Source organism: Paraburkholderia sp. BCC1876, assembly GCF_902833695.1.
Classification (GTDB): domain Bacteria; phylum Pseudomonadota; class Gammaproteobacteria; order Burkholderiales; family Burkholderiaceae; genus Paraburkholderia.
This window is the reverse complement of record NZ_CADFGI010000003.1, coordinates 115,344-230,686: the sequence shown is the minus strand read 5'-3', so window position 1 is coordinate 230,686 and position 115,343 is coordinate 115,344. Positions and strand designations below refer to the sequence as shown.

102 protein-coding genes, 2 tRNA genes and 3 pseudogenes (2 of these 107 cut by a window edge) are annotated in these 115,343 nt (G+C 60.8%); 59 read left to right on the top strand and 48 right to left on the bottom strand.

Features of this window, described 5'->3' with window-relative positions; genetic code table 11:
* The 4 genes from HWY05_RS12765 to HWY05_RS12750 all read right to left on the bottom strand — a co-directional run.
* Positions 1-271 carry the 5' portion of a flavin reductase family protein gene (locus tag HWY05_RS12765; RefSeq protein ID WP_176058586.1) on the bottom strand. The gene continues 257 nt to the left of window position 1, outside the view, so 271 of the gene's 528 nt are visible here — the first part of the coding sequence; its start codon is at positions 269-271; its stop codon lies off the left edge, out of view.
* Between the two features lie 65 nt (positions 272-336).
* A complete protein-coding gene (locus HWY05_RS12760; protein ID WP_176058585.1) occupies positions 337-1,215 on the bottom strand; it encodes an alpha/beta hydrolase in 879 nt (292 codons plus the stop codon).
* A complete protein-coding gene (locus tag HWY05_RS12755; RefSeq protein WP_176058584.1) occupies positions 1,212-2,726 on the bottom strand; it encodes a 4-hydroxyphenylacetate 3-hydroxylase N-terminal domain-containing protein in 1,515 nt (504 codons plus the stop codon). The genes HWY05_RS12760 and HWY05_RS12755 overlap by 4 nt, the downstream gene beginning before the upstream one ends.
* 28 nt (positions 2,727-2,754) lie before the next feature.
* A complete protein-coding gene (locus HWY05_RS12750; protein ID WP_176058583.1) occupies positions 2,755-3,705 on the bottom strand; it encodes a 3-carboxyethylcatechol 2,3-dioxygenase in 951 nt (316 codons plus the stop codon).
* A gap of 364 nt (positions 3,706-4,069) precedes the next feature.
* On the opposite strand from HWY05_RS12750, the gene HWY05_RS12745 reads away from it, so the two are divergent.
* A complete protein-coding gene (locus HWY05_RS12745; protein ID WP_176058582.1) occupies positions 4,070-5,032 on the top strand; it encodes a LysR substrate-binding domain-containing protein in 963 nt (320 codons plus the stop codon).
* A 71-nt stretch (positions 5,033-5,103) separates the two neighbouring features.
* On the opposite strand, the gene HWY05_RS12740 is transcribed toward HWY05_RS12745, so the two are convergent.
* The 3 genes from HWY05_RS12740 to HWY05_RS12730 form a co-directional block, all read right to left on the bottom strand.
* The gene (locus HWY05_RS12740) at positions 5,104-6,171 is read right to left on the bottom strand and encodes a porin (RefSeq protein ID WP_176058581.1); all 1,068 of its coding nucleotides are present in this window, start codon (positions 6,169-6,171) and stop codon (positions 5,104-5,106) included.
* A 152-nt stretch (positions 6,172-6,323) separates the two neighbouring features.
* Positions 6,324-6,860, bottom strand: coding sequence for a cupin domain-containing protein (locus HWY05_RS12735; protein ID WP_176058580.1), 537 nt, complete (start codon positions 6,858-6,860; stop codon positions 6,324-6,326).
* A 12-nt stretch (positions 6,861-6,872) separates the two neighbouring features.
* Complete coding sequence (locus HWY05_RS12730; protein WP_176058579.1) at positions 6,873-7,988, bottom strand: alcohol dehydrogenase catalytic domain-containing protein; 1,116 nt, start codon at positions 7,986-7,988, stop codon at positions 6,873-6,875.
* Positions 7,989-8,383: 395 nt separating this feature from the next.
* Between HWY05_RS12730 and HWY05_RS38290 the strand changes: the two are divergent.
* The 11 genes and pseudogenes from HWY05_RS38290 to arsN2 all read left to right on the top strand — a co-directional run bounded on the left by HWY05_RS38290 (position 8,384) and on the right by arsN2 (position 18,172).
* A pseudogene (locus HWY05_RS38290) lies at positions 8,384-8,604 on the top strand (hypothetical protein).
* Between the two features lie 157 nt (positions 8,605-8,761).
* Positions 8,762-11,269, top strand: coding sequence for a DNA ligase D (gene ligD, locus HWY05_RS12725; protein WP_176058578.1), 2,508 nt, complete (start codon positions 8,762-8,764; stop codon positions 11,267-11,269).
* A 168-nt stretch (positions 11,270-11,437) separates the two neighbouring features.
* On the top strand, positions 11,438-12,388 hold the full coding sequence (locus HWY05_RS12720) for a Ku protein (protein ID WP_176058577.1): 951 nt from the start codon (positions 11,438-11,440) through the stop codon (positions 12,386-12,388).
* Positions 12,385-13,227, top strand: coding sequence for a tetratricopeptide repeat protein (locus HWY05_RS12715; protein WP_176058576.1), 843 nt, complete (start codon positions 12,385-12,387; stop codon positions 13,225-13,227). Before HWY05_RS12720 ends, HWY05_RS12715 begins: the two co-directional genes overlap by 4 nt.
* A 125-nt stretch (positions 13,228-13,352) precedes the next feature.
* Positions 13,353-13,685, top strand: coding sequence for a metalloregulator ArsR/SmtB family transcription factor (locus HWY05_RS12710; RefSeq protein ID WP_176058856.1), 333 nt, complete (start codon positions 13,353-13,355; stop codon positions 13,683-13,685).
* On the top strand, positions 13,682-14,191 hold the full coding sequence (locus HWY05_RS12705; RefSeq protein WP_244146602.1) for an ArsI/CadI family heavy metal resistance metalloenzyme: 510 nt from the start codon (positions 13,682-13,684) through the stop codon (positions 14,189-14,191). The genes HWY05_RS12710 and HWY05_RS12705 overlap by 4 nt, the downstream gene beginning before the upstream one ends.
* A complete protein-coding gene (gene arsB / locus HWY05_RS12700) occupies positions 14,178-15,248 on the top strand; it encodes an ACR3 family arsenite efflux transporter (protein WP_176058575.1) in 1,071 nt (356 codons plus the stop codon). Before HWY05_RS12705 ends, arsB begins: the two co-directional genes overlap by 14 nt.
* Positions 15,249-15,262: 14 nt before the next feature.
* A complete protein-coding gene (arsC, locus tag HWY05_RS12695) occupies positions 15,263-15,685 on the top strand; it encodes an arsenate reductase (glutaredoxin) (RefSeq protein ID WP_176058574.1) in 423 nt (140 codons plus the stop codon).
* The gene (arsH, locus tag HWY05_RS12690) at positions 15,685-16,440 is read left to right on the top strand and encodes an arsenical resistance protein ArsH (protein WP_176058573.1); all 756 of its coding nucleotides are present in this window, start codon (positions 15,685-15,687) and stop codon (positions 16,438-16,440) included. Before arsC ends, arsH begins: the two co-directional genes overlap by 1 nt.
* Positions 16,409-17,632, top strand: a pseudogene (locus HWY05_RS12685) (MFS transporter); the annotation flags it as partial. The gene arsH and the pseudogene HWY05_RS12685, both read left to right, overlap by 32 nt.
* 57 nt (positions 17,633-17,689) lie before the next feature.
* Positions 17,690-18,172 carry an arsenic resistance N-acetyltransferase ArsN2 gene (arsN2, locus tag HWY05_RS12680; protein ID WP_176058855.1) on the top strand — a complete coding sequence of 161 codons (483 nt, stop codon included), beginning with the start codon at positions 17,690-17,692 and terminating at the stop codon, positions 18,170-18,172.
* Here the strand turns inward: arsN2 and HWY05_RS38285 are convergent.
* Positions 18,169-18,387, bottom strand: coding sequence for a hypothetical protein (locus tag HWY05_RS38285; protein ID WP_244146601.1), 219 nt, complete (start codon positions 18,385-18,387; stop codon positions 18,169-18,171). The genes arsN2 and HWY05_RS38285 overlap by 4 nt on opposite strands.
* Before the next feature lie 73 nt (positions 18,388-18,460).
* The gene (locus HWY05_RS12675; RefSeq protein WP_176058572.1) at positions 18,461-18,670 is read right to left on the bottom strand and encodes a hypothetical protein; all 210 of its coding nucleotides are present in this window, start codon (positions 18,668-18,670) and stop codon (positions 18,461-18,463) included.
* Positions 18,671-18,816: 146 nt separating this feature from the next.
* Between HWY05_RS12675 and imuA the strand changes: the two genes are divergently transcribed.
* The 6 genes from imuA to HWY05_RS12645 all read left to right on the top strand — a co-directional run bounded on the left by imuA (position 18,817) and on the right by HWY05_RS12645 (position 30,130).
* Complete coding sequence (gene imuA, locus HWY05_RS12670; RefSeq protein ID WP_176058571.1) at positions 18,817-19,524, top strand: translesion DNA synthesis-associated protein ImuA; 708 nt, start codon at positions 18,817-18,819, stop codon at positions 19,522-19,524.
* Complete coding sequence (locus HWY05_RS12665; RefSeq protein WP_176058570.1) at positions 19,454-20,923, top strand: DNA polymerase Y family protein; 1,470 nt, start codon at positions 19,454-19,456, stop codon at positions 20,921-20,923. The genes imuA and HWY05_RS12665 overlap by 71 nt, the downstream gene beginning before the upstream one ends.
* Before the next feature lie 6 nt (positions 20,924-20,929).
* Positions 20,930-24,079 (top strand): error-prone DNA polymerase, encoded by a 3,150-nt coding sequence (locus HWY05_RS12660; RefSeq protein ID WP_176058569.1) that lies wholly within the window; start codon positions 20,930-20,932, stop codon positions 24,077-24,079.
* A gap of 48 nt (positions 24,080-24,127) precedes the next feature.
* Positions 24,128-25,090 carry an SOS response-associated peptidase family protein gene (locus HWY05_RS12655; protein WP_176058568.1) on the top strand — a complete coding sequence of 321 codons (963 nt, stop codon included), beginning with the start codon at positions 24,128-24,130 and terminating at the stop codon, positions 25,088-25,090.
* A gap of 320 nt (positions 25,091-25,410) precedes the next feature.
* Positions 25,411-28,992, top strand: coding sequence for a hypothetical protein (locus HWY05_RS12650; RefSeq protein WP_176058567.1), 3,582 nt, complete (start codon positions 25,411-25,413; stop codon positions 28,990-28,992).
* A gap of 226 nt (positions 28,993-29,218) precedes the next feature.
* Entirely contained in the window at positions 29,219-30,130 is a 912-nt protein-coding gene (locus HWY05_RS12645) for an H-NS family nucleoid-associated regulatory protein (protein WP_176058566.1), read from the top strand.
* 278 nt (positions 30,131-30,408) lie between these two features.
* Here the strand turns inward: HWY05_RS12645 and HWY05_RS12640 are convergent, their stop codons facing one another.
* The 4 genes from HWY05_RS12640 to HWY05_RS12625 form a co-directional block, all read right to left on the bottom strand.
* Complete coding sequence (locus tag HWY05_RS12640) at positions 30,409-30,942, bottom strand: hypothetical protein (RefSeq protein WP_176058565.1); 534 nt, start codon at positions 30,940-30,942, stop codon at positions 30,409-30,411.
* A 240-nt stretch (positions 30,943-31,182) separates the two neighbouring features.
* A complete protein-coding gene (locus HWY05_RS12635; protein ID WP_176058564.1) occupies positions 31,183-31,701 on the bottom strand; it encodes a gamma-glutamylcyclotransferase family protein in 519 nt (172 codons plus the stop codon).
* Positions 31,702-31,779: 78 nt separating this feature from the next.
* The gene (locus tag HWY05_RS12630) at positions 31,780-32,583 is read right to left on the bottom strand and encodes a serine protease (protein ID WP_176058563.1); all 804 of its coding nucleotides are present in this window, start codon (positions 32,581-32,583) and stop codon (positions 31,780-31,782) included.
* A 75-nt stretch (positions 32,584-32,658) separates the two neighbouring features.
* Complete coding sequence (locus HWY05_RS12625; RefSeq protein WP_176058562.1) at positions 32,659-35,271, bottom strand: AAA family ATPase; 2,613 nt, start codon at positions 35,269-35,271, stop codon at positions 32,659-32,661.
* A gap of 190 nt (positions 35,272-35,461) precedes the next feature.
* Here HWY05_RS12625 and HWY05_RS12620 point away from each other — a divergent pair, with 190 nt between their 5' ends.
* The 3 genes from HWY05_RS12620 (at position 35,462) to HWY05_RS38280 (ending at position 37,728) form a co-directional block, all read left to right on the top strand.
* A complete protein-coding gene (locus HWY05_RS12620; RefSeq protein ID WP_176058561.1) occupies positions 35,462-36,232 on the top strand; it encodes a hypothetical protein in 771 nt (256 codons plus the stop codon).
* A gap of 80 nt (positions 36,233-36,312) precedes the next feature.
* The gene (locus HWY05_RS12615) at positions 36,313-37,059 is read left to right on the top strand and encodes an HNH endonuclease signature motif containing protein (protein WP_176058560.1); all 747 of its coding nucleotides are present in this window, start codon (positions 36,313-36,315) and stop codon (positions 37,057-37,059) included.
* Positions 37,060-37,383: 324 nt separating this feature from the next.
* Positions 37,384-37,728 (top strand): hypothetical protein, encoded by a 345-nt coding sequence (locus tag HWY05_RS38280; protein WP_244146600.1) that lies wholly within the window; start codon positions 37,384-37,386, stop codon positions 37,726-37,728.
* A gap of 28 nt (positions 37,729-37,756) precedes the next feature.
* On the opposite strand, the gene HWY05_RS12605 is transcribed toward HWY05_RS38280, so the two are convergent.
* The 8 genes from HWY05_RS12605 to HWY05_RS12570 form a co-directional block, all read right to left on the bottom strand.
* On the bottom strand, positions 37,757-38,125 hold the full coding sequence (locus HWY05_RS12605; protein ID WP_176058559.1) for a helix-turn-helix domain-containing protein: 369 nt from the start codon (positions 38,123-38,125) through the stop codon (positions 37,757-37,759).
* Between the two features lie 137 nt (positions 38,126-38,262).
* Positions 38,263-39,108 (bottom strand): hypothetical protein, encoded by an 846-nt coding sequence (locus HWY05_RS12600; protein WP_176058558.1) that lies wholly within the window; start codon positions 39,106-39,108, stop codon positions 38,263-38,265.
* A gap of 279 nt (positions 39,109-39,387) precedes the next feature.
* Complete coding sequence (locus HWY05_RS12595) at positions 39,388-40,368, bottom strand: toll/interleukin-1 receptor domain-containing protein (RefSeq protein WP_176058557.1); 981 nt, start codon at positions 40,366-40,368, stop codon at positions 39,388-39,390.
* A 127-nt stretch (positions 40,369-40,495) separates the two neighbouring features.
* On the bottom strand, positions 40,496-41,182 hold the full coding sequence (locus tag HWY05_RS12590; RefSeq protein WP_176058556.1) for an ImmA/IrrE family metallo-endopeptidase: 687 nt from the start codon (positions 41,180-41,182) through the stop codon (positions 40,496-40,498).
* 326 nt (positions 41,183-41,508) lie between these two features.
* Complete coding sequence (locus HWY05_RS12585) at positions 41,509-42,342, bottom strand: thymidylate synthase (protein WP_176058555.1); 834 nt, start codon at positions 42,340-42,342, stop codon at positions 41,509-41,511.
* 478 nt (positions 42,343-42,820) lie between these two features.
* A complete protein-coding gene (locus HWY05_RS12580; RefSeq protein ID WP_176058554.1) occupies positions 42,821-44,692 on the bottom strand; it encodes a site-specific integrase in 1,872 nt (623 codons plus the stop codon).
* Positions 44,689-46,809 carry a hypothetical protein gene (locus tag HWY05_RS12575; RefSeq protein WP_176058553.1) on the bottom strand — a complete coding sequence of 707 codons (2,121 nt, stop codon included), beginning with the start codon at positions 46,807-46,809 and terminating at the stop codon, positions 44,689-44,691. Before HWY05_RS12575 ends, HWY05_RS12580 begins: the two co-directional genes overlap by 4 nt.
* Entirely contained in the window at positions 46,802-48,034 is a 1,233-nt protein-coding gene (locus tag HWY05_RS12570; protein WP_176058552.1) for a tyrosine-type recombinase/integrase, read from the bottom strand. Before HWY05_RS12570 ends, HWY05_RS12575 begins: the two co-directional genes overlap by 8 nt.
* Positions 48,035-48,343: 309 nt before the next feature.
* Here HWY05_RS12570 and HWY05_RS12565 point away from each other — a divergent pair.
* Both HWY05_RS12565 and HWY05_RS12560 read left to right on the top strand, forming a co-directional pair.
* A pseudogene (locus HWY05_RS12565) lies at positions 48,344-48,553 on the top strand (thymidylate synthase); the annotation flags it as partial.
* A gap of 304 nt (positions 48,554-48,857) precedes the next feature.
* On the top strand, positions 48,858-50,474 hold the full coding sequence (locus tag HWY05_RS12560) for a Fic family protein (RefSeq protein ID WP_176058551.1): 1,617 nt from the start codon (positions 48,858-48,860) through the stop codon (positions 50,472-50,474).
* A gap of 203 nt (positions 50,475-50,677) precedes the next feature.
* Here the strand turns inward: HWY05_RS12560 and HWY05_RS12555 are convergent, their stop codons facing one another.
* The gene (locus HWY05_RS12555) at positions 50,678-53,152 is read right to left on the bottom strand and encodes a DUF6600 domain-containing protein (RefSeq protein ID WP_176058550.1); all 2,475 of its coding nucleotides are present in this window, start codon (positions 53,150-53,152) and stop codon (positions 50,678-50,680) included.
* Positions 53,153-53,357: 205 nt separating this feature from the next.
* On the bottom strand, positions 53,358-54,071 hold the full coding sequence (locus HWY05_RS12550) for a helix-turn-helix transcriptional regulator (RefSeq protein WP_176058549.1): 714 nt from the start codon (positions 54,069-54,071) through the stop codon (positions 53,358-53,360).
* 227 nt (positions 54,072-54,298) lie between these two features.
* On the opposite strand from HWY05_RS12550, the gene HWY05_RS12545 reads away from it, so the two are divergent.
* Both HWY05_RS12545 and HWY05_RS12540 read left to right on the top strand, forming a co-directional pair.
* Positions 54,299-54,439 (top strand): hypothetical protein, encoded by a 141-nt coding sequence (locus HWY05_RS12545; protein WP_167444501.1) that lies wholly within the window; start codon positions 54,299-54,301, stop codon positions 54,437-54,439.
* A 210-nt stretch (positions 54,440-54,649) separates the two neighbouring features.
* Positions 54,650-55,156 (top strand): acyl-CoA thioesterase, encoded by a 507-nt coding sequence (locus HWY05_RS12540; protein WP_035547451.1) that lies wholly within the window; start codon positions 54,650-54,652, stop codon positions 55,154-55,156.
* 69 nt (positions 55,157-55,225) lie between these two features.
* On the opposite strand, the gene fumC is transcribed toward HWY05_RS12540, so the two are convergent.
* From fumC to HWY05_RS12515, 5 genes are all read right to left on the bottom strand, one after another.
* Positions 55,226-56,626 carry a class II fumarate hydratase gene (fumC, locus tag HWY05_RS12535; RefSeq protein ID WP_176058548.1) on the bottom strand — a complete coding sequence of 467 codons (1,401 nt, stop codon included), beginning with the start codon at positions 56,624-56,626 and terminating at the stop codon, positions 55,226-55,228.
* Between the two features lie 15 nt (positions 56,627-56,641).
* Positions 56,642-58,216, bottom strand: coding sequence for a phospholipase D family protein (locus HWY05_RS12530; RefSeq protein WP_035549338.1), 1,575 nt, complete (start codon positions 58,214-58,216; stop codon positions 56,642-56,644).
* A gap of 247 nt (positions 58,217-58,463) precedes the next feature.
* On the bottom strand, positions 58,464-59,423 hold the full coding sequence (locus HWY05_RS12525; RefSeq protein ID WP_176058547.1) for a bile acid:sodium symporter family protein: 960 nt from the start codon (positions 59,421-59,423) through the stop codon (positions 58,464-58,466).
* Positions 59,424-59,729: 306 nt separating this feature from the next.
* Complete coding sequence (locus HWY05_RS12520; protein WP_035547443.1) at positions 59,730-61,139, bottom strand: MATE family efflux transporter; 1,410 nt, start codon at positions 61,137-61,139, stop codon at positions 59,730-59,732.
* A gap of 244 nt (positions 61,140-61,383) precedes the next feature.
* A complete protein-coding gene (locus tag HWY05_RS12515; RefSeq protein ID WP_035547440.1) occupies positions 61,384-61,602 on the bottom strand; it encodes an RNA-binding S4 domain-containing protein in 219 nt (72 codons plus the stop codon).
* Between the two features lie 326 nt (positions 61,603-61,928).
* Here HWY05_RS12515 and HWY05_RS12510 point away from each other — a divergent pair, with 326 nt between their 5' ends.
* The 3 genes from HWY05_RS12510 (at position 61,929) to HWY05_RS12500 (ending at position 65,125) form a co-directional block, all read left to right on the top strand.
* Positions 61,929-62,366, top strand: coding sequence for a hypothetical protein (locus HWY05_RS12510; RefSeq protein WP_035547438.1), 438 nt, complete (start codon positions 61,929-61,931; stop codon positions 62,364-62,366).
* 203 nt (positions 62,367-62,569) lie between these two features.
* Positions 62,570-62,842: a hypothetical protein gene (locus HWY05_RS12505; RefSeq protein ID WP_176058546.1), complete on the top strand. Its 273-nt coding sequence runs from the start codon at positions 62,570-62,572 to the stop codon at positions 62,840-62,842.
* 63 nt (positions 62,843-62,905) lie between these two features.
* Positions 62,906-65,125: an ATP-dependent helicase gene (locus HWY05_RS12500; protein WP_176058545.1), complete on the top strand. Its 2,220-nt coding sequence runs from the start codon at positions 62,906-62,908 to the stop codon at positions 65,123-65,125.
* A gap of 209 nt (positions 65,126-65,334) precedes the next feature.
* Here HWY05_RS12500 and HWY05_RS12495 read toward each other — a convergent pair whose 3' ends face one another.
* From HWY05_RS12495 to fdxA, 8 genes are all read right to left on the bottom strand, one after another.
* Entirely contained in the window at positions 65,335-66,102 is a 768-nt protein-coding gene (locus HWY05_RS12495) for a DUF4088 family protein (protein ID WP_035547431.1), read from the bottom strand.
* Positions 66,103-66,504: 402 nt separating this feature from the next.
* Entirely contained in the window at positions 66,505-66,828 is a 324-nt protein-coding gene (locus HWY05_RS12490; RefSeq protein WP_035547428.1) for an AzlD domain-containing protein, read from the bottom strand.
* A complete protein-coding gene (locus HWY05_RS12485; protein ID WP_176058544.1) occupies positions 66,825-67,586 on the bottom strand; it encodes an AzlC family ABC transporter permease in 762 nt (253 codons plus the stop codon). Before HWY05_RS12485 ends, HWY05_RS12490 begins: the two co-directional genes overlap by 4 nt.
* A gap of 161 nt (positions 67,587-67,747) precedes the next feature.
* Entirely contained in the window at positions 67,748-68,578 is an 831-nt protein-coding gene (locus HWY05_RS12480; protein WP_176058543.1) for an AraC family transcriptional regulator, read from the bottom strand.
* Positions 68,579-68,678: 100 nt separating this feature from the next.
* Positions 68,679-69,155, bottom strand: coding sequence for a CreA family protein (locus HWY05_RS12475; protein ID WP_035547419.1), 477 nt, complete (start codon positions 69,153-69,155; stop codon positions 68,679-68,681).
* A 247-nt stretch (positions 69,156-69,402) separates the two neighbouring features.
* Positions 69,403-69,478, bottom strand: a tRNA-Asn gene (locus tag HWY05_RS12470).
* Between the two features lie 62 nt (positions 69,479-69,540).
* A tRNA-Asn gene (locus tag HWY05_RS12465) sits at positions 69,541-69,616 on the bottom strand.
* A gap of 126 nt (positions 69,617-69,742) precedes the next feature.
* A complete protein-coding gene (gene fdxA / locus HWY05_RS12460) occupies positions 69,743-70,066 on the bottom strand; it encodes a ferredoxin FdxA (RefSeq protein WP_035547417.1) in 324 nt (107 codons plus the stop codon).
* 267 nt (positions 70,067-70,333) lie between these two features.
* Here fdxA and pncB point away from each other — a divergent pair, with 267 nt between their 5' ends.
* The 5 genes from pncB (at position 70,334) to rmuC (ending at position 76,376) form a co-directional block, all read left to right on the top strand.
* Positions 70,334-71,530: a nicotinate phosphoribosyltransferase gene (pncB, locus tag HWY05_RS12455; protein WP_035547414.1), complete on the top strand. Its 1,197-nt coding sequence runs from the start codon at positions 70,334-70,336 to the stop codon at positions 71,528-71,530.
* Between the two features lie 161 nt (positions 71,531-71,691).
* A complete protein-coding gene (locus HWY05_RS12450; RefSeq protein ID WP_176058542.1) occupies positions 71,692-72,354 on the top strand; it encodes a lactate utilization protein C in 663 nt (220 codons plus the stop codon).
* A 62-nt stretch (positions 72,355-72,416) separates the two neighbouring features.
* On the top strand, positions 72,417-73,850 hold the full coding sequence (locus HWY05_RS12445) for a sodium:proton antiporter (protein ID WP_035547408.1): 1,434 nt from the start codon (positions 72,417-72,419) through the stop codon (positions 73,848-73,850).
* A gap of 82 nt (positions 73,851-73,932) precedes the next feature.
* Positions 73,933-74,922 carry a D-glycerate dehydrogenase gene (locus HWY05_RS12440; RefSeq protein ID WP_176058541.1) on the top strand — a complete coding sequence of 330 codons (990 nt, stop codon included), beginning with the start codon at positions 73,933-73,935 and terminating at the stop codon, positions 74,920-74,922.
* Complete coding sequence (gene rmuC / locus HWY05_RS12435) at positions 74,919-76,376, top strand: DNA recombination protein RmuC (RefSeq protein ID WP_035547404.1); 1,458 nt, start codon at positions 74,919-74,921, stop codon at positions 76,374-76,376. Before HWY05_RS12440 ends, rmuC begins: the two co-directional genes overlap by 4 nt.
* 24 nt (positions 76,377-76,400) lie before the next feature.
* Here the strand turns inward: rmuC and HWY05_RS12430 are convergent, their stop codons facing one another.
* The 6 genes from HWY05_RS12430 to HWY05_RS12405 all read right to left on the bottom strand — a co-directional run bounded on the left by HWY05_RS12430 (position 76,401) and on the right by HWY05_RS12405 (position 83,948).
* On the bottom strand, positions 76,401-76,889 hold the full coding sequence (locus HWY05_RS12430) for a GNAT family N-acetyltransferase (RefSeq protein WP_176058540.1): 489 nt from the start codon (positions 76,887-76,889) through the stop codon (positions 76,401-76,403).
* The gene (locus HWY05_RS12425; RefSeq protein WP_035547397.1) at positions 76,889-77,164 is read right to left on the bottom strand and encodes a hypothetical protein; all 276 of its coding nucleotides are present in this window, start codon (positions 77,162-77,164) and stop codon (positions 76,889-76,891) included. The genes HWY05_RS12430 and HWY05_RS12425 overlap by 1 nt, the downstream gene beginning before the upstream one ends.
* A 79-nt stretch (positions 77,165-77,243) precedes the next feature.
* Positions 77,244-78,545 carry a gephyrin-like molybdotransferase Glp gene (gene glp, locus HWY05_RS12420; RefSeq protein WP_176058539.1) on the bottom strand — a complete coding sequence of 434 codons (1,302 nt, stop codon included), beginning with the start codon at positions 78,543-78,545 and terminating at the stop codon, positions 77,244-77,246.
* Positions 78,546-78,628: 83 nt separating this feature from the next.
* Positions 78,629-79,243: a molybdenum cofactor guanylyltransferase MobA gene (mobA, locus tag HWY05_RS12415; RefSeq protein ID WP_035547391.1), complete on the bottom strand. Its 615-nt coding sequence runs from the start codon at positions 79,241-79,243 to the stop codon at positions 78,629-78,631.
* 19 nt (positions 79,244-79,262) lie between these two features.
* Positions 79,263-80,372 carry a GTP 3',8-cyclase MoaA gene (moaA, locus tag HWY05_RS12410; RefSeq protein ID WP_176058538.1) on the bottom strand — a complete coding sequence of 370 codons (1,110 nt, stop codon included), beginning with the start codon at positions 80,370-80,372 and terminating at the stop codon, positions 79,263-79,265.
* Positions 80,373-80,579: 207 nt separating this feature from the next.
* Complete coding sequence (locus tag HWY05_RS12405; protein ID WP_176058537.1) at positions 80,580-83,948, bottom strand: Rne/Rng family ribonuclease; 3,369 nt, start codon at positions 83,946-83,948, stop codon at positions 80,580-80,582.
* A gap of 729 nt (positions 83,949-84,677) precedes the next feature.
* On the opposite strand from HWY05_RS12405, the gene HWY05_RS12400 reads away from it, so the two are divergent.
* Genes HWY05_RS12400 through HWY05_RS12385 form a run of 4 tightly spaced genes read left to right on the top strand, consistent with a single transcriptional unit; the run spans position 84,678 to position 87,785 of the window.
* Positions 84,678-85,703 (top strand): RluA family pseudouridine synthase, encoded by a 1,026-nt coding sequence (locus HWY05_RS12400; RefSeq protein ID WP_176058536.1) that lies wholly within the window; start codon positions 84,678-84,680, stop codon positions 85,701-85,703.
* Positions 85,696-86,355 carry an HAD-IIIA family hydrolase gene (locus tag HWY05_RS12395; protein WP_035547382.1) on the top strand — a complete coding sequence of 220 codons (660 nt, stop codon included), beginning with the start codon at positions 85,696-85,698 and terminating at the stop codon, positions 86,353-86,355. The genes HWY05_RS12400 and HWY05_RS12395 overlap by 8 nt, the downstream gene beginning before the upstream one ends.
* Complete coding sequence (locus HWY05_RS12390) at positions 86,352-86,750, top strand: Rieske 2Fe-2S domain-containing protein (protein ID WP_176058535.1); 399 nt, start codon at positions 86,352-86,354, stop codon at positions 86,748-86,750. The genes HWY05_RS12395 and HWY05_RS12390 overlap by 4 nt, the downstream gene beginning before the upstream one ends.
* A 30-nt stretch (positions 86,751-86,780) precedes the next feature.
* Positions 86,781-87,785, top strand: coding sequence for a S49 family peptidase (locus HWY05_RS12385; protein ID WP_035547378.1), 1,005 nt, complete (start codon positions 86,781-86,783; stop codon positions 87,783-87,785).
* Positions 87,786-87,913: 128 nt separating this feature from the next.
* Here HWY05_RS12385 and HWY05_RS12380 read toward each other — a convergent pair whose 3' ends face one another.
* Together HWY05_RS12380 and HWY05_RS12375 are read right to left on the bottom strand one after the other, a co-directional pair.
* Complete coding sequence (locus HWY05_RS12380; protein ID WP_176058534.1) at positions 87,914-88,633, bottom strand: SAM-dependent methyltransferase; 720 nt, start codon at positions 88,631-88,633, stop codon at positions 87,914-87,916.
* Positions 88,634-89,248: a Maf-like protein gene (locus HWY05_RS12375; RefSeq protein WP_176058533.1), complete on the bottom strand. Its 615-nt coding sequence runs from the start codon at positions 89,246-89,248 to the stop codon at positions 88,634-88,636.
* A 235-nt stretch (positions 89,249-89,483) separates the two neighbouring features.
* On the opposite strand from HWY05_RS12375, the gene HWY05_RS12370 reads away from it, so the two are divergent.
* From HWY05_RS12370 to nagZ, 21 genes are all read left to right on the top strand, one after another.
* Positions 89,484-90,128, top strand: a complete 645-nt coding sequence (locus tag HWY05_RS12370; protein ID WP_035547369.1) for a YceD family protein — start codon at positions 89,484-89,486, stop codon at positions 90,126-90,128.
* Positions 90,129-90,229: 101 nt separating this feature from the next.
* Complete coding sequence (gene rpmF, locus HWY05_RS12365; RefSeq protein ID WP_006051932.1) at positions 90,230-90,409, top strand: 50S ribosomal protein L32; 180 nt, start codon at positions 90,230-90,232, stop codon at positions 90,407-90,409.
* A gap of 171 nt (positions 90,410-90,580) precedes the next feature.
* Positions 90,581-91,687 carry a phosphate acyltransferase PlsX gene (plsX, locus tag HWY05_RS12360; RefSeq protein ID WP_035547365.1) on the top strand — a complete coding sequence of 369 codons (1,107 nt, stop codon included), beginning with the start codon at positions 90,581-90,583 and terminating at the stop codon, positions 91,685-91,687.
* Entirely contained in the window at positions 91,687-92,676 is a 990-nt protein-coding gene (locus HWY05_RS12355; protein WP_035547362.1) for a beta-ketoacyl-ACP synthase III, read from the top strand. The genes plsX and HWY05_RS12355 overlap by 1 nt, the downstream gene beginning before the upstream one ends.
* A gap of 113 nt (positions 92,677-92,789) precedes the next feature.
* Complete coding sequence (gene fabD, locus HWY05_RS12350; protein ID WP_176058532.1) at positions 92,790-93,725, top strand: ACP S-malonyltransferase; 936 nt, start codon at positions 92,790-92,792, stop codon at positions 93,723-93,725.
* Between the two features lie 100 nt (positions 93,726-93,825).
* Entirely contained in the window at positions 93,826-94,575 is a 750-nt protein-coding gene (gene fabG, locus HWY05_RS12345) for a 3-oxoacyl-ACP reductase FabG (protein ID WP_035547357.1), read from the top strand.
* Positions 94,576-94,726: 151 nt separating this feature from the next.
* Positions 94,727-94,966 carry an acyl carrier protein gene (acpP, locus tag HWY05_RS12340; protein WP_004197638.1) on the top strand — a complete coding sequence of 80 codons (240 nt, stop codon included), beginning with the start codon at positions 94,727-94,729 and terminating at the stop codon, positions 94,964-94,966.
* Positions 94,967-95,266: 300 nt separating this feature from the next.
* Entirely contained in the window at positions 95,267-96,505 is a 1,239-nt protein-coding gene (gene fabF, locus HWY05_RS12335; RefSeq protein ID WP_035547354.1) for a beta-ketoacyl-ACP synthase II, read from the top strand.
* Between the two features lie 602 nt (positions 96,506-97,107).
* On the top strand, positions 97,108-97,707 hold the full coding sequence (rpoE, locus tag HWY05_RS12330) for an RNA polymerase sigma factor RpoE (protein WP_035547347.1): 600 nt from the start codon (positions 97,108-97,110) through the stop codon (positions 97,705-97,707).
* Between the two features lie 83 nt (positions 97,708-97,790).
* Entirely contained in the window at positions 97,791-98,423 is a 633-nt protein-coding gene (locus HWY05_RS12325) for a sigma-E factor negative regulatory protein (protein WP_035549336.1), read from the top strand.
* Positions 98,424-98,427: 4 nt separating this feature from the next.
* The gene (locus tag HWY05_RS12320) at positions 98,428-99,471 is read left to right on the top strand and encodes a MucB/RseB C-terminal domain-containing protein (protein WP_176058531.1); all 1,044 of its coding nucleotides are present in this window, start codon (positions 98,428-98,430) and stop codon (positions 99,469-99,471) included.
* A 35-nt stretch (positions 99,472-99,506) separates the two neighbouring features.
* Positions 99,507-101,033 (top strand): DegQ family serine endoprotease, encoded by a 1,527-nt coding sequence (locus tag HWY05_RS12315; protein ID WP_035547345.1) that lies wholly within the window; start codon positions 99,507-99,509, stop codon positions 101,031-101,033.
* Positions 101,030-101,302 carry a glutaredoxin family protein gene (locus HWY05_RS12310; protein ID WP_035547342.1) on the top strand — a complete coding sequence of 91 codons (273 nt, stop codon included), beginning with the start codon at positions 101,030-101,032 and terminating at the stop codon, positions 101,300-101,302. Before HWY05_RS12315 ends, HWY05_RS12310 begins: the two co-directional genes overlap by 4 nt.
* A gap of 203 nt (positions 101,303-101,505) precedes the next feature.
* On the top strand, positions 101,506-103,299 hold the full coding sequence (gene lepA, locus HWY05_RS12305) for a translation elongation factor 4 (RefSeq protein WP_035547340.1): 1,794 nt from the start codon (positions 101,506-101,508) through the stop codon (positions 103,297-103,299).
* Positions 103,300-103,317: 18 nt separating this feature from the next.
* Positions 103,318-104,211, top strand: coding sequence for a signal peptidase I (lepB, locus tag HWY05_RS12300; protein ID WP_035547337.1), 894 nt, complete (start codon positions 103,318-103,320; stop codon positions 104,209-104,211).
* Between the two features lie 174 nt (positions 104,212-104,385).
* Positions 104,386-105,510, top strand: coding sequence for a ribonuclease III (gene rnc, locus HWY05_RS12295; RefSeq protein WP_081935686.1), 1,125 nt, complete (start codon positions 104,386-104,388; stop codon positions 105,508-105,510).
* A 54-nt stretch (positions 105,511-105,564) separates the two neighbouring features.
* Positions 105,565-106,464 carry a GTPase Era gene (era, locus tag HWY05_RS12290; protein WP_051980376.1) on the top strand — a complete coding sequence of 300 codons (900 nt, stop codon included), beginning with the start codon at positions 105,565-105,567 and terminating at the stop codon, positions 106,462-106,464.
* Positions 106,451-107,380, top strand: coding sequence for a DNA repair protein RecO (gene recO, locus HWY05_RS12285; protein WP_035547331.1), 930 nt, complete (start codon positions 106,451-106,453; stop codon positions 107,378-107,380). Before era ends, recO begins: the two co-directional genes overlap by 14 nt.
* Positions 107,377-108,141 (top strand): pyridoxine 5'-phosphate synthase, encoded by a 765-nt coding sequence (gene pdxJ, locus HWY05_RS12280; protein ID WP_176058530.1) that lies wholly within the window; start codon positions 107,377-107,379, stop codon positions 108,139-108,141. Before recO ends, pdxJ begins: the two co-directional genes overlap by 4 nt.
* Before the next feature lie 27 nt (positions 108,142-108,168).
* Positions 108,169-108,699, top strand: coding sequence for a holo-ACP synthase (acpS, locus tag HWY05_RS12275; RefSeq protein WP_244146599.1), 531 nt, complete (start codon positions 108,169-108,171; stop codon positions 108,697-108,699).
* 69 nt (positions 108,700-108,768) lie between these two features.
* Positions 108,769-109,806, top strand: a complete 1,038-nt coding sequence (nagZ, locus tag HWY05_RS12270; RefSeq protein ID WP_035547326.1) for a beta-N-acetylhexosaminidase — start codon at positions 108,769-108,771, stop codon at positions 109,804-109,806.
* 128 nt (positions 109,807-109,934) lie between these two features.
* Here nagZ and HWY05_RS12265 read toward each other — a convergent pair whose 3' ends face one another.
* On the bottom strand, positions 109,935-111,317 hold the full coding sequence (locus HWY05_RS12265; RefSeq protein ID WP_176058529.1) for a sigma-54 dependent transcriptional regulator: 1,383 nt from the start codon (positions 111,315-111,317) through the stop codon (positions 109,935-109,937).
* 208 nt (positions 111,318-111,525) lie between these two features.
* Entirely contained in the window at positions 111,526-111,732 is a 207-nt protein-coding gene (locus tag HWY05_RS12260) for a CsbD family protein (protein WP_035547320.1), read from the bottom strand.
* Positions 111,733-112,090: 358 nt separating this feature from the next.
* Between HWY05_RS12260 and HWY05_RS12255 the strand changes: the two genes are divergently transcribed.
* The gene (locus HWY05_RS12255) at positions 112,091-113,449 is read left to right on the top strand and encodes an SGNH/GDSL hydrolase family protein (RefSeq protein WP_176058528.1); all 1,359 of its coding nucleotides are present in this window, start codon (positions 112,091-112,093) and stop codon (positions 113,447-113,449) included.
* Positions 113,450-113,571: 122 nt separating this feature from the next.
* Here the strand turns inward: HWY05_RS12255 and efp are convergent, their stop codons facing one another.
* A complete protein-coding gene (efp, locus tag HWY05_RS12250) occupies positions 113,572-114,129 on the bottom strand; it encodes an elongation factor P (protein ID WP_035547317.1) in 558 nt (185 codons plus the stop codon).
* Positions 114,130-114,433: 304 nt separating this feature from the next.
* Positions 114,434-115,343 carry the 3' portion of an elongation factor P maturation arginine rhamnosyltransferase EarP gene (gene earP / locus HWY05_RS12245; RefSeq protein ID WP_176058527.1) on the bottom strand. It continues 284 nt past the right edge of the window, so the window shows 910 of its 1,194 coding nt (coding positions 285-1,194); its start codon lies off the right edge, out of view; its stop codon occupies positions 114,434-114,436.

Here is a 115,343-nt window from a genome sequence, read left to right as displayed (position 1 = left end):
TGGACGCGAGAATGTTCACCGCGAAGTGCTTCGCTTGACTGAAGATGGGATACGAATACGACTTCGTCGTCAGACTCCACTGGATGAGTGGCGGGTCGAGCGACAGTGACGAGAACGAGCTGACCGTCGCCCCGTAAGGCTTGCCTTGAGCGTCGACCGCGGAAATCACCGTAATGCCAGTTGCGAAATGGCCAAGCGCGTGGCGAAAGGCGTCTGCTGGGACGCTTGCTTCTGCCGGTTGCGGGTCGGCGACCCAGTTGGTTTCTGACATGATTAAATCCTTAATCGCAGGCTTTGGTCGTTGGCTTGTAGTCCTGTCGATGGGACCACCCAGCTTCACTTGTCGAGCAGGAAATCAATATGGAGTCGATTGAACAGTTCGGCATCTTCGAACTGAGGCCAGTGACCGCACTCATTCATAACGACGTATTTACAGTTCGGAATCATTTCCGAGATTTCCTTACCTTCCGCCGGTGTTGCCGTCGGGTCATGCGAAGTCCACACCACCAGCGACGGAGCCTTGATTGACCGGTACTGCTCTTCGGTAATCATGTTCGGGCGGCGGATTTCCATCTCCTGCAGGCACATGATTCGCTTCATCGTGTCGGCGAACCCAGGCTGCGAGTAGATGCTGCGGCGCGTTTCGATGAGGTCATCGCTGACCGTGCTCTTGTCGCACATCAGGAACTCGAGGCGGGTCTTGATACGTTCCCAGCTAGGGTCTTCAGCAGCCTGGTTCGATAGGCTTTTCAGGCGAGCCATGACTTCCGGGTGCGCGGTCCAGCCGCCAGCGGTGTTCAGCACCAAGTGGTCGACGACCTCAGGGCGGTGCACCGCAAGATACGTCGCAACCCAACCACCGAGCGATTCACCGGTGATATGCGCACGCTCGCGGCCGAGCGCCTTCAACACCGCAAGTACGTGGTCGGCGTAATCTTTAACCTGGTAATTGATTTCCGGCTTGTCCGTCCAGCCGTGGCCGAGCATGTCGATGGCCACGACCCAGAAGTGCTCACCATGCGGTCCAAAATTCCGCGAATAAGCTTCGGCATGGCCACCAACCCCGTGCAGGCAGAGCAGCAGCGGCTTATCAGGCGAGCCAGACGAGATATACCGGGTCTTGATGCCGTCAGCGTCGAGGTAGCCCTGACTGAATGTGACGCCGCGCAGGTCGGCCCAGACGCTCGAAAAATTGGAGGGGCGAGTATCGCTCATGAATTCACTTCCGTTGCGAGTTCGTTGTTGGTTGGCTCGGCAACTGTCGCCGGAGCATTCGGGTCACCGGCGAGCGCAAGTGCCTTGTCGACCAGACGTTGCATGTCGGGATTGCGGTTGCTGAGATAGTTCAATGCGAGATTGCGAACCGGGTCGCCAGCGTAGTAGCGCTCGTATTGCACGAGGCGCTGGCCGAATGCCTCTCCGGCAAGGTCCCATGCCAGCTTGAAGAGCTTCACGCGCTCGACTGACGGCATACCGCCAGCGCCCTGGTAATACAGCGCGAGGTCGTCGGACAGCTCCGGCGCGCGGAAGTCGGCTCCGCTCGGCATCAGCATGAAGCCACCCGCACCGATGGTTTGCAGCACTTCAATGACGCGCGGATACGCGGTAGGAAGCATCGTGCGGATTGCCTGCAGCGGTGCAAGGCTCGGGCGTACCGTGCCGACTTCGGTTGGTTCCGATTCATACTCGGACCGCACGAGGGCGCTCTTGACCTGTTCGATGTAGCCGAGCAGTTCGCCCAACATCTGCTGCACGTGCAGGAACTGGTCAGCCTTGATGGACTTCGCTACTGCGATGGCCAGACCGACCGAGAACTGCATCTTGATGAGCGCGCGGGTGTTTGTCTGATGTGCGGTGTGATTCCGCACGCCGGTGTGCGTGTACAGCTGGTTCGAGAGCTCAACCTGGCGATAGCAGAAGACACGGTCCCAAGGGACGAAGACGTTATCGAAGATGAGAAGTGAGTCGTTTTCCTCGAAACGCGTCGACAGCGGATGGTCGTAGCTTTCGTGTGCGTCGACGTGATACGGGTCGCGCGAAATCTGACGCATGCCCTTTACATCCGTCGGCACGGCAAAGATGAGCGCGTGGTCTTCGTCGCCTGCCTTGAACTGCGGCAGGTTGTACATAATCATTTCGTCCGACACCGGGCCGAGCGTTGCAATCATGCGTGCGCCGCTGACGTAGATGCCATCTTCCGTTTCCTTCACTACGCGCAGATGCATGCTGGCCTGTTCCGACGACTGCTTCGAGCGGTCGTTCTGCGGCGTGATAAGCGCGTGGCTGAGGAACAGGTCGTTGTCGCGGATGTACTCGTAATATTTCACGATGTTGTCCGCAAACTTCTGGCCGCCCTTGGCGAAGTCGTGGCGAGCTTCCCAGAACGCCAGCAACGTGACATTCATGAAATCAGGCGAACGGCCCATCAGGCCGAAATTTGTCTCAGCCCAGATGCGGTAGGCTTCACGACGCTTGCGAAGGTCCGCAGCGGACTTCGCGGGCATGAATGCGAGACCGGCACGTTCACCTGTTTCCGGTACGACGTATGTGACCTTGTCCTGCAACTCCGGGTCATGCTGGGTGTCGTACAGTGCAGCGAGCTGCTCAACAGCACCTTTGAATGCCGGATGCGTTGTCACATCGTCGACCCGTTCGCCGCGTACCCATACGTCGCGAGGGCGATTTTTCAACCCTTCGATGAACTGCTTGCCGGTTCTGATACCCATGACTCAATCTCCTAAAATCGCATCGACGTTAAACACGCGAAGCTTTTGATTCGGCGAACATCATTGCCATGCCGGCAATCCATCCTTGAATCGCCTGGTAATAGATAAGGTCGGCTTTGTAGTCGCCATTCACAGACAGTGCTGCAAATGCAGCAACCCAAGCCAGAACTTCGGGACCACCGCGTCCGGCTTGTTCGCGCACTTCCCTGGTGGTTAAAGCGTCGAAATCTCTCAGGTTCCCGCGCTGTAGTTGTTCGATGAAGGCTCTGTCCCATGCGGGGTCTACTGGGAGAATTTCCGGGGTGCCATCGACCGCGCGTGCCCCTGCTGCAAGAACGCGCTCGACTCGCGCACGCTGCACGTCTTGCGACGGATGTCGGCCGCTGATGAGCCGCTCCTTCACTTCGTCAGGCGCGGTGACGATGCTCGGCGTCGGCGGGTCGTGCGACAAACCTCCCGAAGCCGAAATCAGCACTCGCTTACCGGTTGCGGCAGCCCAACGTCCGACTGCTTCGCCAAGCATCCGGGCGCGTTTGAACGTCGGTAGCGGCGGTGCTGCGCAGTTAATGAAGATGGGAATCGTCGGGAAGCGGCTGAACGAGCCGAACATGCGCTCCCAGATTTGGACGAAGCCGTGGTCCACTTCCATGCGGTAAGAAACCGCGATGTCCAGACCGTCCTCAATCAGAGCCTCGCTCAGCCGCACTGCGTCGTCTGAAGCAACTGGAAGTGTCCCCGTCGACGTGTCCCAGTCGCCGAGCGAAGTCGCATTTACGCCGAGGCAGAAGCTCGGCATGAGCTCGTAGAAGAAGCCATTGAAGTGGTCCGGCGCGAACTGAATGAGAAGGTCCGGTGCGAATTCTTCCGCTCTCTTCGCCAGAGACGCGAATCCTTGCTTAACAGCGGAGCGGACGTCCTCTGAAGCGACTCCGTCCTGCATCAACGGTGTATGAGATGCACCAAGCACAGCCAGTGTCACGGTCTGTCTCCTATGTTCAATCGTCCGTGCATTTCGCACGGCCAGCTCGACGGCCGGTCTGCTTCGCCGTTTCCGCAGTTGCGGTCGGTGCGAAACGTTGAACAAATGTTAGCGAGACGAGTGTTATCCGGATAATGCGTGTTTTCTATAGAGTCCATCCGATTTTAGTTTATCGGTTAAAACCCTATGTATCTGCTAGCTTCTCCTTTATATTCAGTTACCTATGAATATTTGTTGGCGGCAACGCAGATGAGGACGAATCTAGGGAAAGCCCCGATAAGGGCGTTGACGCGGGACTGACTTATAATCGTTTTATGGATAACCAAAGCCATAGTTACACGGAAATGGCCTAACGGAGACGGTTGTGGATTCGCGGCTGATTGAATACTTTCTGCGCGTTGCGGAGCTTGGAAGCATCAACAAGGCAGCGACCGACTTGCGGCTTTCTCAGCCAGCACTCTCGCGCCACATCGCGCTGCTGGAGCATCAAGTCCGGGCGAAGCTTTTCACCCGGACGCAAGGAGGGGTGATGCTCACAGATGCAGGGACGCTTTTGCTTGAGCGCGCGCGGCCAATCTTGCGTCAACTCACGAAACTGGTCGAACAGGTCGGTGACCGAGCAGCGGGTCAGCTGTCCATCGGCGTTGCGCCTTCCTGGCGCTACCTGTTCACATCCAAATACATCCCACGCCTGGTTGCCGCATATCCTGGCGTTACATTGCGCGTGCACGAAGGCGCCAGCCACGAACTGCGTGAGGTCATGCACTCCGGGATGTTGGACCTTGCCATCGTTCCATTCGAGGGTTCGCCGCCGCAGGGGTACGTGCACACACCGCTCATTCGGGAGCCGCTGATTCTCGTCGGGCAGAAGGAAGCGGGGCTGCAACCTGATAAGCCTGTAGCTCTCTCACGGCTTGAGGACCTGCAGTTCGCATTGCCCGGAAAGCCCAACGTCATTCGAACTACGGTCGAGAACGCTCTTTCACGCCGGGGTCACGACTTAAAGACGCTGTTCGAAATCGATGCGATGCACCTTTCCATGGAACTTGCGCGACAGGGAGTGGCTGACACTATCACGCCATGTTGCGCGGTCAGCGGCAACCCTTATTGGGAGGAGTCGTTGTCCTGGAGTCCGATTCGCGGTGCTTATATGACCTGGGCTCTGTGCGAAAACACCGCACGCTCTCACTCGCAAGCTGTACGGGAAGGTCAGCGGCTTATTTTCCAACTGGTAGATGAAATCGTGAGTAGCGGCCTTTGGCTCGGAGCGGAGCGACTCAAGAAAACATATGAGACCTCCGCCGACGAACTTCTCGAAGAGTCGTGAGGAAATACTAGCGGACCGGCGGATACGACTGGCGGCACTGCACGGCGCCGGTCAGTCGCATCCGATGATTCTTAGAACAGAGTGCGCATGCCGAGTCGCAAAACAGTCTGATTCTGACCCGACGAAGTTTCAAATGTACCGTTGACCGAGGCGACAGCGCCGGTGCCGCTAGCGCGCTGATAGATGGCATTTACGTACACATCAGTTCGTTTCGAAAGTAGGTAGTCTAGTGTCAAGCCGCCCTGATTCGAATGACTATTGTCGAGCTGGTCGTTACCCTTTGCGTAGATATAGTTGGCGTAGAGAAACAGGTCTGGCGCGAACGTCACCAAACCTCCAATTTCGTAACTATCGACATGGCCATTGGTGAAGGTATTGCGCGTGTTCGTATACAGGGCATCGAGAGCAAACTGGCCGAAATCATAGCGGCCGCCTGCGCCGAAGTTGCGAATGCCTGAGTGACCGTCGTCGATGCCGTCTTCCTTCGAGTAGGTGTAGGCGGCATTGATGCGTAGCGGACCATTGTCGTAGTTTGCGCCAAAGCTCGTGAGGTTGTTGCTGCCCGTTTCCCCCGCGATATTGCTGAAACCGTACATTGCCCCGAAATTGAGGCCTGCATAGGTCTTCGACGTAAACTTGACCGAGTTCGGCGTCGCTTCTCCCCCTGCGATACGCGTGTAGTCGAATGTGCCCAGCGGTGCGCCAAGCTTGGCGAACGGGCCTCCAGGCAACTGGTAGAGACTGACGTACGGTATCTGATGCCCCCAGCGGGCAATGGAGAGGTTGTCGAACATGTAGTCAAACTGGCGTCCCATCGACAATGTGCCGAAGGGAGAAGCAAGACCGACGTACGACTCGCGGCCCGTAAATGCGCCGCCGTTCTGCTTTCCTGTGTTCAGGTCGGGTTGTGAGTCCAACACGAAGAAGGCTGAATATCCGCCTCCCAGGTCCTCGATACCGCGCAGGCCGAGCAGATTCGGAGCTTGAATGCCGGATGCCATCTGAACGAGGGAATGGCCTCCTGCATTACTAACGTAGGTAACGCCTTCGTCGAGCAGGCCGAAAAGCGTTACGGAGCTTTGCGCATAAGATTGCAACGGGACTGCCGCCAGCGCGACTATAAGTAATCTCTTAACCATGAAACTATCCTTTTTATTCGGCACAGGCGTGCCTGCGCCGCCCGCGAGAAGTGGGCTAAATTCTGATGAAATTAGGTCAGCGCTCCAGAGCGCCGGCGTCCGCGCGGCCCCTCGGACACTTAATGCCGGGAGTCCGCGCGTATTCGCTAGCGTTAATGCGATGAGCCCATTAGAACGAACAGAACCGTCGCAGGGCTGCTGCCAGGGTTTCGCCATGCGTGGCGCGTTGCACGCTGCACGACGATGTCGTTTGCCTTGAGTTCACGCGTTTGTCCGTTATCAAGCTCGAGCACGATGGAACCAGACAGTACGACGCCGTAGTCGAGTGTTCTGGTCTTATGCATGCCGGGATTGTCGGCCTCGAATGCCTCTGCCAGGCCCGGGATATTTTCCATCTGTTCCCGGTGCGCTGCCACGCCGTCGAACGTATCCGCAGCGAAGACACTGTCTGGCGGAAAAGTTGCAATCAGCAACCGGTTTCCTCCCGGAGCAGGTACCCAAGACTCCGGCAATGTTCCCGAATCCGGAAACTCGTCCATCGCGCTGATTGCAGCACCGTCTGTCGCCCAGAGCATTGAAACCTGGAAACCGGGAATCGAGTCGAAAGAGGCGCACCAGGGAGACTCGCCATCGCTGACGATGACTGATGCTCCGTCGGTGTCGTGCCCGGTGACGATACGTCTTGTCATGGCGACTCCCGCTCAAATCAACGTTGGGTTGATGACGACGTTCGTGAAGCCGCCGTGCCGATGGTCAACCGCGTCGAGTGCCTCATTGATTTGCTCGAGCTTGAATACCTCATGCTCGAAAACGGAGAGGTCTAGCGTACCCGAGTCGGCCATCGCCGCCATGTTCTCGCCTTCTGCGGGCGTGAACCACAAGGAGCCGATGAGCGACTTCTGCTGGCACATCAGCGGGAAAGGCTCAAGCGGAATCGGGTCAGAGACGCCACCGATTGACACTGCCTTGCCGCCGCGGCGCATTGCGGAGAACGAGTCGAGCACGTTGGATACCGGTGCATTGGGGCCGAGGCATTGCAGCACGGCATCGACGCCGTATCCATCAGTCGCTTCCATCACAACATCATGAACAGTGCGGTCACCCAGCGGCACCGGATGAATGCGCTCAGGCGCGAGCGCTTTCAGCTGGGCTAGCAATTCGCGGTTACGTCCGGTCGCAAAGATTGTTCTGGCACCCATGCCGAGCGCGCAAAGCGTGCCGCCCAAGCCAAGCGTGCCAGTCGCGCCGTCAATTACAAGCGTCTGTCCTGCTTCAAGTGACGCACGGCGCAGGCCCGCGTAGGCCGTACCGATATATCCAAATCGTGCACCCTGCTCGAACGATATTGAGTCGGGAAGCTTCACCAGATTGTCGGCCGGCGCGGTCATATATTCGCTAAAGCCGCCGTACGGATAGTCTTCAAACAGCTTCTGCGAACCCTGACCGAAGCCAAAATAGCCTTGGAAGGTGTATGCGGGGCAGTTCGTGTTGTCGCGTCTGCGGCATGCGGGGCAACTGCCGCACGAGAGACCGGGATTGACGTAGACACGGTCGCCCACCTTGATGCCAGTGACGTGGCTGCCCACCTGTTCAACGATGCCGGCAGCGTCGAGTCCATAAACAGCGGGCAGTTTGGGCAACGGGAGAAACGGGAACCACTCGGGATAGTAGGCTACAACATTGTGCAGATTGGGAACGACACCGCATGCCTGTACCTTTACAAGGACATCGGTGGGGCGAGGTTCAGGGACCGGAATTTCATCAACCTGGAAAGGTTGTCCGACCGTATGCAAACGCGCGGCGCGCATTGTCTTCATGCTTGTCTCCTAAGCAGTCAACGAAGATGTTTTGAACATCAATCTTTTCGTTCTGTTTGCTCTACGCGGGTTCGTGGCAGCTCGCGATATACCGTTCGCGAGCGAGGCCCACAACCACCAGCGCGGGCCTAGCAGCGAGGGGCCTTTGCACCCGTGAGGCTATAAGGAAGCAAGTTACAGCAGGAGAAACCGCCTCGGTTATGCAATCAATCTATATCGGTTATGCAGGATTCCAAGAGTTAAGCAGCTCGCAATTCTCAGCTTCAACAACATGTCGGAGTTAAGCATCCTCGCCTCGTGGTCCGCGACTATGCGAGAGCGGCCCTTCGAGGCATCGCAGTCTCGGAACGTCGCTTGCTACGTGGTTGTTCTCCACCATTTAAAAGGGAAGGACAATGGCAGGCGACAGCTCATACAAGCCGGGCGAAATAGTTAAAGTTTCGGGTATCTATTCGGTGGTGCATGATGATGGGAAAGACACGTTCGAGGTCACTTGCGTCGAAGGCGAGCACTTTCCGCCGACACATAGCGGAAAGGTGTGCATTTCGAGCTGAAGTACGCAGCGATGCATTCACACAAGCATTGTGAACTAAAGGGAGCTGAGGGCCGCAGCTAGACCGTGTGCGGAAAGCGGCGCATCGCGAAGTGGTACCTTGACGGTGCGCCGATTTCCTCTGAGCCATCGGAGGTTTGGCATTGCCATCACAACTTGGGTGACCGGCTGATGGCCGGCGTGAACCTGCCTACTGTTGGGTTTTCTTCGGGCCAAACCTATGGTCACGAGCCGCAGAGTTGCATCTCCCTCTCTCAACCGCTACGAGAAGATGCGGGATTTCGGCGCAACGCCTGAGCCTGCTCCATCAGCCAACGCCACAAGCAGGTCAGCGGACCTTGGTTTCGTCGTTCAGAAGCACTGGGCCAGTCGCCTTCATTATGATTTCCGCCTTGAGCTAGATGGCGTGCTGGTTTCTTGGGCTTTGCCTAAAGGGCTCTGCTACGACCCAAAGGAAAAAAGAATCGCCATCCGTGTCGAGGACCATCCGCTAGAGTACGCGACGTTTGAAGGAACGATTCCACCCCGACAGTACGGCGCGGGCACCGTAATCGTCTGGGACCGCGGGACTTGGGAGCCAGTCGGTGACCCGAGAACGGCATTGGGTGCCGGCAAGCTGATGTTTCAACTCCATGGCGAGAAACTCGCGGGAATGTGGGAATTGGTCCGCATCTCCAAACCGGACGACAAGCATGACCAGTGGATGCTTTTCAAGAAGCGCGATGAGTGGGCGCAGCCGCTGGCGAAATACGATGTCATCAAGGCACTTCCCGACAGCGTCACCACCAAGCCGCTTGGGCTGCTCGAAGAGCGAGAACCGAAGGTCGTACGGTCGGCGCGAAGGAGCAACCAGGAACTAGACCTGTCTGCCGCCATGAGCGCGCCGCTCCCTGCCAAACTCGAACCGCAGCGCGCGACGCTGGCTTCGTCGCTACCGACCGGTGGCGACTGGATAGTCGAATCGAAACTCGATGGTTACAGAATGCTTGCCCGCGTCGACAAAGGGCGAGTGCGGCTGTTCACGAGTGGCGGACACGACTGGACGAAGAAGCTCCCAAGTCTGGCTGCTGAGGTCGCCAAGCTGCCGGTCCCGAGTGGCTGGCTGGATGGCGAAATTGTCGTGCTGAGCAACGGGCTGCCAGATTTCGGCGCTCTCCAGAACGCTATTGATGGCGCTACAAACCTGGAGATTATTTATTTTCTGTTCGACGTCCCCTACTTCGATGGGAAGGACCTCAGGAACGTCCCGCTGTGGGCGCGGCGCGCGCTGCTTTCAAAAATTCTCAAAGATGAAGGCGACCGCATCCGGTTCAGTCAGGACTTCGACGCTCCGGTGGCCCAGATATTTGAAGCGGCTGCCGGTCTGGGTCTCGAAGGCCTGATGTTGAAACGTCGCGACGCGAGCTATGAGTCAGGGAGAACCCAGACCTGGCTGAAGGCAAAGTGCCGACTTCGGCAGGAGCTTGTGGTCTGCGGTTTCACCGCTCGAGGCGGCAGGGATGGGGAAGTCGGCAGCCTCCTGCTTGGATACTATGTCGGCAACCAGCTCCATGACGCCGGCAGCCTCGGCACCGGTTGGAATGCCCGCACTGGCCGGGACCTCTGGCTGCGCCTGACGCCGCTCGAGCTGGATGCCGCTCCCTTTGACGTCGCCGTATCGAAGCCCAGCCGCTGGTCGAGGCGTGCGGCTGGCAGCGAGCGCTGGGTTCGGCCTGAGCTCGTTGCCGAGGTTGAATTTGCCGAGTGGACCGCGGAAGGTGTCGTGCGCCAGGCGTCGTTCAAGGGTCTGCGTGTCGATAAGCCCGCGCGCCTTGTCGTCCGGGAAGCCGATGAAACTCTGACGCCAGCGCCCACTTCTCAGGTGAAGGTCACCCACCCTGAGCGTATCGTCGACCCGACAAGCGGCGTTACCAAGCTGGACCTGGTTCGCTATTACGAAAGCGTCGCCCCCTGGATGCTTCCGCACCTCAACGAACGCCCGTTGGCCATGGTCCGCGCGCCCACCGGCATCTCTGGTGAGCTGTTTTTCCAGAAGCACGCCGAAAAGACTTCCATGCCGGGGCTGAAAGCCCATGACCGCGATTTGTGGCTGAATCACCCGCCGGTGCTGACCATCGATACAGTTGACGCATTGATGTCGGCGGCCCAGATGAATGTCGTCGAGTTTCACACCTGGAATTCCACGGTCCTGCAAATCGACAAACCCGACCGAGTCATCTTTGACCTGGACCCAGGCGAAGGGGTCAAGTGGAAGACGATACAGGAAGCGGCTGTGCTTGTGCGTGCGCTGTTGACGGAGCTCGACCTGAAGGCCTGGCTTAAGACAAGTGGGGGCAAGGGGCTACATGTTGTCGTGCCGCTGACTCCCCGACTGGACTACAAATCGGTGAAAGCGTTTTCGCAGGCGTTCGTCCGGCACCTAGCGAAGACTATCCCAGACCGCTTTTCAGCAACGTCGGGCGCTTCGAACAGAGTTGGCAAAATCTATGTTGATTACCTGCGCAACGGAAAAGCGCAGACGACCGCCACCGCATTTTCTGCGCGGGCGCGGCCGGGAATGGGTGTGTCGATGCCAGTGTCATGGGAGCAGCTGCCCGACCTGAAAAGTGGCGCGCACTGGACGGTGCAAACAGCGAGAGAGTATCTTAGCTTTCAGACGCGTGACCCGTGGGAGGCATATTGGTCAACACGCCAATCACTGGCATCAGCCTTGAAGCGTCTGCGGTAGGACGTCTATTGAGCTGGGGTCTGGGGCTCGAAGCTACGTGCACGGTAGTAACTCGCAGCATAGATAGGCACGCCCCATGCTGTGCACTGCGGACGGGTTGTGTCCTCGAAACGGACAGTGTGTATGCAGCGCCTGCGGATTGTCGCCGGCCGGTCTCAGGAGAATCTCATGGCAGCGCGTTCCATCGCATCGCTGACGCTTTCCTTCGGTCTGGTGTCCATACCGGTGAAGCTATATTCGGCTACGGACAGCGCTGCTGGCGTTGGCTTCAATCTCCTGACGCCGGATGGCGGTCGGGTCAAGCAGCAGTACATATCCGAGGCCACAGGCGATGTCGTCGCCCGCGCTGACATGAAGAAGGGTTACGAATTCGAAAAGGGGCAGTTTGTCGTGTTTGCGCCTGACGAATTAAAAGCGCTCGAGGAAGGTGCCAGCCACGTGGTCGAGATTGTTTCTTTTGTGCCAGAAAAGTCGGTGGACCCGCTGTACTACGACAAGGCGTACTTCATCGCTCCGGACAAGCGCGGCGGCAAACCGTATAGCCTGCTACAACAGGCCATGCGAGAAAGCGAACGTTGCGCGCTGGCAAAATGGTCGTACAAGGGAAAGACCCGAATCGTTCAGGTAAGGCCGGCTGAAGACGGGATGGTCTTCCAGCAACTGCTGTTTGCCGATGAAGTGCGAGCGCTGAGCGATTTGCACATTGAGCGGGTCACTGTCAGCGATACGGAGCTGAAGCTGGCGCTTCAAATCATCGACCAGGTTTCGGAAGACGCATACGACCCGACCGCGTACGAAGACGAAGAAAAGAAACGAATTCTGGAAGCCATCGACCGGAAGATTGCTGGCAAACAGATTGTTTCTCCGGAGGCGCCAGCAGAGGAGTCCGGTGGCCAAGTGATAGACCTGATGGAGGCGCTGCGAGCAAGTCTAAGTGCCAACAAGACGAAACGAGCCGCCCCTCCCGCCAAAACGGCTGCGAACACGGCTACTCCGAAGAAGGCTGCGTCCGATGAAACTGAAGCGCTATCGGCCAAACCCCGGCGCCCCGTCAAACGAGCCGCGCCGAGAGCTGACGTGAAAGAGGCGCCGCCGGCAAAGGTTCGAGCTCGCAAGTGAACAGAAAAAATCTGCCACACGACTATTCGCTGCGAAGCCTCCAGTCGCTGCTGGGAGTCTCGCGCAGAATTCTATCCGGGCTGATTAATGCAGGCTTTGTTCATCCTGCGCGCGGCCGGCGAAACGAGCTGCGGTTCTCATTTCAGGATGTCGTGGTGCTTCGCACCGCATTTCAGCTCCAGTCGGCGAGAGTCTCGTCACGGAAGATTCTGAAGGCGCTTGCGAAGCTGAAAGCCGAACTCCCTGATGAGCTTCCGCTGTCTGGAATCCGAATCACATCTGTCGGTGAAACCGTAGCTGTCAGGTCAGGTCAGTCTCAATGGGATGCTACCTCGGGCCAGCTTCTGCTCGATTTCGAGGTTGCACCTATTCGAAGTGATGTTGCGTTTCTGGACGCAGCGCCCAGGAATTTGGCGAGTCGGGAAGAGCAAGCAGAAGAATGGTTCGCACTTGCCGAACAGCTCGCTGAAACAGATGCGGTCGGTGCGGAGCAGGCCTATCGGAAAGTGCTTGAACTTGCACCATCACCGCATTACGACGCATATACCAATCTGGGCGTATTGCTATGCGAGGTTGAAACTCGTTGCGATGAGGCGTTGACCATTTTCGATGGCGCACTCCAGCATTTTCCCGACGACGCATTGCTTCACTTTAACCGCGCGGTCGTCCTGGAGGAACTGAAACGCTATGACGCGGCGGCGGCGGCTTACCAAAGGTGCCTGGAAATTGACCCTACGAATGCCGACGCTCACTTCAACCTCGCTCGGTTGAGCGAGATTCGCGGTGACAAACAGGGACTTCTAAGGCACCTCAGCGCCTATCGTCGACTGGTCGGTTGACCGAGGCAACGAACAAGCCTCTCCGCTGAAGCAGGCCCCTCTACGGTGTCCGGATAAGCATCCGGTGTATGGCGAACATTTCAATATTACTTGAATTATGGAAATAATGAAGCTATTCTTTGACCGTGAACTCAAACATCGTAGTGCGCGCCCTGAGCGCCCTTGCTCACGAATCGCGGCTCGCGATTTTCCGGTCGCTGGTCGTTGCCGGACCGGACGGCATTGCTGCTGGCGAGATTGCACAACAACTCGGCCTGTCGCCATCCAGCTTGTCTTTTCACCTGAAAGACCTCGCACACGCGGAGCTAGTGAAATCACGGCAGGAAGGTCGCTTCATTTTTTATTCGGCCAACTTCGACGCGATGAACGGCCTCATTGGCTTCCTTACTGAGAACTGCTGTGCTGGCGCCGACTGCTCACTGCCGGCACCACCTCAATGCTGTGGAGACAAATCATGAAGCGCATGCACATCCATGTTGCCGTCGAGAGCCTTGAAGAAAGCATTCCGTTCTACACCGCAATGTTCGGTGGAACTGGACCGGCCGTTCGGAAAGACGACTACTGTAAGTGGGAGCTGACCGACCCGAAGGTAAATTTCGCTATCTCGCAACGAGGGGCGAATCCCGGCGTGGACCACCTCGGCATTCAGGTCGAGACGGACGAAGAACTCGCTGAAATGCGCAGCCGCTTCGCGAACGCGGAATTGCCGACGCTCGACCAGGCGGCGACGACGTGCTGCTACGCGAAGTCCAACAAGTCATGGACCGTCGACCCGCAAGGGGTCGCCTGGGAAACATTTCGGACGCTGGAAGCTGCACCCACCTACGGTCAGTCGCGGAATGACCCTGAACCTGCCGCGCAGGCTGCCTGTTGTGGCCCAGCAGGCTCAGCTGTGGTGGATTCCGAAGCATGCGTGAGCGCGGTTGACGACGGGCTGCCAAGGGAAGCAAATGAGCAGCGCTGAAAACGTAACGACGGCCAGTCGACCTGCCGCCATCGGCTTCTTCGAACGCTACCTTACTGTGTGGGTAGCGTTGTGTATCGTCGGCGGCATATTGCTCGGTCAGTGGTTGCCGTCCGTGTTCGAATCCATCGGCCGCATGGAAGTTGCGCACGTCAACATTCCAGTGGGTGTGCTCATCTGGGTAATGATTATTCCGATGCTGGTCAAGATTGACTTCGGAGCGATGGCGCAGGTTAAAGGACACTGGCGCGGAATCGGCGTAACGCTGTTCGTGAACTGGCTTGTAAAGCCGTTTTCCATGGCACTGCTCGGTTGGATATTTGTGCGGCACGTGTTTGCGCCGTACCTACCGGCAGCGCAACTCGACAGCTACGTTGCCGGCCTGATTTTGCTGGCAGCCGCGCCGTGCACCGCAATGGTTTTCGTTTGGTCGCAGCTTTGCAAGGGTGACCCGTACTTCACGCTATCTCAGGTCGCGCTTAACGACGCCATCATGATTGTCGCGTTCGCGCCAATCGTTGCGCTCTTGCTCGGTTTATCCGCTATCACCGTGCCTTGGGACACGCTGATTACGTCAGTCGGCCTGTACATCATCATCCCTGTCATCATCGCGCAGTTGATGCGCCGAATATTGCTTACTCGGGGTGAGGCTCAATTTCAGCGTGTCGTATCTGCGCTCGGTCCGTATTCAATCTGCGCTTTGCTTGGCACCCTGGTGTTGCTCTTCGCCTTTCAGGGACAGTCCATTGCCAAAGAACCGCTTGTTATCGCGATGCTCGCGGTGCCCATCCTAATCCAGGTACTTCTGAATTCTGGTCTGGCGTACGTCCTGAATCGCCGGCTCGGCGTCGCTCACTGCGTGGCCGGCCCATCGAGCCTGATTGGTGCAAGCAATTTCTTCGAACTGGCCGTCGCGACTGCAATTAGCCTGTTCGGATTCCAGTCCGGTGCCGCGCTGGCAACAGTCGTTGGCGTGCTGATTGAAGTACCCGTGATGCTACTCGTAGTGAGCGTCGTCAACCGGTCTCAGCACTGGTATGAAGCACGCACAAACTGAGGAGGCAAAAAAAAATGAGTGTCACTATTTATCACAACCCCGCATGCGGCACGTCGCGCAATACGCTGGCGATGATTCGAAATGCGGGCATCGAACCGGAAGTCATCGAGTATCTCGAGCATCCTCCGACCCGCGAACAACTGAAGAGCATGATTTCTTCCGCCGGATTGACAGTCCGCGAAACGATTCGTGAAAAAGGTACGCCCTACGCTGAACTGGGTCTGGCAGACGAGTCGCTGACCGATGAACATCTGCTGGATACGATGCTCGAACACCCGATTCTCATCAACCGGCCGTTCGTGGTCACGCCGCTCGGCGTTCGGTTGTGCAGGCCGTCGGAAGTGGTTCTCGACATCCTTCCGAGTCCGCAACAGGGCGAATTTACGAAGGAAGACGGCGAAAGTGTGGTCAACGCCGACGGCCGGAGGATTCGCTGATGTCATCGGACCTTCGTAACGTCACGATGCCGTTTCTGGACACGCCGGACACAGAGAAGCTAGAGCCACGTGCCGCCGCAACCCACGCACCCAGAATCCTGCTGCTGTATGGCTCACTGCGACCGACGTCTTTCAGCCGTCTGCTGACGCTGGAGGCTGAGCGAATTCTGCAGCACTTTGGTGCTGAGACGAAAGTCTTCGACCCACGCGACCTCCCTATCGCGGATAGTGTCCCAGCTGACCATCCGAAGGTTGTCGAGCTTCGGAAGCTGTCGGAGTGGTCCGAAGGTCAGGTGTGGTGCAGCCCCGAGCGCCACGGGACGTTGACGGCTGTATTCAAGAACCAGATTGACTGGCTGCCATTGGAAATCGGCGGCATCCGTCCGACCCAAGGCCGCACGCTCGCGGTGATGCAGGTTTGCGGCGGCTCGCAATCTTTCAACGCTGTCAACGCGCTGCGCCTCCTTGGCCGGTGGATGCGTATGGTGACCATCCCGAATCAGTCGTCGGTAGCGAAGGCATATCAGGAATTTGAAGCCGATGGGCGCATGAAGCCATCGTCCTACTACGACCGCGTGGTCGACGTTATGGAGGAGCTGTACAAGTTCACATTACTCATACGTGACCGCTCTGACTATTTGACGGACCGATACAGCGAGCGAAAAGAACGGGCGCCCGCTTTAGCCGCCGCTCTGGCCAGCGCGGCAATGACCCATGAGCACGATGCAGACGCCGCAGACAGCGAAGTCGAATAAGCCGGCAGACATGTCGGCGACGCTCACGACTTGGGCATTGGCGCTCGCGCAGCTCGTGTCGTGGGGCTCTGTCTACTACTCATTTTCGCTGCTCGTCGTGCCCATGGAGCAGACAATGGGATGGAGCAGGACTGCCACCAATGCCGCGCTCTCAGTCGGGTTACTGGTTTCAGGGTTCGCGGCTTACCCCATCGGGCGCTGGATTGACCATGGACTGGGGCGACGCATCATGGCCATCGGTTCGGTCATCGCCGCAGTCATGCTGCTGCTCTGGGCGGGCGCCCATTCGCTGACGGTCCTCTTCGTTGTATGGATAGGCCTCGGGATTTCGATGGCTGCCACCTTCTACGACCCTGTCTTCGCCGTTATAACGCACCGGTATCCGCGAAGCTTCCGAAACAAAATCACACTTATTACTCTGGTAGCCGGATTCGCGAGCACAGTCTTTATCCCGTTAACCCAATTACTGGTTGGCTCAGTGGGTTGGCGCACGTCGCTTATTGTTCTGGCTGCATTGAACCTCGTCGTCTGTCTACCTATCCATGTGCTGGCAATCCGTTCGTCGAAGTCTGACGTTAAGTCGCGGCCTAACAATGCCGAGGTTAAGGTGGCGAATGACGCGGCTACCCGTCGCGCGCTTCGTTCGCCGATTTTCTGGGCGCTCGCCGTCTGCTTCACCGCCTACTACGCCACGTTTGCGGCGCTCACATTTCATCTGGTACCGCTGATGGTCGAGCGCGGTGTGTCGAACGCCGTGCTGGTAACGACCATGGCGCTCATCGGTCCGGCTCAGGTTGCTGCACGGGCTATTTGGTTCACCTTCGGTCGAACCGTGCATGTTAGTACTGTGGGCATCATCATCGTGACACTGTTCCCGCTCTCAACCGTTATCCTGATAAGTGCTGGTCACTCGCCAGCATTGCTATGGCTATTCGCGCTCTGCTATGGCGCTGCGAATGGCATGATGACAATTCTCCGCGGCACCATCGTTCAGGACCTGATGTGGACCGAAGGCTACGGCGCAGTTAGCGGCATGCTTTCGTTCCCGTCGAACGTCGCCAAGGGAATTGCGCCGATTGCCGCGGCCAGTATCTGGAGCTTCGCTCGCGGCTACGTAGCTGTTGAGTGGACCGTGTTTCTTGTCTCGATACTGTCAGCAATCGCGTTCTTTGTGGCAGTTCGGGTCAGCCGTCACGCGTTAACGAGAACCGCCCGATGTCGCGTCCAAGTCATAACAGATAATTCGACCATGAAGATACGTGCCGCGCGAAGCGAAGACCTTGATGCCATTGCGGCATTGCTTGCAGAGAACGAGTTGCCGGCTTCCGATGTAACACCCGACCTGTTGCGCGATTTTGCCGTCGCAGAAGATGCCCACGGGTCAGTAGTTGGCACCGTTGGCCTCGAGCGGTTTGGAACTGAGGCGCTGCTGCGGTCACTGGCGGTTGCAAAGCCTAAGCGCAGCGCCGGCTTGGGAAGCAAGCTGCTCACACATGCGGAATACGTGGCGCTCACCTCGGGCTTGTCGGAGTTATGGCTGCTCACGACGACGGCGACTGAATTCTTTCGGCGGGCTGGCTATGCACTCGACGCCCGCCCGAGTGCGCCAACGGGAATTCGGACCAGCACTCAGTTCGCGCAGCTTTGTCCAAGTACTGCAGTCTGCATGAGAAAGAGGCTGTATCCACTCGCACCTAGTACCCTCGCCGTGGGCGAGACGGCGAAGCGCTAGCCGTGGCTGTCGACCCACGCACGACACCATGAAAGGCCGGCCGATTCTGCCTCTTCATCAGAATCGAATGCGCCAAGTACTCCAGACGCGTCTGCGACTTTACTGTCTCGCATGACTGTGCCGCTTCCTGCGAACCGTTCCCGTTGCAGAATGTCTTCCTGCTGCAGGATGGCATGGCCCCACAGCGTATACCCGCGATATTTCTCAGTTTGCATCTGTTGACCTCTGAAGGTCTTCCGTACCGATTCTTATCAATGATGGCCTCAGTTCGAGCGGCACGACAAGCGTCTACTGTTTGACTCGCGCGGTGTCGATACCGGCCATCCTCAAGGTAGCGTCAATCATCCGCAACTCCTGAACGAAATCAAGCGCCCACTCTTCGCCGTCGCATCGGACGGTCATGCCGTTGTGCATTGAAATAAGGTGACGCGCCTTGTACAGGGCGTCGACAAGTTTCGATTCGCGCTCGGCCTCCCGAACCCATTCGTCTGCTCTCATGATGGACCTCCCTCTGAACATGGCAGCAGGTCATGACGCCGAGCGATAGACGTCGCACGACCCCGTTCCCTCGAAAAAAGTGACAGTTCACACCTACGAATTTGCGTGTAGGATACTGTATAAATATACAGGTTTTTCGATGCCACATGTCTAGCGCCACTGTCACTGCCGAAGAGATACATCCGTCCTTGTGGCGTGCGTCGCAGCTCGCGCGTGGCCGTGGCCGGGTGGTTGAGACTGGGTATCCCGCATTGTCGGCCGAGCTTCCCGGCGGGGGCTGGCCGGTCGGAGCCCTTGTCGACCTGATGGTCCAGCAAGCCGGGGTCGGTGAACTGCGACTCTTGCGCCCGGCGCTCAGTGGTTCGGGCAGTCGGCCGGTTGCGTTCGTGCAGCCGCCGCATACCCCGGATGGGCTCGGACTCAGCTACATCGGACTTCCCATTGACCAGGTGTTGCGGATAAGAGCGCAAAAGACCGCAGATGCGCTTTGGTCGGCTGAGCAGATTCTGCGGGCAGGCAGTTGCGGTGCGCTCATCTTCTGGGCGCAATACGCGCAGGCCTCATCGCTGCGGCGCCTGCATCTGGCTGCGCAGTCATCCGAAACGCTCTTCGTGATGGTCAGGCCTCTGGCAGCGGCACAGGATTCATCGCCCGCGCTGTTGCGGCTTGCTTTGAGACCATCAGCCGACGGTTTGACCGTCGACATTGTGAAACGACGAGGGCCAGCGCGCGCAGAGCCTCTGTCGATTCCCCTTCAACCTACTCCTGTATTGCTTTCCCGACATGCGCGTCTTTCTCGCCGTCCACTTGCCGAAGTTGCCGCTCGAGGTGTTCCGACCGAAGTGGTCATCTGAGGCGGCGCACGGAAGTGCTGTACTGGAGAAAGACAAAGTGGTCATTACAGACAGCACAGCTCGTGCAGCTGGCGTGCGCCTTGGGATGAAGCGCGGCGGAGTGCTGACACTGTCGCCGGAAACGGAAATGCATGAACGCGACGCCGGCAAGGAAGCGGCGGCACAGCGCGAGGTGGGTGTTGCCCTGATGCGCCTCTCGCCTGAAGTCGCCTTGCTTGACGAAGCGACCGTCGTGGTGGACGTGGGTGCGAGTCTGCGTCTCTTTGGCGGGTTGCTCGCATTGTGTCGGGAAGCGAAGGCTGTTCTCGGGACGCTTGGGCTTACTGCACGCATCAGTGCCGCACCCACCGGTCAAGGAGGATGGCTACTCGCGAAGTTCGGAAACCGCCGTGTGCTCAAGCTCGCGTCGCTTGAGCAACGACTGGCCGCATTACCGATGCTGGCCGTTCCGGAAGTTCGTCCGTTCGGAGACTGGTTCTCCGGACTTGGCTGCGAGACCATTGCTGACATCAGACGCTTGCCACGCGCCGGCCTGCAGCGACGATGTGGTGAACATCTGCTTGACTCGCTCGACCGTGCATTTGGCACCGCGCCCGAACTCTTTGATTGGCTAGAACTGCCGCCGACTTTCTCCGCACGTATTGAAATGCCGGACCGGCTTGAAGATGCCGACGGCGCAGTCTTCGGCGCCCATCGACTCATCGTGCAATTGTGTGGCTGGCTTTGCGCCAAGCAATTAGCGGTTACGGCCATCCAGCTGCTACTCGAACATGAACGCGGACGCGACGCTATCGAGCCGACAACTATCGACATTGCGCTGGGTGAGCCAACCTGGAAAGAGGAACATCTTGTCAGGCTGCTCAAGGAGCGGCTGCACCGTATTGAGCTGTCTGCTCCAGTTATCGCGCTGCGGCTCGATGCGTCAAAAGTGGAGTCTGCGGCACCGGCTTCCGACACGCTGTTCCCCGAACCGGGAGGTTCAAAGGAAGACCACGCACGCCTTCTTGAGTTACTTGTTGCGCGACTCGGAGAGGATAACGTTCTTCGCCCCGCGCCGACTGCCGACCATCGCCCCGAAGTCGCCAACCGTTGGGTGCCAGTGACGCTCAAGTCGAAGCAGGAGGCACTTCCACTGGGCCTTCCACGACCCACCTGGCAGCTGGACAGCCCGGTGCGACTATTGATGCGTCAGCATCGTCCCTTCTATGGGTCTCCACTGCGGATGGTGTCACCCGGTGAACGTATCGAAGCTGGCTGGTTCGATGGTGAGCTGGTAACGCGCGACTATTTCGTGGCGCAGGGGGAAGACCAGAGTTGCTACTGGATATATCGTGAGCGTGTCAGCAGCCGTGACGCCGAGGAAGAGCAGCGGTGGTTCCTCCACGGACTGTTCGGCTGATGCACCATGGACACCACCTTCAATTTGCTGCCGGCGTATGCCGAGCTTTTCTGCCTCTCGAATTTCAGCTTCCTGCATGGCGCTTCGCATGCCGAGGAACTGTCTGAGCGCGCGGCACAACTTGGCTATTCGGCGCTCGCGGTCACGGACGAATGTTCGCTAGCTGGTGTGGTGCGTGCGCACGTCGCAGCGAAGGAAGCAAAGCTGCCGTTTATCGTCGGCTCGTTTTTCCGATTGGTCAATGCCGACGGCTCGCCTGCATTCGGGATTATCCTGCTCGCCAAAAACCGCGAGGGGTATGGCAACCTGTCCGAGCTGATTACGCTTGCGCGCACCCGGGCAACCAAGGGCGAATATCGCCTGACACCACAGGACCTCTCGCGTCCAGAGAAGGAATATCGACACCTTCGCGGGATGCCGGACTGCCTCGCCATCCTTGTGCCGGATTTCCCGGCCAACGAGGATGTCCTTGCTGCACAGGTCGAGTGGCTGGACGATACCTTTCCTGGCCGCGCTTGGGTAGGGTTGGTGCTTCACCAGCGCGCCATGGATGACATTCACCGTGGCTCGGTCGAGTTCCTCGCGCGCAGTCAGGATGTTCCCGTTGTCGCGCTGGGTCATGTCGTCATGCATGTGCGCTCGCGCAAGCCACTGCAGGACACAATGACCGCCATCCGGGTCGGCAGGCCTGTACACGAGTGTGGCTACGACCTCGCGCCGAATGCCGAACAGCATCTGCGTTCGCGACTCCGCCTGGCGAATCTTTACCCCGTCGAAGCACTGGCAGCGACCGTCGACATCGCGAGCCGCTGTACGTTTTCGCTCGACGAGCTGCGCTATGAGTATCCGGACGAACTGGTACCTGTGGGCATCACCCCAAAAGCCTATCTTCGGCAGGAAACCTACATCGGCGCGCAGCGACGCTTTCCATCTGGCATCCCTCACAACGTACAGGCGCAGATTGAGCACGAGCTTGAGCTCATAGCCGACCTTGAATACGAACCGTACTTTCTGACCGTGTACGACATCGTTCGCTTTGCGCGCAGCCAGCACATACTCTGCCAAGGTCGAGGCTCAGCCGCCAATAGCGCGGTATGCTATTGCCTTGGCATCACAGAGGTCGACCCCGCGCGCGGCAACATGCTGTTCGAACGGTTCATCAGCAAGGAGCGCGGTGAACCTCCAGACATCGACGTCGACTTCGAACACCAGCGGCGCGAAGAGGTCATCCAGTACATCTATCGCAAGTATGGCCGTGACCGGGCTGCTATCGCCGCGGCGGTTTCAACGTACCGGCCACGGGGCGCACTGCGTGAAACGGGCAAAGCACTTGGCGTTGACCCACAGATTGTCGACCTGGTCGCGAAGAGTCATCACTGGTTCGACACGAGCCAGGACCTTTTGAAGCGCTTCGCCGAATCCGGGCTTGACCCGGAAAAGCCGCTCATCCAGGCGTGGGCGCGGCTCGCTTCCCAGCTTCTTGGCTTTCCGCGCCACCTGTCCCAGCACTCTGGCGGGTTCGTAATCAGTCGCGGCAAGCTCACGCGTCTTGTCCCTGTCGAGAATGCGGCGATGGCGGACCGGTCCGTCATCGAGTGGGACAAGGACGACCTTGAGGCGCTTGGCCTGCTGAAAATTGATGTGCTTGCACTCGGCATGCTGTCGGCCATCCGCCGTGCGCTGGACATCGTGTCGGAGCAACGCGGTGAGCGATTCGAAATGCAGGACATTCCGCCGGAGGATTCAAAGACGTACGAGATGATTTCCGCCGCGGACACTGTCGGTGTGTTTCAGATTGAATCGCGAGCGCAGATGAGCATGTTGCCGCGGATGAAGCCCCGCACGTTTTATGACCTCGTCATTGAGGTAGCCATCGTGAGGCCAGGGCCGATTCAGGGCGGCGCTGTCCATCCTTACCTGCAACGTCGTCAGGGCTTCGAACCCGTAACGTATCCGAGTGAAGCACTGAAGACGGCGCTTGGGCGGACGCTTGGGGTGCCGATTTTTCAGGAGCAGGTCATGCAGGTTGCCATCCTGGCTGCCGGCTTTACAGCTGGAGAGGCTGACCAGTTAAGACGAGCAATGGCCGCCTGGAAACGGAAAGGTGGCCTCGAAAAATACTATGACCGCATCGTCAACGGGATGCAGGAGCGCGGCTACGACCAAGCCTTCGCAGAAGGCATCTTCGAGCAAATCAAGGGCTTCGGTGAGTACGGTTTCCCTGAAAGCCATGCTGCCAGTTTCGCGCTGCTGGTTTATGCGAGTAGCTGGCTCAAGTGCCATGAGCCCGAGGCATTCCTTGCTGCCATGCTCAACAGTCAGCCGATGGGATTCTATTCGCCATCACAGCTTGTGCAGGACGCACAGCGCCACGGCGTGAAGGTGCTGCCAGTTGACGTTGCTGTCAGTGGCTGGGATTCTGTCCTGGTGCTATCGCCCGACAATCACCGTCCAGCTGTGCGCCTCGGCATGTCGCTCCTGCGCGGCATGAAGGATGGTGCTGCGGAGCGGATTGAAAATGCAAGAGCCGTGCGACCGTTCGATACCGTCGCGGACTTGGCCCGTAGAGCGCAACTGGACCGAAAGGACCTCCATGCTCTTGCGGACGCCAACGCTCTCGCGTCATTGGCCGGAAATCGCCGCGAGGCTCTATGGCAATCGGTCGCCGCCGTGCCTGACAAGGACATGCTTGCCGTAGCGGCGGTCCAGGACGAGACACCGCAGTTGGGCGCGCCAACGGAAGCGAACGACATCGTTGCAGACTACAGGTCTGTCGGGTTAACGTTAGGACGGCATCCACTGGAACTGCTCCGGCCGCAACTGCTCGCAAACCGGTTGATGCCGGCGTCGACACTGCACAGCTATGGCGACGGCCGATTGGCACGAGGCTGCGGACTTGTAACGGTCCGTCAACGGCCCGGGACTGCCAAAGGCGTCATGTTCGTCACACTCGAGGATGAGACGGGTAACGTCAACGTCATTGTCTGGCCAAGCCTGCTGGAGAAGCAAAGGAAGGAAGCGCTTGGCGCCTCCTTACTTGCGGTGTATGGGACATGGCAATGCCAGGGAGAGGTTCGACATCTGGTTGCGCAGCGCTTGGTTGACATGTCTCATCTGCTGGGCGGCTTAAGCACGGCGAGTCGGGACTTTTGCTAACCGAGGCGAAAAAGTTGCGTATTATCGAAGCATTGAACGGAGGCATCCATGTGCTACTCGGCTCAGATTCAGGCTGACTACCGCAAGTTCGTGCGCATGTTCGGCGCCATCATGGACATAGGCGAATTCTCGCGCCTGTTTTTCGAGCGTGCCGAAGGTGTCAGCAAAGCGAAGGTACCCAAAGCGATGGAGGATGCATTCGCCGAACCGAAAGCCGACGCTGAACACGAAATCAAAGCCTCCATCGACCAGTTCAATGCAGCTCAGAGTGCGAAGCTTGAGCAGGACCTGTTCAAACAGCGGAAGCGGCTGGCAGATGCCGAACGCACGCTTCAAACAAAAATCAACAAGGCTGCGACAGAGAGCCGACGAATTGCTACGGACAAAATTGCCTGGACTCTTGGCAAGCTTGACGACATTCAACGCACAACAGTCAAACCACGCGATTCGCGCATATTCCCGGGACATTACGCACCCGTCCTAGTCATGGAAAATGGTCAGCTCGTCGTCAAGCCCATGCGTTACCAGTGTCGTATTGCTGGCAAGCCCGCGAACTATGACGTGAAATACCCTGGAACCTACAACGCTCGTCGCGACAATCTCGAGGGTTTCTGGAAGCCATGCTTTGGGTACACCCATGGTGTGATGCTTGTCGACGTTTTCTATGAGAATGTCAGCAAGGCAAAGATGGAGGGGACCCTGTCAGAAACACATGAACGAGCCGAAAATGTCGTCCTCGAATTTCGTCCAAGCAATGGTCAACTGATGTTGGTCGCCTGCCTGTGGTCGCGTTGGTCAGCACCGGGCGAACCGGACTTGCTGTCATTTGCGGCAATAACGGACGAGCCGCCAGAGGAGGTCGCAGCGGCAGGTCATGACCGGTGCATTATTCCTATCAAACCGGAGAACATTGACGCGTGGCTGAATCCGGATGCGTCGGATTTGGCGGCGCAGTATGCGATTCTTGATGACAGGGACCGTCCATACTACGAGCATCGACTCGCTGCGTGACCACTTGCCCGTAACTCAAGCTACTGATTGCGTTAAAGCGTGACGAATCCGCTCAACCTCGACCTCCGGGCACGAGCTGAAATGCTTGCCTGTCTTGTTTCGTCGCACCTGCTCGCCAAACAACTGACGGGGTGACTGGCTTTCGCCCGACCACGTCGTGAAGTCCCTAACGTTGTGGTTAGAATCTGAAGAGTCACCTACGCGCTGCTACTCCAAGACAAATGACTCGATTTGACAGCCTAAACCACGCGCCGGCTCAAACACGCATAACACTAAGGCAGCGCTTTTCTCGCAACCTGCAGGTCCGTCCCGACAGCCGAATGATGACGGCGGCCGAACGGATGATGGACGACGAAACTGTACTTGCACTTCTTACGCATCTGCAGATTGAGAACAATTCGCACCCTAAAAGGGCACGTCAGATATACGAAGCCGCACAAGCGAAGCACGCTGGGCAACTTTCATTCGATGAGTTGATTTCGCGAGGCTGGATATTGCCCGCTTGGGGGATTGTCTATTCGCCGCGCGACTTCCACCGCCTGCACGAACAACAAACCGAGAACCCTATGCCAGCTTTGACGGAGTGGTTGAAGGCTCGCTACGATTTGACATACAACTGGCAGGGCGAACACACAAGCGAACTTGCCCAAGCCATCGTCAGTCAGACAGTGCGACCGGAAACCATCGTCTGTCGCAGCCCTGAATGGGTGGCCGCCCGACTATGGGAGCGGATGTCGTTTGACGCAAACAATCCATCGGTCCGCTTGGAGCGATGGATGGCAGCATGGCGACTTCTTCGCCACCCCGAAATCATCCTGTCTAAAGTATGGTCAGAAACCGAGAGGGCAGTGTTCGTCGAAACGGGCCTGCACATTCTCGAAGCGGAGGCAGGATTCCCATCATGGGAGGTCTTCAGGACACGTTGCATTCAAATGGTCGCAAACTCGGCGCTTCGGGAGCCTCTCGATTACCAGCATTACCTTCCGCAAGTGCCTGAAACATTGGTCGACCGTGCACTCTGGCTGCGAAGCCGTGTTGCTGAGCGCCCCGCATATTGGGCGCTCGAGGCGTGGGGCAACGCGTTTGGACTTACGCGGATATTGCTTGACGAAGTAAACGCGACGACAAACTCTCCTGCTGTGCACCCCGTCGCTGCCAAAGTGTTTCGGCTCGCCGAGGCTTGCCCCGATGTTCTCAACTTCTTGCTCCACTATATACCGAGCCGTCCTTACCTACTCTCTGACATGGTGATGTTGCCAGAGTGGTCTGCGATTGCTTGCCTTTTAATTTCCGAATGGAACCTGAACACGGGCACCTGGGACCGCGACTTGGAAATGCGCGATAACGAGATGGCCCGAGACACCGCATTTGCAGACGCCGTCTCCGTTCTCGCACGACATCTCCAGAGCGGGCAGCTTGTTCCGGCGGAAGTTGCTGCGCTATTGCGCGAGCTTCACGCTCGCGCCAAGCCGGGAAATATTATGGACCTTCAGGGAAACGAGACGATGCTCGCCGCGCTGCGGTCGGTTCTTGTGACGCAGCCCCGGGAGATTCTCGTTCAAGCGTTTGATGCGCTGGCGACCGCTGAAGGAGGGTTGAAGTTGGGTCATGCCGCTTTCTCTGCCGCCCTTGACTTGCTCGACTGTGGGCAGTTGGCAGAAGACGTGCCAGCGGAATTACTGGTCTCAGCTTATGTGGAATCTGTGCTTTCTGATGACTATGTGCTTTCGGCGGCTCGCGTATCGACCGACGGCGCCGCGGCACTTTACCTGCTCGCGCACAAGCTCGATACCGCTAGCGCGCAACGTTTCTTGTTCCCTTTCAACGTAAGGGAAAGACTTGTTGCAAGCGAGAATATCTACAGCACAAGAGATACCTTGGCTCGTGCGATTCAAGTTCATATGCAAGTCCTGTCGCGGGCTGCGGTTGGCGTTTCGAGCCCAGTGCCAGATACCCTTTTTAAAGCACTTTTGAACACCGTTCGTACGGGAGCGAGCGCCAACGACAACAAGGGTCGCGTAGCCGCTTTGGCTGTTGGATACGAGACAAACCCATCGCGTGGCAGATGGGACCGAGCACTGACGACTGACCTCTCGGCAGCCCTGAATGTCCTCGACGACGTTCGCGCGACCCAGCTTTTGGATGAGATTCTCGGTACCGACGAGCCGGCATTTCTTGCGCAGTTCTTAACCACCGTTCCTTCCCAGTTCAAGCCGCGAATTGAAAAGTGCCTTGAGAAGCTAGCCCCCGAGGATGCGGGAGAGAATTGGCGGACTGACCGATTTGTGAGGATTGAAGCGCTCCTCAACGCTGGCGCCCTGGATGCGGCTGCTGCTTATATTGAGGCAGAGACTCGACTACCGCAGGAGATTCAGAAGAGGACCGCTCTTGCGAGGTTTCGCAGCGAGTTGCGACTCGCTTTTTTGAGGGGGGATTGGGATAGCGTCATGAGCGCCGTTGTGCCCCAAGACATGTCGCTTGGGGACCAAGAGGAGGCCAGAAACGCTATGCTCTTCTTTCAGGGTGCATCGCATATAGTAAGGGAAGAAGGGAACCCGACTTACGCCGAGCAAGTCTTCAGTACCCTCTACAGGCGCAAGCCAACAGAACCTGCATACGCGCACAACCTGTTCGCGGCGAGGGTTCGGAGCGCAGTCGGAAAAGACATGTTCGGTCGTCTGCACGGGGACGCTCTCAAGCGCGCCAATCAAGTCCTGACCGAAGCTACGGCGATGGAAACTTCTTTTCAACTGGCCGCACCCGATTCGGATGGCTACGTCATCAACAAAGCGGCCCTGCTGCTGGCTGCCAACCGGAGCATCGAAGCAGAGCAGCTTCTTCGTCCAATCTTCGTCGCCCGCATAAATGAACGCGTGGCAGCTCTCAGCGCGGTAGCGTTGGTCAGAATGGGGCGCAGCCGAGAGGGACTGGAAACTCTTGAATGGGCGGAAACCAAGCTCGGTGCCTCGGAACTTCTGACGCAAACGCGCACCTATCTTTACGATGGGGGATTCGTAGCGATGAGGGTGGAGGTCAGCGGGGACGACAATCCGCTACCGCGAATAAAAGAAGCCATCGGCGACATGCTTCGCTTGAACCCATTCGAGCAAGCTCAAGTTTGGCGCGGGAGTCCTTCGGCCTTCAACACGTTTGTGATTGAACAGGTTCGGTCGGCGGCGGCAAGCGTCGTCTCTCTGGTAGCTACGATGCGGCAAGTGGAAATCGACTCTTGCGAGGACGATATTAACGCCCTGGTGAGAGAGTTTCTGTCGTCTCGACTGGCGTTCGTTGGATGGGCCGTTCCTGACCAGTCCAAAGGTGGCTTCACGGACAAGGGCAATCCGGCCGAACGAGACCTTCTTATCAAGAAGGATTCGAGCGAATTGGTCTCGATAGAAGCTGTAGTATGTGACCGTAGTCCCGGTACAGTGTGGACGAAAGATGAGCTGAAGAGCCATTTTCAAAAACTACTGGCATCCTCATCGTGTAAGTTATTTTTCCATTTGACATATGCATACAAAGGGCCGATAAGCGCGATTCTGAGCGAGCTATCGAAACTTGCTCAGCACGATGCGCCTGAGGGATTCTCGTACATGGACAGCAAACCGGTTGAAGCCGCAGACTCCGGTCCAACCGGCTTGATGGTTCGCTACAGGACGGACACTGGCGACGCCCACGTCGTTTTTCTTGTGTTGGACTTGTTGCAGGATGTACCCCGAAAGGCAGCAAGGTTGGCCGCGAAAAGCTCAGCACGGAGGCAGCGAGACAGGCCGATAGAAAACTCAAGCGAGGCAGCGCCCGGCGAGTCCGGCGGTTCATCGAAACGGAGACGTTCCCCCAAGTCCCCGCCCCAACTACAGCCGGCGGCTCCGTCGGAAAGGAAGCATAGGGAGAAACGATGAGCCTATCTAAACCAACGCGGCTCCTCGTATTTGCTTCTAGGCAGGCTAACCAACGTCGCGCTATTTGTGGCAAAGGCTGGCCTGCACGGGCGTTTTCGGTGCGACTATCTAGGCAACACTCAATACCGGCGAACGATGCATTAGGTCGTGCTTTCGATTTGGAGAACCTAGCTATCTTCGACGGTGTCATGGCATATTGCGGCCAACTTCACGAGGAAATCACTTTATGGCAACAACTTTGGAAGCAGTCCAGGCGAAGATGAAAAAGTTGCAAGCGCAGGCGGATGCGCTAATTGCAAAGCAATCCTCAGGTATCGTCGAAAAGATTCGCGAGTTGATGGCGAAGCACGGCCTGACCACTGCCGACATCGACGCGCACTCTGAAGGTAAGCGGCGCGTTGCGAAGCCAGTTGTTAAGGCTATGAGCAAAGGTAGCGCTGCTGCGGTCAAGTATCGCGACCCGAAGAGCGGTGCAAGCTGGACCGGACACGGCCGGGCACCAGGTTGGATTGCCGCCGCGAAGAACCGAGACAAATTCTTGGTTGACGGAAGTACGGCGACGGCGAATCCGGTTCCTGTCACTAAAGTGAAGACTGCGGGCAATTACGTTCGCGGTCCGCAGCCGGCGATGTATCAGGACCCCAAATCTGGCGCCACATGGTCTGGACGCGGCCGCGCACCGGCATGGGTTGCTAACGTCAAGGACCGAAGCAAATTCCTGATTGCAGGCGGCGCTGAAGCGACTGCTACTGCGAATGCAGGTCTTGTGAGCAATGCTAAGGCTGCGGTGAAGAAGGCCTCGAAGGCAGTTGGTGAGACCTCTACCAAGGGCCAGCCGAAAGGTCCGCAACCGGCTAAGTATCGCGACTCAAAGTCCGGTGCGACATGGAGCGGACGCGGTCCGGCTCCAGCGTGGCTAGCGGGTGCGAAAGACCGGACGAAGTTTTTGACTGATGGCGCCAGTGCAGCGGCCGATGCGAAACCGGCGGCTACGAAGGCTGTTGCGAAGAAGGCCTCGACGGCGAAGAAAACTGCTGCCAAGAAGGCCATGACCTCGAAGATGCCGGCTAAGAAGGCACCGACGAAAAAAGCGCCGCACGAGAGCGAGGCCATGTCCACGCCGGTGGTCACAGTCTAGTTTGGCGCCGAGTTGACGGCCTAAACCAGTTGCCCGATGCGCGGTGGACCAGCGATTTTCTGGTTCCACGGGGTACACCAAGCCGGCCACGTGACCACCGACCGCATCGACCACAGCGTGGTGCCCCGCGACCCCGCCTACCACGGCGCCCTTGAGTCATCCCGCGCCGTTTGCGCTGCCTGCCGTTGCGAAGGCCAGCGTCATTGCAATCAAGGCGATTCTTCTCGAGCACCTTTCTACGCGCTGAAGGGTGTGAACCGTAGCTTCGATGCTTCTCCTTATCCAACCCTGTTGCCAACCGCGACTGGCAGTTCGAGCACATACTCCCATTTCGGGATATGCCCTGGAATCTGCAGAGTTTCACCACGCCAGTACAGATGCAGTCGGTGGTCAATGCCCGCGGCAGATGGCGCGAAGGTATATATAGCCATGTCACCGCGATGAACCGTCCCTTGCGGCGCCACCTCATAGACGGGGTCCGTGGGTTTCCCGTGGACGCTCTTGAAACCAAGCGCCTCTTCAAGGGTCACACTAGCAAACATGGACTGATACCTGGACGGTTTGTCCGGATAGTGCGCCTTGCGAGTCGCCTCCAACAGCAGCTCAAGTACTACGCCGTTGTAGTCTTGTGGGGACTGAGGTTGCGGAGGCGGGTCACGGAAAAACTGCATCCCATGTCGTGAGAATCCCGCGGGATACATATTGTTGATGTGCATCACGATTTCATTGCCGTTCGCAGCCAAGTTAGGCGTCAGCTCAATCTTGCCGCCATCAGCGTACACCCCACGCCTGTCCACCGAGTAGTACTTCAACGCTATCTCCCATTGCAATATCAAACTTCGACTATTGTGCTGTTTTCACTGTGACGCGGCAACGAGGTGGCAAAGCGACGTTCTTCGAGCCATACTTGGTGGATGACCGCGCGGGTACCGGCAGGCGCGTCGGTTCGACACGCATGTCGACCGGCCCATAAGCGGTAGCACGACGTTGACTTCCTCGATGACAAGGACAGGCCTTACTACGAGCACAAGCTCGCGGCGTGACGCTAGCGATTACGCCCGGACGTCACGATAAATTGCCAGATTTTTCTCGGTTCGCGCTGCGTCGAGGTCCTGTATTTCCTCAATCTGCTCGATTGCTGCTATGTAGTCGGGTGGGAGTTTCGCCTCACGGGCGCCGTACACAACGTGATATTTGTACCAATGGTACGGCCTGAGTCCAGGCTCCAACTTGGTCGCGAGGTACGTGACCGCGGCAACCACTCCTTGGTCAGTCGGGACCTGAATATTCTGTCGCTCATATGTACTACCTGCGTCCTCGTATTTGTCTAGGGCCTCCAGACTGTTAGCATTGATAGCAAAGAGCACACCCCATACACGGTGACCCAATTCCCCAGTACGCTTGCAATCGCATTTGCCAGAGCCATCTTTGGAAACCTTGTCGAACGTGAGTTGGTATCCATCAAGGTAGCCGTTCGCGGCGTGCCGAATTGGTTTGATGCGTTCGGACAGCCGCGGCGCACTCATGTTGGACCCGTATGCAAAGTAAGCGAATTCATTCGGTTTAAGCATTTCTTCCTCGTAGTGTCCAGCGGCTGCGACTTCAAGGCTTAGATGTATTCAACGCCCCTGCATGAGCACTTTGCGTGGCTAAGCGGCAGGGCTGGCCTCCGCACCAGCAAACCGTAGGGGCAAGAGGCTGATGGCTACTGTACACCCCGAAGGAACGCGAGTATTTCCCTCTTTGCCAACATCGACAGTCGTTACGGCTCGTTGGGACAGAACGCCAATGGCCTCACCCTTCTCATTTATGAGGGGACCGCCGCTGGCGCCTGTATGCATCGCATTGTCGATATACATGACGTCACACTCCAGCGTTCCGCGACCCTCAGTCGTCGCCACAATGCGCCTGATGTTTCCAATGTATCCCTGCTTGATGAGCGGACCAGTCATATCAGCCTGATACCCTTTATCCATTGCGGCCCTGAATGCATCGGCTCCTTCTGTCACAGAAGACAGCAGTCGGTCCACATCAAAAGGGAGCCGCAGCTCCTCTGAATAGCCGGCCATAAAAACGCGCTGACCGAGACGAGGCGTCTCTAGCGGGACTGGTATCCGGTGAACAGTGTGGGAAAAAGGAACCTTCGGATGCAGTACCGCCATGTCCAACTGGACATTGCTCGTAAAGCCCGAGACCTGTATCTCTGGGCAGCACATAACTACCGCGTATTCAGCTACCGGAACGCAAGGGAATTTGCAGAATATCTTCAGCTCTGGGGTCCTGTAGTCGCTTCTCCGAATAGGGAATCGTCCGGTCACAACATGTGCTGCCGTCAGAACCTGCCCCTCGGGGGTGTACGCGTATCCCGTGCCTTCACTGATTTTCTCGTCGTTGAGGAAGACAGTTACGTAGCAGCAGGCGGGTGAAATTCGATTGTAGAGTTCTTCAAGCATGTCATGTTAGCCGTTGGATGTCAGAAACGCAGCACCAGCATTGCGTCTTCAGCAGCGCTCTGGTATCAGTGAGATTCAACCTCTCGCCGCGCGGATGGCGTTGCGTCTACCGACAACCAATGCCCTCCACGTTTCCAGTTTTTCAATGTCCTCGCCAAGCTCGTCAGGCTGCGGAACAGGTAGCCTGCCAACCCGGACGGCGGCATCGTGCTCGAACTTCGAGCATTTCGTCATCCCTTGTTCAATCGCGCGATAGTCGTCGTCTGAGACGGTGACTTCTCTCAATTTGAGTGTGGATACGCCCTCACCGAAGCGTTGAATCGCACCATTGAAAAGGACCTCTTCCACATATCGCTCCCACGCAAGCCGCAAATCACCGTACGCACGCGACGTGAGGGCACGATGCCCGTCTTCGTCTCCGTCGGCATGTGCCTTGCGAACATCTACAAGCATTTGTCGCAGCTTGCCGACGCGGCCCTTCGTTCCGAGCACGTCGAAAGGAAGACCATCGGAATGCGCGCCGAATCCTTCGCCCGTGCGACGAATGTAGTTTGCTTGAAGGGGAGCTTTGAGCTCATCGGCCTTCTGCTCAAGGATGCACAGGAAATAGATGTCGTGCGTGAACACGATGACCTGCCGCTTGAGCGACTCTTCAACCAGGCGCTCCGCGACTTCCCAACGGCGACGATGGTCGAGTGACGACACCGGGTCATCGAAGATGATGCCGCCGCGCCCGCCACCGAGCTTGGTCTCGGCAAGGAACGACGCGATAGCGATGGCGCGCTGCTCGCCTTCACTGAGAATTGCAGCCGGCGTTGCGCTGCCCGGCAGCTGAAGCGTCAGCTTGAATTGCGTGCGGCCGCCGGGCGATTCGGGTTTCATGAAGACTTGCAGTTCATGACACTTAAGTTTTTTCAGCTCCTCGTTCAGTGCATCGGCGAGTTCCTTACTTGCAAGGGTTCGGGACAGTTCGGTGGACTTTCGGGAAATCCCACGCGTATCCGTGCCATCGATGCACTTCTGCAACTTCGCGCAATACTCGTATTTCGAGATTGCCTCGAGCACGGCATCCTTCACCTCGCTGAGCTTGTGCCTTGCGTCGAGCTCCGCTCGTTCGACTATAAGCTTTGCGCGAGCAGCTTCGTCGGCTGATGCTTCGAGAGTTTTGGCCTGGGTTTCCAACCCGTCAGCAACCTCACCGAGTCGGACCGCAGCGTCGTTCGGCGCTGCGGACACGCTTCCCCATGGCAGGTTATCTCCGGACGCAACCAACGCTTCCGCCTGCCGGGTTTTCAAACTGGCTTCCGATTGCTCGCAGAGCGGCAACAGTTGTGCGTCCAGCGTGTTCAGCTCTTCCTTGAGCGCTGCATCAATAGTGAAATCCAACGTCGCATTCTTTATCGCGTTGTACGCGTCCTTCGCGAGGTTTCGCGCATCCTTCGCAGCTTGCTCGACTTTGTCCTTGATAAACGCGTCGAACCGGCCCAGCCTGCTTACACCTCCAGCGCCCAGTTCGTTTTGGCAGAGAGGACACTTCGCATCTTCCGGAAGAGCAGCAATCTCGTGGCCAGCGTGGGAGATGGCGGCGAAGTCGCGAGCTGCCTCGAACAGCGTCTTCCACTCCTCGCCGCCAGTGCCAGGCAGCTGACCCGGCACACTTCGGAACGCTTCAGCAGCGGTGTCAGCGACATTCTTGGCGACATGCGATTTGCCGATAAGCTCCTGGAGATTCTGGAGCTTTTCGACGGAGACAAGCCCGAGCTTCGTCTCAATCTGGGTCTTTAGCCCCTTTACGCGGAGCGCCTTGTTTCGAATCTCTCGAGCTTTCGTCTTCGGGTCCGCTTCGGAAAGCGTCTTTGTCAAAACCTCTCGGCGTGCGACTTCGTCGCCCGACAGCGCGGCCAACGTCGTAATCTCTTCTCTGGTGGTCTTCTTGGCGATGCCGCTGAGTGCGCGACCGACGGCGGTGGTCTGGTTGATTAGCGTAGCGTACGCTGCATCGCTCGGCGACGAGTCGGTTTTCTCTTTCGTCGCGCGAACCTTTAACTTCCCACATAGCGTTACCAGCCCTTCGAGAATATCGAGCCCGTATGGCACGTAGGCAAAATCACCCTGGTTGTCGATATACGCACGCGCGCAGTGGGTGTCGAAGATTGAGATGTCAGCCAACGGCACGGGCGGTTCCGCCCGATGCTTCCAAAGGAAGTCGACCGTCGTACCATCGACGATTGTCTCAAACACCGCCTGTGCAGTGCCGACCTCCTTGGGGTCGAGACGCGCGTTGGGGAGGATGGGCTCCCTCCGGTCCCGTGCGCGGCACGCGTGTTTGAAAATTCTGGAATAGCCGGATTTCCCGGTGCCATTTTCGCCGTAGATGACGGTCAGGCCGGTCGGCGACATCGGGAGTCGGCCGCCTTGAACCAAAGCGTTGACGTGCTGCACTTCCTTCACGGCGACAATTTGAACCAACCGGGTAAGATTGGTCAGGGGAGCGACCTCTGCGCTTGCCAACTTCTTGGCCACTCGGCCGTCCTCGTCGGGGATTCCGGCTTCAGCCTTGGCGAGAGCATAGAGGTCCTCGATGTCGTTGGGCAACAGCTCGCGATTTACATACAGTCGGGCAATAGCGTCTTGCTGCCAGGCAGAAAGCGTCTTCGACCACTGGTAGATTTCTTGAATGATTGTCACTGGTCAAGTCCCCCGGAATTTATTGCGGCCGAAGCAGTTGCCTTGGCCTGTGCTTTTTTTGAACTGAGCGCTTAAATTTCGATGTTATACGTACGCTTACAAAAGCGTATACCAGAAAATCAGCATTTTTTTGACCAAAGTTCTTGCAAACGTTTTCGACAAAACCAAATAGCTTTGGAGGCTATGCGCAGTGAATTTCGAGCTTTTTGAGAAGTACGAATCTGCAATCCGGGACTACCGGGGCCCGCAAGGCGACCCGCAATCTCCATCTCTCCGCATGCACCGCAACGGCGACCTAGTGGTGTATTACGCACCGTTCGGGTGGGCGAATCCCTCGGCGAAGCTGGTGCTCGTGGACGCTTCCCCCTGGAAGGCGCAGGCCGACATTGCTTTGACCGAGGCGAACCGCGCACTGCTTGAGGGTGCTCCCGTACCCGAGGTACTTCGGCGCGCCAGTCTCGCGGCTGCGTTTGCAGGCGTGACCCGAGAACGCGTCGTCTCGCTCCTTGACCAAATTGGTGTGCATTTGTGGTTGGGCTTGGGCTCGAGCGCAGACCTGTTCGGCGAAGCGGGCGACTTGTTGCAGGTGTCTTCCGTGCTTCAGTTTCCCGTGTTCAAAAACGGCGAGAACTTCAGGGCAGGGTGGCATCCCGAAAGAGACCCGATGCTGCGCCGACAAATGCGAGACCACTTCGGGAATATGGCCCAAACCATGCCAGATGCGGTCTTCATCCCGGTGGGAGCGGCCGCGTGGAGAGGCGTCGACTGGCTGACCAAGGAAGGATTCTTGAACAAGGAACGTGTGCTTCATGGCCTCCCACATCCACGCAAAGAGGAACCGGACCGCACGGCCTATTTCCTGGGCGAGAAGGACCGCGCCGACCTAGACGAGAAAACACATCCCGACAAGATTGATGCGGCGCGTGATTACCTGCAGAGTGCGGTGGCGGCGCTGAAGTGAGATTACGACAGCCAGGCGGACGCGGTGCGGCTGGCGCGGTGGAATGAACTTAACCCTCGCTGTCTTTCGAGAACCCGGACATGCCTCGATACCTGGTACCATCAACAGCATTTCAACTTGCGCTCGACTTGGCACGGGCGGTTGTCGCCGGCAGCCTTCAACTACCGCAGGCTGAACGAGCGCTGCGCAATTCCTATCCTGAAATGTCGCCTCGTGCCGCGAAGGGCTACGTCGGAAGTTACGTTGCAATGCGCCGCGGCGCGAGAAGCTTCGCGACGACAATCGCGGCCAACGCTTGGAAGCTCTACCTCGAGGATATTGCACAGGATGGCGCCGGTCCGCTCTCGGTCGCGCTGGACACGTTCTTGTCCCATATCGTCTATCTCCAGAGCAAAACGAAGGGTCCGGAAGCCGCACTGCATCAGGTGCACGATGAGTTCGTCGAGGCGCTGAAGCGGATGGCCGTCCACGAGACGGTCGTCGAGAATCTCGATGCCGCCGTTCAAAAGTCCCTCAAGTCTTCTGCGGATGAACGTCGAGAGCGTCTCGTCAATGCAAACAGGCGACCGGAGCAGGTCGTCGTGCTGACCCGCGCATTCAAGCGAAACCCGGACGTTATTGCGGAAGTCCTGTTGCGAGCGAACGGGACGTGCGAAGGATGCTGGCAATCGGCACCGTTTCAGCGCTCAGACGGGAGACCGTACCTTGAGGTTCATCATCGCAGACCTTTGGCAGACGGTGGGGAAGATACCGTCGAGAATGCGATGGCTTTGTGTCCGAACTGTCATCGAGAGCGGCACTACGGAATCAACTACGTGGATATTTGATTCCCGAGTGTCGGCCGCGAGTCTCACGCGAGGACGGCGCGGGTTGTTGCGAGCATAAATGTGCGGTGCTTCGTCATTGGCCAATTTCCAAGCTATACGCTGGGGTGACCAAACCGAATACTCGCAACGAACATGATTGAACTCAACGAAGAACTTATAGCTGCCCGCGAGCTCCGCACCGCCGCATACCATGAAGCAACTCATAAGACGGCCTACGAGCGCTTTGGCGGCGCCGGTGACGCGGTAGTCTAAAAGAACAATGGCGGGAACCTGGAGGAGCGCGCATGGTTGGGGCAATTTCGTCCTCGGACCTGTCCAGAGGCCATGCGCCGGGCCGCGGTGACGGCCGGAATAACCTTTCCGGACTTGCCGGCAAACTGGAGCTTCCTCTATGGCATCGCTGGCCTGGTAGCCGAGGAGATTCTGAATAGCGAGACGGGCGACCCCGGCGTGATTGCCGACGTGGTGCGATACAGAATCTCCAGCGACGAGGCATCCGCAACCGACTTGGCTGCGATGGGTATTACTGCCATCGACGACTACCAACTAAGTGACGAAGACGTCGAAGAGTCAGTGTGGATATTGCAGGAGGGTTGGCCGGTCGTGAAGCAGGAGGCCGAGCATCTCATTGAGCTCGCCGTTAACGGGCTGATAAACGATGAACGGTGAATAAACCCAACCCGCGTTGCATGCGCCCTCAGTGCCAGAGAGCAAGCACTAACTGGGAACTGCCCGACTTGAGCAGGGGGTTCACCTTCGCGCCCATGATGATGTCGGTTGCAACGCCGGCAAGCGTGTACAGCCCAACGTTGTGGAGGCGGCCGCATTCTGACGGCTGGCATACCCACGAGGTGACGATGCGATAACCCTCTTTGCGCAGTTCAACCACTCGCGCCCGGGGGTCAATGACGTCGAGGTATCGCGTGGCCTCCAGTGTCGTAATCCCGGCGCACAACCTCATCGCCTCGAGCAGGCGCGCCCGCTGATGCTCGGCGGTGTTGGCCGGCCAGTTGGCGATGATGCGGTCGAAGGACTGGAAATTCTGCGGTTTGATGTGTTTTTGCATTCGATGCAGTGGGAGTTGTGACAGGACGTATTGTTCACCTGTCGGCTCGAAACACTGCTACCGAAATACCAAGCCCATTCAGCCGCAAAAAATCCGGAGGAAATAGACCGGAAAACGGGCCCAATTTCCGCAGGTTTTCACTGCTCGGCCGAATCCGGCTCTAACCCAAGTTCGGCGCTGGCTGCGCTAAGCGCGTCGTAAAGCACGATTGCCGCAGTCTTATCCGCGCACCCGCCCACGATTTCGAGAGCCTGAGCTAGCCGCTGAGCGTCGGTTCGCGTGTCCGGCGTCGGCGCCGCACGGTTACGGGGAACACTTGCGCGGCTCAGTGCCAGATGCGCTGTGTTCTCAACGTCGGCTTGGTTCCTGCGCTTCGCTTCGACGAGCGCTCGAATACTTACGCGTTCGACAGCGGTCAGCACATCGTAGACTTGGCGTTCCAAGGTTTCTTCCCAAGCGCGTGCGACGACCGCCGTAATGACCCGGATGGGAATTTCGTCACAAGCCTCGCAGATGGCGTGGGCGAGCCGGATAATCAGCGTTCGACGCTGCGTCATCGGCAAGCGGCCCGCAGTTCGGGGCGGCACAATCGATGGCATCGTCTGGAGCGTCCGCAGCGGCTCCTGGAAACCGCGTGTCCGGGCACCCGGAGCAAGCCAGGAAGGGCGCGCCGCAGTCAGCTTGGTTGCCAGGTCTGTGGCGCTCTTCATGATGTCGTTGACTTCAGACCCGGTAGGTGCCAAATCCGGTTCGCCTTCCTCGATGCAGTCGACAACTGCGCGGGCAATCTGTGAAATAACCGTGACCTGCAACCCTGTGCCTTTCGCGAGCAGCTTCTTCTTGAAGAAGCTGCGGACATCTTTGTCGTCACAAAAGCTTCTGAACCAGTCCGACTGCCCGCGAGCCGCTTGGTCAAGGTTCAGGAAAGCGCTTGCCTGTTCATACATGAAGGCAAGATGCGAATTCGTGGTGAGAGTGGTCATGGGCAATAACAAGGGCGATTCACGCAAGTTGTAGGCATATTGTAGCTGCGTGCTATACGCCGACCGAGCACGTAAAGGGATATTCCGGTGCGCAGGAGCGTTGGCGTTATCACGCACGCGGCACGTCATCCGACGCGGTCTCGCGAAGCGCTAGCTAGAAGAAGCGGCGAAAGAGCCGTTCCGTAAGCTGCTGAACTTCGTCGGGCGGTGGGGGAACCGCGCCGGCGTCGGTCTTGAAGCGGCTGCCGGCGCGCTATCGTCGCGGTCGGCCGGGGCGAATCACCGTTGTATCGGCTCGATAAGCATCGACCACAGATGCTCAGCCGCCCCAGTGTCAGACAGCTTCCCGGAAACGCCTCTCGCCATGCTCATCATCGGCTTCAGGTAAAGCGTCTGGCTATCTTCGGTTAGCGTGAGCGCTTCGTTGTAGCTGTTCGCGTGCGAGGAAATCTGGTTCGAATACGTTATCTCGCGATTGCTGTTTCCTCCGAAAGCACCGCCGTGCGTAACGCTGCACTGCGACACGCTCTTTCCGTCCTTATAGATGCTCGCGGTGAACCGTCGCGCATCGATGCGCGAAAAGCGTCCTTGGAACTGGCCGTGCCGCTTCTCCAGCTCCTGGAGCGAACCCTCGAAGAAGCGGGCGATGAAGTCGAACGTTTCCGAAACGAACGTGTCCTTGTCGAGGTCCGAGAACTCATGCTTGACGCGAAGGTTGCTCGACCGCGGCAGTTGCGCGGCCGCGGAAGGTTCGACGTTTGTGGGCAGAGGCGCTGAGATTCTCGCTGCCGATGCCACGCCCATCTTGGGTGCGGCCGCCGGGGCTGTCGCGGCCACGGCTTTACGAATCGACTTCGCAATATCGGCGAACGCCTCGTCCTGGTTGGCCCAAGACGTCACCGGCCGACCGTCCGTCGGGACCGCATTCAGTTTGCCGAACGGAGCACTGTGCCAGTCACAGGCTCGCAGGATGACGGGGATGACGCGTGCCTCGCCGGCCTTATGCCGCTCCAGTGCACGCGTCATCTCGGCCGCAAAGCAGTATTCGGACGCGATGAAGTTCGCGCTGACCAGCAGCAAGATGATGTCCGCCTTCTCGAGCTGCTCATCAATACTGTCGTCAAGGTTGTCGCCCGCCACGATGCGCCTGTCGTGCCATGCCGAAATCAGGCCCTCGCGCTTCATCAGCGACAGGTGGATTTCGAGCTGGTCGCGTAGTGACTCGTCGATGTGCGTGTACGAGAAGAAAACCGATGCCATGCAGTAGTCCAGCAGGAAATTCGGGTGGGTGTTGTAGGCGGCTATGCCGTTGCCACCATAGCATGGCGATTTGGCTTGAGCGAACCCGTGAAGCCGAACGGCCTACGTGTTGTCAGGCCGCACGTAATTAGTAGCTGACCAGGTCGAGCTCGTGGATGCGAATCGCCATGGCGGTCGGCGACATGCCGAACTCTTCAGCGAGCGACTTGAAGTGGTTGCCAATACCAAATTTCCGTGCGGTTGCTACTGCGCGCGGAAACTCAAGCGACCCAGTTTTCGCCCGGAGAAGGTCCTGCGAGCCGTTGCCGGCGATGGCGAATGCCACGCGGTCATCGAGGTGGAGCATGTCGGTGCCGAATCGCTGATTGAACGCGCGGCGCAACAGCTTCTCCGGCGCAAGGAAGCACGCGGCAAAGTAATTGGCCTCCCGCTCGCGGCGGTCGAGGACGGGCGCGTCACCGAGGAGGGGGCGGTCGCGATGAAGCGAGAGCCCAGGATGCAACACGATGTGGCCGAGTTCGTGCGCTCCGGTGAAGCGCTGAACTTCGTAGGGCAGGTTTCCCGCAATACGAATGGTTGAGCGCGGAACGTCGACCAGCCCCGCTACCTGGTATTGGCCGTTGCCGACCCCATGGACGCCGAGTGAGCCCGCGGTCACTTCGTACTCGATGTCATGCACCGAGGCCGCGTGGTCAGGGCGGAAGAGTTGAAGCAGATGCGGAATGGTGCTGTGCGTGGTCCCCGCGCGCTGCCAGATTTCGAACTGGAAGCGTCGCACCTCGGCCGCAATGGAAAGCTTGTCGATGTCGTGCATGTGGGAACCCCGAAATCGCATTTCGTTGTATAGCACCAGATGTGGTGTTTCACATTCCAATATATACAACTAATGGTGTATTTTCCAAAAAAAATTTAATTGGAGTCGCACCCTTAATTCGAGAGAACTATGATTTTTTTGAATCGGCCGGCAGTTGAGCGTGCTGGGTGTTTATCACGGACTGAATCAGAGATTGCGAGGTCGAAGCCGTGAGACCCTTGGGAACTGTGGAGGCGAAGGGGAGGCCGCCCGATGAAGGTGACCCGCTGCTGTCGCGACCCTCTCCGGAACGACGAGGGCCGCGCGCAATACAACTGTGTGACAGCTCAGACGGCGATGGGAGCCGAGATGCTGGGATGCGGGTTGTAGCCGACGATTTCGAAGTCTTCAAACTTGTAGCCGTAAATCGAATCCGGACGGCGTTTGATATTCAACGTTGGCAACTCGCGAACGTCGCGGGCTAGCTGCGTCTGAATCTGCTCCATGTGATTGGAGTACGCGTGCAGGTCCCCGATGCTGACGATGATTTCGTGCGGAATCAAGTCGCACTGTTGCGCGACCATGTGTGTCAGGAGAGCGAGCGAAGCAATGTTGTACGGAAGACCGAGGAAGCTGTCTGAACTGCGGATGTACAGCAGCGCGGATAGCTTGCCTTCAGCGACGTAGAACTGATAGAGCAGGTGGCACGGCGGCAAAGCCATGAGACCTTGTTTCGCGTTCTCTTGCGGGCTGATTGACTCGTTCGGAAGGTACTCAGGATTCCAGCCGTGGAACAGGATGCGCCGGCTGTTAGGCTTCTCCCGAAGCGTCTTGATGACGTAGTCAATCTGGTTAATGGTGCCGCCGTCCTTGGTCGGCCATGCGGTCCATTGCTTGCCATAAACAGGGCCAAGCTCATTGTCTTCCGTGGCCCACTCGTTCCAAATGGAGACGCCGTTCTCCTTGAGCCAACTAACGTTCGTGTTACCGCTCAGGAACCAGATAAGCTCGTTCGCGATGCTTTTGAAATGAAGCTTCTTTGTCGTGAGGAGGGGAAAGCCCTTTGCGAGGTTGTGCCGCAATTGGCGGCCGAACACAGACGTCGTCCCCGTGCCAGTGCGGTCGCCTTTCTGAACACCGTTCTCCAAGATGTCTTCGAGGAGTTCGAGGTATTTCTTCATGTCATCGTCCAACTATTCGGGCGCCCGCCTAGGAGGCTGCGCGAGTGATATTTTGCTTCGAGCTTTGAGCGCTTCAATCGTAGTCTCTTGATTCGCAATGATTGCCTTGAGGGATAGTATCTCTGCGTAGAGGAGCGCATTCTGGTCGAGGATGGCCCTGATACGTGTCCTTAGCTGCCGCGGTGTGCTATCCGGAGTCTCTCCCTCAGAGACAGAACTAGAGTCCGCGAGCGTGCCGCTCCTAATAGCCTTTTTGATACCGTTGAGTCGGTCAAGTGCCCACTGGCGTCCCCGAATCGAATTTGGGGACAACCCTGTCATCTCGCAGATGGTCGGCACGGTCGCTCTGCGTTTGCCTCGCCTCGACGGGTCCTCAAGTTGCATCAGAGCGTCAACAATGAGTCTATCATTTTTCTCTTTGGTGCCTTCTTGGTGCTCTACCAGTTCAGCCGGGCGGCCGTCGGTCACGAGAGGTCTCCTAGTCCAGTTTCGAGAGGTGTTTGTCCAGCTCCTTGACTAGGCCAAGCCAGATGACCTTATGGCTCTGCCTGTTTTCAAGGTTGGCTTCATTGAGAGCGGCGTCTCTTCGCATCTTCAGTACGTTAGCCGACCGAGCAGTGATGACGTGGCTCGAGCAGTTCGGGTCGCATTTATGGTCGCCATAGCAGGGCGGATTCTCACCATCCGGGAGTTCAAGGAAGTTCTTGCCGCAGTGCCCGATGCTGGTCGGCATCAACGTGACACCGCGCCGACCTAGTGCCTCGATGTATGCAACGCGGTCTTTGCCGAACAATGCCATGCCGCTGAAGAAGGCGTCGATTCTCGCTTTGTGTGCTTCGCCGCCGCCACCGGCGAACTTAGCGTCTTCGCCCAGCACACCCTCGAGCGAGTCGCTCCTCGCCGTCGCGAGCCGATTCGAGACGCTGGTCGACAGCCTCTTCCGAATTTCGCCGTATCCAGCCGTAACCGCATTGGGCATCGAGATGAACTGGCTATGGAAATGATTCAGTTGCATACTGATAAACGGCAGACCGACCTCTTGGTTCGCAAGCTGAGCAGCCAACGTCTCCCGAAGTTGGTGGACAGAAAAAAGCCAGTTGTCGAAGACCCCTTCAGTATCAATTTTCGCAATCCATTTGGAGATGAGCGTGGCGAGGGTGTTTTCAGCATAAGCCAGTTTGCCCTGCCTTCCCCGACCGGGATACGGGCTGGAGATAATATGGTTGTTCCCGGTCTTGCCAGTGATGAACATCAAAATTTCGTATGCATCTCGTGTCAGGTCTATCGCAAGCCAGCCATCGGCAATTGGTGCTTCCTCCGGTCTATTCTTAACAACCTTTGAAAGCAAAAACCAATAACCAAGTTGGTTCTTGAGGCACCCCCTCTTCATATACGATGTTGCTGACCGTCGCACGCCAGTGAGAAGGATGATGATGGTTATTGCAGCCACGTGACCGAAGTTGATGATTTTTTTGATTTCGTTGCGGTTGTATTGGTATTCCGCGTAGAACTTCGGCGACTGCCACAAATAGCTGTCGTAATATCCATGCATTGCTTCGGGCGCACCCTCAAGGTTTTTCCATTTAAATGCGTTCGCCAACGCCTGACAATCTTTGTCGTAAACCGGAAGTCCGAGTGCGGCCTTGAATTCAGCGATTGCGGATTTGCAAGAGGCCATAAGAAAAAGGAACTGCTCGTCCCGTAGGGTGCTGATGCCCTTATATTCAGGGGTGGCTGGCCATGTAATGGACCGGTCTTTTAAATCCGGCTTGCTCCACTGAAGCGGGGCGCTCAGATTGTTTTGGACAACAGTATCGGAAATTAGACCGAGCGCTCGCTGAAGGCCTTGCTTGCTCCCGGGGAATGTTGAAATGGACCTTTTCAGTAAAGAAAAGGGTATGTCGTTGAGGTGGACGATTTCTGTGCCTCCTGTTTTCTCGTTCTCGTTAATCAGGTGCGAGAGGAAATTCGCCAAATCGGAAATTCGTCCGTAAACAGTAATCGGTTTAAGCTTTCCGTTTGGTGCGCGTGACCGCGCAAGAAGGGTTGGGAATCTCGCCAAGATAACGGCAGCAATCTTCAAATCCTCGACTATTTCTGGCGTCAGGCAAAGATTATACTTGCTTGCCGCTTGCGAAGCGGCATGGCCAAACATCGCGCCTCGACCGTAAATGAAATCGTGCCAGACGATACTGCTCGAAGTTTGTCCGGTATATCGCTCCGATTTCGGGTCTCTGAACGGCCAAGCCGGGTCTCCGAATTTGCCATCGAAAATTGGCATATCCTTGCGAAAGCGAGCAGTCCCATTAATGATTTCAGTCTTGTTGGGTAGCAATGCCGGTTTGTTCATGATTGCATGCCTTGGTAAATCAGATGGTCTACCAGAATATCGTCGAGGGTAGCGGCTTTAAGCTCCGCTAGTTGCAATGTCGGGGCATCAAAGACCACACCCTCTGCCAAAATTCCATCAATAATCGCAATCGCATCTTCGAAGAGCTCTTTTCGATTTTGAATTGCGGGTGATTTTGTGTCGAGAGCGGTCCGGACGCGGTTGCGATAAGTAATCAGCTTTGGCAGTGAGTGCTCGGTAACTACAGCGCCATCGCAGCGAAGGCACATGTTCCAATTGCTGCATGCCGTACCCTCTTTATATTTTGTGACCACTCGTACGTCCTTACTCGGATTGAATGGATTCTTGCATCCACATCCGGATAGCGTTTCGTAGAAATCGTCGTGGTCGGTGTCGACTTCAGAGTTGGCGATTGCCGTCGCCGCATCCGCCAACCCCTTTTCTTTAGTTGACCGCTCTGCAAGCGCGGTCAGTGCTTGCGAGATTGTGCGGTGAAATGCCGGGCGCAGGTTTCTCTTTTGGACATAGGTACCTGTCGTGCTGATTTCGGCATGTCCTAGCGCGACCTGAACGTCGAAAAGCGTCGCCCCTGCGAGCACCATATTCGTCGCCATAGTTGGGCGACAACGAGACAGAGTAAATCGGAATTTCTGCCCGGATGCCTTTTCGAGGTTTTCCTCGGCGAAAAACCGATTATACCAAGTCGCTACCTTTCCCCTGGGCGTAATGGGGACGATTTTTTCAACCCCCTCCCTATAAAAGTAGTCGAAATCTTCGAAGATGAACAAGCGATTTTGTATATCAACCGGCGCGCGCTTTCTTATGTCTGCGGTCAGATTGATGACCATCGCGAAGAGCTTTTCTATCTGTTCCGCCGCTTTGGAATCAAGGAAAATCTCCTCGATTATCGGAACATGGAGCTCTCTTTCTGCTGGTCGCTCACTCGTGGCAGACCTGTTTTTTACGTAAGCGATAGCAGGTTGACCGGTTAGACGATGGTGCTTTTGAAAGCTATCGAGCGTTAGTTCTTTCAGAGACTCGACATTCAGTCCTGAAATCATTGCGAGGGTGCCGGCCAACGGCATGATGAGTCGGTCGTCAATAAACGGCCATACGCCCCAGCGCATAAACAGCTTTCTAACACGAGCGAGCCGACAGCCATATGCCTCTGTTTGATGCCATTTTTCGCGATAAATGGTGTCGTACATCTTCTTTGCATCACAATCGAACTGATTTTCAAATAGCCACAATAGCGCGCGCTCATCCTTGTGGGGAACGTAGATAGGGGTAATGCCTACGCTTTGTTCGAGGGAATATCCTTTTCGAAGTCTAGCGGCAATGGCATTTCTTGAGATGCCATATTGTCTCGCGACCGCACTCAAAGACTCATAGACGACCCCCTCTAGCTCGAGTTTGTCTATTTTGACGGGTGTCGGAGCTGGTTGTATTCCGACGGCTTGTTCAATGGTCCAGCCGGAAACGATTCTTTGGCCGATTCTTTTATATGAGACGCCAAAATGTTCTCCCGCCTCTTTGTAGGTGTATGCCTTGCCATTGATTATCAGCTCGGGCAGGTCAAGTTTGTGGGGACGAAACGGGATACCTTGGCTGGTGGGCTTGTATCCTAATAAAGCGCTATTGGCTAACCCAACCCAACGAGCGAGAGCGGCGTTAATCAACTCTTCTTCTTCCGAGTCGAAAGCAGATTTTTGTTCAGTCTCTGGAACACCTTTCGACAAGGTGGCGTTGTAAACGACATTGTCGATAATGCGAAGACTATAGGCTCTGACCATCACTTGGCGGACAATCTTGTGAGCGCCATAGCGAGTTAAGCTGACGATGTCGTCTCTCGTGACCAGCCAGTCGTTGAACCTGCTGAGTGCGTCATGCTCCCAGAATTTATTCAAATAGAATCTTTTATCGTTCGCTAGCTCGGAATACGATGCGTTAGTCTCGGAGACGAATCTGAGATATGTGTTTTTTGACCATCGAATGCTAGAGGCATATGGTTCGCTATGCTCGGACGCCAGTTGCTCAAAAATCCACTCGATTTGAACGTGTGGGTCAATAAAGGTCGGCTGAGGTGCTTTATGCAGCGGCTCTACGAGGTTAGACATTGTGACCTCGCTTTTCCGTATGTTGCAACGAGCCCAGAAAAGTCTTTTCTCGGATGAACTCCGCTTCGTGGAGTCGGTTGATGGCTTTGCCTTTCAACGTCAACTTGGTAAGCAACGCTGCTGGAACTTGGGTATAAATCTCAGTCGTTTTCAACGATGCGTGCCCCAACATTTGCTGGATGAGCAGCATTTTTTCCTCATAGGTCTTGCCAATATCGGATTTCAATACGGAGAAGGCCGTTCCGTGGCGAAACCAATGTGTTGAAACGTCATGATGAACACCTGAGCGTCGGACAGCTTCTTTGAACTGCTTTGACGCGTTCCGTAAGCCCCATTTAAGTTGGTTGCACGTTAAAAACGTAGGCTTGTTGGGGTCGTTGATGTCCCAATCAGGAGCGAGCTTGTATTCCATGCTCGCGTGATACCGCTTGATTCGATTAAGCACTGCGCGCGAAATCAACGTGGTCTTCTCAAGGTTGTTGCCACCTCTTGCCTTGCTGCGCCGAACGACGAATGGAAGGTACTCGTGAGCTGAGTTAAATAGCACCAAGTCAGGAATATCGCTACGCTTCAGCTTCACGACCTCTGAGATTCGCAGACCAGTATCGAACTGGGTGTGGAACATGCAACGCTCGCATTCGTTGTACATGTTGCTCAGAATCTGGACGACGTACTCGGCGGGTATGTACTTGGGGCTCAGAGCCTTTGGAACCCGTGTGATGTAGGGAAGCATCCCATCGCGACCATACGGCGAGTTTTCGGGGTGGCGAAGCTGCCCAGCGTCGATGGTCGTAAGCCACTCCATGAACGTTCGAATTGCCACCTCGCGGCTATGTACCGTATTGGACTCGAGACCCTCCTCGTTCCGCATGTGATTCAGCCACTCTGTCAGGTTCGGCCGGCTTAAGCGCAGGATGATTTCGTCAACGGTCAGGTGCGGGAAAAGCTCGCTATTCTCAATCCAGCGACACAGGTAGGTTCCGGTGCGACCGTACTGAATTGCGGAACTGAGCGTGTTCGAGATGCCTGCCGCATCCACGAGACTCTTCAGCCACTTACTCAGTGTTATGACGATGGCGCCCTGGCTATCTACGATGCAGTAGAAAGGGCCGCGGCTCCCAGCTACCGTCAGGTCCAACGAAGCTTCCTGAGACATGATTGAAATCGTCTTCGGAAAGTCCGCGACCTCAATCATTCGCGCGCTGAGAAACTCGTCTGCTGCCATCGCTGTGCTCTTCCTTTATGTCACTGGGATGTCCCATTCGGACAGTTGTCCGCTGCCAGGCACAGTAGAGAGTATTTTGGTGAAAAGGTCAAAAAAATCATAAAAATAAATGAATAAATTTCTTTGGTTAACTGTTGAAATTTTAAGGTGACTGTGGGCTATAGATAGTTGTAAAATGCGATTAAGTTGGACATTGTTGGTGAAGTGATGTGATTTTTTGGTGGATTTAAACTTTATAGGTTTTTCGAAAAACCCTGATATTTAGGTCATTTTGGTAGTGCTTTGGTATTATTTTTTTGGTTCTCTAAACACATCTACGAGAACCAGCTCGATATGTTGCAGCAGCAGTTGACGCGTGAGCCGTATGAGAGCCCGGCGTTCGCGATTTCGGACCGGGTGCCGGACTACGCGAAGACCGGCGTGTATGAACCGGAGTGGCTGGAGAAGATCGAGCCGTCGGACTTTTCGCTGGTGGGTTACCGGCATCACGAGCCGTTGACCGCGCCGATGGCGGTCTGAGCGAGGGCGGCCGGCCGGAGTGGCGAAGCGAACCAGGAGGTGAATCGGCCCTTTTCCGCCTGGCGGAGAGCTGCCACCGACTTTCTCCAAATCCCCCGAAGACCTTCGGTCTCGGGGGATTTGCTTTTGGCGGACACGCCAGCGAAGACATCGGCATTCGCGGAGCGAAGCGCCTATGTGGCTGCGATACAGCGTCGCATTATTGCGATCGAATGACGCCAGACTATTGCTTTGATAAAGCATCAGACTATTGTTATAGTAAAGCATCAAATTATTGCGATGCTAAATCACACGATCTGAAACTATGCCGACCACCAACGAAAAACTCGCAGCCTCGCTGTTGGTGTTGAAGCAGATCCAGGACCGCGGCGTGAGCGTTTTTCAGGCCAGTGCACTGCCCGAGCTAACCCGTGTCCATCGGGAAAGGCTGGTGCGGGCCAATTTCCTGAAAGCCGTCATCCCGGGATGGTATATGGCCAACAATCCCGCCGATGACGCGGGTGACTCGACCCTCTGGTACGCGAGCATGGAGGCGTTCGTGTCAGCCTATGCGAATGCCCGCTTCGGCAGCGAATGGGAGGTCAATCCAGAGTTTTCATTGCTTCGGCACAGCGGCTATACCAGCATCGGCACGCAGATCGTGATTCATGCGGCGAACGCGAACAATCAGCTTTTGCAGCTTCCCCACGGCTGCTCGGTTTTTCTTTATCAGGTGAAGCGTCGAGCGTCGACGGCGCGCCGGATACCGAGCGCAAGCGGCCTTCTTCTGATTCCTGTATCAGAGGCACTGGTTCGGGTGGGCGCGTCGTTCTTCGAAAAGCAGCCGCTTGCTGCGCAGATTGCAATGCGTCAGGTCGATCTGACGGACCTTATTTCCGCGCTGCTTGCCGGCGGCCATAGTGTGATTGGCGGACGGATGGCGGGCGCGCTGAGAGCGGTAGGGCGTGACGACGATGCCAGTCAACTCGTCGCCACCTTGAAGGCGGCGGACTACGTCGTCAGCGAGAGCAATCCGTTCGAGCAGTCTTTGGTGGCGATCTCGGGGCGGCGCAACGAGTCGCCGTACGTGCAACGCATACAGGCAATGTGGGCTGCCATGCGAAACGCGGTAGTTGACCGCTTTGCCGACATACCCCAGCAAGCTCCTCGCGACGTGGACGCTTTGATCGACGATATTTCCGCGCGCTACGTGGCGGATGCGTATCACTCGCTGTCCATCGAGGGGTATCGGGTGAATGCCTTGCTCATCGAGAAAGTGCGTAACGGCAACTGGAGTCCGCTGACCCATCCGGAGGACAAAGAGACTCAGGAAGCCATGGCAGCCAAAGGCTATGCGGACACTCACAAACGTATCCGCGAACTGATCCGACAGGTCGTGACCGCTTCCGACAACCCGGCCGAGGCGCTGAGGCGTGATTTCTTCCAATGGTATGTGACGCTGTTTTCGCCCAGTGTTGCTGCCGGCATTCTCAAGCCGGCCGATCTTGCCGGATACCGCAGCAGCCAGGTATTCATTCGGAATGCGTTGCATGTGCCGCTCGGACCTGAAGCCGTGAGGGACTGCATGCCTGCGTTATTCGATCTGCTGGTCGCCGAAGAACATCCGGGCGTGCGCGCGGTGCTGGGTCATTTCATTTTTGTTTTTATCCATCCGTACATGGACGGAAACGGCCGGCTTAGCCGATTCCTGATGAACTGCATGCTGACGACCGGCGGGTATCCGTGGACGATCGTGACGGTCCAGTCGCGCAGACTTTATCTGGCCGCGCTTGAGCAGGCGAGCACTTACGGAAATATCGTCCCTTTTGCCGACCTGATTGGCGGACTTGTGGCGTCTCAGGCGGCACAGCCGCTGGAGCGTATTACCCAACGTCCGGAGTCGGGCGAGTGGACTGCACCACCGGGCGCCACTGGACTGTGAGTTCGAGCCGTTTAGTCTGGAAGTGGCAGCGCCTATGTGCCCGGCAATCCGCCTGGCTTAAAAAAATCCCGCCATCGCGAAGATGGCGGGATTCTGTGGATCAAGCCCGCTTCACTAACGTTCCGTGGGAACGCGTGCAACGTGAGTCGTAGGTTGCTTTATTGCGAGTCAGATACGTCTCACTGACCCGCGTTCCGCAGCGCTTATCCCTTGTGATGCTCGTCGTGGTTGCCGCCGGCCGAGTGCTGCTCCTCGTGTTGCGGATGCGGCTCGGGACGTTGCGCCTGCTGCGGATGCGGTTCCGGGTGCGGCTGCTGCGCCGGTTGCGGACGCGGCTCCGGGCGAGGCTGCTGCACCTGTTGCGGACGCGGTTCCGGACGGGGCTGCTGCACCTGCTGAGGACGCGGCTCCGGGCGAGGCTGCTGCATCTGTTCCGGACGTGCCTCCTGACGCGGCTGCTGCGCCTGCTGTGCCGGCTGCGGATGAGATTCTTCACGCGGCTGTTGTTGCGCCTGCGGCATCGGTTGCGGATGGGCCTCTTGCGGCCGTTGCGCTTCATGTTGCACGTCACGCGGCGCTTCCGCTTGACGCTCAGCCTGCTGCTGCGGACGAGCTTCCGCCTGCCGCGCCGGTTCCTGCGGGCCGCCATGCTGCTGCGCCTGCTGGGCCATCGGCGTATGCGGCTGCGTCCATGCCGGCTCGTGGCGCTCGTTCGCGCCCGGTTGCTGGCCGGCCTGCTGCGGCATGCCGTGCTGCTGCGCGTTGGCCTGCGGGTTGCCGCCATTCGCTTGCGGCGGACGCGGCACGCCATTCACCGGATGTCCCGCTTCGCCGGGCTGCTGGCGTTCGTTGGCCATCGGCTGCGGCGTGCCCGGACGAGCCTGCGCCTGTTCGCCACGTTGCGGCTGGCCGGGCGCCGCGCCGGGCATGGCACCCGGACGCTGTCCTGCCTGCTGCATCCCACCCGGCGCACCAGGCGCGCCCGGCGCCGCCCCCGGCGTGCGTCCCGGCATATGCGACTGCACGACCCGCACGTTCTGCACCGGCAACGCGCCCGGACCGCCCGCCATATGCGCCGGCACCGAAGTCCGCACGATCGGCTGACCCGCGCCCGGCACCCGTCCACCGCTTTGCGCGAAACGCTGAGCGAGGGTGTCGTGATAGGCGGCCGGCATGGCCGCACTGCGCGTGGCCACCACCGGACGCGCCGCGACACCCGCCGGCGGCCGGTAATTCGCGTTGCGCAGACCCGGCCCGAAGCTTTCCTTGACCGGCGCGATACCCACACCGCCCGGGTTGATCTGCGCGTTGCGCCATTGCCGCGGATCGACCTTCTGCGCGAAGCGCGCGACCGGCTGACCGTGCACGAAGGCCGTCGCCGGCACTGCGGTAACAGCACCCGGCGCGCGATAGTTGATGTACGTGTTGTGAATGTTGGTCACATTCACATTCGTCACGTTGTGGTTGTAGTTGTTGACGATCGTCGTCTGGTTGACGCGGTTGTAGTAACCCGGGCTCCAGTGATCGTGACCGCCACCCCACTGCGGATGCCACGGCTCGCCGGGGCCGAGCGGGAACCACGCGACGCCCGCGGCCACCGCGCCGCCGATCGCCAGACTCACGCCCCAGTTGATGCCGCCGCCACCGCCGCCGCCCACGAAGGCGACCAGCGCCGGCGCGTAGACCGGCGGCGCGCTGACCACGATCGGACCCGGCACCCACGCCCACGCGTCGTCGACCTGGGCCCAGCGGCCGTAGTGGTAGGGCGCGAAGCCCCACGGTGCGTCGTCGACCCACGTCCAGCCCCACGGCGCCTGCCAGACCCAATGGCCTTCGTGATAAGGCGCCCAGCCGACCGGCGTGGCGCGCGGCACCCACACCTCGCCGTATTGCGGGCTGCTGCGCCATGTGCCGTTGGCGTCGAGGTCTTCGTAACCGGGCACGTCGCGCGACACGTAGCGCGCCGACACCGAGCGGTCTTCGGCGGCATCGCGCGCGGCGGCCCATTGGTCGAAGCCGTCGAGGCCCGGCACGCCGTTGTCGGCGACCTGTTGCAGGTTGGTGCCGCCGAAGCGGACCTGCTGGCCCGCCGAGATTTGCACCTGCCCGCTGTCGCCGTACACGGTCGCGCTGCCGCTGCGCACGGTCACGCTGGTGCTGCTGCCGTCCGGCGCGACGTCGACGCGATAGTCGCCGGGGCCGTTCAGCCCAAGCGCGAGATTCGGCGTGTCGATTTCATACGATGACCCCGGCGCCAGTTCGCGCACCCGCGTCGACAAGGTGCCTTGCGCGACTTTGAGCTGCGCGCTGTTGTCGTCGAGATTCAGGATGTCGAGGCTGGTCGACTGATCGAGGCGCACCGCGGTCGAGCCGATGTGCAGCTCCGAGCGCGAATTCTGATCGTTCCAGAGCTGATCGCCGGTGGTGAGCGGGCGGTTGACCTGCGCGTACGACCAGTCGGTCGCGCCGGCCGGTTCGGTGGTTACCGTGCCGGCCATGTAGTTCAGACGCGCAACGCGTCCCGGCGGATCGGTGTTCTGCGTCGAGGCGACCTGGGGAGCGGGCTGCACTTCCTGCGCGATGCCGGCTTGGGCGGCGAACAGGAACGCGGCGGCCGCGATAAGGGTGTAGCCCGTGATGCGGCGGTTTGAGTGTTGATCTTTGGTGAGTGTTCTCATGTTTTATCTCCGGCGGACGCGGCATTTTGCTTCATCCGGAGTTCACTTTACCTGCCGCGTATGTTTCAAGACCCCCACTTTTGTAAGGCCACCTCACCGGCGTGTAACAAAAGGTCTCGATAAGGCATTTCGTAAGCAGATTGGAGAATTTTTGTAATCGTTTCAGATGCTTAGCAGCGCCGCGGGTGGCCGGCGCCGCCATCGTTCAGGCCGCCAGAAACGCATCGAAATGTTGCTGACCCGCCGGCGTGATACGCAGGATACGCGGCCGCTCGGTCCGCTCGACCCAACCGTGCGCGGACCACGAGTCGAGCAACGCCGCGCCGAGCGCGCCGCCCAGATGCGGCCGCCGTTCGCTCCAGTCGGGGCAGGTGCAGGCAAAGCGGCGCCGACGGCTTTTCTGCGCCAACAGGTCGATGCCCCATTCGGCGAAGCGGCTGGCGCCGTCTTCGGTCGCTTCCAGCGAGGTGCCGTCGAGCGTCAGCAGACCGCGCTGGACCAGCCGCTCCAGCACGCGCACGGAAAGCTCGCCCGCCATATGGTCGTAGCAGGTGCGGGCGTAGCGCATGTCGAGCGGCACGGTGCGCACCGGACGCGGCACGGACCGCTGCGGCGCGCTGATTTGCGCGACGTTGGCGAGCGCTTCGATAGAGGCGGCGATATCCGGCGACGCGATCCGGAAGTAGCGATGCCGGCCGCGCACCTCGAGCGCGAGCAGCCCGCCGTCGGTCAGGCGGGCGAGATGCGCGCTCGCCGCCGACGGCGAGAGCCCGGCGATGATCGTCAGTTCGCCGGCGGGGCGGGCGCTGCCGTCCATCAGTGCCCACAGCATCGCGGCGCGGCCGGGATCGGCAAGCAGCGAGCCGATCCGGCTCAAGCCGGGGAAATGGTTCTGTTCGTCGGCGAGCTTGAGCGTCATGGGTGTCTCCTTCGGGTCCCGGGCAACCTGGTTGCCGTTGGCGGCGCCGCCGGGGCGCCATACGAATCAATGTACCGATCCGCGGCATTCTATGTTTCAGCTTAGCGTGAAACGTGGCGTGCAGGCGCTACGAAAACCCGGCCGGCGAGGCGGAGCGCTTGTGGCTCCTGAGCCGGCGCGATTCGCCAGGCTAGAATCAAAGTCTGTCTTTGCAGGAACACGCAGTCATGAAAACTCTTCTTGCCGTGCTGGTCGCGGCGCTGCTGCTCGGCGCGTGCGCGCACGGCGGTGCGGATTCGTCGGGGGCGGGCACCGGCAGCATCACGATGTACGGCACGATCGACGAAGGCGTCACCGTGCATAAATGAGCGACGGGCAACGGCCTGGGTCGTGCGAGTGCTGCCGACACTAGCCTGGCGTTACCTTCGCGCAAGCCTCGCGCCAACGGAAAGCTCGCCGAAAGCCTCAGCCGATTCCCGCAACAATTCACCGCTCCAACAGCGCCGAACCCCCGACGCTGTCAATATTGCGCTCGTATAATCGCCTCCTTTCAATGCATCCGATTGACCGGAGTCAACATGAGCACCCCTCCCGCAGCCCCGTTTGACCGTTCCGAAACCACTTTCCGCTTTCTCGCCGAACCCAGTTCGGTCAACTTCGGCGGCAAGGTGCACGGCGGCGCGCTGATGAAGTGGATCGACGAGACCGCGTACGCGTGCTCGGCGGTGTGGTCGGGCCGCTACTGCGTGACGGTCAGCGTGGGCAATATCCGTTTCCGTCGGCCGATTCTGGTCGGCAACCTCGTCGAATTGCGCGCGCGGGTCGTAGCGACGGGCCGCACCAGCATGCACATTCACGTGTCCGTGCAGGCCGGCGACCCGAAGGGCGGCGAGCTGATGCAAACCACCGACTGCCTGGTCGTGATGGTCGCCGTCAACGAGAACGGTCATCCGGTGCCGGTGCCGGCCTTCGTGCCGGAGACGGATGAGCAGAAGCGCCTCGCGAAGTACGCGATCGACGTGAAGGAAGCGCTCGACGCGATCGTCGAGCTGAAGCCGGAAGAAGTGGCGCAGGGGAAGGTTTAAGCGGCGCCGGCTGAGATTGCCGGCGCGCTGAGCTGCCCACGCGAACCGGGCGTTCGCGTGGACTGCCGTTCAACCGGCCGAATGCCCCACCATCTCCTTCGGCTTTACCCACTCATCGAACTGCTGCTCGGTCACATAGCCGAGTGCAAGCGCCGACGCCTTCAGCGTGGTGCCTTCCTTATGCGCTTGCTTCGCGATCCTGGCGGCCTTGTCGTAGCCGATGTGCGGATTGAGCGCCGTCACCAGCATCAGCGATTCATTCAGCAACGTGTCGATACGCTCGAGATTCGGCTCGATGCCGACCGCGCAGTTGTCGTTGAAGCTATGTGCGCCGTCGGCCAGCAGTCGCACCGATTGCAGTACGTTGTGCGCGATCATCGGCCGGAACACGTTCAGCTCGAAGTTGCCGCTCGCGCCGCCGATATTCACCGCGACGTCGTTGCCGAACACCTGCGCACACAGCATCGTCAGGGCTTCGGACTGGGTCGGATTGACCTTGCCCGGCATGATCGAACTGCCCGGTTCGTTCTCCGGAATCGAGAGTTCACCGAGGCCGCAACGCGGGCCGCTCGAGAGCCAGCGCACGTCGTTGGCGATCTTGTTCAGACTCGCCGCGACGGTTTTCAACGCGCCGTGCGCGAACACCAGCGCGTCGGCCGCGGCCATCACTTCGAACTTGTTCGGCGCCGACACGAACGGCAAGCCGGTTTGCTTGCCGATCGCTGCCGCGACCTTATCCGCGAACTGCGGATGCGCATTCAAGCCGGTGCCGACCGCGGTGCCGCCCTGCGCGAGTTCGTACAGATGCGGCAGCGTCGCTTCCACGTGACGAATGCCGTGATCCAGTTGCGCGACGTAACCCGAAAACTCCTGGCCGAGCGTGAGCGGCGTTGCGTCCTGCAAGTGCGTGCGGCCAATCTTCACGATATCGACGAACGCTTTCGCCTTGCCGTCAAGCGTATCGCGCAGCGTCTTCAGCGCCGGTAGCAGATGCTTGACGATCGCGTCGGCAGCGGCCACATGCATGGCCGTCGGGAATACGTCGTTGGACGACTGGCCGCGATTCACGTCGTCGTTCGGATGCACTTTGCGCGCTTCGCCGCGCTCGCCGCCGAGCAGTTCGCTGGCGCGATTCGCGATCACCTCGTTGAGGTTCATATTGGTCTGCGTGCCCGAGCCGGTCTGCCAGACGGCGAGCGGAAATTCGTCGGGATGCTTGCCCGCGATGATCTCGTCGGCGGCCGCGATGATGGCTTTGGCCTTGCTTTCGTCGAGCACGCCGAGACCCTGGTTGACCTCGGCGGCGGCGCGCTTGATGACGGCCAGCGCATTGATCAGTTCAAGCGACTGTTTCTCGGTCGAAATGCGGAAATTCTGCAGCGAGCGCTGCGTTTGCGCGCCCCACAGACGCGCGTTCGGCACGGCGATTTCACCGAACGTGTCACGCTCCATTCGTACGTCTTCAGTCATGTTCAACTCCGCTTTTCAAAGTTCTGCGTTGACAGGCAATAGGGAGAATAGACCCGTTAGCGCGTTCCGGTACAAACCCGCTTGCGGATCGAAAATGTAGGTGCGGCGTGTGCCGTTTTCGACATCGGTCCACACCAGCGGCGACAGCGGCGCGCCGATCGAACGCAGATACGCGAGCTGCGCGCTATCGGCCAGCGTCACGCGGTAACTGACCTCGGGCGCGATGGCGCGCTCGAAGATTTGCGCGACCTGTTCGGCGAGCGGCGCGCTATGAATCACCAGCGCCAGTTCGGTGTTCAGATTGGCCGACCGCGGGTCGAGATTCATCGAGCCGATCACCAGAATCTTGTGATCGATCACGTAGGTTTTGGCATGCAGGCTGGCACGCGAACGCGACCCGGCAATCCCCGCGCGCGGCGTTTTCTGCTGCGGTTTGAATTCGTACAGTTCGACGCCTTGCTGCAGCAGCGGCACGCGAAACGGACTGTAGCCGGCTTGCACGGCGACCGCGTCGGTGGCGGCTAGCGAGTTCGTCAGCACGGCGATCCGCACGCCGCGATGCGTCAGCACGCCCGCCGCCTCGACGCCGGATTCGTGCGGCACGAAGTACGGCGAAATGATCAGAAAATCTTTCTGCGCGTCGTGCATCAGTTCGGTGAGGCGTTGCATCGGCGGGCTCACATAGTCCGGCGACGGGTGCACGATTTTCTCCGGCAAATCCGCCTTGAATTCGGCCGGCGCCCACGTCAGACCGAGCTGGTCGTTGGCGATTTGCGTGGCGAGCGGCGTTGCGTTCAGCGGCTTCGCGTTGTACGGATCGGCGTTCTCGCGCCAGTGCTGACGCAAGTCGTCGCGCGTCTCGTCGAGTTCTTTCGCGTCGAACTTCTGATGGTTCAGCGCGCGCAGCGGATAGGCAATGCTGCTGTTCCAGTAGTCGTCGAAACTGGCGGAGACGTCGGCGGTGATCGGGCCCGCGGCGAGCACGTCGAGATCGCGGAATTGCAGCGTTTCGCTGGCGCTGAAGTATTCGTCGCCGAGATTGCGGCCGCCGACGATCGCCAGCTGGTTGTCCGCGATCATCGCCTTGTTATGCATGCGGCGCGTGAAGTGGCCGATCTGCGTGAACAGGTTCGTTGTGCGTTCGAACACGCCTTGCTGCGCGCTGCCGAACGGATTGAACACGCGAATCTCGATGTTGTCGTGCGAGTTCAAACCCGCCATGACCTGATCGATGTCCTTGAAGTTCAGATCGTCGACCAGCATGCGCACGCGCACGCCATGGTCCGCCGCGTACAGTGCGGCGCCGAGCAACAGCTTGCCGGTGGTGTCCTCGTTGGCGATGTAGTACTGCATGTCGAGCGTTTTCGTCGCCGCGCGCGCGAGCGCGATGCGCATCTGCAATGCGTCGGTGCCGCTCGACAGCACGCGAAAACCGGACTCGTTCGGATGCGCGGCTTCGAGCGGCGCAAGCGCGGTATGCAGCGGTGTGGTTTCGGTGACGGGGAGCGCGTGAGTGACCTGACGGTCGAACGCGGTGGCGGGAGGCTTGGTGGCGCAAGCGGTCAGGAATGCCGTTGCGAAGCACAGCAGGAAGAAATGCCCGCTTGCCGCCCACGCCGATTTTCTGTGGGAGGTGCTCGACGCGTGCTGGCATTGCGGTGCGGTCGGGCTTGGGTTCTGGTTCTGCTTCTGTTTTTGATGCCACGGCACGCTGGCTTCTCCCTTGAACGCAGGCTTCTCATGGCGACAGCGCAGGCGTTGGCCTGCGCTGTCGAGAAATGCATTCTAAGGGGAATTGCGGGCCTGGGCCTGGTTCGCCCGCATGCCGGCGAGGGGATTAGCCGCGTTCGGCGTTCAGCACGCGTTCGCCATCCGGATGCGTCGAACCCTTCGCCGGACGTCCTGCCCAATAGCCCGCGAGCAGTGAGCCGGAGAGGTTGTGCCACACCGAAAACAGCGCGCCGGGCAGCGCGGCGATCGGCGTGAAATACAGCTTGCCGAGCGTGGCCGCGAGGCCGGAATTCTGCATGCCGACTTCGATTGCGAGCGTACGGCAGACGGCTTCATCGAAGCCGAGCAGACGCCCGCCCCAATAGCCGCCGAGCAGGCCGATGCCGTTATGCAGCACCACGCCCAGCATCACCACGAGGCCGACCGACGCAATGCTCTTCTGCGTGCCGCCCACCACCGCGCCGATGATCAGGATGATCGCGACCATCGAGATCAGCGGCAGGATCGGTTCGATCTTGCGCACGACCTTGCCGAACAGATGATTGACGACGAGGCCGATCACGATCGGCAGCGCGACGATCTGCAGGATGCTCATCAGCATGCCGTGCACATCGACGACGATCGACGCGTCCACATACAGACGCGTGAGCAGCGGCGTCGCGAACACGCCGACGAGGGTCGACAGCGCGCTGATCGTCACCGACAACGCGACGTCGCCGCGCGCCAGATAAATCATCACGTTCGACGCCGTGCCGCTCGCCACGCTACCGACCAGCACCATGCCGGCGGTCAGATCGGGCGGCATGCGCAAGGCCTTCGCGATGACCCAGGCGGCGAGCGGCATCACGAGATAGTGCAGCACGATACCGGCCACCACCGGCGCAGGCCGCTTGAAAACGCGCTGGAAATCGGCGACGGAAAGCGTGACGCCCATGGCCAGCATGATGATGGTGAGCAGCGTGGTGACGTGCGGCGCGATGCCGGCGAACGACGCGGGCGAGCTGTATGCGGCGATCGACACGAACACGGCCCAGAGCGGAAAGAGACGGGTGACGCGGGCGAGCATGACGGGTGGTCCTTGATTGTGTTTTATGGCGCGGGTAATGGCGTGTTTTATGGCGAGCAGCGAGATCGGTCGGGCGGCGCGCCGTGACTGCGGCGTGCAGGCGGATGTCGGCCGCGGGTGTTACGGCGAGTCGCTGAAAGCGGGTGAGGCGCTGGCGGGCGGCGCGGGCCTTCGTGAGGCGCGCGGGCAGATTAGCGGCGCGTAGGCGTGGGTGTGCGCGGACGCGGCCGAGCGCGCATTTTACCTTTTACCGCGGGGTTTTCGCGCGGCGATGGTTGCGCGTGCAACCAGCCGCGCGACATCAACTTAAGCGGATGGACCCGTCGTCCCCGCTTCAACCGGCACCTGCCGCAAGCTCAGCTTATGAAAGCGCAGCGTCATCAGCAAGGCGACGCTCGCGAGCCCCGCCGCCAGTCCCCACCACAGGCCAAGCGCGCCGAGCCCGAAGTGAAACGCCAGCGTGTAGCCGGTCGGAAAACCGATCACCCAGTAGCCGAACGCCGCGGCGATCATCGGCACGCGCGTGTCCTTCAGACCGCGCAGACAGCCGGAGCCGACCGTCTGCATGCCGTCGACGATCTGGAAGATCGCCGCTACGCCGAGAAGCGAACTCGCCAGTTTGACCGTGGCCGCGTTGGCCGGATCGTCGAGATGCAGATACAGACCGACGATCCAATGCGGCGCCGCGATCAGCACGATGCCCGACAGCGTCATGAAGCCCACGCCGAGCGCCAGCGCGACGAACCCGGCGTGACGCGCGGCGAGCGGCTGCCCGGCGCCGGACCAGAAGCCGACCCGCACGTTGCCCGCCTGGCCGATCGCGAGCGGCACCATGAAGGCCACCGACGCCACGTTCAGCGCGATCTGATGCGCGGCCAGTTGCGATTCGCCCAGCAGGCCGACCATCAGACCCGTGGCGAGAAACAGCGTCGACTCGACGCCGTAGGTGATCGCCACCGGCCAGCCGATGCCGAACAGTTCACCCATCAACGGTACGTTCGGCCGTGTCGCGACGACGAAGTGACGGTAGCGCGGCCGCAAATGCAGCAGCGCCATCAGCACCAGCGCGCTCAGCCAGACGGTGATCGAGGTCGCGGCCGCCGAGCCGAGAAAGCCGAGCCGCGGCAAACCGTAGGCGCCGTGGATCAAGCCGTAGTTGAGAAAGCCGTTCACGACGACGCTCACGAGCGACACCCACAGCAGCCGCTTCGCCGCGCCGATCGCCGGCAGGAACGAGCGCATCAGGCCGACGCCGATCAGGCTGCCGAGCGAGCCCCAGCGCAATACGGACGCATATTCGCCGACGTTGTGCGCGAGCAGCGTGGGCTCGCCGAACGCCAGCAGGATCGGCGTGGCGAACGACAGTAGAAAGAACGCCGGCACCGACAGCAGCACCGACAGCACGAGGCCGGTCCAGTAGATATGCGGCACGCGGCTTTCGTCCTGAGCGCCGCGCGCATGCGACACGCTCACGCTGACGGAGGTCAGCACGCCTTGCAACAGCGTGACCACGACGAAAAACAGGTTCGCGCCGAGGCCGCCGGCGGCGAGCGCGTCGGGGCCGAGCGAGCCGAGCAGGATCGTATCGGTGACCGCCATGGCCATTTGCGCGAGCTGGGAGATCGCGAGCGGCGCGGCGAGCCGGGCGGTGTCGGCGGCATGGCGGGAAAGCGTCGGCGGCCGGGAGGCCACCCGGGTGAAGCTGGACTGAGTCATGGAAGCGCCTGGCGGCGAAAGTGGCGACCGGGTCACGGCCGGCGCGCGCTGCAGCGTTCGCGAGCGGGGCGGGCGGTGACCAAACGGCGAGGAGCGGCGGCTCGGCTAGCCAGCCGTTTGTTGTCTGTCGAATCTGACAGCTTATTGCTTAGGCGCGGCGCTGTCGATCAAAGAAGCACAATTTTGGTGCGTACGGCCCTCCGAATTTCCGGACCGTGGACCGTGGATAACGAAGAGGGAGTCGTCAGGCTTCGTGGACCGCGATGCGTGTGTCGCCGAACAGCACCACCTGGCCCGCGCGGATTTTGCAGGTTTTACGCGTCTCGACCCGTCCATCGACGGTGACCGCGCCGTCGCCGACCATCATTTTGGCTTGCCCGCCGCTCTCCGCGAGGCCCGTTATCTTCAGGAGATTGTGCAATTCGACGTAGTCGCCGGTGAGCGTGAAATCGAGGTTGGGCATGGCGTTTGCACCTTCAGGCAAAGGGTTCGCATCATAAGCCAGAAGCTTGCCCTGGATGAAGCCCGCGCTGTACGCGGGCCTTGTGTAGGGTTTTGCAAGCAGATGTTATGTAATTGTCGGAAAGTGAAACGTTCCGTAACAGCGTTCGCGGATTACGAATTTCACTCGTAAAGTGGATCTCAGTAGGGAAGCTTGCTGGATTTGTCCTGCAACGAGAAGGCCGGCCGAAGCATAGGTTTTTGCGCGAAAGATCCGTCACGACGGGTCGGCACGGCGCGAAGCCAGATAAGACGTCCGGTCACAACAACTTTAGAGAGGATTTAGCCATGACCCAGATTCGTACACTTCTGATCGGTACCGCCCTGACTGCTTTCGCCGCGACTGCCGCTGTTGCGCAGACCGCGCAGCCGGCCGCAGGTGCGGACGGCCAGGCTCAGATGCAGATGCAAGCAGCGCCCGCCGCCGCCGGCGTGCAGCCGGTGACGCCGGCGCCGACCCGTCTGACCGCGCCGGGCTCGACCGATCCGCTGGTGCAGAAGCGCGATGCCAACGCCAAGGCGAACGCCGAATACCGTGCGTCGAAGAAGGCGTCCAAGACGGAGCTGAAGGATCAGCAGAAGGCCGCCAAGGCGCAGTACAAAGATCAGGTGCGCGACGCCAAGATCAACCAGAAGGCGGATAAGCAAACCGCCAACAACGAAATGAAGATGAACATGCAAGGCCAGACGGGCGATCAGTCCGATGGCAGCGATGTGAAGCACTAAGTCGCCACTAAGTCGCTAACTCGCCAAGTTGGTCGGGCTTGGTGAAGAAGCGGCCGGGCGACGGCGTTTTCCTCTGTCGCGCCCGGCCGCTTCGGTTTTTAAATTTTGAATCACCGGGCTTTGGCCAGGCAGATTCTGCCGCAGGGCATCGTGGCCAGATTGATGGCCACGATGACTCAAATCCCGTTGTACGGAGGTATCGAATGAGCATTGCCCAATCCACCAGAAAACAGATCTACGCCGCGCTGATCGCGGGGTGCCTGTCGTCCATGGCGTCGATGGCGTTCGCGCAGGCGAGCGATCCGGCCGCCGCGCCCGTGACGCATGCCGACAAGAAGGCTGCGAAAGAACAATCGAAGGCGGACAAGAAGGCGTCCGTCGCGCAAGCCAAGGCCGACAAGAAGAAAACCGACGCGCAGGCCGACGCCGATAAGGCGAATGCCGACGCTAACGTGAAGGACGCGAAGAAGCAGTAACTGGCGCGCTTCGGCGTTGAGGGAGGCGACCCGAAATAAGGGTCGCTTGTCTGTGACGGTTGTATGGATATACAGTATGCGTCGCCATCCTCCATTCACTTCAGCGCCCGAATCCACGTGCTCTCCGTCGCCGACTCACCGCCGCCGTCCGATACATCCGCAGCGTCCGGTTCATCCGACGCAGCGGATGCCGCCGCCTGGCTGGCCAAGCTCAACGACGCGCAGCGCGAAGCCGTCGAACATGGCGCCGACACGCCTGATGCGCCGCCGGGCGCGTTACTGGTGATCGCAGGCGCGGGCTCCGGCAAGACCAACACGCTCGCGCACCGCGTTGCCAACCTCGTCGTGAAAGGCGCCGATCCGCGCCGCATTCTCCTGCTGACCTTTTCCCGCCGGGCGGCGCTCGAAATGACGCGCCGGGTCACACGCATTGCCGGCGCGGCACTCGGTGCTCGCGCCGCGCTCGCGCAAGGGCTGACGTGGTCGGGCACGTTCCATAGCGTCGGCGCGCGGCTGCTGCGCGAATACGCGGATCTGATCGGCCTCGCGCCGGCCTTCACGATCAACGACCGCGAGGATTCCGCCGACCTGATGAATCTGGTGCGCCATGAGCTCGGGTTATCCGCGAAAGAGCGGCGTTTCCCGGCTAAAGGCACCTGTTTCGCCATTTATTCGCGTGTGGTGAACACCGGCGCGTCGTTGGCGCATGTGCTCGATAGCGCGTTTCCTTGGTGCCGCGAGTGGGAGGACGATCTGCGCCGGCTGTTCGCCGCTTACGTCGACGCGAAACAGACGCAGAGTGTGCTCGATTACGACGATCTGTTGCTCTACTGGGCGCATATGGCCGCCGAGCCGGCCATCGCGGCGGATCTGTCGGGGCGCTTCGATCACGTGCTGGTCGACGAGTATCAGGACACCAACCGTCTGCAGGCGTCGATCCTGCTCGCCCTGAAGCCTGACGGCCGCGGCCTGACCGTGGTCGGTGACGACGCCCAGTCGATCTATTCGTTTCGCGGCGCGACCGTGCGCAATATTCTCGACTTTCCGGCGCAATTCGATCCACCGGCGCGTCAGGTCACGCTCGAACGCAACTACCGGTCGACCGCGCCGATTCTCGCGGCGTCGAACGCGGTGATCGAACTGGCTAGCGAGCGCTACACGAAGAACCTGTGGACCGACAAGGCGTCGGCGCAACGCCCGCGCCTCGTCACGGTCGCCGACGAAGCCGATCAGGCGCGCTACATCGTCGAACAGGTGCTCGACGCGCGCGAGCAGGGCATGAAGCTCAAATCCCAGGCGGTGCTGTTCCGCGCCGCGCACCACAGCGCCGCGCTGGAGATCGAACTGACCCGACGCAACATTCCGTTCGTGAAGTTCGGCGGACTGAAGTTTCTCGATTCGGTCCACGTCAAGGACGTGCTCGCGGTGCTGCGCTGGGCGGAGAATCCGCGCGACCGCGTCGCCGGGTTCCGCGTCGTGCAGTTGCTGCCCGGCGTCGGGCCGGCCACCGCCGCGAAAGTGCTCGACGAGATCGCCGCGCGCGCGGGCGCCGGCAATCCCGCCGACACCGCCGGCGGCGCGCTGGCCGCGTTCACCGCGCCGGCTCGCGCGCAGGAAGACTGGCATCCGTTCGTGAAACTGATGTCGAGCGTGTACGGTCGCCAGACGCCGTGGCCGTCCGAATTCGAAATGGTGCGGCGCTGGTACGAGCCGCATCTGGAGCGCAATCACGAGGACGCAGCGATCCGTCACGCGGATGTGTTGCAGATGGAGAGCATCGCGGGCACGTATCCGTCGCGCGAACGCTTTCTGACCGAGTTGACGCTCGACCCGCCCGACGCCACCAGCGGTGAATCCGGCGTCCCGCTGCTCGACGAAGACTATCTGATCCTATCCACGATTCATTCGGCGAAGGGGCAGGAATGGCGCAATGTGTTCGTGCTGAACGGCGTCGACGGTTGCATTCCGTCCGATCTCGGCACTGGCAGCGAAGAGGAAATCGACGAAGAGCGGCGCCTGCTTTACGTGGCGATGACGCGGGCTAAAGAGGATCTGCATATCGTCGTGCCGCAGCGTTTCTACGTGCACAACCAGACGCATATGGGCGACCGTCACGTGTGGGCGTCGCGCACGCGCTTCATTCCCGCGCATCTGATGCCGCTGTTCGACGCCTATGCGTGGCCGCGTGTGGCGATCCCGAGCGCGCCCACGGCGGCGGGGCTCGCCGCCGCAGCGCTGGCGAAGATCGAGATTGGGGCGAAGCTGAGGAAGATGTGGGATTGAGGGCGCTGAGGTGCGCTCTTTGGCGTCGCTGACTGGTGGGCCTCGTGACGACGGCCTATTTTGTCCGCTGCCATCTGGTGAGGCCTGATGCCTTAGGCCGTGGCCCGAGGCTTGATACCTCGGGCGGCCGGCGCAGGCCGCTAACGGCCGGCCTCCTGTATTTGGCGGTTTGAGCCGTTAGCCCATCGGCCCCAAACCGCCACCAACCCTTAGCGCGACTGCCGTTGCTGCTGTTGCGGCGCCGGACGCGGCGGCACGAAGAAATTGCGCAGCCAGGCCGCCAGCCGCGAAAACACGTCATACGGCTCTTCGACGAAAATCTCCGGCTTGAGCAGGCGCAAATATTCCATGATCTGCTGCGCTTCCTGCTTCTGGAACGAGCCGTGCGAAATGCCCAGTCGCAGCAGCCCACGCAGTTCGCCGAGCTTCTCGCGTGCCGTGCTGCCCACGCCGGTTTCGCACGCCACCTTCGCTTCGTACACGCGCTGACGCAGCGATTCCACCAACCGCCAGGCCGGCGTTTGCATCACTTCTTCCAGCGCCTGAATGTCCTGCGCGGCGCTCTTGATCTGCGCCGCGAGCGGATCGATCAGCGCGGCATCGCCTTCGGCTTCCTTGACGATCGCCGCCGCCCAGTCGCGGCACTGCTTGGCGAGCTCTTCCGGCGTCCATTCCGAACGCGCCGCGAAGCCGAAGCCGAATTCGCCCGCCTGCCGCATCAGAATCGCGACGACATCCGGGAATTCCTTGTCCAGCGTGCGTTTGGCCCATGCGTACTGGCCGCCTTGCAGCATCCGCTGCACGGCGTGTTCGGTCAGCGGCACCATGTTGTCGAGCAACTTGGCGCGTAAGAAATCCTCGAAAGACGGCGTCGCGAACTGCGGATCGAGCTTCAGCGAAACCCGCAGAAAAGCGTCGAAATCCTTGCGCAGCGTCGCAATGGTCTCGTCTTTGAGCGTGAGGGTGATTTGACCCATGTGTTATCCCGTTTGGTCCTGCCGCGCGGCTTCGTCGTGTCATCCGGCCGCCCATGGACCGGGTGAGACGCGACCCGTGATGCCGGCGCGATTGCTTCCTGCCTGTTGCCGCGTCACCAGCGGGACGTCATATCCCGATGTGCGGACCTCGACTTCATATCGGCGGATTCAGGGGAAACTTAAGGGTATACAGCCGATGGGAGCCGGCATTAGAAGGAAGCATCGCCCAACCCGTTCATGCCTGACGTTTGCCGTGCGTGCTTTGCTGCGCCTGGGTTGCCGTGTCGGATTGCCGTACTTCCCTGCCGGCGCCGTTCGCGGCAAAGGCGTCATGGCGCTGGGCACTCGATCGTTCGACAGGCAAGCCACCGTCGTCAATGCGGGCTCGACGGCGGCGCCCGGCTATTTAAGCACGACCAATTGCCAGACAAAAAAGACCGCCAGCCCGACCGCGATGGTCAGGAGCGGGCGCCGTGTCAGCGCGCTCACCAGGACGGCGGCGAGTGCGCCGACCAGTTGCGGATTGCGCCAGCTCAGTTCGGCCTGGGTGCCGTGCGGCGAAACCGCCATCGGCACGATGATCGCGGTCAGCACCGTCACCGGTACGAAGCCGAGGGCGGTGCGCACGAGCGGCGGAAACACCAGCCGGTCGCCGAGCACGAAGACGGCGGCGCGGATCACCCACGTGATGAGCGCCATGCCGAGGATCAGGGCGACGTAGTTCATCGCGACGCCTCCGCGTTGCCGCGTGTGCCGCGCGGGTTGGGACGCGCCGTCGACAGCAGCACGCCGACCGCGACGCCCGCGAATACGGCGCCGAGCAGGCCGAGCTTGTACGGCCATGCCTGCCAGAAGAAGGCCAGCGTGCCCGCCGTGACGGCGGCGGCGATGTAGCGCAGTGCGACGAGCTGTGGCACGACGATCGCGATGAAGGTGGCGACCATCGCGAAATCGAGCCCGAGCGATTGCAGGCCGGGGAATGCCGCGCCGAACAGCAGGCCGGCGGCGGTCCAGAGCTGCCAGTTCAGGTACATCGCGAGACCCGCGCCGAAGAAGTAGTGCGGACCGACGGTGCCGGGTTCCTTATGGCGGTAGTGCTCCCACGCGACCGCGAAGACTTCGTCCGTGAGCAGCGCACCGAGCGCCCAGCGCCAGCGTGTCGACAGATGCGCGACGTGCGGCGCGAGCGTCGCGCTATACAGCACGTGACGCAGATTGACGACCAGGGTGGTCGCCCAGATCACCGCGAAACTCGCATGACCGGCGATCAGGCCGAGCGCGATGAACTGCGCGGAGCCGGCGAACACGACTAGCGACATCAACTGGCCGTGCCATAGATGCAGTGGTCCGGAGGCGACGAGCGTGCCGAAAATGACGCCGAAGGGCGCGGCGCCGACCATCATCGGAATGATGTCGCGCGCGCCGGCGGTGAATGCTTTGAGGTGGCCTGTGCGGGTGGGCTGGGCCGGGGTGGAATGGGTCAATCTTGCCTCCTTGGTGCGGGAAGCATAGCGGGGGGCGGGTGGGTGGGGCTTGTACGTTCTTGCGGCGGGGGCGCCTTATGCAAAAGGTGGAACGGCGTGACGGAGGCTGAAGCGGTGAGACGGTTAGCCCGGCCGGTGAGCCGCTGTCGCTGCCGTTACGCTCAAACGCCTTGCCAGCGTCCGGGCGGCACGCCGAACATGCGCCGGAAGTGCCGCGTGAAATGGCTCTGATCGGTAAAGCCGCTGGCCGCGGCGACATCCGTGACCGACACGCCCGCGCGCAACGGTGCCAGCGCGCGCTGCAAGCGCACCTGATTGCGCCATGCATGGGGCGGCAGGCCAGTGGTCTGCGTGAACAGGCGCGCCGCGTGAAACGGCGAAAGCCCCGCCGCGCGCGCCAGGTCGGCGAGCGCGACGGCCTCGACGAGGTCTCCTGTCAGACGCTCTTTCATGAGCGCGACGCGAGTGTCGTCGGTAGCGAGGCGTGCGGGCCCCGCTTGCGTTTGCGAGTAGCGAACCAGCAGCATGGACACGGCGTCGAGCATGGCGGCTTCGGCGGCGAGTGGGTCGCTGCCCGCTTCGAGCAAACGATGCGCTTGCGCGAGCCGTTTCGCCAGATCGGGATCGCGGATCACGCCCGGCTCGAACCATGGCAACGCCTGCGGCTTGCCGGTGACTTCGTTCGCGAGGTCGTGAATGAAATCCACCGGTGCATAGATCACGCGATAGCGCCAGCCGGCCTCGATCGCTTTCGAACCGGTATGCAGTTCACCGGGATTGATGATCGGCACGGTGCCGGCCTCGGCCACATGGTAGGCGCCGCGATACCGATAGCCCTCGGCGCCCGCGACGATCACCGGGATCGTGTACGCGTCGTGCCAATGCGGCGCGAACTCGTGGTCGTGATATTCGGCGGTGACCAGATCCGCGCCGGGCAAAAGCGGCGTGCGCCAGTAGCGTGCGGAATTCTGGAAGCGATGGGCGGCGGTCATGATGAATCTTCGGCGGGGCCGTTCAGTGTAGCGCGACGTAAGCGCGGCCGCCCAATCTGACAGCGCGTCGGTCGATCGCGTTTTGCCGTAGGACGGCGGGCTACTTGAGCGGGATCGTGGTGCCGGCCGGCATCGGCACGGCGCTCACGCTGTTTTTCGCGCTGCCGCTGACCACCCGGTCGCTGTACGTGAGATACACCAGCGTATTGCGCTTCGCGTCGACCACCCGCACCACGTGCAGCGATTTGAAGATCAGCGACATGCTCACCGAGAACACATCGGCCTGTTGCTTGAGCGGTCCGGTGAAATGGATCGCGCCGACCTGACGGCAGGCGATGGACGCCTCGGTCGGATCTTCGGCGATACCGAGCGTGCCCTTGACGCCACCGGTTCGCGCTCGCGACACATAGCAGGTCACGCCCTGGACGATCGGATCGTCGTACGCTTCGACCACGACGCGATCGGAACCGGTGATGCGGAAGTTGGTATTGACGCTGCCGACTTCTTCGCCGTGCGCGGAGGGCAGTAGCAGGGCGGCAGCGGTTGCAAGGGCGAAGCTCAACGAGGTGGGTTTCATGGGTTGCCGGAAGTGAGCACGTGAGTTGAGCGCGACAAGGCGTGCGAGTTGGATGCGAAGTGCGCGCGCAGAAGTCGCCATCGTATAACGGCGCGCCCGTGAAAGGGCTGGTGCAAATGGGCTGGCGTGCTGGAGCGCTGGAGGTTGCGGCGGTTGGCGATCTTGAGATCGATGAGCGAAGCGTGGCTCGCAAAATGCACGTCGAAAAACAAAAAGGCCCGCACGAATGCGGGCCTTTCAAATTTTTTGGCTCCTCGACCTGGGCTCGAACCAGGGACCTACGGATTAACAGTCCGGCGCTCTACCAACTGAGCTATCGAGGAACAGCAGTGCAACTTGATCTACATAAAAAAGCCCGTATTGGTTAACGGGCTTTTGAAATTCTTGGCTCCTCGACCTGGGCTCGAACCAGGGACCTACGGATTAACAGTCCGGCGCTCTACCAACTGAGCTATCGAGGAACAGAACAACAAACAGCAGAGAAGCGAAATTGTAGAAGCAGCTTAAGCGCCTGTCAATACCCTACGCGGCTCGTTTTCACTTGAATCGACCCATGAGATCCGAACCGAGGGGACAGGCGGTCACGCTCAGCGAGCGAGCAGCTCGAGCTTTTCCTTAATGTCCTTGAACTCGTCGGCTTCCGGCAGCGGAGCCTTGGTCTTGGTGATGCTCGGCCAGTTTTTCGCCAGGTCGGCGTTCAGCTCGATGAAGTTCTGCTGGTCGCCCGGCACGTCTTCTTCGGCATAAATGGCATTCACCGGGCACTCGGCCACGCACACGGCGCAGTCGATGCATTCGTCGGGGTCGATCGCGAGGAAGTTGGGACCTTCGCGAAAGCAGTCCACGGGACACACATCGACGCAGTCGGTATAGCGGCACTTAATGCAGCTTTCGGTCACAACGTGAGTCATTCAGGCAGCTCCTGCATGCAGAATCAGGGAAGGCGAATACGCCAAAAGCGCTATTGTAACGTAACGTCAAGAGGCGGTTGCAGCATCGGGCTACGGCTTTTATACGTTTTCGTGATTAGTTTATGGTGGGCTGAACAGCCGTCCTTCGGCACGCGGAATTCGCGTGCATTCGGGTAACATGCGTCAGGTCGGCGGCCATGGGGCACGCCGCATGCGCATAGGTTGAGTCAGGCCTTCCGTTCTTCCTGCGGTCCAGTTCGCACCATCATGATTATTACTTCGCTGCTCGACACCGATCTGTACAAGTTCACGATGATGCAAGTGGTGTTGCATCACTTTCCCGCGGCGAACGTGGAATATCGCTTCCGCTGCCGTACGCCGAATGTCGATCTCGTGCCGTATATCGCCGAGATTCGCGACGAAGTGCGCAAGCTGTGCGATCTGCGCTTTACCGACGACGAGCTCGACTACCTGCGGCGCATGCGCTTCATCAAGGGCGACTTCATCGAGTTTCTCGCGCTGTTCCATCTGAACGAGAAATACATTTCGATTGAGCCATCGCCGAAGGGCAACGGCGAAATCGACATCGAGATCAAAGGACCGTGGCTGCATACGATCCTGTTCGAGATCCCGATGCTCGCGATCGTCAACGAAGTCTATTTCCGCAACACGCAGCAGAAGCCCGACTACAGCGAAGGGCGCGGCCGTCTCGTCGAGAAGATCCAGTTGCTGGGCGCCCGCCCGGAATTCGCCGACTGCAAGATCGCCGACTACGGCACCCGCCGCCGCTTCTCGAAACAATGGCACGAGGAAGTGATCCTCACGCTCAAAGACGGGCTGGGCGAGCAGTTCGCCGGCACCAGCAACGTCTTCTACGCGATGAAGCACAGCCTCACGCCGCTCGGCACGATGGCGCACGAATACCTGCAGGCTTGCCAGGCGCTCGGTCCACGGTTGCGTGACTCGCAGATCTTCGGCTTCGAAATGTGGGCCAAGGAATATCGCGGCGACCTGGGGATTGCGCTCTCCGACGTGTACGGCATGCAGGCTTTCCTGCGCGACTTCGACATGTACTTCTGCAAGCTGTTCGACGGCGCGCGCCACGATTCCGGCGATCCGTTCGACTGGGGCGAGCGCCTGCTCAAGCATTACGAAGAGAATCGCTGCGACCCGCGCACCAAGATTCTCGTGTTCTCCGACGCTCTTGATATTCCCAAGGTGCTGCAGTTGTACGAACGATTCCGCGGCCGCTGCAAACTGGCCTTCGGCGTGGGCACCAACCTGACCAACGACCTCGGCTACAACCCGCTGCAGATCGTCATCAAGATGGTTCGCTGCAATGGTCAGCCCGTGGCCAAGCTGTCGGATTCGCCGGGCAAGAACATGTGCGAAGACAAGGCCTATCTGGCGTATCTGCGCCAGGTGTTCGGCATCGCGCAGCCTGAGGAAGAGGTGTCGAAGTAAGCCGCTTCGTCTGCGGCTGTCCGCTGCCGGTCTTGCGTTGCCGTTACTTTGCCCGTGCGTCCGGCGGCCCGCAATAGGCCGTTCGGCCAGGGTGTTCGCGCGCAGGGTGGCCGGTATAATCCTCGTCACATTGCACGGCTGTCGACACGAGGATTTCGCATATGGACACATCGATTGCCCGCCGCAACATCCTGGCGCGCATCCGCGCAGCGCAAGGGCGTGAGTCCGAGCCGTCCGCTGCCGAACGCGAGACTGCCGCCGATTACGTGGCGCGTCATCCGCCGGGTCCGCGGCCGGAGATGCCGGCCGATCTGAGCGCGCGCTTCATCGAAGAAGCCCAGAAAATGGCGACCACGGTGGAGCAGGTTCAGGCAATGAGCGAGGTGCCGGCCGCCGCGCATCGCTATCTCACGCAGCACGCTTTGCCGTTGCAGGCCATTGCCTGGCAAACGCTGCAGAACCTGCAGTGGGCCGAAGCCGGCCTCAGCGTCGAATTCCGCAAGCCGCGAGACGGCGACGTGGTGGGTCTCACCGGCTGCTTCTGCGCAACGGCCGAAACCGGCACGCTGGTTTTGCTGTCCGGTCCGCAGACGTATGCGTCGGCCGGTCTGCTGCCGGAAACGCACATCGCGATCGTGCCGGCTTCGCGCATCGTCGCAGGTCATGAAGAGGCTTTCGGCCTGATTCGCAGCGAGCGCGGCGAATTGCCGCGCGCGGTCAATTTCGTCTCCGGGCCATCGCGCACCGGCGATATCGAACAGACCATCGTGCTCGGCGCGCATGGGCCTTACCGGGTGCATGTGATCGTCGTGCAAGGCGCCTGAGCAGCGCGCGCATCGGTGTCTTTGGCCATCGCGGCCACCGTAATAACAAGGACTTCAAGAATATGAAAGGGCACGCCGGTTGGGCGAGCATGGCGCTCGCCATTGTTGCATCGACGTTGGCGGGTTGGTCTCAACCGGCCGCTGCCGCGACGCTGGACGGCGCGACCTTGTCCGCGCTGTGGGGCTTGCCGTTCGCCGGCGTGCTGCTGTCCATCGCGGTATTCCCGCTGGTGGCGCCGGCGTTCTGGCATCACCATTTCGGCAAGATCGCGGCAGCGTGGGCGCTGCTGTTCCTCGTGCCGTTCGCGCTCACGTTCGGAACCGGCGTGGCGTTCGGCGCGCTCGTGCATGCGTTGCTCGAGGAATACATTCCGTTCATCGTGCTGCTCACGGCGCTCTATACCGTGGCGGGTGGCATCTGCGTGCGCGGTAATCTGCACGGCACGCCGCGCCTGAATACCGGCATCCTCGCGCTCGGCACCTTGCTGGCGAGCATCATGGGCACGACCGGCGCGGCCATGCTGTTGATCCGTCCGTTGCTGCGCGCCAACGACAACCGCAAGCACGTGGTCCACGTGGTCGTGTTCTTCATTTTTCTGGTGGCGAATGCCGGTGGTTCGCTCTCGCCGTTGGGCGATCCGCCGCTGTTCCTCGGTTTCCTGCAAGGCGTCAGTTTCTTCTGGACCACCACGCATCTCGCGCTGCCCATGCTGTTTGTCTGTGCGGTGCTGCTCGGCGGGTTCTACGCGTTGGACTCGTATTACTTTCATCGGCGCGAAGAAGAGCGTTCGCGCTTTCTCGATCCGACGCCGGACTCGCCGTCGCTCGGTATCGACGGCAAGATCAATTTTCTGCTGCTCGGCGCGGTAATCGGCTTGGTGTTGATGAGCGGGTTGTGGAAGCCGGGCATCGAGTTCGACGTGTTCGGTACGCACGTGGCGTTGCAGAACGCCGTGCGCGATCTCGCGCTGATCGGCGTGACGTTGCTCTCGCTGGTGTTGACGCCGCGCACGGCGCGCGCCGGCAACGATTTCAACTGGGCGCCGATCGAAGAAGTGGCCAAGCTGTTCGCCGGCATCTTCGTGACGATCGCGCCGGTCATCACGATCCTGCGCGCCGGCCGCGAGGGCGCGTTCGCGGGCATCGTCGATCTGGTCAACCACGCGTCGGGCCAGCCGCACGACGCGATGTACTTCTGGGCCACCGGCCTGCTGTCGTCGTTTCTCGACAATGCGCCGACCTATCTCGTGTTCTTCAATCTGGCCGGCGGCGACGCGCAGACCCTGATGACCACCGGGGCCACCACGCTCGCCGCCATCTCGGCAGGCGCGGTGTTCATGGGCGCGAATACGTATATCGGCAATGCGCCGAACTTCATGGTGAAAGCGATCGCGGAATCGCGCGGCGTGCGTATGCCGAGTTTCTTCGCATATCTCGGCTGGTCTTGCACGGTGTTACTGCCGCTGTTTCTCGTGACCGGCTGGCTGTTCTTTTAACGCACAGTTTCGAACCAACCCGACCCGAACCGACCTTTATCGCCGAGGCAAACCAGCTCGACGCGCTATACGGAGAATGGCAATGCAAAAGATCCTCGTCGCCCGTCCGATTTTTCCCGATGTGATCGAACGGCTCAAACAGTATTTCGACGTCGACTGGAATCAGGGCGAGGTCATGGCCGCCGACGACCTGACGCGTCGTCTGGCGGACAAAGACGGCGCGCTGACCGCGGGCGATCCGGTCGGCGCGGCCGCCCTCGCGGCGGCGCCGCGTTTGCGCGTGGTGTCGAACATGGCCGTGGGTTACAACAACTTCGACATGGCCGCGTTCAATGCGTCGAACGTGCTCGCCACCAATACGCCGGACGTGCTGAACGAGTCGACCGCGGACTTCGGCTGGGCGCTGATGATGGCGGCCGCGCGCCGTCTCGCTGAATCGGAGCATTGGTTGCGCGCGGGTCAATGGCAGAAGTGGGCGTACGACGGTTTTCTCGGCAGCGACCTGTATGGCTCGACGCTCGGCGTACTCGGCATGGGCCGGATCGGCCAGGCGCTGGCGCGTCGCGCGAAGGGTTTCAACATGCAGGTGATTTATCACAACCGCTCGCGTGTCGCGCCGGAGATCGAAGCCGAACTGAACGCCGAATACGTGTCGAAGCAGGACCTGTTGCGGCGTGCCGATCATGTCGTGCTGGTCTTGCCGTACACCAAGGAAAACCACCACACGATCGGCGCCGCCGAATTCGCCTTGATGAAACCGAGCGCGACGCTGACCAATATCGCGCGCGGCGGGATTGTCGACGACGCCGCGCTGGTCCACGCGCTGCGCTCGAAGCAGATCGCCGCCGCGGGGCTGGACGTGTTCGAAGGCGAGCCGAAGCTCAATCCGGATCTGCTCACCGTGCCGAATATCGTGCTGACGCCGCACATTGCCAGCGCGACCGAAGCCACGCGCCGCGCCATGGCGAACCTCGCCGCAGATAACCTGATTGCCGCGTTGGGCGAAGGACCGCGCGCCGGTCGTCCGCCGAATCCGATCAACCCCGAGGTCATCGGCCGGGCGCGTTCATGACCCTGATTCTGGTGGCGGCCGTCGCGGTGCTGGCGGTCGCCTTGCTTATCGCGTTGGCCGTGTTGCTGCGCGGCTCCGGCCGCGCGGAGGACAGCGAGCCGTTCGAACTGGTCAACGAGCGCATCGACGCGGCGGCCGACGCGCAAGCCCATGCGTATGAACGCCTCGAGCGGCAACTGCGCAATGACATCGCCGAGACGGCGCGCGTGTCGCGCACCGAGCAGAGCAGCGGCTTCGCGCATTTTCAGCAGACGCTCGCGGCGCAGTTCAGCAGCATGACCACGGTGCAGGGCGGCAAGATCGACGGTTTCGCGCAGCAGCTCGACGCCGTGCGTCACAGCTTGCAGCAGCAGGCGCAGCAGGCGCGTGACGAGCAGGGTCGTTCGCTCAAGCAGTTCGGCGATACGCTGAGCCTGCAACTGGGGCAACTGACCGAAGCGAACGATCGCCGCTTCACCGAAGTGCGCGCGACCATCGAGCAGCGGCTCAAGGACATCGAGGCGAATAACTCGGCCAAGCTCGAGGAAATGCGCCGCACCGTCGACGAAAAGCTGCACGCCACGCTCGAACAACGCCTCGGCGAGTCGTTCAAGCTGGTGTCCGACCGGCTCGAACAGGTGCATCGCGGATTGGGCGAGATGCAGACGCTGGCGGCCGGTGTCGGCGATCTGAAGAAAGTGCTCACCAACGTCAAGACGCGCGGCACATGGGGCGAAGTGCAACTGGAAGCGTTGCTCGACCAACTGCTCACTGCCGATCAATACGCGAAGAACGTCGCGACGGTGCCGAAGAGCACCGAGCGCGTCGAATTCGCGATCAAGCTGCCGGGTCGCGCGGAGCAAGGCAGCACGGCCACGCCCGTATGGCTGCCGATCGACGCTAAATTCCCGCGCGAAGATTACGAGCGCTTGATCGAAGCGCAGGAGCGCGCCGATCCGGTCGCGGTGGAAGAAGCGTCGCGCGCGCTGGAAGCGCGGATTCGCGCCGAGGCTCGCACAATCGCGGAGAAGTACGTGGCGCCGCCGCATACCACCGACTTCGCGCTGCTGTTCCTGCCAACCGAAGGCTTGTACGCGGAAGTCTTGCGTCGGCCGGGGCTAACCGACATGCTGCAACGCGACTATCGCGTGACGATCGCCGGTCCGACTACGCTGACCGCGTTGCTCAATAGTTTGCAGATGGGTTTCCGCACGCTCGCGATCGAGAAGCGCTCGAGCGAGGTGTGGCAGGTGCTTGGCGCGGTGAAAACGGAGTTCGGCAAATTCGGCGACGTGCTGGCCAAGACCAAGGCGCAACTGGAAACCGTTACGCGTTCAATCGAAGCCGCCGAAACGCGCACGCGGGTGATGAACCGCAAGCTGCGCGATGTCGAAGCGTTGCCGGGCGAAGCGGCGAGCGGCTTGCTCGGCGATGCGCTATCTGGCGTGGAGCCTGACGAGCAATTGGGTGAATAGGGCGGAACGTGGGGCGCGCGCCACTCAGGCGCCCGTGCCCGCAGCCAGCTTTGCTAGCGCGTCGCCTGTCAGACGCACTACGCGCCAATCCGGCATCACGGTTGCGCCCATCTTTTCGTAGAAGTTGATGGCCGGCTGATTCCAGTCCAGCACGGTCCACTCGAAGCGTCCGCATTGGCGCTCCACCGCCAACGCCGCGAGGCGCTGCAGTAAAGCACTGCCCAGTCCGCTGCCGCGCTGGCTCGGCTGCACGTAGACGTCTTCCAGATACAGTCCGCGCTTGCCGACAAAACTCGAATAATTGTGGAAGAACAGCGCATAGCCGACGATGCGCCCTTCCTGTTCCGCGACCAACGCTTCGATCGACGGCCGCGTGCCGAACAGCGCGTCGCGCAGACCGTCTTCGGTCGCGACAAACACGTGTGTGAGGCTTTCGAACTCCGCCAGTTCGTACGTCAGCGCGAAGATCTCGCTGGTGTCCGCGGGCGTGGCGGCGCGGATCGCTGCCGGCATCAGGCTTCTTCCGGCGCGTCGCTCAACTGGATTTCAATACCGCCGAAGCGTGACGCCACCCAGTTGTACGCGTGGCACGCGATCCACAGCAGGATGAAGCCGAGAATCGCGTTCAGCAGCAGCGCGCTGAACACGGTGCTCAATTCCACCGAGCCGTAGCGGAAGAACGCGACCAGCACGCCGAGCAGCACGAGCGGCACCGAGAACGTCAAATACACGAGGATCAGTGCTTTGGCCGTCTGTCCCGGTGCGATGAACGAGATCTGTTTTTTCATGTAAGTCAAACCCGTGAGTCGTAGTGGTAATGGGTGAAGCTGCAACTAGTCGCCAGAGTAGGCGCGGGGCGCCGAAGCGTCAGATGAGGCCGTCGAACGGCATGATAGCCACTTGTTGCCCTTGGGCGATCTCGCCCTCATCGTGATCGAGCACGATGAAACAATTGGCTTCGCTCATGGAACTCAGCACGCCGGAGCTTTGCGAACCGGTTGGCGTGACGTGCCATTCTCCTTGCTCGCTCTGAACCGCCACGCCCCGCTGGAATTCCGTACGGCCGGCGCGTTTGCGGATGGCCTGGCGGCTCGTGGCGCGAATCACCGGCAGCGGCTGTGGCGTGGCGCCCGACATGAGCAGCAGCGCCTCGCGCACGATCTGATAGAACGTCACCATCACGGCCACCGGGTTGCCCGGCAACCCGAAGAATAGCGCGGGTTGCCCGAGACCCGGTCGCTCGCCCGACCAGACACGGCCAAAAGCGAGCGGCCGGCCTGGGCGCATGGCGAGGCTCCAGAACGCGACGTCGCCGAATGTTTGCAGCAATTGCTTGGTGAAATCGGCTTCGCCGACCGAGACGCCGCCGGAGGTTAGCACCATGTCGGCATTGGCCGCGGCGCTGCGCAATGCGGCTTCCAGCGCGGCCGGTTCGTCGCGCACTACGCCGAGGTCGAGCGTGTCGACGTTCAGGCGCCGCAGCATGGCAAACAGCGTGTAGCGGTTGCTGTCGTACACCGAGCCCGGGTCGAGCGACTCGCCGAGCGAACGCAGTTCGTCGCCGGTCGAGAAGAAGGCGACGCGCAAGCGCCGCCGCACATTCACCTCGCCGATGCCGAGCGAAGCCAGCAAGCCCAGGTCCGACGCGCGCATGACACGGCCGGCCCGCAAAGCCACGTGGCCGCGAGCGAGATCTTCGCCGGCGAGACGCCGGTTGGCGCCCGGCGCTACCGCGTGGGTGGCAAAGCGGATCGACGTGCATTCGGCATTGCGTTCGACCCGTTCCTGCGGCACCACGGTGTCGCAGTCTGCCGGCATGCAGGCGCCGGTCATCACGCGCACGCATTGCGTCGTCGCGACGCCGCCTTCGTATGGATGCCCGGCCAGCGCCTTGCCGACGATCGTCAACTCGACGGTTGCCGTATCGCCTGCCAATGCGGCGCGCCGGAATGCGTAGCCGTCCATGGCCGAATTGTCGTGCGACGGCACGGCGATCGGCGACACGATGTCGACAGCTAGCACGCGGTCGAGCGCATCGCGCAACGCCACGCGTTCAACCGCCGCGACCGGCGCGGCCCATTGACGAACAATCGCCTGAGCCGCCTTGACGGGCAGCGCGTGAGGATCGTACTGCGCGACGCAGTGGGAAAAGTCGTTAAGCGTGGTCATGAAGGGCTGGGCGTCGCGACCGGTGGCCGGAGTGGAAACGCGCGGCGTGTGCCGTGTGGCCGGAGCGGGATTTCACCGGGGCCTCAAGCGCGCTCGAGGTCGGAGAGTTCTTGTAACGAATTGATATTGTAAAACGCGCGCTCGTCGGTAAAGGTGACTTCCACCGTCTTGTGGCGTGCGTACCACGCGCGAACTTTGCGCTCACCCGCGTCCAGAAAGGCCGCCAGGTCGTCCGCGAGCGTCGTGCGCAGCAGCGCGAAGACCGGGTGCAGCGAGACTTCGCCCTGGGCGTCGGCAGTCGTGACGGTGGCGATGTCAGCCTGGTTCGCGTCCATGGCGTGCGCGAGGCGCATGGCCAGATCGGCAGGCAGGCCGGGCGTGTCGCACGGCGCGCTGAGCAGGTAGGCGGTGCGCGCCGTGCGCAGTCCGGCGAGCAAGCCGGCTAGCGGGCCGGGGAAGCCGGGGAGGGTATCGGCCACGATCGTGGCACCGAACGGCGCACCGAGCGCCGCGTAGATTTCCGGATGACGATTGGCGCTGATCAGCAGGGCGCCGCACTGCGGTGCGAGGCGCTTCAGTACGTGGGCGGCGAGCGGTTCGCCGTGCAGTGTTTGCAGGCCTTTGTCGACGCCGCCCATGCGCATGCCGCGGCCGCCCGCGAGCACCAGACCGGTGATGTGTTCGCGTGTCGGTTTCATGCTGTCATGCGCCGGTCGTTCAGCCGCCGATGTACGACATTTCGACGCGCCGGCTGTCCAGCACGCGCGTCTCGGCGCCGCTGCTGCCACGCAGTTGCGAATAGCGGTCACCGCGGCCCTGCCAGATTTCGGCGACGGCGGTGGCGATGCCCGCGTCGTTCGCGCCACTGCGCAACAACGCCCGTAAGTCGTGACCGGCCGACGCGAACAGGCACAGGTACAGCTTGCCCTCGGTCGACAGACGCGCCCGCGTGCAACTGCCGCAAAACGCGCGCGTCACGCTCGAAATCACGCCGATCTCGCCGCTGCCGTCCACATAGCCCCAGCGCTGCGCGGTCTCGGCGGCGCTGTGCGCGTCGAGCGGGGCCAGCGGGAAATGTTCGGCGATGCGGGTGACCACCTCGGCGGATGGGAGTACCTCGGTCATGTTCCAGCCGTTCGAGGTGCCGACATCCATATATTCGATGAAGCGCAGCACCGCGCCCGAGCCTTTGAAATGGCGCGCCATCGGCACGATTTCACAGTCGTTCGTGCCGCGCTTGACGACCATGTTGACCTTGACCGGTGCCAGCCCCACCGCGTGCGCCGCGGCAATGCCGTCCAGTACGTCGGCGACCGCGAAGTCGGCGTCGTTCATGCGGCGGAACAGGCTGTCGTCGAGCGCGTCGAGACTGACGGTGACGCGGGTCAGGCCGGCGTCTTTCAGGCTACGCGCCTTGCGCGCCAGCAGCGAACCGTTGGTGGTCAGAGTCAGGTCGAGCGGCCGGCCGGCCGGCGTGGTGAGCTGCGCGAGCCGTTCGATCAGGAATTCCAGATTTTTACGCAGCAGCGGCTCGCCGCCCGTCAGGCGGATTTTCTCCACGCCATGTGCGACGAACAGTCGCGCCAGTCGTTCGATTTCTTCGAAGCTGAGCAAGGCGCTGTGCGGCAAGAACGTGTAGTCCTTGTCGAACACCGCGCGGGGCATGCAGTAGACGCAGCGGAAATTGCAACGATCCGTCACCGAGATGCGCAAATCGCGCAGCGGGCGCGCCAGCGTGTCGTGCAGCACGCCTATGGGCGTCTGCACGGGGCCGGCAATGACCGGCGCCGCGCTGAAATCGGCAACAGGGATGATGCGTCGGGACATGAAATGCTTCGGTTAGTGCTTGAAAATAAAGCCAGATATTCATTCTAGCGGAAATGCCTGTGCCGGCAGCCGGGCCTGGGGGCCAGTCGGGGTATACGGGGAGCGGCATAACGCTGAACGGGTGGCTCGCGGTTTCGTTTTCGTCCCTGAGCCGCAAAAAAAAGCCCGCCGGTGAAGGCGGGCTTTTCGAGGAGGAGGCGAGGCAGCTTACTGCGTGTGCTTGCCCGTTTCCACCTGTTGCATCGGCGCGCTGTCAACCGGCGACAACTGCTTGCGCTCACGCACTACGCGGGCCGGCTTGACGGTCTGCGCAGCGGTTTCCTGCGCGGCACGCAGCTTGTCGGCGTCGGTGTTCACCCAGACGAGACCGGCTTGTTCCAGCACCGGCTTCAGGGCTTCGGCCGAGACGCCGCTGTTACGCGGCGCTTGTGCGGCCTGAGGCGCCTGAGCTTGCACTTGCGGTGCAGCGACGACAGGCGCCGACTCCGACCGCTCGATCGCCGCCGGTTCCGCTGCCGGTGCGGCGGCTGCCACGACGGGTTGCGGCTCGACGATTTCGACTTGCGGTGCGGGCTGAACAACCGGTGCTTCGGCTACGACAGCCGGAGCAGCAGGTTCGACCGGAGCGGGAGCGGCTTGTGCCGTTTCGACCGATTCGACCGTTTCGACCGCAGCAGCAACTGCCGGGGCTTCGACGTGCGTGTGAGCCGGCGCTTCGACATGCGCGACCGGTTCAACCAGCGAAACCGTTTCGCTGGCAGCCGGAGCCGCTTGCGCTGCTTCGACCGGCACTGCCGCTGCTTGCGCAACCGGCGCTTCCACCGCCGGCTCGACCGCAACCGGTGCTGCCGGTGCTTCCGCAGCCGGCACGATGGCTTCAGTCGTCACCGCTTTCTCGACGGCCAGAGCCGGCGTTTCGGTCGCTGCGTGCAGTTCGGTGACCACGGCGGTTTCAGTCGCGACAGCTGCGACGACCACTTCCACCGGCTTCACTTCGCTCGCCTCGTTGACCTCAGCCTTGTGCTCGACCGGCTGATGCGCGGTGCGCACCGGGGCTTCGTCGTTCACATTGGTGCTGTCGCCTTCGGCTTCCGCTACATCCGCAGCCAGGTTGCCGTTCACGTCTTCTTCACGCTCACGACGGCCACCACGACGGCCACGACGGCGACGACGACGCTCTTCGCCTTCGCGCGCCACGGCTTCCTGATCGATCGGCATGCCGTTTTCGCCCAAAGCGGCCTGGTTTTGCGCCAGTTCTTCCGCCGTTTGCGTTTCGCCTTGCGTCAGCGCGTCTGCGGTTTCAGCTTGCGGCTTGCGACCGCCGCGCTCCGTACGCTCGCCACGTTCACGGCGCTCGCCGCGTTCCTGACGCTCACCACGCGGTGCGGCTTCGGCAGTTTCAGCGCGCTCGCCACGGTTGTCGCGATCGCGGTTCTCACGCGGCTCACGACCTTCACGCGGCTCGCGAGCCTCGCGTGGTTCACGGCCTTCGCGGCCTTCACGCGGCTCACGCGATTCACGAGCGCCACGCGGTTCGCGGCCTTCACGAGCCTCGCGCGGTTCACGACCTTCGCGTGCTTCACGCACCTCGCGGCCTTCGCGCGGTTCGCGTTCCTCGCGACGTTGCGACGACGGCTGCTGGCCTTGACCCTGAGCTTGGCCCTGACGTGCGCCATTCGTACCTTCGGCACGTCCTGCTGCGTCACGGCCGCCTGCGCCGCCACGGCGATTGCGGTTGCGATCGCCGCCGCGTTCGCCGGTGCGCTCACCGCGCTCCGTGCGTTCGCCGCGTTGCGGACGGGTCTGCTTTTCCGTCGAGGCCGGTGCGACCGGTGCCGGAGCAGCCGGTTGCATGCCGAACAGATTCTTCAACCAGCCGATGAAACCACCGCTCGCCGGCGTAACCGCGACCGGAGCCGGGGTTGCCGTTGCGCGAACCGGTGCGCTCGGCGCCGGTTTTTCAGGCGTGATGCCCTTGACCGCCGCTTCCTGCTTCGGCTTCACTTCTTCAGCACGCTTGCTGTAGCCGGTTTCCGACTCCATTTCGCGGGCCGCTTCTTCGGCCATCTTCCACGAAGCGCGCGGTTCGTCCAGGCGGGCATCGTCGTGACGCAGACGCTCCAGCTTGTAGTGCGGCGTATCGAGATGCTTGTTCGGGATCAGAACGACATTGACCTTGAAACGCGATTCGATCTTGTTGATTTCGGCGCGCTTCTCGTTCAGCAGGAAGGCGGTCACTTCGACCGGCACCTGGCAATGGATCGCCGCGGTGTTTTCCTTCATCGCTTCTTCCTGAATGATCCGCAGCACTTGCAGCGCGGACGATTCGGTATCGCGAATGTGGCCCGTGCCGTTACAGCGCGGGCAGGTCACGTGGCTGCCTTCCGACAGCGCCGGACGCAGACGCTGACGCGACAGTTCCATCAGGCCGAAGCGCGAAATCTTGCCCATCTGGACGCGCGCACGGTCGTGCTTGAGCGCGTCTTTCAGGCGTTGTTCGACTTCGCGCTGACTCTTGGCCGATTCCATGTCGATGAAGTCGATCACGATCAGGCCACCCAGGTCGCGCAGACGCAACTGGCGGGCCACTTCGTCGGCGGCTTCGAGGTTGGTTCGCGCGGCCGTTTCTTCGATGTCGGCGCCCTTGGTGGCGCGGGCCGAGTTCACGTCGATCGCGACCAGCGCTTCGGTGTGGTCGATCACGATTGCGCCGCCCGAGGGCAGCGGCACCGTGCGCGAGTAAGCCGTTTCGATCTGGTGTTCGATCTGGAAGCGCGAGAAGAGCGGCACGTCGTCGTGATACCGCTTCACCTTGCTGACATTGTCCGGCATCACGATGTCCATGAAGGCGCGGGCCTGGTCATGGATTTCGGTGGTGTCGATCAGAATTTCGCCGATATCCGGCTGGAAATAGTCGCGAATCGCGCGGATCACCAGGCTCGATTCGAGATAAATCAGCATCGGCTGACCGCTCGAACCGCTTTGCGACGCGGCTTCAATCGCGCGCCACAGTTGCATCAGGTAGTTCAGGTCCCACTGCAGCTCTTCGGCGCTGCGACCGATACCGGCCGTGCGCGCGATGATGCTCATGCCTTCCGGCAATTGCAGTTGCGCCATGGTTTCGCGCAGTTCCTGACGGTCGTCGCCTTCGATCCGGCGCGACACGCCGCCGCCGCGCGGGTTGTTCGGCATCAGGACCAGATAACGGCCGGCGAGCGAGATGAACGTGGTGAGGGCTGCGCCCTTGTTGCCGCGCTCTTCTTTTTCGACCTGAACGATCAGTTCCTGACCTTCGCGCAGCGCGTCCTGGATGCGCGCGGAACGCATGTCGACGCCGTCACGGAAATACTGGCGGGCGACTTCCTTGAACGGCAGAAAACCGTGGCGGTCTTCGCCGTAGTTGACGAAACAGGCTTCGAGCGACGGCTCGATGCGAGTAATGATGCCTTTGTAAATATTGCCTTTGCGCTGTTCGCGCCCGGCGGTTTCGATGTCGATATCGATGAGTTTTTGCCCATCGACGATGGCGACGCGCAGTTCTTCCTGCTGCGTCGCGTTGAACAACATTCGTTTCATTGAACGGCTCCAGAGCGGCTTAGCCACCCCAACGCTCGCGCGGTTGTCAGTCGCGAAAGCGTTGCGGGCAAAGGCATGCCGCGCCTTATTGTGTTTTCACAAGCACGCTGGAGCGGGAAAAATGGCGGGAGAATTGCCTGGAAGGGCCCGGCCCATCAAAAAGGGGCACGGTGCCGCAGGGCACATGCGAACACGGCTTCAAATAACGACCCGACACGCCGCGGGTTCTGCCAGCAGACCTTCATAAGCCTTCGTCCACTCGCGCCGGTGCGCCGGGTGGGCGCGTGACCGGAGGGTCGAAGGCTGCGGTCATGCCGCAGCGGGAAGTTCGCGCAGTCGGCGCGTCTTTTCCAGCTGGGGGTGTCTCGCCTCATTTTGACGTCGCCATGTCTTGCACTTTCTACAAGACGCCTCGGGCGCACGCCGTATTTTCGCAACCTGCAGCTTCGTACAGCAGGGCGTCTACCGCCCGATACCGAAGCTGAAAGTTAAATTCTTTTTTACCAAAATTCCGTTACCGTCGAAGCCGACCTTGACCGAACGCGCCTGTGGGCGCCGTCCCTGCCGGGCACTGACTTCGTGCGTGCAACTTGTTGCATCTCATTTTCAGGGTGAGCAACCAGACCCCGGCGCAAGTAAAATAACGGTTTCAAGCTTGCACCTGCGCAATCCGCCCGAACTCGGACACTGCGCCGGCCGCCGCAGACTGCTGGGCAAATTATATTCAGAATGAAAGAGTTAGGCAAAATATCCCAGAAATCGGTCGCAAGCGACCAGGTCTCGATGATCGAGATCGACGACAGCGCGGCCGGACAGCGCATCGACAACTTCCTGTTGCGCGTCTGTAAAGGCGTGCCAAAAAGCCATATTTATCGCATCCTGCGCAGCGGGGAAGTGCGTGTGAATAAGGGCCGGATAGACGCGCAGTACCGTCTCGAGCTTGGCGATCTGGTGCGCGTGCCGCCCATTCGCGTTGCTCAGCCGAACGAGGCGGCGGCTCACGCGCCGGTGCCGAGCGCGGACTTCAAGATCATTTTTGAAGACGAGCACATGCTCGTGATCGATAAACCGGCCGGCGTGGCGGTCCACGGCGGCAGCGGCGTGGCCTTCGGCGTGATCGAGCAGATGCGTTCGGCGCGGCCGCAAGCGAAATTCCTCGAACTGGTGCATCGCCTGGATCGCGAAACGTCCGGCATTCTGATGCTGGCCAAGAAGCGCACGGCGCTCGTCAACCTGCATGAGCAGATTCGCGAGAACAAGATGGATAAGCGCTACTATGCTTGCGTTCACGGTGAGTGGGCGAGCGATTGGGGCCGTCGCCGGGCGGTCAAGGAGCCGCTGCACAAGTATCTGACCGCGGACGGCGAGCGCCGCGTGCGCGTGCAGGCGGACGGCCTGGCGTCGCATACGGTGTTCAATCTGATCGACCGCTGGCTGGAGTACGCGCTGCTCGAGGCGGAACTCAAGACTGGCCGCACGCACCAGATTCGCGTCCATTTGCAGCATCTGGAACTGCCGATCGTCGGCGATGCCAAATACGGCGATTTCGCGCTGAACAAGGCGCTGGCGCGCGCCAACGTGAAGCCGGGCCTCAAGCGCATGTTCCTGCACGCCTACCGGCTGAAGCTTACGCACCCGGCAACCGGCGAGTCGATTCAGTTCGAGGCGCCGTTGCCGGCCGAGTGCCGCAGCTTCGTCGCGCAGCTCAACGAATTACGAAATGGGTCAAACCCGGAGACGACACCGCATGGCTAGAGAGCAATTTGATCTGATCGTCTTCGACTGGGACGGGACGTTGATGGATTCGACCGCGCACATCACGCGCAGCATCCAGTCCGCCTGCCGCGATCTCGGCCTGCCGGTGCCCGCCGACGAAGCCGCCAGCTACGTGATCGGCCTCGGCCTGCGCGACGCGCTGCAGATCGCCGCGCCCACGCTCGATCCGGCGGATTACCCGCGGCTCGCCGAGCGCTATCGCTTCCACTATCTGGTGAAGGATCAGACCACCGAGTTGTTCGTCGGCGTGCGCGAAATGTTGCAGGAGTTGCGCGATCAGGGTTATCTGCTGGCCGTGGCGACGGGCAAAAGCCGCGTCGGGCTGAACCGCGCGCTCGACCAGTCGCGCCTGACCAGCCTGTTCGACGGCACCCGCTGCGCCGACGAGACGTTCTCGAAGCCGCATCCGGCCATGCTGCATGAACTGACGCGCGAACTGGGGCAGGACCCGGCGCGGACAGTGATGGTGGGCGATACGACGCACGATCTGCAGATGGCGATCAACGCGGGCGTCGCCGGTATTGGTGTCACGTATGGCGCGCATCCTGCGGCTTCGTTGACTGCGCTGGAGCCGAAGTTCGTCGCATCGAGCGTGGGCGCGCTGTCCGGCTGGCTGCGAGAGAACGCATGAGCACGGTCGGCACCGCAACGGACGCGGTGCGCATTTGCGCGTCCGAGGAACTGGTCGACGGCGGTATTGGCGTGCGACGTGCCGCCAGGCTGGGCGGTGGCGACGTCGTGGTGTTTTTTGTTCGCTATGATGGCCGGGCATACGGCTACCTGAACCGCTGCGCGCATGTGCCGATGGAACTCGACTGGGCCGAAGGGCAGTTCTTCGAATCGTCGGGTTTATACTTGATGTGCGCTACGCACGGCGCGATTTACGCGCCTGATACCGGCAAATGCATGGGTGGTCCGTGCCGCGGCGGCAGATTGCGCGCCGTCCAGGTGGACGAACGCGATACGCCGGAAGGCCGCGCCGTATTCTGGCTGCCCGACGGCGAACTGCGTCCGGCCGCACCCTGACTTTCCTCTTCGACCTTTCCACTGCACCGCATGTCCGACAATTTGACTCCTGAGCCGAAGGAACCGTCCCTGACAGGCCGCCCCCGATCGCCTGCCGATGAACCCGGCTGGGAACGCGCGGCGCTCGAGCGCATCGCGCTGGCGGCGATCAACGAACAGCGCGCGGCGCGCCGCTGGAAAATCTTTTTCCGGTTCGTGTTTCTGATCGTGCTGCTGCTGGTGGTCTGGGGCGCGATCGATTTCTCCGGCGACAAGGTCGCGACCACCGGCCGTCATACGGCGATGGTGGCGCTTGACGGCGAAATCTCGGCTGATACCAACGCGAATGCCGAAGATATCAACACGGCGCTGGAAAGCGCGTTCGACGACGCCGGCACCGCGGGCGTGATTCTGCGCTGCAATAGCCCGGGCGGCAGCCCGGTGCAGGCGGGCATTATCTACAACGAGATCCGTCGGTTGCGCGCTAAATACCCGTCGATTCCGCTGTACGTGGTGGTCGGCGACATGTGTGCGTCGGGTGGCTATTACGCTGCCGCGGCCGCCGACAAGATTTATGTCGACAAGGCAAGCATCGTCGGTTCGATTGGCGTGCTGATGGACAGCTTTGGTTTCACGGGTCTGATGGATAAGCTGGGGATTCAGCGGCGCCTGCACACATCGGGTGAGAACAAGGGCTTTTTCGACCCGTTCTCACCGGAAACGCCGAAGATGGACGAACATGCGCAAGACATGCTCGATCAGATTCACGCGCAATTCATCGACGCCGTGCGCCAGGGGCGCGGCAAGCGCCTGCATGAAACGCCGGATATGTTCTCGGGTCTGTTCTGGACCGGGCAAAAAAGCGTGGAGCTAGGCTTGGCGGATGGTTTCGGTGACGCGGATTACGTCGCCCGCGATCTCTTCAAGGCGCCGGATATCGTCGACTACACGGTGAAAGAGAGCATTACGGACCGCGTTGCGCGCAAGTTCGGCGCGGCGGTGGGTAGTGGCGCGGTGCATGCCATGGCGCTTGGTGGGAAGATGAGCCTGCGCTGATCGGCCGTTTGCGATGCCCAGCGGTGCGATGTGATGTGAAAAGCCCCGCACGATCGAATGCTGATCGTGCGGGGCTTTTTTTTTGTGGCGGGTTTGCAGCGAGCGTTTGCCGCTTTATCGGTTGCGGATCAAACGGCCAGAATCAGAAAAATAGCCGGTCGCTTGTGCAAATCGAGCGCGGGCTTCTTCTTCCAGTCGGCCACGCTTCGACTGGCAATGGTTTCCGTCTCCAGCGTCAGATCGACCGCCACGCAAACCAGGGTGGACGGCGCGCAAGTCGCGAGTAACGTGTCCAGCAGGGCACGATTCCGATACGGCGTCTCGATAAAAATCTGCGTCTGCTTGCCCTTGCGCGACTGCTGTTCCAGCTCACGCAGACGTTTCGCCCGCTCAACGGCGTCGACCGGCAGATAGCCGTGAAACGCAAAACTCTGACCATTGAGCCCCGACGCCATCAGCGCCAGCAATATCGAACTGGGTCCGACAAACGGCACCACCTTGACGCCGCGCTCATGCGCGCGCCGCACCAGCAGTGCGCCGGGATCCGCGACCGCCGGGCAGCCGGCCTCGGAGACGAGACCCGCGTCGGTGCCGGCCAGCAGCGGCGCGAGCAGCTTGTCGATCTCGCCGGCCGGCGTGTTGACGTTCAGTTCGCGAATCTCGATGTCCTGGATCGGCCGTTCCGTGCCGACCCTCTTCAGGAAAGCGCGAGTCGTTTTCGCGTTTTCGCCGATGTAATACTGAAGCGCCGCCGCGCGAGCCCTGACGGGCGCGGGCAGGACGGCGTCGAGTGCGTCGGCGTCGCCTTCGCCCAGGGTGTTCGGAATCAGGTAGAGCGTGCCGCTCATTTATGCCCCCAGAAGTGGATAGCCCGCTGCGAGCAACATGCGCGACAGTGCGATCAATGGCAAGCCGACGAGCGCGGTGGGGTCGTCGGAGTGGATGGCCTCGAGCAAGGCGATGCCGAGCCCTTCGGATTTGGCGCTGCCGGCGACGTCGTACGGCGTTTCGGCGCGCAGATACGCTTCCAGCGAAGCGTCCGGCAAGTCGCGGAATTGCACGCGGGTGATGACGTCGAGCGCTTGCGCCGCGCCCGAGCGGTTGTCGAACAGGCACAACGCGCTATGAAATAGCACTTCGCGGCCGCGCATCGCCTGTAATTGGGCGAGCGCCTTGTCGTGCGTGCCGGGCTTGCCGATCTGCAGGCCGTCGTAAGTGGCGACCTGGTCGGAGCCGATCACGAACGCGGCTTCGTTCGCGCCGAGCTTGTCGGCTACCGCGCGAGCCTTGGCTTCGGCGAGTCGCAGCGCGGTGACTTCGGGCGTTTCGCCGGCAAGCGGCGTCTCGTCGATGGCGGGCACGACGACGTCGAACGGCACGCGCAGGCGTTCGAGCAACTCGCGACGGTACGGCGAACTCGACGCCAGAATCAGGCGTGGCGGGCGATTGAGGGAATTTGACATGGTCAATCAACGGCTAGGGAGGCGGGGCGTACGGGGTTGCGCGAAATGTGCGCAGGTACGGGCTTAAGTGTTTGACTCGAAAAGACAAAACGGATATGATTTCCGGCTTTTCATCGGTATGCTTGCGCTGGGTGGGTCTGGGTGCGTACAACTTGTGTGTACGAATCTCCAGTGCTTACAGGCTGTTTGCGAACCGATTTACCCCGGCGAAATCCTTGCCGACGCAGGAGCGCACATGACTCAACATCCTGGCAACCCTGCTGGTCTGTCCGACCCGCACGATCTCGATCTGTTCGAATTTGCGCGGAGTGGGCGTCAGGCCGCGGGTGTCGTGCGCGTCTCGCAACTGCCGCGCATGTTAAACGAAGTCCCGGCAGAAGCGCCAGACCGCGACACCGCGTTCACCTGGCAAGCCGAAGGCACGACGCAGCCGGAATTGCAGGACGACGGCACCGAGGGTCCGCAGCCTTATCTGAGGTTGGCGATTCACGGCGCCGCATGGCTCGAATGTCAGCGGTGCATGACACCGTATTTGCAGGCATTCGACGTCGACGCAACTTATCGGATCGTCAACACTGAGGCGGAAGCCGAAGAGTTTCCGCTCGACGAGGATGAAGTCGAAGTGATCGTGGGTTCGCGCCAGTTCGATCTCATCGACTTGATCGAAGACGAGTTGCTGCTTTCGTTGCCGGTCGTGCCCAAGCACGAAGTCTGCCCCGAAGTGCACGAGAGCCTCGTCTCTGGTGTGGCCGGAGCAGAAGGCGAGGGCAACGAAGCCGAGTCGGACGAGGCTGGCGAGGGCGATGAGCCTGAGCGGCCCAATCCGTTCGCGGCGCTCGAAAGTCTCAAGCGCGGTGAGCCGGACGACAAGAAGCACTAAACAGTTGCGTGGTTGCGCGATGCGGGCGCATTGGCCATTCGGCCAGTGGCGGAGACCCGATCGGGCTGTGTTAGAATTCGGAAAATTTTTAGGAGTTAGTCATGGCAGTTCAGCAAAACAAGAAGTCGCCGTCGAAGCGCGGCATGCACCGTTCGCACGATTTCCTGACGGCAGCGCCGCTGGCCGTGGAACCGAGCACGGGCGAAGTGCATCTGCGTCACCACGTTAGCCCGAACGGCTACTATCGCGGCAAGAAAGTCGTCAAGACGAAGAACGACTAATCGTTCACTGCGTTGCGCCCTTCGGCGTTTCGCGTGGCGATCGGCTCGCTTGACATTTTCCCGGCTCGGCAAAAAGGCGGCATTCAACTGCCGCTTTTTTGCGTCGGTCGCACCTGGCGCTTTAGTGCTTTCTGCGATCCCATGCAGGGCGCCTGAAATTCGTCGCACTCCATGACAGTAAAGCTCACGATAGATTGCATGGGAGGCGACCACGGCCCGTCCGTGACCGTTCCCGCTGCCGTTAACTTCGTTCGTTCGCATCCCGACGCGCAACTGCTGCTCGTTGGCATTGAAGGTGCGATTCGTGCGCAGTTGAAGAAGTTGAAGGCACAAGACCTGCCGGCGCTGACCGTCGTCCCCGCTTCCGAAATCGTCGCCATGGACGATTCGGTTGAAGTCGCGCTGCGCAAGAAAAAAGATTCATCCATGCGCGTTGCGCTGAACCGCGTCAAAGAAGGCGAGGCGCAAGCCTGCGTTTCCGCCGGCAACACCGGCGCACTGATGGCGGTCTCGCGCTATGTGCTGAAAACGCTGTCGGGCATTGAACGCCCGGCCATCGCGTTTGCTCTGCCCAACCCCGACGGCTATACGACGATGCTCGACCTGGGCGCCAACGTCGACTGCGAACCGCAGCATCTGCTGCAGTTCGCGGAGATGGGGCACGCGCTCGTGTCGGCGCTCGAAGGCAAGGAGCGGCCTACCATCGGGCTGCTCAACATCGGCGAAGAAGTCATCAAGGGCAACGACACCATCAAGCGTGCCGGCGAACTGTTGCGCGCGAGTACACTCAACTTTCACGGTAACGTGGAAGGCAACGACATCTTCAAGGGCACGGTCGACGTGATCGTCTGCGATGGTTTCGTGGGTAACGTCGCGTTGAAGACGTCGGAAGGCCTCGCACAGATGCTCAACGACATCATCAAGGAAGAGTTCGGCCGTTCGTGGCTCACCAAGGTGATGGCAGTGCTCGCTTTGCCGGTATTGATGCGCTTCAAGAAGCGCGTGGATCACCGGCAGTACAACGGCGCCGCGCTGCTCGGCCTGCGTGGCCTTGTGATAAAAAGTCACGGGTCGGCTGACGCCTACGGGTTTGAGTGGGCTATCAAACGCGGGTATGATGCCGTCAAAAACGGCGTGCTGGAACGCCTTGCGCGAGCAATGGAAGAGAACGCGGGTTCTCTCGAACAGGCGGCGCGCGACGCGAGTGGTGCGGGTCACGCAAGCCCGATCGCAGGCCAGCCGGCCGAGCCCTACGCTGCGCAATCCTCGAAGGCATAATGGCTCAATCGACAATTTATTCCCGCGTGCTGGGCACCGGCAGCTACCTGCCGCCCGGGCGCGTCACCAATCAGGATCTGGCTGAACGTCTCGCCCGCCAAGGCGTCGAGACCAGCGACGAATGGATCGTCGCCCGTACGGGCATCCATGCGCGTCACTTCGCCGAGCCCGATGTGGCCACCAGCGACCTCGCGCTGATCGCCGCACAGCGCGCGATCGAAGCGGCGGACGTCGATCCGCAATCCATCGACCTGATCATCGTTGCCACTTCCACGCCTGACTTCGTGTTTCCGAGCACGGCGTGTCTGTTGCAGAACAAGCTCGGCATCAAGAACCACGGCGCGGCGTTCGACGTGCAGGCGGTCTGTTCCGGCTTCGCCTACGCGGTCGCCACGGCAGACAGCTTCATTCGCAGCGGCCAGCATCGCACGGCGCTGGTGATCGGCGCCGAGACCTTCTCGCGCATTCTCGATTTCAAGGACCGCACCACCTGCGTGCTGTTCGGCGACGGCGCCGGCGCGGTGATCCTGCAGGCGTCCGACGAACCGGGCGTGCTGGCTAGCGCCTTGCACGCCGACGGCAGCCATTCGAACATTCTCTGCACGCCGGGCAATGTGAACGGCGGCGTGATCGAAGGCAGCGCGTTTCTGCATATGGACGGCCAGGCGGTGTTCAAGCTCGCCGTCAACGTGCTCGAAAAGGTCGCGGTCGAGGCGCTCGCCAAGGCGAATCTGTCGGCCGAGCAGATCGACTGGCTGATTCCGCACCAGGCCAATATCCGCATCATGCAGAGCACTTGCCGCAAGCTCGGCTTGCCGCAGGAACGCATGGTCGTCACGGTGGGCGAGCACGGCAATACGTCGGCTGCGTCCATTCCGCTCGCATTCGACGTTGCGGTGCGCGACGGCCGCATCAAGCGCGGCCAGAACGTGCTGATCGAAGGCGTCGGCGGCGGCTTCACGTGGGGCGCGTCGGTCATTCGCTACTGATAGCGGCGACACGCCGGGGCGCCGCTAGTGGCGCCCGAGTGCGCCGGCGCGATATCGTTTGATGTCCGCGCCGCGCGCCACCCACATCTGACTCAATCGATTTTGGGGACGTTATGAAATTTGCGTTCGTTTTTCCTGGGCAGGGTTCGCAGACGGTCGGCATGCTCAACGCATTCGCCGATCACGCGATCGTGCGCGAGACGGTTCAGGAAGCCTCCGACGCGCTCAATCAGGACCTCGGCAAGCTGATCGCCGAAGGCCCGGTCGAAGATCTGAATCTCACCACCAATACCCAGCCGGTCATGCTGACCGCCGCATACGCGATTTATCGCGCGTGGCAGCAGGCGGGCGGCCCGCAGCCGGCGATCGTCGCCGGTCATAGCCTCGGCGAATATACGGCGCTGGTTGCTGCCGGCGCGCTCGCGTTCCGCGACGCCGTGCCGCTCGTGCGCTTCCGCGCGCAAGCCATGCAAACGGCGGTGCCGGTCGGCGAAGGCGGCATGGCCGCGATTCTCGGCCTCGACGACGACACGGTTCGCGCAGTGTGCGCCGAAGCGTCGATTGCGGGTGTCGTGGAAGCGGTCAATTTCAACGCGCCGTCGCAAGTCGTGATCGCGGGCCACAAGGCGGCGGTCGAGAAGGCCTGCGAAGTCGCCAAGGCGAAGGGCGCCAAGCGTGCGTTGCCGCTGCCGGTGTCGGCGCCGTTCCACTCGTCGCTGCTCAAGCCGGCTTCGGACCAACTGCGCGAGTATCTGGCCAGCGTCAACGTGCTGGTGCCGGCGATTCCGGTCATCAATAACGTCGACGTCGCCATCGTCAACGAGCCGGCTCAGATCAAAGATGCGCTGGTGCGCCAGGCGGCTGGTGCGGTGCGCTGGGTCGAAAGCGTACAGGCGATCGCGGCTCAGGGCGTCACGCATGTGATCGAATGCGGTCCTGGCAAGGTCCTTGCGGGTTTGACCAAGCGTATTGACGGCAATCTGATCGGCGCTTCGGTGTTCGATCCGGCTTCGCTCGAAGAAACGCTCAAGCTCGTGACGGCAGGCTGAACGCCGCTTCGCAAGGTGCCCGGCAACGGGCGCCGAAGCGCGGCATCAGGACGCTGCATCAGCAATCAATCAGCCCTCCGAAGGGCATTCGGACTGACAGATGGAAAAGACTCTCGACAAGCAGATCGCAATCGTGACGGGCGCATCGCGCGGCATCGGCCGTGCGATCGCGATGGAACTGGCGCGCCAGGGCGCGACGGTCATCGGCACGGCGACCAGCGAAAGCGGCGCGGCCGCGATCACGGAAGCGTTTAACGCGGCCGGCGTGAACGGTCGTGGCGCGGTGCTCAACGTCAATGACGCGGCCGCGGCCGAAGCGCTGATCGACGGCACGGTGAAGGAGTTCGGCGCGCTGCACGTGCTGGTGAACAACGCCGGCATCACGCAGGACCAGCTGGCCATGCGTATGAAGGACGACGATTGGGACGCGGTGGTCGACACGAACCTCAAGTCGGTCTTCCGTTTGTCGCGCGCGGTGCTGCGCCCCATGATGAAGGCGCGAGGTGGCCGCATCATCAACATCACGTCGGTGGTCGGCTCGGCCGGCAACGCGGGGCAGGTCAACTACGCGGCCGCGAAAGCGGGCGTGGCGGGCATGACGCGCGCGCTGGCACGCGAGATCGGCAGCCGCGGCATCACCGTGAATTGCGTCGCGCCGGGCTTCATCGATACCGACATGACCAAGACCCTGCCGGAAGAGCAGCAAACGGCGCTGAAGGCGCAAATTCCGCTCGGCCGTCTGGGCAGCCCGGAAGATATCGCGCACGCTGTCGTGTTCCTGGCATCGCCCCAAGCGGGCTATATCACCGGCACGACTTTGCATGTGAACGGCGGAATGTACATGTCGTAACCAAATTCGGTTACTATCCGCGCCTTGATGCGTTTGCAAAAGCGTAAGGCGCATGCCTTGACAGCAACCCGATGCGCCGCTTTTTTGCCGGGTCAAACCTGATAAAATGCGCGCACCTGTATTTTTGAACTTCTTTTCCCTTGGAGGGGTAATGGACAATATCGAACAGCGCGTCAAGAAGATCGTCGCAGAACAACTGGGCGTTGCAGAAGCTGAGATCAAGAACGAAGCTTCGTTCGTGAACGACCTCGGCGCCGACTCGCTCGACACCGTTGAACTCGTGATGGCCCTCGAAGACGAATTCGGCATGGAAATTCCGGATGAAGAAGCCGAGAAGATCACTACCGTTCAGCAAGCGATCGACTACGCTCGCGCGAACGTCAAGGCCTAAGGTCATTCGCGCCTGCGTTTCTGCGTTGGTGGCGTATGACGCCCTGCCGTGTCGGTTGCCGACGCCAGCAGGGTTGGCGCTTTTTGCCGTGCAGGAGCCAGCGATGTTGACAGCGCAACTTTTCGCGCGATTGGCGACTTTCAAGAAAACACCGGGCCGCCCCAAGTTTTCTTGCGTTCCCTTCGGGGGGCTGGTGCGAAGCACCAGATTCGGGGGCGGTTAACAGCCACAGGGCATACAGGGCACGTTCCTGTGGCCGCTGTGGCTTTTGCTTTTGTCATCTATGAAAAAGGGGTTACCGTGAGCCGCCGTCGTGTTGTTGTTACAGGCCTGGGGCTGATTTCGCCTGTTGGCAATAATGTTGCCGACGGCTGGGCCAATCTGGTCGCCGGCAAGTCGGGTATTGCCAATATCACGAAGTTCGATGCGTCGAACTTCTCGACTCGTTTCGCCGGCGAGGTGAAGGGCTTCAATATCGAGGACTACATCCCCGGTAAGGAGGCGCGCCATATGGATACGTTTATCCATTACGGCGTGGCTGCAGGCATCCAGGCGATGCAGGACAGCGGCCTCGAAGTGACCGACGAGAATTCGGAGCGTATCGGTGTGGTGGTCGGTTCGGGCATTGGCGGTCTGCCGATGATCGAAGCTACGCAAACGGAATACGCGAATCGCGGCCCGCGCCGCATTTCGCCGTTTTTCGTGCCGGCGTCGATCATCAACATGATCTCCGGCCATCTGTCGATCAAGTTCGGCATCAAGGGTCCGAATCTGGCGATCGTCACCGCATGTACCACGGGTCTGCACTGTATCGGCGAGGCTTCGCGCCTGATCGAATACGGTGACGCCGACGTGATGATCGCGGGCGGTGCGGAATCCACCGTGTCGCCGCTGGGTATCGGCGGCTTTGCGGCGGCGCGCGCGCTGTCGCAACGCAATGACGATCCGGCAACGGCGAGCCGTCCGTGGGACAAGGATCGCGATGGTTTCGTGCTGGGTGAGGGCGCCGGCGTGATGGTGCTCGAAGAGTACGAACATGCGAAGGCGCGCGGCGCGAAGATTTACGCCGAAGTCAGCGGCTATGGGATGAGCGGCGACGCCTATCACATGACCGCACCGCTGGAAGACGGCGACGGCGCACGCCGCTGCATGCTGGCTGCGTTGAAGAACGCGGGCATCAATGCCGATCAGGTGAATTACCTGAACGCGCACGGCACCTCCACGCCGCTCGGCGACCTGGCTGAAACCACCGGCATCAAGCGCGCTTTCGGCGATCACGCCAAAGACATGGTCGTGAACTCGACCAAGTCGATGACGGGTCACCTGTTGGGCGGCGCCGGCGGTCTGGAGTCGGTGTTCACCGTGCTGGCCGTGCACCATCAGGTGTCGCCGCCGACGATCAACATCTTCAATCAGGACCCGGCCTGCGATCTGGACTACTGCGCCAACACCGCGCGGGAGATGAAGATCGACGTCGCGCTGAAGAACTCGTTCGGGTTCGGCGGCACGAACGGCACGCTGGTTTTCAAGCGCGCGTGATCGTCTGATCGTTTGGTGATACGCCAGTCGACACCGCCGGTTCGTCCGGCGGTTTCCCCCGAATCGGCTACGCCTGACGGAGCGCCGCAACGGATTACGTTGCGGCGTTCTTTTGTTATGCGCGCTGCGTTGGGGGTGTTCATCCTGACTGCGACGTGGGCTGTTCATGCGTGCGCCGCCTCGCATCTTGGCGCAGCGACGGCCATGCCGTTGACGCTCGCGGTGTGCGTGCTGCTCATGCTTGGCGCAATCAGACATGAGTGGGCGCAGCCCGTCGCGCTGAAAATCGGGCCGTGTGGGCTATCCGTCTGGGATCGCAGCGGGAGTGCGTCCGCGCAGAGGCGCATTGCCGGCTGTGCGCATTGGAGCGATCGCCTACTTATTCTGGTGCTCGTCCCGGAGCCGGGGCGCGAAGCCACGTTACTGCTTGGCGCCGACGCGCTTCCACGTCCCGTTTTCCGCAAACTGGCGGTGTTGGGCCGGCGTGCCGCGGGCGCGTGACTGTAACGACTGTAACCGCTGTTACCGGAGTAACGTCTCATCGTTGATGGGGACGCTACAATGGTCCCCCGCCATGCGCCCTAAGTTAACGGATTTATCAGGTGAGCGAAAAAGAAATTGATCAGGTGCTGGTCGAGCGCGTCCAGAAGGGCGACAAGGCCGCGTTCGAGCTTCTGGTCACCAAATACCACCGCAAGATTCTCCGGCTGATCTCGCGCCTCGTGCGGGACCCCGCCGAAGTGGAAGACGTTGCCCAGGACGCCTTTATCAAGGCGTATCGGGCATTGCCGCAGTTTCGTGGCGATTCGGCCTTTTATACGTGGTTGTACCGGATTGCGGTCAACACGGCAAAGAACTACCTTGCGACCCAAGGGCGGCGCGCGCCGACATCGACCGAAGCAGATGCTGAAGAAGCTGAAACTTTCTCGGACGCGGACCAACTAAGGGATATCAACACGCCTGAGTCGATGTTGATGAGCAAGCAGATCGCTGAGACGGTCAATGCTGCGATGGCGGTTTTGCCGGAAGAGTTGCGCACCGCCATTACTCTTCGTGAAATTGAAGGTTTGAGTTACGAGGAAATCGCTGAGATGATGGGTTGCCCAATTGGCACAGTCAGATCACGAATTTTCCGCGCTCGCGAAGCCATTGCGGCAAAATTGCGTCCGTTGCTTGACACACCTGAAGGCAAGCGCTGGTAAACACCAGCCGGGCCGTACGGGGCACGGGTGCAATATCTGGATTAGTGGTGTCACTACGGGGTATTTGTAAGATGGGGAGCATCATGGGGTCGGTCTCGGTGCAATCGCAAGTCAGCTCGCGCGGCGAGCGTGTTTCCGCTTTTGTCGACGGTGAGTTGTTCGGCGAAGAGCATCTGAATCTGAACGCGTTTCTTTCCGGGCTAAATAGCGAGGATCGCACCGCGTGGTCGAGCTATCACCTGATCGGCGACGCATTGCGTTCCGACGATCTGGCGGTCAGCCCGGCGACGAGCAGCGCGTTCCTCAGCGGTTTCGCCGCGCGTCTCGAGAGCGAGCCGCACGTGCTCGCGCCCGCGGCCATGCCGGTTGCGCGCCGTTTGCTGGCGCTGCGCCGCCGTGTGGTGCCGGCCTTCGCGGTGGCGGCCGCCGCCGCTACGTTGACTTGGATCGTCGTGCCCCAACTGCAAGGCGTGCCGGGCGGTTCGGGCGCGGGGCAGTTCGCGTCGGTCCAGTCACATGGCGACTCGCTTCAACGCGTGGCCATGGCTTCGGTGCCGGCCGCGACGGTTCAGCCGGTCGCGCAAGACGCCAATATCATCCGCGACGCCAGTCTCGACCAGTATCTGGAAGCTCACCAGCAATTCGCGCAACAACCGGTCATGCCGGGCTCGATGCCGCTGATTCGCGCTGCCGCAGTTTCTACGCAAGGCCAATAGTTTGATGCAGACTCCGCGGTTGAATAAAACGACTATCTGGGGGCGGCTGCCGGCATTTCTGTTCTGCGCAGCCGTATTGTTGTCCGCTACACCGCGGGTCTTTGCACAAACCGACGATCCGCTCGTCGCCCGTCGCACGGCCGCGGATCTGCTCGATCGCATCCATCAGGCCGCCCAGCAGCAAAACTACGAGGGCGCGTTCGTCTATCAGCGCGGCAATTTCGTGCAGACGTCGCGGATCGCGCATTACGCGACCCGCAATGACGGCGAATTCGAGCAGCTCGAAAGCCTCGACGGCAAGCCGCGCAAAATGCTGCGCCATAACGAAGATCTCTACACGTTCGTGCCGGAGCGGCATCTGTGTGTGGTCGAAAAGCGTCAGAACAAAGACTCGTTCCCGGCGCTGCTGGCAGTCAGCGGCGAACAGGTGCTGACGGTTTATGAGCCGAAGCTGCTGGGCGACGATCGCGTCGCGGGCGTCGATAGTCAGGTGATCGAGCTCGATCCGAGAGACGCCTATCGCTTTGCGTACAAGCTGTGGGCCGACAAGAAAACCGGCCTGTTGCTGCGCGCGCAGACCCTCGATCCGAGCGGTCAGGTGCTCGAGCAACTGTCGTTCTCGCAGATTCGCATCGGCGTGCCGTTGGATAAGGCCGGGATTGTCAACGGCATTCGTAATCTGGCGGGGTGGACCGTGGTGCGTCCGCCGGTCGAGCCGGTCGACATGGCCGCGCAAGGCTGGCAGATCACGCCGCCCGTGCCGGGCTTCCGCAAGATTCGTGAATTGCGCCGCCCCATGGCCGCGCGCGACGCGGGCCAGCCGACTATTCCGGTGGATCAGGCGGTGTTCTCCGACGGCCTCGCGGCCATTTCGGTGTTCGTCGAGCCGGTCGAGAACAACACGCGCAAGGAAGGCGCGGGCAGTAGCGGCGCCACCCACGTACTGGTGAAGCGCCGTGGCGACTTCTGGATTACTCTGCTTGGTGAAGTGCCCCAGACCACATTGCAGCAATTTGCGTCTGCCATAGAATACAAAGCTCCGAAGTAATCCTCCGAATCCTGAATCCCTCGGCTTGCTACGATATGACGACTTTCTCGGTGCGCAAATTCCTCGCGGCCGCGGTTGTGGCGGCGTGTTTGCCGCTCATGCCGCACACGGCGTCGGCGGCTCCTGCCGCGGCCAATCTGCCCGACTTCACTGATCTCGTCGACAAGGTCGGCCCGGCGGTCGTCAACATTCGCACGACCACGCGCGTGTCCAATAGCGGCAGCGCCCGCGGCGGTTTGCCGCCGGGTATGGACGACGGCGATATGTCGGAGTTCTTCCGCCGCTTCTTCGGCATTCCGTTGCCGCAGTCGCCGCAATCGCCGGGTTCGCCGCGCGGTGGCGATAACGGTGGTAGCGGAGGCAGTGGCGGCAGCCAGGACACGCCGGATAACAGTGATCCGGAACAGAACAGCGGCGTCGGCTCGGGCTTCATCCTGTCGGCGGACGGCTATGTGATGACCAACGCGCACGTCGTCGACGACGCGGACACCATCTACGTCACGCTCACCGACAAGCGCGAATTCAAAGCCAAGCTGATCGGCGTGGACGATCGGACCGACGTCGCCGTCGTCAAGATCAGCGCCGCCAATTTGCCGACCATCACGATCGGCGATTCGAACAAGGTCCGCGTCGGCGAGTGGGTCGTCGCGATCGGTTCGCCGTTCGGTCTCGAGAATACGGTGACGGCCGGTATCGTCAGCGCCAAGGGACGCGATACGGGCGACTATCTGCCGTTCATCCAGACCGACGTGGCCGTCAATCCGGGCAATTCGGGCGGTCCGCTGATCAACATGCAAGGCGAAGTGATCGGCATCAACTCGCAGATCTACAGCCGCACCGGCGGTTTCATGGGCATTTCGTTCGCGATTCCGATCGACGAGGCGATGCGCGTGGCCGACCAGTTGAAGACGTCAGGCAAAGTGGTGCGCGGCCGGATCGCGGTGGCGATCGGCGAAGTGACCAAAGACGTCGCCGACTCGCTCGGACTGCCGAAGGCGCAAGGCGCGCTGGTCAGCAGCGTCGAGCCGGGCGGCCCGGCGGACAAGGCCGGCGTGCAGCCGGGCGACATCATCCTGAAGTTCAACGGCCATTCGGTGGATACGGCTACGGATCTGCCGCGCATGGTCGGCGACACCAAGCCGGGCACTAAATCCACGATCACGATCTGGCGCAAGGGTCAGACGCGCGACCTGCCGGTCACGATCGCCGAGATGCAACCGGACAAGACCACCAAGGCGGATGAGAAGAAGCCGCAGCCGCCGAAGCAGCGCGCGACCAACGTGCTGGGTCTGGCCGTCAGCGATATCCCGGCCGACCAGTTGAAGTCGCTGAAGCTGCACAACGGCGTGCAGGTCGATGCGGCTGACGGTCCGGCCGCGCGCGTCGGCCTGCAGAAGGGCGACATCATTCTGCGGGTGGGCGATACGGACATCACGAGCGCGAAGCAGTTCGACGATCTGAGCGCGCACCTCGATCCGTCGAAGATGGTCGCGCTGCTGGTTCGTCGCGGCGAGAACACGCAGTTCGTGCCGGTCCGTCCGCGCAGCAGCGCCCAGAAATGACGAAGGCGGCACCACTCACGCTCTATGGGCGCGCGTGGTGCCACCTGTGCGACGATATGCGCGCCGCGCTCGAGCCGTTGCTAGCCGAGTTCGGGGCGCAGGTAGCAGTGGTCGATGTCGATAGCGATCCGGTGCTGGAAGCGCGTTACAACGAACTGGTGCCGGTTCTGCTCTGCGATGGCGTCGAACTGTGCCACTATCACCTCGACGTCACACGGGTTCGCGAGGCGCTGGCTGCACGGATCACGCGCACGCCGGCGACGCCCTGAGTTCGCTCGGGGCTTCAAACAGGGCGCCAACGGGCGCCATTCACACCAGGTTTCACGTCTCTCTCAAGCCGTCTTTTCCGCCCGGACCTCGCAAGATGCGCCGGGCGATGGCCTTTTCGGCTAAAATAGATAGGTTTTTCACCTACTTACAAGGCGTGCTCCGCTATTGTCCGAGCGCGCCTTTTTCGCTTGATCGGTACTGAATGGATCATATTCGTAACTTCTCGATCATTGCGCACATCGACCATGGCAAGTCGACGCTCGCCGATCGCATCATCCAGATTTGCGGCGGCCTGTCCGATCGCGAGATGGAATCTCAAGTGCTCGACTCGATGGATCTCGAGCGCGAGCGCGGCATCACCATCAAGGCACAAACCGCCGCGCTGACGTACAAGGCGCGTGACGGTCAGGTCTACAACCTGAACATGATCGACACGCCGGGCCACGTCGACTTCTCGTATGAAGTCAGCCGCTCGCTGTCCGCGTGTGAAGGCGCGCTGCTGGTCGTCGACGCGAGTCAAGGCGTGGAGGCGCAAACCGTCGCCAACTGCTATACGGCGATCGAACTCGGCGTCGACGTGATTCCGGTGTTGAACAAGATCGACTTGCCGGCCGCGAACCCCGAAAACGCGATCGCCGAAATCGAAGACGTGATCGGTATCGACGCGACGGACGCTACGCATTGCAGCGCAAAGACCGGTCTCGGCGTCGAAGACGTACTCGAAGCGCTGATCCTGAAAGTACCGCCGCCCAAGGGCGATACGGAAGCGCCGCTGCAGGCGCTGATCATCGACTCGTGGTTCGACAATTACGTCGGCGTCGTGATGCTGGTGCGTATCGTCAACGGCACGCTGCGTCCGAAAGACAAGATCCGCATGATGGCGACCGGCGCGCAGTACCCGGTCGAGCATATCGGCGTGTTCACGCCGAAGTCGAAGAATCTTGAATCGTTGTCGGCCGGGCAGGTGGGTTTCATCATCGCCGGCATCAAGGAATTGGCCGCGGCGAAGGTGGGCGACACCGTCACGCTGGTGAATCGTCCCGCAACCGAGCCGCTGCCCGGTTTCAAGGAAGTGAAGCCGCAGGTGTTCGCCGGCCTCTATCCGGTCGAAGCCAACCAGTACGACGCGCTGCGCGACTCGCTCGAAAAGCTCAAGCTGAACGACGCGTCGCTGCAGTACGAGCCGGAAGTGTCGCAGGCGCTCGGTTTCGGTTTCCGTTGCGGCTTCCTCGGGCTGCTGCATATGGAAATCGTGCAGGAACGTCTCGAGCGTGAGTTCGACATGGACCTGATCACCACGGCGCCGACCGTGGTGTACGAAGTCCTGCAACGCGACAACACGATCCTGATGGTCGAAAATCCGGCCAAGATGCCGGAGCCGTCCAAGATCGAAGAAGTGCGCGAGCCGATCGTCACCGTGAATCTGTACATGCCGCAAGACTACGTCGGCGCGGTGATCACGCTGTGCACGCAAAAGCGCGGCAATCAGATCAACATGCAGTACCACGGCCGTCAGGTTCAGCTCACATACGAAATCCCGATGGGCGAAGTCGTGCTCGATTTCTTCGATCGTCTGAAGTCGATTTCGCGCGGCTATGCGTCGATGGATTACGAGTTCAAGGAATACCGCGCGGCGGATGTCGTGAAGGTCGACATGCTGATCAACGGCGACAAGGTGGACGCGCTGTCGGTCATCGTGCACCGTTCACAAAGCCAGTATCGCGGCCGCGAAGTGGCCGCGAAAATGCGCGAACTGATTCCGCGGCAAATGTACGACGTGGCGATTCAGGCCACCATCGGCGCGAACATCATTGCGCGCGAAAACATTAAAGCGTTGCGTAAGAACGTGCTGGCAAAATGCTACGGCGGCGATATCTCCCGGAAGAAGAAGCTGCTGGAAAAGCAAAAGGCAGGCAAGAAGCGAATGAAGCAGGTGGGCTCGGTCGAGATTCCGCAAGAAGCTTTCCTCGCGATTCTGCGTGTCGAAGACAAATAAGACGAACAACGGAACCCTATGAATTTTGCGCTGATTCTTTTTGTGCTCGTCATTTTGACGGGCGTCGCATGGGTCGCAGACAAACTGGTTTTCCTGCCGCAACGGCGGCGCGCGGCGGAAGCCGTGGTCGCCGAGTTTGACCGCCAGCAGGCACGCGTCGGCGAGCGTTTCGCCGACGAAAACGCGGCGCAAACGCGCGCCCGTTTGCGTGACGACAAGCTGCGTCAGCCGTGGTGGCTCGAGTATTCGGCGAGCTTCTTCCCGGTGATCCTGGTGGTGTTCGTGGTGCGCTCTTTCGTGGTCGAGCCGTTCAAGATTCCGTCGGGTTCGATGGTGCCGACGCTGCTGGTGGGCGACTTCATCCTCGTCAATAAATTCGAGTACGGCATTCGCCTGCCGATCACCAACACGAAGATCACCGAGGGCCGTCCGCTCGAACGCGGCGACGTGGTGGTGTTCCGCTATCCGAAAGACGAGTCGGTCGACTACATCAAGCGCGTGATCGGCCTGCCGGGCGACACGATCGCTTATCAAGACAAGCAACTGACGATCAACGGCAAGCCGGTGCCGGAAACGGCGCTGCCCGATTACCTCGACGACGAACGCATGGGCTATGCGAAGCAGTTCGAAGAAGATCTGGGCGGCCGCAAGAACGCGATTCTGAACAATCCCGCAGTGCCGCCGTTTATCGTCGGTGCGGAAGATTATCCGTATCGCGATAACTGCACGTACAACGCACGCGGCGTGATCTGCAAGGTGCCGCCGGGTAACTACTTCATGATGGGCGACAACCGCGACAACAGCGCGGACAGCCGGTACTGGGGTTTTGCGCCGGACAAGAATGTCGTCGGCCGCGCGTTTTTTATCTGGATGAACTTTAGCAATCTGAAACGCATCGGCTCATTCCACTGAGTTCGCGTGCAGCGATTGCACAGCACGCCGCGCGCGTGACCCCACTGAGGTCAGGTTAGTCGCGGCGTGTTATCACGCTACTTTAAGAACACGCGGTAACGTCGCTTCACCACGCTTTTTCCGCAGGCCGCCCCGCGTTTTCGCCGGGTCTGGCGCCCGCGTTATACTCTGCCCATGCCCCTATCTCCGTTGGAAAGCCGTCTGCGCTACGAATTTCGCAATACGGAATTGTTGCGCCAGGCTTTAACGCACCGCAGTCATAGCTCCACGCATAACGAACGGCTCGAGTTTCTCGGCGATTCCGTCCTAAATTGCGCGGTGGCTGCGCTTTTGTTCCAACGTTTCAGCAAATTGGACGAAGGCGATCTGTCGCGCGTCCGTGCCAATCTGGTCAAACAGCAGTCGCTTTACGAAATCGCTCAGGCCCTGAATATCTCCGAAGGCCTCCGGTTGGGCGAAGGCGAGTTGCGCAGCGGCGGCTTCCGCCGGCCCTCGATCCTCGCTGACACGCTCGAAGCAGTGCTGGGCGCGGTGTTCCTCGACGGTGGCTTTGAAGCCGCCCAGACGGTCATCAAGCGCCTTTACGTGCCGATTCTGGATCACATCGACCCGCGCACGCTCGGCAAAGATTCCAAGACGCTGCTGCAGGAGTATCTGCAAGGTCACAAGATCGCGCTGCCCACCTACACGGTGGTCGCAACGCATGGTGCGGCGCACAATCAGCAATTCGAAGTCGAATGTACGGTGCCCAAGCTGGACGTGAAGGTGGCCGGTTCCGGCGCGAGCCGCCGCGCGGCCGAGCAGGCGGCGGCCAAGAAGGCGCTTGACGAAGTGATGGCCGCGGCGCCGGCCGTGGTCGCCAAGCCCAAACGCTCGAAGAGCGCTCGCGCAGCAAAAAACGCCGAGCCGGAAATCGTGCCTGGCGTGACCGGCGTGCAGGCCGCGCTGGATTTGCGCAGTCCGGACCGCAAGAGTGAACGCGGCCTCGGCCGGGGCGAGATTCGTGCGGCGTTTGCAGCGGAATCCGCCGCGGAACGGGCAGCGTCGACCGTTGCGGCCGCGCCGCTCGCAGTGATTCGTGCCTCGCACGTCGAGTACAGCGGGCAGGACCGGACTGAACGTGCCGACAAGGCAGATAAAGCAGACAAAGCGGAACGGGCGGATAAAGCCCAGGCTCAGGCCCACTCAGCCACACCCGGTGCTGCCGCCGCCGTCACCCCGAGCGCACCGGCATCTACCGAACACGAACCCGGCGTAGCCGACGCGGTGCATACCCGCGTCGCCGATGCGGGCCATTGATTGCCGTCGGCGCGCCGATCCCGCGCGCCGATCTGAACTAGCCGTAGCCTGAATATGAACGCTCCCACACCCACTGGTTTTCGTTGCGGCATGGTCGCGATCGTCGGCCGTCCGAACGTCGGCAAATCCACGCTGATGAACGCGCTGGTCGGCCAGAAAGTCAGTATCACGTCGCGCAAGGCGCAGACCACGCGCCATCGCATCACCGGCATTCATACGCTGGAAGATGCTCAGTACATTTTCGTCGACACGCCCGGTTTCCAGACCAAGCACAGCGGCGCGCTGAACCGCTCGCTGAACCGCGCGGTGACGTCCACGCTGACCTCGGTGGATGCGATCCTGTTCGTGATCGAAGCCGGCCGTTTTGGTCCCGACGACCAGAAGGTGCTCGACCTGATCCCGCCGTCGGTGCCGACGCTGCTGATCGCGAACAAGCTCGATCGCGTGTCCGATAAAGCCTCGCTGTTCCCGTTCATGCAGGAGATCAGCGCGCTGCACAAGTTCGCCGAGATCGTGCCGCTGTCGGCCAAGCACGTCGACGACGTCAATCGTCTGATGGCGACAGTCAAACCATTCCTGCCGGAAGGCTCGCCGATCTACGGCGAAGACGACCTGACCGATCGCAGCGAGCGTTTCCTCGCGGCCGAAATTCTGCGCGAAAAAGTGTTCCGCTGGACCGGCGACGAACTGCCGTACACCAGCACCGTGCTGATCGAGAAGTTTGAAACCGAAGGGCGTTTGCGCCGCATTTTCGCGACCATCATGGTCGACCGCGACACGCACAAGGCCATGATCATCGGCCAGAAAGGCGCGAAGCTGAAGCAGATCAGCACCGAAGCGCGCCTCGACATGGAAAGGCTGTTCGACGGTCCGGTGTATCTGGAAACCTTCATCAAGGTGAAGAGCGGTTGGGCCGACAACGAAGCCGGACTTCGCGCGTATGGGTACGAATGACGCGTGGATGACGCGGAATTCCGCGGGCGAGCCGGACGATTCGGAGCCGGCCGCACCCGCACGCGAGCCTGTCAGGCCCGCGCGTAGCACCAGAAAATCTTCCAGTAAAAGCAGCCAGGGCAGCGAGGGCGAACCGCACAAGGCGGCGAGCTCTTCTCCGGCTCGCGCGCCGGCGCGCCGTGCGCCGCGCACCTCCGCATCCGACTACCGGATCACGGAACAACCCGCATTCGTTCTGCATAGCTACCCATATAGCGAGACCAGTCTGATCATCGACGTGCTGTCACGCGATCACGGTCGTCTCGCGCTGGTTGCGAAGGGCGCGAAGCGACCGCACTCGGCGTTGCGCGGCGTCTTGCAGACGTTCCAGCCGCTCGCGCTGTCGTGGTCCGGCAAATCCGAAGTGCGCACGCTGACCGGCGCCGAATGGGTCGGCGGCATGTTGCCGTTGTGCGGCGACGCGCTGTTGTGCGGCTTCTACGTCAACGAACTGATGGTCAAATTCTGCGCGCGCGAAGACCCGCATCCGCAACTGTTTCATCACTACGTTGTCACCATGACGCGTCTCGCGCACGACGAACCGCCCGTGCAGGTGCTGCGTTCGTTCGAGCGCGTGCTGCTGCGCGAAACCGGTTACGCGATGGCGCTGAATCGCACCGTCGCGCGTAAAGCGGTGGTGGCCGAAGGCCGCTACGTGTTCGATCCGGAGCGCGGCGTGCGCGAAGCCTCCGACGATCTGCCCGCGCAATGGCCGGTGGTTTCGGGGCAGACCTTGCTCGACATGGAGCAGGACGATTACCATCGTGCGCAGACCGTGGCGCAAAGCAAAACGCTGATGCGCTTTCTGCTCAACACTTACCTTGGCGGCACGCCGCTCGCGACGCGCCAGATCCTGATCGACTTGCAGAACTTATGAGCTTCTTTCTTACGTCGCCGAACGTCATTGACCTGGGCGTGAATATCGATCACGTCGCCACGCTGCGCAACGCGCGCGGCACGTCCTATCCCGATCCGATCCGCGCCGCGTTGATGGCCGAAGAGGCGGGCGCCGACGTCATCACGCTGCATCTGCGTGAAGACCGCCGCCATATCGTCGACGCCGACGTGCGCAAGCTGCGTCCGCTGCTGAAAACGCGCATGAATCTCGAATGCGCGGTGACTCAGGAGATGCTCGACATCGCGTGTGAAGTGCAGCCGCACGACACCTGCCTCGTGCCCGAAAAGCGCCAGGAACTGACCACGGAAGGCGGCCTCGACGTCGCCGGCCAGTTCGAAGCGGTGCGGGCCGCGTGCAAGCAGCTCGCGGAAGCGAACTCGCGCGCGTCGCTCTTCATCGACCCGGACGAAACGCAGATTCGCGCCGCGCACGAAGCCGGCGCGCCGGTGATCGAACTGCACACCGGCCGTTACGCGGAAGCGCACGATCCCGCCGAACAGCAGCGCGAATTCGAGCGCGTGGTTCGCGCGGTGGAATTCGGCGCGACGCTCGGCATCAAGGTGAACGCGGGCCACGGCTTGCACTACACGAACGTGCAGCAGATCGCGGCGATCGAAGGCATCGACGAATTGAATATCGGCCACTCGATCGTGGCGCATGCGATCTTCGCCGGCTGGGACAACGCGGTGCGCGAGATGAAGGCGATCATGGTCGCCGCGCGTCTCGGCGCGCGCGCGTAGTTCGGCGGATCTGCGACGGCACCCCACATGACGATCTACGGCATCGGCACGGATATCGTTCAGGTCAGCCGCGTGGCCGCGGTCATGACGCGCACCAACGGCCGCTTTGCCGAGAAGGTGCTCGGGCCGGACGAACTGCGCGTTTATCACGCGCGTCAGGCTCGGTCGGCGGCGCGCGGTCTCGCGTTTCTCGCCACGCGGTTCTCGGCGAAAGAAGCGTTCTCGAAAGCGATTGGCCTGGGTATGCGCTGGCCGATGACCTGGCGTGCGCTGCAAACGCTCAACAAGCCGAGCGGCGAACCGATGGTGGTGGCCTCCGGCGAGCTGGCCGAATGGCTCGACGCGCGCGGCATCACGGCGCGCGTGACGATCAGCGACGAGCGGGACTACGCGGTGTCGTTCGTGATTGCGGAAACCGGGCAGGAGAGCGGGGCGGTGCAAACGGCGACGCAAACGCCGCCGGACGCTCAAGCTCAACCGCAAACACCAGCTCAAACCCAACTGCCTTCATCGGCCCCAACGCCGGACGCTCCGCACGCTCCCGCCGCCGACGAATAAAAATACTTTGAACGCGGCCTGCAAAGGCCGCGTCTTTCTTTGTCTCAAGTTTTTTTCTAGCGGAATTCGATGAAAACCACTCCCGGACCGGTAATGCTCGACGTGGTCGGCAAAACGCTGAACGACGACGACAGGCGCCGCCTTGCCCATCCGATGACAGGCGGCGTAATCCTGTTCGCGCGCCACTACGAGAACCGCGCGCAGTTGCTCGCGCTGACCGCCGCGATCCGCGACGTGAGCCCGGATCTGCTGATCGCCGTCGACCACGAAGGCGGCCGCGTCCAGCGCTTTCGCACCGACGGCTTCACCGTGTTGCCGTCGATGGGCAAGCTCGGCACGTTGTGGGACAGCGACGTACTGCATGCCACCAAGGTCACGACCGCGGTCGGCTATATCCTCGCGGCGGAGCTGCGCGCGTGCGACATCGACATGAGCTTCACCCCCGTGCTCGATCTGAACTACGGGCAGTCGCAGGTAATTGGCGACCGCTCGTTTCACCGCGATCCGCGCGTGGTGACGCTGCTGGCCAAGAGCCTCAACCACGGCCTCGCGCTCGCCGGCATGAGCAATTGCGGCAAGCACTTTCCGGGGCACGGTTTCGCGCAGGCGGATTCGCACGTCGCGATGCCGGTCGACGACCGTTCGCTCGAAGACATCCTGCGCGACGACGTGGCGCCGTACGACTGGCTCGATCTGTCGCTGGGATCGGTGCTGCCTGCGCACGTGGTGTATCCGCAGGTGGATTCGAAGCCGGCGGGTTTTTCTCGTGTGTGGCTGCAGGATATTCTGCGCAACAAGCTGCGCTTCGAGGGCGCGATTTTCAGCGACGATCTGTCGATGGAAGCCGCGCGCCAGGGCGGTACGCTGACCGAAGGCGCGACGGCCGCGCTGCAGGCCGGTTGCGACATGGTGCTGATCTGCAATCAGCCGGATGAAGCGGAGAAGGTGCTGGACGCGCTGCGCTTCACGCCGTCGAAGGAATCGCAGCAGCGCCTGAAGCGCATGCGGCCGCGCGGCAAGGCGCTGAAGTGGAGCAAGCTGGTCGCCGAGCCGCAGTATCTGCAAGCGCAGGCGTTGTTGCGCAGTGCGTTTGCCGGATCGGCTTGAGGTCGGTTTGAGGTCGGTTCGCGTGGGGCATTGAGTGCCTTAGCATCGGCGAATAAAAAACGGCGCCTTCAATTTTGAAGGCGCCGTTTTTTTATGATCCTCGGTTGTCTGGACGAACAACGCGCAACTCAATTCAACCGCATCCGCTGCAACTTGTTGTACAGCGTCTTCGGGCTAATCCCCAGTAGCGACGCCGCACGGTGCCGCGTCCCGCCGACCGCATCGAGCGTGGCGCGAATCAGCATTTCCTCGACGTCCGCGAGCGGTGTACCGACGGTCACCTGCACGCGGCTGCCGTTCAGATCGCGGCCATTGGCCGAGCCGGCTTCGTCGGCGCGCAGCGATTCCACCACATCGCCCGACGCGTGATACGCGCGCCGCGCCCGTTCCTGCAACTCACGCACATTGCCCGGCCATTCGTACGCGAGACATTCGCGGATGAAGTTCGGCCCGATCTGCTTGGCGGCTTCCGCCGTCCCGCGTGCGGCCGCCTCGTGGTTCAGTTCGTCGACGATCGCCTGAGCGATCAGCGCCGGATCTTCGCCGCGCTCCCGCAGCGGCGGCAGGGTAACGGCCGCGGCTTCGAGACGCAGCGCCAGGTCTTCCTGCAGGCTGCCGTCGGCCACCGCCGCGCGCGGCGCTTTGCGCGTCGAGGCGATCAGCCGGAAATCCGTCACCACCTGATGCGTACCGCCGACCCGCATGAAGGTCTGCGAGTCGAGCGCGCGCAGCAGCGCTTCCTGCTGGGCGCGCGGCAATTCGGCAATCTCGTCGATGAACAGCGTGCCGCCGCTCGCCTGTTCGAACAGGCCGGGCTCCCGCTGATCCGCGCCGTTGAATGCGCCGCGCTCGTGACCGAACAGCACGCTATCCAGCGAACGATGCGCCGCCGCGCTGGCCGCGGTCCGGCAATCGAACGTGATGAACGGGCCTTTGCGGCGCCGGCTCATGTCGTGCATCGTGCGCGCCGCGACCTGCTTGCCGGTGCCGGCTTCGCCGGAAATCAGCACGGCCGCTTCGGTCGGCGCGATATGTTCGATCGTGTCGTACACGTGCTGGATCGTGCCGCTGCGGCCGAGCATCGCGCCGAAACGGCCGAGCTGCCGCAGCGAAGCGCGCAGCGTCTGGACCTCTTCGGTCAGCTCGTAGGGCCGCGGAATCCGCGCCAGCAGGCTGCGCAAGCGCGGAATGTTGACCGGCTTGAGCAGATAGTCCCAGATGCCGTGCCGCAAACCTTCGATCGCGCTTTCCACCGTCGCGTTGCCGGTCATGACGATCACGGGCAGAGCGCCGCCGGGCGGATGCGCGGGCAAGTGCTGCAACACGTCGAGCCCGCTGCCGTCCGGCAGATTCAGGTCGACCAGCACGACGTCAGGAATGAAGCGTGTCAGAGCCGCCCGCGCTTCGGCGATGGTGGTCGCGGTGTCGACGGAAAAGCCGTCGGCCGCGAGGATGGCGGACAGGCCCGACAGGCTATTGGGATCGTCTTCAACAATCAGGGCGTGTGGCATGGCGAGCGCAATTTTTAAATGGATGGAATACCGATGCGTCGCGCCGCGATACGGGCGCAATGCATGGGCGCGATAGCTGGCCGGTACTGCCGGTCGAATGGAGTGGCGATTCGACTCACGTAGTTCTGGTCCTTGGTTTGATCTGAGCCGGCCTGTTTCGGCGCGGATGCGCGTCGATAGACCGCCTGTACTTACTTCACTCGGCCTGTCAAAAATGCCGATTACTGTCGAAGAAGCGGCGCACTTCCAATTCCGCCTGTTCACGGGTCTTGCCGTAGCGTTCCTGGATCAGCCCGGCGAGTTTGTCGGCACGGCCTTCAGCCTTGGTCAATTCGTCGTCCGTCAATTCGCCCCATGCGGTCTTGGCCTTGCCCAGCATCTGCTTCCACTTGCCTTCAGCGATGTCGTTATTCATGTCGCATCTCCGGAGTTGAAGAAAATAAAGTCGTACTGGCCTCTCTCGAAGATAAGCATGGACTGTGCCAAAGGCATTTGCTCAGCTTTATCAAGCATTTGTCGGATGCAAGGTGAGTCAATTCGCGTCTCGAGCAGGCAATTTTTGGACAGGCTGCCGGTAAAGTTTTCCTAACCATACACGGCGGCGCAAAAAAGAAAAAGTGCCTAAATTCGGCTGCCATGGCAGAGCGAATTTTTCTCCGTGGCGGGTGATCCTGGGCGACGTCCCGCGACTGATGGTCTCTTCGTAACGAATGGCGCGTGCCGCTGCGCGTCGCCTGAAATCGATTTATCCGCCACAACCGAAGGAGCAGTCCATGATTTGCCAATGTGTCGCATCGCTGGGTCGCCGGATCACCAACACGGCGGTGTGTGCCGCACTGCCGTTCGCGGCCGCTGGCGCAAACGCCGCGGCCGAGCCGGTATCTTTCCCGATGCCTACCGGCGACATGACGCTATCGCCGTCTGGTCCGCTTGCTGTGCCGGTCCCGCAGTCACGTGCCATGCCGGTTGAATCCCCGTTGGCCTTACGCCGGGGCAACGACACGTACACCTATCTGCGCTGCTGGTATCGCAACAGCGCGGATCCGCTCGAACCCGACGCGAGCTACGAATGGGCGCTCGATCCGAGCGGCGGCGACTGGTATCGGGTGCCCGGTTTCTGGCGGGCGGACGGCGTGACGCAATGGAAGAACATGTTCTACAGCGTCAGGACGCAAGACACCCTCAACGACGTGTGCCGCAAGACGCTAAACGCGCGTGGTATCCGGGCGGCACTCACGCAGGCGGTCGCCGCCAACAACCGGTTGTCGTTCAACTTCACGATCTGGAGTATCGACAGCGCGTGGCAGGAGCCGCGCATCAACAAGCTGATCGTATTCGGCGACAGTCTGTCCGACACGCAAAACACCTTCAATGCGAGCCAGTGGACGCTGCCGAATCGCGCAAGCTGGCATGTGGGACGTTTCAGCAACGGGCCCGTCTGGCCCGAGTATCTGGCCAGCGCGTTGCACCTGCCGATGTATAACTGGTCAGCCGGAGGAGCCGCGACCAATCAGCACCTCGTCGTGCCTGGCCTCGTGCAGCAGGTCGAGTCATGGCGCGACTATATGAAGTTCGCGCCGGACTATCGGCCGCGTAACACGCTGTTCGCGGTGCTCGCCGGCGGCAACGATCTGGTCAGCTACGGCCGCACGCCCGAACAGGCGGCGAATGACATGCGCGACAGCCTCGAGCAACTCGCCGCGGCCGATGCGAGGCGCATCTTGCTCGTTACACTCCCGGACGTCTCCCGTGCGCCGGTCGTCGTCGCGCGTGGCGACGCGGTGCGGGTGGCCGCCGAGGTTCAGGATTACAACCGGAGGCTGGCCGATATGGCGGCGGCGCTGCGGCTCCGATACGGCGCGACGCTTCAGATCGAGCTATTCGATGCGAATGCGATGTTCGACGACATGCTGCGCCATCCCGAGCAATACGGACTCGACGATACGACGCATTCATGTCTCGACATTCCGAATCCGTCCGCACTGACTTACCTGAGCGCACAGACCCCACGCGCGATCTGTGACGACCCGGCGCGCTTCCTGTTCTGGGACGCGTTGCATCCGACGACCACGACGCACGCGCAGCTTGCACAACGTATCGCGTCGTTCGTGCGGGAGCGATTCAGAAACTGATAGCGTTGGATTGCTGCACAATAAAAAAAGACCCGATCGCGTGAGCGATCGGGTCTTTTTTGCCATTTGCTCCACGACGCCGGCGAGTTGCCGGCGCGGGGTGCAAACGGGCGGCCAGGCGCTTACGCGCGGCTGCGGTATTCGTGCGTACGCGTGTCGATTTCGATCTTGTCGCCGATGCTGCAGAAGAGCGGCACTTGCAGTTCGAAACCCGTGGTCAGCTTGGCGTTCTTCAACACCTTACCCGACGACGTGTCGCCCTTGACGGCCGGTTCCGTGTAGATGATTTCGCGAACCAGCGTGGTCGGCAGTTCAACCGAAATCGCCTTCTCGTTGTAGAACACGACTTCGCAAGCCATGCCGTCTTCGAGGTAATGGAGGGCGTCGCCCATCATTTCGCCTTCGACTTCGAACTGGTTGTAGTCGGCGTCCATGAACACGTACATCGGGTCAGCGAAGTACGAGTAGGTGACTTCCTTGCGTTCCAGCACGACGACGTCGAACTTGTCGTCGGCCTTGTACACGCTTTCCATGCCTGCGCCGGTCAGCAGGTTCTTGAACTTCATCTTGACGACGGCGGAGTTGCGGCCCGATTTGTTGTACTCGGCCTTCTGCACAACCATTGCGTCTGCGCCGATCATCACGACGTTGCCGGTGCGGAGTTCCTGTGCGGTCTTCATAAAACTGTCCTGTACGAAATGAGTAGCTTCAACTTGTGCTCAACGGCATACGGCGCAAGCGGCTTCGGCGCTTCTCTCACTGCGTGCCGCGCCGCAGGGGAGCGGTTCGGCGGGAAGCTAGTGCATGAAGCGTGGCCAGTATGCCGCGAGGATTCGCGGGAGGCTGCATGATCTGCCGCCTCGATATGCTTGCGTCCGTTACCTTGCTTTTACCCTGTGCGGGCGTGTACACGAGTGGCGCCGATTCGCAACCTGCTTTGCTGCGATCGGGCCGCGCTTGCGTCGTCGGCCGTTGGATAACCGCTTATTTTAACTGAGTTTTTGCGAACAAGGCCAGATTTCCGGCGAGGTCGCCCACTTCAGCCAGTTCGACGGCCCAGTCGGCTGCGCGCTGCCTCAGTGCCGGAAGGTGGTGCCGGAACGCCGCCCAGTCCGGCTGGCCCGCGCCGTTCCATGCGTGCCAGAAGCGCGCCAACGCGTCGCGGGCGTTGGCGGGCAGGGTGCGGGCGTAGTGGGCGAGCGCGGCGTCGAGCTTGGGCAAATGGGCGTCGTCGGCTTGCGGGTAGATATGCCAGACGAACGGTTTGGCCGCCCATTGGGCCCGCACGAACGAGTCTTCGCCGCGCACGAAATTGATGTCGCTGGCCCAGAGCAGCGCGTCGTAGCCCGGCTGGCTGGTGAATGCAAGCGCGTGCGCGCTGAGGTTGCCGCGTTCGGCGTGCGCGCCGGCGGTGAATTCGGGCAGCCCGAAAAAGCGCGCGACCGCGCCCGAGACGCGGCCTTCCGGCACCAGCAGCACGACCGGCTCGGCGCTGTCGCGCCATTGTTCGAGCAGGCCGTCGACGGCCGGGTTTTCGTACGCGAACAGCGAGACGACCGTGGCCGCGGCGGGGGGCGGCGCGCGGCCGACGGTCTGCTGCCACCATGCGGCGCGTGCCGCCTGCGAGGTTTCGAAGGCCGCGCGTGCGGCGTCGAGATGGCGTTCTTTCAGCACGCCGCCGGTGCCGGGTCCGAGTCCGGGGAAGAAGAACGTCTTGGTCAGCGGATAGCGCGGATGCGGCGACGGCCGCAAATGAAAATCCGCGACCCAGTCTTCGGCGCTCAGATAGTCGAGGTTGAACCATACCGGCGCGCGTTCGCGCCGCGCCATCGCGGCGACGTAGACCGGCGGCAGTTCACAGGCGAAGGCTTCGATCACGACGTCGGCGACGTCG

Excerpts from the sequence above, each read along its gene's own strand:
- arsN2 (WP_176058855.1), top strand. The coding sequence starts at position 17,690 with ATGAAGATACGTGCCGCGCGAAGCGAAGACCTTGATGCCATTGCGGCA.
- fabD (WP_176058532.1), top strand. The coding sequence starts at position 92,790 with ATGAAATTTGCGTTCGTTTTTCCTGGGCAGGGTTCGCAGACGGTCGGC.
- HWY05_RS12615 (WP_176058560.1), top strand. The coding sequence starts at position 36,313 with ATGCCTCGATACCTGGTACCATCAACAGCATTTCAACTTGCGCTCGAC.
- HWY05_RS12545 (WP_167444501.1), top strand. The coding sequence starts at position 54,299 with ATGAAAACTCTTCTTGCCGTGCTGGTCGCGGCGCTGCTGCTCGGCGCG.
- HWY05_RS12740 (WP_176058581.1), bottom strand. The coding sequence starts at position 6,171 with ATGGTTAAGAGATTACTTATAGTCGCGCTGGCGGCAGTCCCGTTGCAA.
- ligD (WP_176058578.1), top strand. The coding sequence starts at position 8,762 with ATGGTCACGAGCCGCAGAGTTGCATCTCCCTCTCTCAACCGCTACGAG.
- fdxA (WP_035547417.1), bottom strand. The coding sequence starts at position 70,066 with ATGACTCACGTTGTGACCGAAAGCTGCATTAAGTGCCGCTATACCGAC.
- HWY05_RS12450 (WP_176058542.1), top strand. The coding sequence starts at position 71,692 with ATGGACACATCGATTGCCCGCCGCAACATCCTGGCGCGCATCCGCGCA.
- HWY05_RS12380 (WP_176058534.1), bottom strand. The coding sequence starts at position 88,633 with ATGAGCGGCACGCTCTACCTGATTCCGAACACCCTGGGCGAAGGCGAC.
- HWY05_RS12445 (WP_035547408.1), top strand. The coding sequence starts at position 72,417 with ATGAAAGGGCACGCCGGTTGGGCGAGCATGGCGCTCGCCATTGTTGCA.
- HWY05_RS12555 (WP_176058550.1), bottom strand. The coding sequence starts at position 53,152 with ATGAGAACACTCACCAAAGATCAACACTCAAACCGCCGCATCACGGGC.
- HWY05_RS12675 (WP_176058572.1), bottom strand. The coding sequence starts at position 18,670 with ATGAGAGCAGACGAATGGGTTCGGGAGGCCGAGCGCGAATCGAAACTT.
- nagZ (WP_035547326.1), top strand. The coding sequence starts at position 108,769 with ATGAAAACCACTCCCGGACCGGTAATGCTCGACGTGGTCGGCAAAACG.
- moaA (WP_176058538.1), bottom strand. The coding sequence starts at position 80,372 with ATGTCCCGACGCATCATCCCTGTTGCCGATTTCAGCGCGGCGCCGGTC.
- HWY05_RS12265 (WP_176058529.1), bottom strand. The coding sequence starts at position 111,317 with ATGCCACACGCCCTGATTGTTGAAGACGATCCCAATAGCCTGTCGGGC.
- fabG (WP_035547357.1), top strand. The coding sequence starts at position 93,826 with ATGGAAAAGACTCTCGACAAGCAGATCGCAATCGTGACGGGCGCATCG.
- HWY05_RS12560 (WP_176058551.1), top strand. The coding sequence starts at position 48,858 with ATGCCGACCACCAACGAAAAACTCGCAGCCTCGCTGTTGGTGTTGAAG.
- acpP (WP_004197638.1), top strand. The coding sequence starts at position 94,727 with ATGGACAATATCGAACAGCGCGTCAAGAAGATCGTCGCAGAACAACTG.
- HWY05_RS12570 (WP_176058552.1), bottom strand. The coding sequence starts at position 48,034 with ATGGCAGCAGACGAGTTTCTCAGCGCGCGAATGATTGAGGTCGCGGAC.
- lepA (WP_035547340.1), top strand. The coding sequence starts at position 101,506 with ATGGATCATATTCGTAACTTCTCGATCATTGCGCACATCGACCATGGC.
- HWY05_RS12720 (WP_176058577.1), top strand. The coding sequence starts at position 11,438 with ATGGCAGCGCGTTCCATCGCATCGCTGACGCTTTCCTTCGGTCTGGTG.
- HWY05_RS12375 (WP_176058533.1), bottom strand. The coding sequence starts at position 89,248 with ATGTCAAATTCCCTCAATCGCCCGCCACGCCTGATTCTGGCGTCGAGT.
- HWY05_RS12760 (WP_176058585.1), bottom strand. The coding sequence starts at position 1,215 with ATGAGCGATACTCGCCCCTCCAATTTTTCGAGCGTCTGGGCCGACCTG.
- HWY05_RS12515 (WP_035547440.1), bottom strand. The coding sequence starts at position 61,602 with ATGCCCAACCTCGATTTCACGCTCACCGGCGACTACGTCGAATTGCAC.
- HWY05_RS12315 (WP_035547345.1), top strand. The coding sequence starts at position 99,507 with ATGACGACTTTCTCGGTGCGCAAATTCCTCGCGGCCGCGGTTGTGGCG.
- HWY05_RS12665 (WP_176058570.1), top strand. The coding sequence starts at position 19,454 with ATGCGCGTCTTTCTCGCCGTCCACTTGCCGAAGTTGCCGCTCGAGGTG.
- HWY05_RS12635 (WP_176058564.1), bottom strand. The coding sequence starts at position 31,701 with ATGCTTAAACCGAATGAATTCGCTTACTTTGCATACGGGTCCAACATG.
- lepB (WP_035547337.1), top strand. The coding sequence starts at position 103,318 with ATGAATTTTGCGCTGATTCTTTTTGTGCTCGTCATTTTGACGGGCGTC.
- HWY05_RS38280 (WP_244146600.1), top strand. The coding sequence starts at position 37,384 with ATGCGCCGGGCCGCGGTGACGGCCGGAATAACCTTTCCGGACTTGCCG.
- rpmF (WP_006051932.1), top strand. The coding sequence starts at position 90,230 with ATGGCAGTTCAGCAAAACAAGAAGTCGCCGTCGAAGCGCGGCATGCAC.
- pncB (WP_035547414.1), top strand. The coding sequence starts at position 70,334 with ATGATTATTACTTCGCTGCTCGACACCGATCTGTACAAGTTCACGATG.
- HWY05_RS12655 (WP_176058568.1), top strand. The coding sequence starts at position 24,128 with ATGTGCTACTCGGCTCAGATTCAGGCTGACTACCGCAAGTTCGTGCGC.
- HWY05_RS12490 (WP_035547428.1), bottom strand. The coding sequence starts at position 66,828 with ATGAACTACGTCGCCCTGATCCTCGGCATGGCGCTCATCACGTGGGTG.
- HWY05_RS12400 (WP_176058536.1), top strand. The coding sequence starts at position 84,678 with ATGAAAGAGTTAGGCAAAATATCCCAGAAATCGGTCGCAAGCGACCAG.
- plsX (WP_035547365.1), top strand. The coding sequence starts at position 90,581 with ATGACAGTAAAGCTCACGATAGATTGCATGGGAGGCGACCACGGCCCG.
- HWY05_RS12630 (WP_176058563.1), bottom strand. The coding sequence starts at position 32,583 with ATGCTTGAAGAACTCTACAATCGAATTTCACCCGCCTGCTGCTACGTA.
- HWY05_RS12405 (WP_176058537.1), bottom strand. The coding sequence starts at position 83,948 with ATGAAACGAATGTTGTTCAACGCGACGCAGCAGGAAGAACTGCGCGTC.
- HWY05_RS12255 (WP_176058528.1), top strand. The coding sequence starts at position 112,091 with ATGATTTGCCAATGTGTCGCATCGCTGGGTCGCCGGATCACCAACACG.
- imuA (WP_176058571.1), top strand. The coding sequence starts at position 18,817 with ATGTCTAGCGCCACTGTCACTGCCGAAGAGATACATCCGTCCTTGTGG.
- HWY05_RS12510 (WP_035547438.1), top strand. The coding sequence starts at position 61,929 with ATGACCCAGATTCGTACACTTCTGATCGGTACCGCCCTGACTGCTTTC.
- HWY05_RS12540 (WP_035547451.1), top strand. The coding sequence starts at position 54,650 with ATGAGCACCCCTCCCGCAGCCCCGTTTGACCGTTCCGAAACCACTTTC.
- HWY05_RS12480 (WP_176058543.1), bottom strand. The coding sequence starts at position 68,578 with ATGACCGCCGCCCATCGCTTCCAGAATTCCGCACGCTACTGGCGCACG.
- HWY05_RS12585 (WP_176058555.1), bottom strand. The coding sequence starts at position 42,342 with ATGAAGAAATACCTCGAACTCCTCGAAGACATCTTGGAGAACGGTGTT.
- HWY05_RS12660 (WP_176058569.1), top strand. The coding sequence starts at position 20,930 with ATGGACACCACCTTCAATTTGCTGCCGGCGTATGCCGAGCTTTTCTGC.
- HWY05_RS12645 (WP_176058566.1), top strand. The coding sequence starts at position 29,219 with ATGGCAACAACTTTGGAAGCAGTCCAGGCGAAGATGAAAAAGTTGCAA.
- HWY05_RS12520 (WP_035547443.1), bottom strand. The coding sequence starts at position 61,139 with ATGACTCAGTCCAGCTTCACCCGGGTGGCCTCCCGGCCGCCGACGCTT.
- HWY05_RS12590 (WP_176058556.1), bottom strand. The coding sequence starts at position 41,182 with ATGCACGACATCGACAAGCTTTCCATTGCGGCCGAGGTGCGACGCTTC.
- HWY05_RS12650 (WP_176058567.1), top strand. The coding sequence starts at position 25,411 with ATGATGACGGCGGCCGAACGGATGATGGACGACGAAACTGTACTTGCA.
- efp (WP_035547317.1), bottom strand. The coding sequence starts at position 114,129 with ATGAAGACCGCACAGGAACTCCGCACCGGCAACGTCGTGATGATCGGC.
- HWY05_RS12605 (WP_176058559.1), bottom strand. The coding sequence starts at position 38,125 with ATGCAAAAACACATCAAACCGCAGAATTTCCAGTCCTTCGACCGCATC.
- HWY05_RS12440 (WP_176058541.1), top strand. The coding sequence starts at position 73,933 with ATGCAAAAGATCCTCGTCGCCCGTCCGATTTTTCCCGATGTGATCGAA.
- HWY05_RS12355 (WP_035547362.1), top strand. The coding sequence starts at position 91,687 with ATGGCTCAATCGACAATTTATTCCCGCGTGCTGGGCACCGGCAGCTAC.
- HWY05_RS12260 (WP_035547320.1), bottom strand. The coding sequence starts at position 111,732 with ATGAATAACGACATCGCTGAAGGCAAGTGGAAGCAGATGCTGGGCAAG.
- HWY05_RS12505 (WP_176058546.1), top strand. The coding sequence starts at position 62,570 with ATGAGCATTGCCCAATCCACCAGAAAACAGATCTACGCCGCGCTGATC.
- HWY05_RS12595 (WP_176058557.1), bottom strand. The coding sequence starts at position 40,368 with ATGGCATCGGTTTTCTTCTCGTACACGCACATCGACGAGTCACTACGC.
- HWY05_RS12500 (WP_176058545.1), top strand. The coding sequence starts at position 62,906 with ATGGATATACAGTATGCGTCGCCATCCTCCATTCACTTCAGCGCCCGA.
- era (WP_051980376.1), top strand. The coding sequence starts at position 105,565 with ATGAACGCTCCCACACCCACTGGTTTTCGTTGCGGCATGGTCGCGATC.
- HWY05_RS12475 (WP_035547419.1), bottom strand. The coding sequence starts at position 69,155 with ATGAAACCCACCTCGTTGAGCTTCGCCCTTGCAACCGCTGCCGCCCTG.
- arsH (WP_176058573.1), top strand. The coding sequence starts at position 15,685 with ATGTCATCGGACCTTCGTAACGTCACGATGCCGTTTCTGGACACGCCG.
- HWY05_RS12430 (WP_176058540.1), bottom strand. The coding sequence starts at position 76,889 with ATGCCGGCAGCGATCCGCGCCGCCACGCCCGCGGACACCAGCGAGATC.
- rnc (WP_081935686.1), top strand. The coding sequence starts at position 104,386 with ATGCCCCTATCTCCGTTGGAAAGCCGTCTGCGCTACGAATTTCGCAAT.
- HWY05_RS12370 (WP_035547369.1), top strand. The coding sequence starts at position 89,484 with ATGACTCAACATCCTGGCAACCCTGCTGGTCTGTCCGACCCGCACGAT.
- HWY05_RS12385 (WP_035547378.1), top strand. The coding sequence starts at position 86,781 with ATGTCCGACAATTTGACTCCTGAGCCGAAGGAACCGTCCCTGACAGGC.
- HWY05_RS12325 (WP_035549336.1), top strand. The coding sequence starts at position 97,791 with ATGGGGTCGGTCTCGGTGCAATCGCAAGTCAGCTCGCGCGGCGAGCGT.
- HWY05_RS12395 (WP_035547382.1), top strand. The coding sequence starts at position 85,696 with ATGGCTAGAGAGCAATTTGATCTGATCGTCTTCGACTGGGACGGGACG.
- glp (WP_176058539.1), bottom strand. The coding sequence starts at position 78,545 with ATGACCACGCTTAACGACTTTTCCCACTGCGTCGCGCAGTACGATCCT.
- HWY05_RS12730 (WP_176058579.1), bottom strand. The coding sequence starts at position 7,988 with ATGAAGACAATGCGCGCCGCGCGTTTGCATACGGTCGGACAACCTTTC.
- mobA (WP_035547391.1), bottom strand. The coding sequence starts at position 79,243 with ATGAAACCGACACGCGAACACATCACCGGTCTGGTGCTCGCGGGCGGC.
- arsC (WP_176058574.1), top strand. The coding sequence starts at position 15,263 with ATGAGTGTCACTATTTATCACAACCCCGCATGCGGCACGTCGCGCAAT.
- recO (WP_035547331.1), top strand. The coding sequence starts at position 106,451 with ATGGGTACGAATGACGCGTGGATGACGCGGAATTCCGCGGGCGAGCCG.
- HWY05_RS12310 (WP_035547342.1), top strand. The coding sequence starts at position 101,030 with ATGACGAAGGCGGCACCACTCACGCTCTATGGGCGCGCGTGGTGCCAC.
- HWY05_RS12390 (WP_176058535.1), top strand. The coding sequence starts at position 86,352 with ATGAGCACGGTCGGCACCGCAACGGACGCGGTGCGCATTTGCGCGTCC.
- HWY05_RS12600 (WP_176058558.1), bottom strand. The coding sequence starts at position 39,108 with ATGACCACTCTCACCACGAATTCGCATCTTGCCTTCATGTATGAACAG.
- acpS (WP_244146599.1), top strand. The coding sequence starts at position 108,169 with ATGACGATCTACGGCATCGGCACGGATATCGTTCAGGTCAGCCGCGTG.
- HWY05_RS12580 (WP_176058554.1), bottom strand. The coding sequence starts at position 44,692 with ATGAACAAACCGGCATTGCTACCCAACAAGACTGAAATCATTAATGGG.
- HWY05_RS38285 (WP_244146601.1), bottom strand. The coding sequence starts at position 18,387 with ATGCAAACTGAGAAATATCGCGGGTATACGCTGTGGGGCCATGCCATC.
- HWY05_RS12705 (WP_244146602.1), top strand. The coding sequence starts at position 13,682 with ATGAAGCGCATGCACATCCATGTTGCCGTCGAGAGCCTTGAAGAAAGC.
- HWY05_RS12755 (WP_176058584.1), bottom strand. The coding sequence starts at position 2,726 with ATGGGTATCAGAACCGGCAAGCAGTTCATCGAAGGGTTGAAAAATCGC.
- HWY05_RS12495 (WP_035547431.1), bottom strand. The coding sequence starts at position 66,102 with ATGGGTCAAATCACCCTCACGCTCAAAGACGAGACCATTGCGACGCTG.
- HWY05_RS12735 (WP_176058580.1), bottom strand. The coding sequence starts at position 6,860 with ATGACAAGACGTATCGTCACCGGGCACGACACCGACGGAGCATCAGTC.
- arsB (WP_176058575.1), top strand. The coding sequence starts at position 14,178 with ATGAGCAGCGCTGAAAACGTAACGACGGCCAGTCGACCTGCCGCCATC.
- HWY05_RS12575 (WP_176058553.1), bottom strand. The coding sequence starts at position 46,809 with ATGTCTAACCTCGTAGAGCCGCTGCATAAAGCACCTCAGCCGACCTTT.
- rmuC (WP_035547404.1), top strand. The coding sequence starts at position 74,919 with ATGACCCTGATTCTGGTGGCGGCCGTCGCGGTGCTGGCGGTCGCCTTG.
- HWY05_RS12525 (WP_176058547.1), bottom strand. The coding sequence starts at position 59,423 with ATGCTCGCCCGCGTCACCCGTCTCTTTCCGCTCTGGGCCGTGTTCGTG.
- fumC (WP_176058548.1), bottom strand. The coding sequence starts at position 56,626 with ATGACTGAAGACGTACGAATGGAGCGTGACACGTTCGGTGAAATCGCC.
- pdxJ (WP_176058530.1), top strand. The coding sequence starts at position 107,377 with ATGAGCTTCTTTCTTACGTCGCCGAACGTCATTGACCTGGGCGTGAAT.
- HWY05_RS12550 (WP_176058549.1), bottom strand. The coding sequence starts at position 54,071 with ATGACGCTCAAGCTCGCCGACGAACAGAACCATTTCCCCGGCTTGAGC.
- HWY05_RS12320 (WP_176058531.1), top strand. The coding sequence starts at position 98,428 with ATGCAGACTCCGCGGTTGAATAAAACGACTATCTGGGGGCGGCTGCCG.
- HWY05_RS12425 (WP_035547397.1), bottom strand. The coding sequence starts at position 77,164 with ATGAAAAAACAGATCTCGTTCATCGCACCGGGACAGACGGCCAAAGCA.